The 110,198-nt window shown below is 28.4% G+C and carries 83 protein-coding genes, 2 pseudogenes and 1 riboswitch (1 of these 86 only partly in view); of the genes and pseudogenes, 10 read left to right on the top strand and 75 right to left on the bottom strand.

The genetic code is table 11. The annotated features are described in order from the left end of the window. Positions 1-240: the 5' end (the start) of a ChbG/HpnK family deacetylase gene (locus IR152_RS06830; RefSeq protein ID WP_227451038.1), read on the bottom strand. The gene continues 531 nt to the left of window position 1, outside the view; only the first 240 of its 771 coding nucleotides appear in the window; it begins with the start codon at positions 238-240; its stop codon lies off the left edge, out of view. A 1-nt stretch (position 241) separates the two neighbouring features. Next, a complete protein-coding gene (locus IR152_RS06835) occupies positions 242-1,690 on the bottom strand; it encodes a PTS transporter subunit EIIC (RefSeq protein ID WP_227451039.1) in 1,449 nt (482 codons plus the stop codon). Positions 1,691-2,053: 363 nt separating this feature from the next. Here IR152_RS06835 and IR152_RS06840 point away from each other — a divergent pair, with 363 nt between their 5' ends. Continuing rightward, positions 2,054-2,776 (top strand): GntR family transcriptional regulator, encoded by a 723-nt coding sequence (locus tag IR152_RS06840; protein WP_227451040.1) that lies wholly within the window; start codon positions 2,054-2,056, stop codon positions 2,774-2,776. 147 nt (positions 2,777-2,923) lie between these two features. Here IR152_RS06840 and IR152_RS06845 read toward each other — a convergent pair whose 3' ends face one another. The 8 genes and pseudogenes from IR152_RS06845 to tnpB form a co-directional block, all read right to left on the bottom strand. Beyond that, positions 2,924-4,105, bottom strand: coding sequence for a MalY/PatB family protein (locus IR152_RS06845; protein WP_227451041.1), 1,182 nt, complete (start codon positions 4,103-4,105; stop codon positions 2,924-2,926). Positions 4,106-4,323: 218 nt separating this feature from the next. Further along, positions 4,324-5,661: a PTS sugar transporter subunit IIC gene (locus IR152_RS06850; RefSeq protein ID WP_227451042.1), complete on the bottom strand. Its 1,338-nt coding sequence runs from the start codon at positions 5,659-5,661 to the stop codon at positions 4,324-4,326. Positions 5,662-5,699: 38 nt separating this feature from the next. After that, positions 5,700-6,026 carry a PTS sugar transporter subunit IIB gene (locus tag IR152_RS06855; protein WP_227451043.1) on the bottom strand — a complete coding sequence of 109 codons (327 nt, stop codon included), beginning with the start codon at positions 6,024-6,026 and terminating at the stop codon, positions 5,700-5,702. A gap of 2 nt (positions 6,027-6,028) precedes the next feature. After that, on the bottom strand, positions 6,029-6,349 hold the full coding sequence (locus IR152_RS06860; protein ID WP_227451044.1) for a PTS lactose/cellobiose transporter subunit IIA: 321 nt from the start codon (positions 6,347-6,349) through the stop codon (positions 6,029-6,031). Positions 6,350-6,366: 17 nt separating this feature from the next. Beyond that, positions 6,367-7,395, bottom strand: a complete 1,029-nt coding sequence (ypdE, locus tag IR152_RS06865) for an aminopeptidase (protein WP_227451045.1) — start codon at positions 7,393-7,395, stop codon at positions 6,367-6,369. 11 nt (positions 7,396-7,406) lie between these two features. Further along, on the bottom strand, positions 7,407-8,177 hold the full coding sequence (locus tag IR152_RS20260; protein WP_311315433.1) for a PTS sugar transporter subunit IIA: 771 nt from the start codon (positions 8,175-8,177) through the stop codon (positions 7,407-7,409). 12 nt (positions 8,178-8,189) lie between these two features. Beyond that, positions 8,190-8,417 (bottom strand): annotated as a pseudogene (locus IR152_RS06875) (PRD domain-containing protein); the annotation flags it as partial. 113 nt (positions 8,418-8,530) lie between these two features. Then, on the bottom strand, positions 8,531-9,649 hold the full coding sequence (gene tnpB, locus IR152_RS06880) for an IS200/IS605 family element RNA-guided endonuclease TnpB (protein ID WP_227451046.1): 1,119 nt from the start codon (positions 9,647-9,649) through the stop codon (positions 8,531-8,533). Positions 9,650-9,916: 267 nt separating this feature from the next. Between tnpB and IR152_RS06885 the strand changes: the two genes are divergently transcribed. Further along, a complete protein-coding gene (locus IR152_RS06885) occupies positions 9,917-10,066 on the top strand; it encodes a hypothetical protein (protein WP_021358895.1) in 150 nt (49 codons plus the stop codon). Between the two features lie 230 nt (positions 10,067-10,296). Here IR152_RS06885 and IR152_RS06890 read toward each other — a convergent pair whose 3' ends face one another. After that, positions 10,297-11,127 (bottom strand): HTH domain-containing protein, encoded by an 831-nt coding sequence (locus IR152_RS06890; RefSeq protein ID WP_227451047.1) that lies wholly within the window; start codon positions 11,125-11,127, stop codon positions 10,297-10,299. Between the two features lie 354 nt (positions 11,128-11,481). Here IR152_RS06890 and IR152_RS06895 point away from each other — a divergent pair, with 354 nt between their 5' ends. Continuing rightward, positions 11,482-13,149, top strand: a complete 1,668-nt coding sequence (locus tag IR152_RS06895; protein ID WP_227451048.1) for an alpha,alpha-phosphotrehalase — start codon at positions 11,482-11,484, stop codon at positions 13,147-13,149. Positions 13,150-13,305: 156 nt separating this feature from the next. On the opposite strand, the gene IR152_RS06900 is transcribed toward IR152_RS06895, so the two are convergent. The 17 genes from IR152_RS06900 to IR152_RS06980 form a co-directional block, all read right to left on the bottom strand. Further along, a complete protein-coding gene (locus tag IR152_RS06900) occupies positions 13,306-14,625 on the bottom strand; it encodes an APC family permease (protein ID WP_227451049.1) in 1,320 nt (439 codons plus the stop codon). 43 nt (positions 14,626-14,668) lie between these two features. Continuing rightward, positions 14,669-15,415 (bottom strand): gamma-glutamyl-gamma-aminobutyrate hydrolase family protein, encoded by a 747-nt coding sequence (locus IR152_RS06905; RefSeq protein WP_285894775.1) that lies wholly within the window; start codon positions 15,413-15,415, stop codon positions 14,669-14,671. A 240-nt stretch (positions 15,416-15,655) separates the two neighbouring features. Next, positions 15,656-17,665, bottom strand: a complete 2,010-nt coding sequence (locus tag IR152_RS06910; RefSeq protein ID WP_227451051.1) for a sigma-54 interaction domain-containing protein — start codon at positions 17,663-17,665, stop codon at positions 15,656-15,658. Between the two features lie 439 nt (positions 17,666-18,104). Further along, the gene (locus IR152_RS06915) at positions 18,105-19,538 is read right to left on the bottom strand and encodes a glycoside hydrolase family 1 protein (protein ID WP_227451052.1); all 1,434 of its coding nucleotides are present in this window, start codon (positions 19,536-19,538) and stop codon (positions 18,105-18,107) included. Positions 19,539-19,551: 13 nt separating this feature from the next. Continuing rightward, the gene (locus IR152_RS06920; protein WP_227451053.1) at positions 19,552-20,979 is read right to left on the bottom strand and encodes a 6-phospho-beta-glucosidase; all 1,428 of its coding nucleotides are present in this window, start codon (positions 20,977-20,979) and stop codon (positions 19,552-19,554) included. Positions 20,980-21,065: 86 nt separating this feature from the next. Next, complete coding sequence (locus IR152_RS06925) at positions 21,066-22,982, bottom strand: beta-glucoside-specific PTS transporter subunit IIABC (protein ID WP_227451054.1); 1,917 nt, start codon at positions 22,980-22,982, stop codon at positions 21,066-21,068. A 73-nt stretch (positions 22,983-23,055) separates the two neighbouring features. Beyond that, positions 23,056-23,916, bottom strand: a complete 861-nt coding sequence (gene licT / locus IR152_RS06930; protein ID WP_227451055.1) for a BglG family transcription antiterminator LicT — start codon at positions 23,914-23,916, stop codon at positions 23,056-23,058. A gap of 357 nt (positions 23,917-24,273) precedes the next feature. Beyond that, on the bottom strand, positions 24,274-25,461 hold the full coding sequence (locus IR152_RS06935; protein WP_227451056.1) for a M20 family metallopeptidase: 1,188 nt from the start codon (positions 25,459-25,461) through the stop codon (positions 24,274-24,276). 13 nt (positions 25,462-25,474) lie between these two features. Continuing rightward, positions 25,475-26,866 carry a YfcC family protein gene (locus IR152_RS06940; protein ID WP_227451057.1) on the bottom strand — a complete coding sequence of 464 codons (1,392 nt, stop codon included), beginning with the start codon at positions 26,864-26,866 and terminating at the stop codon, positions 25,475-25,477. 146 nt (positions 26,867-27,012) lie between these two features. Further along, positions 27,013-27,192, bottom strand: a riboswitch (Lysine riboswitch). 145 nt (positions 27,193-27,337) lie between these two features. Further along, positions 27,338-29,914 (bottom strand): FtsX-like permease family protein, encoded by a 2,577-nt coding sequence (locus IR152_RS06945; RefSeq protein WP_227451058.1) that lies wholly within the window; start codon positions 29,912-29,914, stop codon positions 27,338-27,340. A gap of 177 nt (positions 29,915-30,091) precedes the next feature. Beyond that, complete coding sequence (locus IR152_RS20265) at positions 30,092-30,886, bottom strand: ATP-binding protein (protein ID WP_227451059.1); 795 nt, start codon at positions 30,884-30,886, stop codon at positions 30,092-30,094. Between the two features lie 536 nt (positions 30,887-31,422). Continuing rightward, positions 31,423-32,133, bottom strand: coding sequence for a LytR/AlgR family response regulator transcription factor (locus tag IR152_RS06955; protein WP_227451060.1), 711 nt, complete (start codon positions 32,131-32,133; stop codon positions 31,423-31,425). A 453-nt stretch (positions 32,134-32,586) separates the two neighbouring features. Beyond that, on the bottom strand, positions 32,587-34,227 hold the full coding sequence (locus IR152_RS06960) for a PTS transporter subunit EIIC (protein WP_227451061.1): 1,641 nt from the start codon (positions 34,225-34,227) through the stop codon (positions 32,587-32,589). A gap of 19 nt (positions 34,228-34,246) precedes the next feature. Continuing rightward, positions 34,247-35,650, bottom strand: a complete 1,404-nt coding sequence (locus tag IR152_RS06965) for a Sapep family Mn(2+)-dependent dipeptidase (protein ID WP_227451062.1) — start codon at positions 35,648-35,650, stop codon at positions 34,247-34,249. Positions 35,651-35,914: 264 nt separating this feature from the next. Further along, positions 35,915-36,406, bottom strand: coding sequence for a PTS glucose transporter subunit IIA (locus IR152_RS06970; RefSeq protein ID WP_227451063.1), 492 nt, complete (start codon positions 36,404-36,406; stop codon positions 35,915-35,917). A gap of 25 nt (positions 36,407-36,431) precedes the next feature. Continuing rightward, positions 36,432-37,244 carry a Cof-type HAD-IIB family hydrolase gene (locus tag IR152_RS06975; RefSeq protein ID WP_227451064.1) on the bottom strand — a complete coding sequence of 271 codons (813 nt, stop codon included), beginning with the start codon at positions 37,242-37,244 and terminating at the stop codon, positions 36,432-36,434. A gap of 12 nt (positions 37,245-37,256) precedes the next feature. Further along, entirely contained in the window at positions 37,257-38,408 is a 1,152-nt protein-coding gene (locus IR152_RS06980) for an iron-containing alcohol dehydrogenase (RefSeq protein WP_227451065.1), read from the bottom strand. 306 nt (positions 38,409-38,714) lie between these two features. Between IR152_RS06980 and IR152_RS06985 the strand changes: the two genes are divergently transcribed. Continuing rightward, on the top strand, positions 38,715-39,356 hold the full coding sequence (locus IR152_RS06985) for a transaldolase family protein (RefSeq protein WP_227451066.1): 642 nt from the start codon (positions 38,715-38,717) through the stop codon (positions 39,354-39,356). A gap of 25 nt (positions 39,357-39,381) precedes the next feature. Next, positions 39,382-40,926, top strand: a complete 1,545-nt coding sequence (locus IR152_RS06990; protein ID WP_227451067.1) for a BglG family transcription antiterminator — start codon at positions 39,382-39,384, stop codon at positions 40,924-40,926. Positions 40,927-41,110: 184 nt separating this feature from the next. On the opposite strand, the gene IR152_RS06995 is transcribed toward IR152_RS06990, so the two are convergent. After that, on the bottom strand, positions 41,111-41,737 hold the full coding sequence (locus IR152_RS06995) for a YitT family protein (RefSeq protein WP_227451068.1): 627 nt from the start codon (positions 41,735-41,737) through the stop codon (positions 41,111-41,113). A 141-nt stretch (positions 41,738-41,878) separates the two neighbouring features. Further along, a complete protein-coding gene (locus tag IR152_RS07000; protein WP_227451069.1) occupies positions 41,879-42,595 on the bottom strand; it encodes a ribulose-phosphate 3-epimerase in 717 nt (238 codons plus the stop codon). 398 nt (positions 42,596-42,993) lie between these two features. Between IR152_RS07000 and IR152_RS07005 the strand changes: the two genes are divergently transcribed. Both IR152_RS07005 and IR152_RS07010 read left to right on the top strand, forming a co-directional pair. After that, positions 42,994-44,208, top strand: a complete 1,215-nt coding sequence (locus tag IR152_RS07005; protein WP_227451070.1) for a 6-phosphofructokinase — start codon at positions 42,994-42,996, stop codon at positions 44,206-44,208. Positions 44,209-44,757: 549 nt separating this feature from the next. Next, positions 44,758-46,086 (top strand): hypothetical protein, encoded by a 1,329-nt coding sequence (locus IR152_RS07010; RefSeq protein WP_227451071.1) that lies wholly within the window; start codon positions 44,758-44,760, stop codon positions 46,084-46,086. Between the two features lie 206 nt (positions 46,087-46,292). Here the strand turns inward: IR152_RS07010 and IR152_RS07015 are convergent, their stop codons facing one another. From IR152_RS07015 to IR152_RS07060, 10 genes are all read right to left on the bottom strand, one after another. After that, entirely contained in the window at positions 46,293-47,672 is a 1,380-nt protein-coding gene (locus tag IR152_RS07015; protein WP_227451072.1) for a M20 family metallopeptidase, read from the bottom strand. Positions 47,673-47,702: 30 nt separating this feature from the next. After that, complete coding sequence (locus IR152_RS07020) at positions 47,703-48,911, bottom strand: hypothetical protein (RefSeq protein WP_227451073.1); 1,209 nt, start codon at positions 48,909-48,911, stop codon at positions 47,703-47,705. A gap of 1,013 nt (positions 48,912-49,924) precedes the next feature. Next, positions 49,925-51,415, bottom strand: coding sequence for a glycoside hydrolase family 1 protein (locus IR152_RS07025; protein WP_227451074.1), 1,491 nt, complete (start codon positions 51,413-51,415; stop codon positions 49,925-49,927). A 1-nt stretch (position 51,416) separates the two neighbouring features. Next, positions 51,417-53,240 (bottom strand): beta-glucoside-specific PTS transporter subunit IIABC, encoded by a 1,824-nt coding sequence (locus IR152_RS07030; RefSeq protein ID WP_227451075.1) that lies wholly within the window; start codon positions 53,238-53,240, stop codon positions 51,417-51,419. 144 nt (positions 53,241-53,384) lie between these two features. After that, entirely contained in the window at positions 53,385-54,197 is an 813-nt protein-coding gene (locus tag IR152_RS07035) for a MurR/RpiR family transcriptional regulator (RefSeq protein WP_227451076.1), read from the bottom strand. A 310-nt stretch (positions 54,198-54,507) separates the two neighbouring features. After that, on the bottom strand, positions 54,508-55,950 hold the full coding sequence (locus tag IR152_RS07040; protein WP_227451077.1) for a glycoside hydrolase family 1 protein: 1,443 nt from the start codon (positions 55,948-55,950) through the stop codon (positions 54,508-54,510). Positions 55,951-55,969: 19 nt separating this feature from the next. Then, a complete protein-coding gene (locus tag IR152_RS07045) occupies positions 55,970-57,841 on the bottom strand; it encodes a beta-glucoside-specific PTS transporter subunit IIABC (protein ID WP_227451078.1) in 1,872 nt (623 codons plus the stop codon). Then, complete coding sequence (locus IR152_RS07050; RefSeq protein WP_227451079.1) at positions 57,831-58,691, bottom strand: PRD domain-containing protein; 861 nt, start codon at positions 58,689-58,691, stop codon at positions 57,831-57,833. The genes IR152_RS07045 and IR152_RS07050 overlap by 11 nt, the downstream gene beginning before the upstream one ends. 520 nt (positions 58,692-59,211) lie before the next feature. Further along, positions 59,212-61,167 (bottom strand): FAD-dependent oxidoreductase, encoded by a 1,956-nt coding sequence (locus IR152_RS07055; protein ID WP_227451080.1) that lies wholly within the window; start codon positions 61,165-61,167, stop codon positions 59,212-59,214. A 36-nt stretch (positions 61,168-61,203) separates the two neighbouring features. Next, on the bottom strand, positions 61,204-62,460 hold the full coding sequence (locus IR152_RS07060; RefSeq protein WP_227451081.1) for an OFA family MFS transporter: 1,257 nt from the start codon (positions 62,458-62,460) through the stop codon (positions 61,204-61,206). Between the two features lie 190 nt (positions 62,461-62,650). On the opposite strand from IR152_RS07060, the gene IR152_RS07065 reads away from it, so the two are divergent. Continuing rightward, a complete protein-coding gene (locus IR152_RS07065; protein ID WP_227451082.1) occupies positions 62,651-63,199 on the top strand; it encodes a PadR family transcriptional regulator in 549 nt (182 codons plus the stop codon). Between the two features lie 303 nt (positions 63,200-63,502). Here the strand turns inward: IR152_RS07065 and IR152_RS07070 are convergent, their stop codons facing one another. The 10 genes and pseudogenes from IR152_RS07070 to IR152_RS07115 form a co-directional block, all read right to left on the bottom strand. After that, positions 63,503-64,930, bottom strand: coding sequence for a 6-phospho-beta-glucosidase (locus IR152_RS07070; RefSeq protein ID WP_227451083.1), 1,428 nt, complete (start codon positions 64,928-64,930; stop codon positions 63,503-63,505). Between the two features lie 79 nt (positions 64,931-65,009). Next, positions 65,010-66,938, bottom strand: coding sequence for a beta-glucoside-specific PTS transporter subunit IIABC (locus tag IR152_RS07075; RefSeq protein WP_227451084.1), 1,929 nt, complete (start codon positions 66,936-66,938; stop codon positions 65,010-65,012). Between the two features lie 144 nt (positions 66,939-67,082). After that, entirely contained in the window at positions 67,083-67,925 is an 843-nt protein-coding gene (gene licT, locus IR152_RS07080; protein ID WP_227451085.1) for a BglG family transcription antiterminator LicT, read from the bottom strand. Between the two features lie 445 nt (positions 67,926-68,370). Beyond that, complete coding sequence (locus IR152_RS07085) at positions 68,371-70,872, bottom strand: ABC transporter permease (protein ID WP_227451086.1); 2,502 nt, start codon at positions 70,870-70,872, stop codon at positions 68,371-68,373. 11 nt (positions 70,873-70,883) lie between these two features. Further along, positions 70,884-71,570 (bottom strand): annotated as a pseudogene (locus IR152_RS07090) (ABC transporter ATP-binding protein). A gap of 412 nt (positions 71,571-71,982) precedes the next feature. Continuing rightward, entirely contained in the window at positions 71,983-73,359 is a 1,377-nt protein-coding gene (locus IR152_RS07095; protein WP_227451087.1) for a PTS transporter subunit EIIC, read from the bottom strand. Between the two features lie 38 nt (positions 73,360-73,397). After that, positions 73,398-74,069 carry a beta-phosphoglucomutase gene (gene pgmB, locus IR152_RS07100; protein WP_227451088.1) on the bottom strand — a complete coding sequence of 224 codons (672 nt, stop codon included), beginning with the start codon at positions 74,067-74,069 and terminating at the stop codon, positions 73,398-73,400. A 1-nt stretch (position 74,070) separates the two neighbouring features. Then, positions 74,071-76,461, bottom strand: a complete 2,391-nt coding sequence (locus IR152_RS07105) for a glycoside hydrolase family 65 protein (protein ID WP_227451089.1) — start codon at positions 76,459-76,461, stop codon at positions 74,071-74,073. Between the two features lie 24 nt (positions 76,462-76,485). Beyond that, on the bottom strand, positions 76,486-77,934 hold the full coding sequence (locus tag IR152_RS07110) for a family 1 glycosylhydrolase (protein WP_227451090.1): 1,449 nt from the start codon (positions 77,932-77,934) through the stop codon (positions 76,486-76,488). A 288-nt stretch (positions 77,935-78,222) separates the two neighbouring features. Then, positions 78,223-79,095, bottom strand: coding sequence for a helix-turn-helix domain-containing protein (locus IR152_RS07115; RefSeq protein WP_227451091.1), 873 nt, complete (start codon positions 79,093-79,095; stop codon positions 78,223-78,225). A gap of 564 nt (positions 79,096-79,659) precedes the next feature. Between IR152_RS07115 and IR152_RS07120 the strand changes: the two genes are divergently transcribed. Beyond that, positions 79,660-80,235, top strand: coding sequence for an EFR1 family ferrodoxin (locus tag IR152_RS07120; protein WP_227451092.1), 576 nt, complete (start codon positions 79,660-79,662; stop codon positions 80,233-80,235). On the opposite strand, the gene IR152_RS20400 is transcribed toward IR152_RS07120, so the two are convergent. The 19 genes from IR152_RS20400 to IR152_RS07215 all read right to left on the bottom strand — a co-directional run bounded on the left by IR152_RS20400 (position 80,143) and on the right by IR152_RS07215 (position 105,418). Beyond that, positions 80,143-80,412: a nitroreductase family protein gene (locus tag IR152_RS20400; protein WP_227451093.1), complete on the bottom strand. Its 270-nt coding sequence runs from the start codon at positions 80,410-80,412 to the stop codon at positions 80,143-80,145. The two genes, IR152_RS07120 and IR152_RS20400, sit on opposite strands and share 93 nt — an antisense overlap. Next, positions 80,412-80,756 (bottom strand): nitroreductase family protein, encoded by a 345-nt coding sequence (locus IR152_RS20405; RefSeq protein ID WP_227451094.1) that lies wholly within the window; start codon positions 80,754-80,756, stop codon positions 80,412-80,414. Before IR152_RS20405 ends, IR152_RS20400 begins: the two co-directional genes overlap by 1 nt. A 19-nt stretch (positions 80,757-80,775) precedes the next feature. Then, positions 80,776-80,934 (bottom strand): hypothetical protein, encoded by a 159-nt coding sequence (locus IR152_RS07135; RefSeq protein WP_227451095.1) that lies wholly within the window; start codon positions 80,932-80,934, stop codon positions 80,776-80,778. 196 nt (positions 80,935-81,130) lie between these two features. Next, positions 81,131-81,580: a PTS sugar transporter subunit IIA gene (locus IR152_RS07140; protein ID WP_227451096.1), complete on the bottom strand. Its 450-nt coding sequence runs from the start codon at positions 81,578-81,580 to the stop codon at positions 81,131-81,133. Continuing rightward, positions 81,570-83,477: a BglG family transcription antiterminator gene (locus IR152_RS07145; RefSeq protein ID WP_227451097.1), complete on the bottom strand. Its 1,908-nt coding sequence runs from the start codon at positions 83,475-83,477 to the stop codon at positions 81,570-81,572. The genes IR152_RS07140 and IR152_RS07145 overlap by 11 nt, the downstream gene beginning before the upstream one ends. A 221-nt stretch (positions 83,478-83,698) precedes the next feature. Continuing rightward, complete coding sequence (locus IR152_RS07150) at positions 83,699-85,594, bottom strand: fructose-specific PTS transporter subunit EIIC (protein WP_227451098.1); 1,896 nt, start codon at positions 85,592-85,594, stop codon at positions 83,699-83,701. Positions 85,595-85,618: 24 nt separating this feature from the next. Continuing rightward, positions 85,619-86,509: a ketose-bisphosphate aldolase gene (locus tag IR152_RS07155; RefSeq protein WP_227451099.1), complete on the bottom strand. Its 891-nt coding sequence runs from the start codon at positions 86,507-86,509 to the stop codon at positions 85,619-85,621. Between the two features lie 736 nt (positions 86,510-87,245). Continuing rightward, positions 87,246-88,940, bottom strand: coding sequence for an ABC transporter permease (locus tag IR152_RS07160; RefSeq protein WP_227451100.1), 1,695 nt, complete (start codon positions 88,938-88,940; stop codon positions 87,246-87,248). Position 88,941: 1 nt separating this feature from the next. Continuing rightward, on the bottom strand, positions 88,942-89,934 hold the full coding sequence (locus IR152_RS07165; RefSeq protein WP_227451101.1) for an ABC transporter ATP-binding protein: 993 nt from the start codon (positions 89,932-89,934) through the stop codon (positions 88,942-88,944). A 467-nt stretch (positions 89,935-90,401) separates the two neighbouring features. Next, on the bottom strand, positions 90,402-91,445 hold the full coding sequence (locus IR152_RS07170) for an extracellular solute-binding protein (RefSeq protein ID WP_227451102.1): 1,044 nt from the start codon (positions 91,443-91,445) through the stop codon (positions 90,402-90,404). Positions 91,446-92,016: 571 nt separating this feature from the next. Beyond that, a complete protein-coding gene (locus IR152_RS07175) occupies positions 92,017-93,450 on the bottom strand; it encodes a 6-phospho-beta-glucosidase (protein ID WP_227451103.1) in 1,434 nt (477 codons plus the stop codon). A 22-nt stretch (positions 93,451-93,472) separates the two neighbouring features. Then, positions 93,473-95,314 (bottom strand): beta-glucoside-specific PTS transporter subunit IIABC, encoded by a 1,842-nt coding sequence (locus IR152_RS07180; protein WP_227451104.1) that lies wholly within the window; start codon positions 95,312-95,314, stop codon positions 93,473-93,475. Between the two features lie 125 nt (positions 95,315-95,439). Further along, on the bottom strand, positions 95,440-96,273 hold the full coding sequence (locus IR152_RS07185) for a PRD domain-containing protein (RefSeq protein ID WP_227451105.1): 834 nt from the start codon (positions 96,271-96,273) through the stop codon (positions 95,440-95,442). A 694-nt stretch (positions 96,274-96,967) separates the two neighbouring features. After that, complete coding sequence (locus IR152_RS07190) at positions 96,968-97,180, bottom strand: helix-turn-helix transcriptional regulator (RefSeq protein WP_227451106.1); 213 nt, start codon at positions 97,178-97,180, stop codon at positions 96,968-96,970. Beyond that, positions 97,181-97,597, bottom strand: a complete 417-nt coding sequence (locus IR152_RS07195; RefSeq protein WP_227451107.1) for a hypothetical protein — start codon at positions 97,595-97,597, stop codon at positions 97,181-97,183. Positions 97,598-98,429: 832 nt separating this feature from the next. Then, the gene (locus tag IR152_RS07200; protein ID WP_227451108.1) at positions 98,430-99,059 is read right to left on the bottom strand and encodes a type 1 glutamine amidotransferase family protein; all 630 of its coding nucleotides are present in this window, start codon (positions 99,057-99,059) and stop codon (positions 98,430-98,432) included. A 78-nt stretch (positions 99,060-99,137) separates the two neighbouring features. Then, positions 99,138-100,040: a helix-turn-helix transcriptional regulator gene (locus IR152_RS07205; RefSeq protein WP_413927479.1), complete on the bottom strand. Its 903-nt coding sequence runs from the start codon at positions 100,038-100,040 to the stop codon at positions 99,138-99,140. 1,040 nt (positions 100,041-101,080) lie between these two features. Next, on the bottom strand, positions 101,081-101,224 hold the full coding sequence (locus IR152_RS07210; RefSeq protein ID WP_227451109.1) for a hypothetical protein: 144 nt from the start codon (positions 101,222-101,224) through the stop codon (positions 101,081-101,083). Positions 101,225-101,788: 564 nt separating this feature from the next. Then, positions 101,789-105,418 (bottom strand): sortase B protein-sorting domain-containing protein, encoded by a 3,630-nt coding sequence (locus IR152_RS07215; RefSeq protein WP_227451110.1) that lies wholly within the window; start codon positions 105,416-105,418, stop codon positions 101,789-101,791. A gap of 202 nt (positions 105,419-105,620) precedes the next feature. On the opposite strand from IR152_RS07215, the gene srtB reads away from it, so the two are divergent. After that, the gene (gene srtB / locus IR152_RS07220) at positions 105,621-106,325 is read left to right on the top strand and encodes a class B sortase (protein WP_227451111.1); all 705 of its coding nucleotides are present in this window, start codon (positions 105,621-105,623) and stop codon (positions 106,323-106,325) included. Between the two features lie 276 nt (positions 106,326-106,601). On the opposite strand, the gene IR152_RS07225 is transcribed toward srtB, so the two are convergent. The 6 genes from IR152_RS07225 to IR152_RS07250 all read right to left on the bottom strand — a co-directional run bounded on the left by IR152_RS07225 (position 106,602) and on the right by IR152_RS07250 (position 110,175). Next, positions 106,602-106,832: a hypothetical protein gene (locus tag IR152_RS07225; protein WP_227451112.1), complete on the bottom strand. Its 231-nt coding sequence runs from the start codon at positions 106,830-106,832 to the stop codon at positions 106,602-106,604. A gap of 39 nt (positions 106,833-106,871) precedes the next feature. Beyond that, positions 106,872-107,129, bottom strand: a complete 258-nt coding sequence (locus IR152_RS07230; RefSeq protein ID WP_227451113.1) for a DUF3990 domain-containing protein — start codon at positions 107,127-107,129, stop codon at positions 106,872-106,874. Then, on the bottom strand, positions 107,129-107,344 hold the full coding sequence (locus tag IR152_RS07235) for a DUF3791 domain-containing protein (RefSeq protein WP_227451114.1): 216 nt from the start codon (positions 107,342-107,344) through the stop codon (positions 107,129-107,131). The genes IR152_RS07230 and IR152_RS07235 overlap by 1 nt, the downstream gene beginning before the upstream one ends. A gap of 333 nt (positions 107,345-107,677) precedes the next feature. Continuing rightward, entirely contained in the window at positions 107,678-108,037 is a 360-nt protein-coding gene (locus IR152_RS07240; protein ID WP_227451115.1) for a hypothetical protein, read from the bottom strand. Positions 108,038-108,110: 73 nt separating this feature from the next. Then, the gene (locus IR152_RS07245; protein WP_227451116.1) at positions 108,111-108,440 is read right to left on the bottom strand and encodes a hypothetical protein; all 330 of its coding nucleotides are present in this window, start codon (positions 108,438-108,440) and stop codon (positions 108,111-108,113) included. A 106-nt stretch (positions 108,441-108,546) separates the two neighbouring features. After that, positions 108,547-110,175 carry an HNH endonuclease family protein gene (locus IR152_RS07250; protein WP_227451117.1) on the bottom strand — a complete coding sequence of 543 codons (1,629 nt, stop codon included), beginning with the start codon at positions 110,173-110,175 and terminating at the stop codon, positions 108,547-108,549. Between the last annotated feature and the right edge of the window lie 23 nt (positions 110,176-110,198).

Consider the following 110,198-nt stretch of genomic DNA (forward strand, 5'->3'; position numbering starts at 1 on the left):
ATCTAACAAATTCTTTATCTTAATATGTTCTTTGCAACAAGGTTCTCCTATTACTAAGTTAACATGTAAACCAAAACATATATCATCATTTTTTACCATTTCTATAGCTTGTCTTGAAAAAGGCATATTCACCATGATTCCAGCACTTGTAACAATACCATTCTTATAAGAAGATATTATTCCTAGTGTAACACCTTCTGAATATCCTATATCATCTGCCCTAACTACTAATTTTTTCATTTTATGCTTCTGCCTGCTTTCTTAACTCATCAAGTTGCATTTCCATTTCATCCTTTACTTTAACAACATCCGTTCCTACAATAATTTGAACTGATGTATTACTCAATTTAATTACCCCTTTTGCCCCTGTTTTTTTTATATTATCATCATTCAAAAGTGTTGCATCCTTAACTTCTAAACGTAATCTTGTCATACAATTATTTAGTGTCACTATGTTCTCATAACCACCACAATTTTTAATTATCTGCTTAGCCATATATGAAAAATTACTATGAGAAAGTTGTAAGTTTTTTTCTTCTTCACTAACATTATTACCTATCTCTATCTCAACTTCACGTCCTGGTGTTTGTACATTGTCTTTTATTATTATGTATTTAAATGTTAAATAGTATAATACAAAGAATACAATTCCTATAGGTATAACCAACCATGCTTTATCCCCATAACTAAAACTTAAGATATAGTCAATTATACTTGCTCCATTAAATGAACCCAAACGAGCTCCCAATAAATATAGTGCAACTCCTCCTAGACCAGAATAAAAAGAATGAATTATGTACAGCTTTGGAGATGCAAACAAAAACGAAAATTCTATAGGTTCAGTTACTGTTGCCATAAAAGAAGTCAATGCTCCAGCCGTCATTGCTCCTTTTACTTCTTGTTTATTTTTATCTTGTGCTGTTTTATATATAGCATATGAAATAGCAGGTATTGAAAACATCATAATTATGTAAAATCCTGTCCAGAAAAATCCTGCATTTGGGTCTCCTGCCATAAACCTAGGAATCTCCCCTCTTATAACTTCTCCTGTTGATGTTGTATACTCCCCCATTTCAAATAGTATGTAAGCATTTAAAACTTGATGTAATCCAGTTGGTATTAGTGCACGGTTACAGAATAAAAATAAGAATATTCCTATTGCACCAGCTCCTCCCAACCAAAAACCAAATTGATTCATTGCAGCTTGTGGATATATCCATAATAAACTAAATATATATGATAAAATTAAAGCTACTATTGGTGCTAGTGTAATTACACATTTTTCTCCTGCAAAGAAGCTTAAAAACGCAGGAACTTTAACTTTATATGTTCTATTGTAAGTCCATGCTATACAAGCTCCAACAATTATCCCACCAAATACACCTGCATTTAATGTATCATTCAATAACTCTAAATTTGACTTAAATATCATATATGCAACTACTGCTGCAACCATTACACTTGTTTTATCTTTAGACTTTGAGTAGGCACTAGCTGCTCCTAATAAAAATAAGTAGTCCACATTTGAAAATACTATATTAGATATATTAGATATAGCTGGGACATTAAGCATATTTGACCCAAATAATAATCCTAGTATACCTGCTGCTGGCATTACAGCTATCGGCACCAGCATAGTCTTACCTAAAAGTGATAGTTGTTGCATCATTTTGTTTAAGAATCTCTTCATATCCAATCCCCTTTCTCTTTCGATTTATTTTTTTGTGAAAACGATTTATTTACATTTTATATTTTAAATATTATATTTGTTTAAACAAATTGTCAATATTTTTTATTTATTTTATTTTTTTCATTTAAGTTCATATCTAAATTCTTTTGAGTATATTGCTATATCTAGCCTATTTTTTTAGATTAAATTTTTCATTTTTAAAATATGTTTAATCATATATTTAAAACAACTCACAAAATAGTTTAATTTTATCCTTTTTATGGTTTATATAATTTCATTTTCACTATACATGTCTAAACACATTTGATATAATTTGTTCATATCAGTTTACTAATATTACTAAAAACCTTTAAGGAGGGGTATATGGCTAAAAATAAATTTTCAGAGATATATGAAGTCTTAAAAGAAGAAATACTTAATGGTAAATATAAAAGTAATATGATGTTGCCTACTGAACTTCAACTTATTGAAAAATTTTCATGTAGTAGAAACACTGTACGTAGGGCAATTTCCCAGCTAAACACAGAAGGATATGTCCAAAGTATAAAAGGTAAGGGTGTTGTAGTATTAGAAAATAGTTTTTCTAATGATTTTTTTCTAAATATGCACAATTTCAAGGGTGTAGAGTCGATTGTAGAAGATAAAAAGGTTAATACTGCTACTAGTGTTCTTCATTTCAGCAAAATTTTGGTTGATGAGAAATTGTCCAAAAAGACAGGTTTTAAGGTTGGTAGTGAAGTATATCACCTTCACAGACTAAGATATATTGATAACATACCTAAAATACTCGACATTAACTATTTTCTATGTAGTGTAGTTAAAGACCTTGATGTTTCTATAGCACAAGGCTCTATTTACAAATATATAGAAGAGCATCTAGGCACAAAAATTGTTTCATCCAGAAAGATATTTAAAATTGAAAAAGCTACTGAGCTTGAGTTAAAAACATTACCTCTAAATGATTATAATTGTGTGGGTGTTATTAGAAATAGTGTATATACTGATGATGGAAAGCTTTTTGAATATACAGAATCAAAGCATACACCTGAAACATTTATATTCATGGATGTTACTCAAAGATATTAAAAGAGGATGTCTCAAAATAAAAATTTGAATCATCTTCTTTTATTTTATCAAATTAAAATTATTCATTTTAGTAATCAATTTTTTGTCACTTGCAAAATAGATAGGAACAAATTGTCCCTATCTATTTTTAATAGTTTATTTTTTAAACTACTTGTTATTAAGGTATAAATAGTCTATACTCAGTTTAAATCTTTCAAGACCTTCTTTTAATTTTTCTCTTGGACAACCACAATTTAATCTTAAATATTTCTCACTTCCATATACTTCTCCACTCATTATTCCTACTCTTCCAATATTAATTAAAGACTCTTGTATTTCTTCACAAGTAAATGGAACATCTCTACAATCTATCCATGCCAAATAAGTACCCTCTGGCTTTGTAAATTTAATATCCTCAAAATTCTCTTTTATAAACTGCGACACATAACTTAAGTTATTATCTATGTATTCGACAAGTTGTTCTATATAATAATCACATTCATTGTAAGAAACCATTGTTGCATACATACCTGGTAAACTTACAGAGTTTAGAAAATCTCTTCTTCTTGTTATTGCTAAAAATTCATCATATATATTTTTATTTGGTATAACAGCATATGAACCTATTAACCCTGGATAATTAAATGTTTTACTTCCAGAAGACACTAAATATAGTTCTTTATATTCACTTAAATATTTAACTATTGGTAAATGTTTATTTCCTGGCATGATTATATCAGCATGTATTTCATCACTTATAATTTTTATATTGTATTTTTTACAAGTATTTATTATAAATTTTAATTCAATTTCTTTCCAAACCTTACCTGTTGGATTATGAGGTGAGCATAGCAATAATACATCACAATTTTTTACACTATCTTCAAATTCATTAAAATCTATATTAAATTTGCCATTTTTTTCATATAATTGTATTTTTTCTAACTCAAATTCATTTTCTTCTATTACACTGAAAAATGCATCATACATAGGATTAAATGTAGCTACTTTCTTTTTATTGTTACAAAGTAATCTAAGTAGTAATGATACTGAATACATAACTGACGGGCTATATAATACCCAATCATTCTCTATTTTTGCTTGAAATCGTCTATTATAATATCCTGCAATGCTTCCTTTAAAATCATTATGATTCCATCTAGAATATCCATATATCTGATGCTCTAACATCTCTTTTAACTTTTCATATACTGGCTTAGGTATTGTAAAATCTGTGTCTGAAATAGAAAATGGAATCAAATCTTTTTTACCAAATCTATCTTGTATATAATCCCACTGTGTACAATAAGTACCTTTGCGGTTATAAACTTCATCAAAATTGTGCTTCATATTAATCCTCCAATATAATTCTCATATACAACATTAAAGTGTGATTTATTAGATTTTGATGGAGTATTTTTTGTTTAATTTGTATATCTTCCATCTAAAATCAAATATTGATTATCTTTTATTATTAAAATATCTTGCTACTCTATAAAATAAAAGCTATGAATATAGATTTGTAGCTCTATTTTCACAGCTTTTATTTATATGCTTAAATTATATTTCTAGAAATCTAAATCACCTAATAAACCTAAATCTTCTGGAGATATTACAGATTCTTCTTGAACTTCTTGAGCCTGCTTAGTATCTCTCTCATCACATTGCTTTTCATACATTTTATAGAATGGATACCATATTAATATAGAGCCCACCATTTGAACTGCTTGAACTACTGGAGTTAACCAATGCCCATTTACTAAGAATCCTTCTATAAATACTCCTAAATATGGAGGGTTGAAAAAAGGTTTGGCCAATATTCCTGCATGCATCAAGAATGATGGAAATGTTCCTAGTATAGTTCCTCCAATTACAAAAGGTAAAAAGAATGTCGGATTTAAAACTATTGGTCCACCAAATAATATAGGTTCATTTATGCCAAATAATGCTGGTACTAAAGAAACTTGACCTATACGCTTGAAATCTACTCTCTTAGACATTAAATACCAAAATACCAAACCAAATGTTACTCCTGTTCCTGTAAAATTTGCAAATGCACTTACCATTCCTCCTGTATAGAAGTGTGGTAGTGATTGACCTACTGCCATAGCTTCCAAGTTTTCAGCTAAAAATTGTGCTGTTATTGGTGCTGTTATTGGCGATAATACGGATGGATGTATTCCAAAGAAGAATAATGTTATTCCTAAGAATGTTATAAATGCAAATGTAAATGGATTATCTAAAGAACCAACTAATGGAGCTAAAAATTGAGTAAGTATTTCTGGAGGCAGTACTCCAAACACTTGTAAAGTCACTATTCTTATACCCATAAATACTCCAACTATTATTACTGTTGTAGGTATTAATTCAAATGAACTTGATACAAAATCAGGCACACTTTCTGGCATACGTATAGTAAAGTTTTTCTTTTTACACCATCTATACAACTCAACAGCTAATACACCTGCCACCATTGCTATAAACAAACCTTTAGTTCCCATATATTTAATATCCATTCCACCATCTTCAGTAAAATTAAAACTCATTAAAAGAAAACCAACGGCAGCTAAAGACATTGCTCCTGGCACATAAAGCTTATAGTGTTCTGAAAGGAAATACGTTATACACATACATACTAAAAATCCCATCATTCCTATAGTTAAGTGAAATGGAAGTTGTAACGAGTCCATATTATTTGTTATAAATGAAGTTATAGCATTTGCTCCCATAGCCTTTTCTGCTAAGTTTCCTATAGCCTCTGGCATAAGACTTAAGCTTCCTATTATAAGTATTGGAGTCATTGCCACCATTGACTTTTTAATTGCACTTAAGTGATGTTGCTTGTCCATCTTTTGTGCAATTGGTGTAAGATGCTTATTCATAAATTGTTCGAACTTTTTAAACATTATTTTCCCCCCGTCATCATAGTATACTTTAATGAATATTACATATTAGCTTTTTTGTGAGCTATTAATGCCATCTTAAGTGCAGTTGCACCATCCATTTTTCCATATGTATTTTGATCTATTATTACATATGGTACATTTTTAGGCTCTAGTATAGGTTTTATGTAATCAAGTCTATGAGCTATTTGTGGTCCTATAACTAGTACATCACAATTATCAACCTCATTTTTTAATAAATCTACTGGTATTGCTTTAAATTCAAAATCATCAGAATTTAATTTTTTACTATTTTTTACAGTGTTCTCCATGTTTTTCATTAGCATTGTAGTCGAAAATCCACCTGCACAACATAATATTATTCTCATTTTTACGCCTCCTTAGATTCAAATATATCTATTAATTTTTCTATTAAATCTCTAGATAACTGTGAAGTCATGTAATGATCCTGAGCATGCACCATTAATAAACTCACCATTGACTTACTCTCACAATCTCCAGATAATTCACTTTGTATTAATGCAGTTTGTGCATTATGAGCTTCTACATCTATTTTTCTAGCTTCTTCCATACAAGCTCTAGCTCCTTCATAATCACCTTCTTTCACTTTATTTAAAGCTTCAAATGACTTTGTTTTACTATCCCCTGAAGAAACTATTATCTCCATTATTTTCACTTCTAAATTTTCCATGCTTACCTCCTATGTTGTTAAATAAACTTTAATATATCACTGTACTTCTCCATACTCATATCATTAATAACAGCAGTACATAAATTGATAACCTCTTCAACATCCCTCATATCTACCATTGAATAATTTCCATGACAGTATCTTAAAGGAACACCTAAAACTATAGCTAATTTTCCTTCATTTACTAGATGTGCATTTCCAGCATCTGTTCCTCCTCCACTAAACATATCGCACTGGAATTTTATATCATACTTAGTTGCCAAGTCTTTCATATAATTTAAGAACTTTTTATTAGGAATCATTGTCTTATCATAATGCACTATCATACAGCCTTTAGATAATTGGCGTTGATTTGTGTAATTTCTAATTAAATCTGGTGCACAAGCAACATCTATAGCAAACACTACATCAGGATTCACTACTTTTGATGCTGTTTTACCTCCTCTTATCCCAACTTCCTCGGAACTTGTGTACACAAGGTATACATCATTGTCATTCTTTTTTATTTGATTAATTCTTCTATCTATCTCTTTAAGTACATAACATCCTACTCTATCGTCTAAAGCCTTTGCCATAAGTACATTTTCACTTAACATTTCACTATCACTAGCAAAGCATATTATATCTCCTATGTTTATGCCTAAAGCATCAACCTCTTTAGCTGTACTTACTCCTACATCTACATATACATCTTTTACTTTGCGATTTTCATCATATGAACAATTCATAAGCCCTTTTACCTTAGTCCCATCAACTTTGCTTATATTTACTTTTTGGAAAGACTTTGCACTATCTTTAACTCCACCAACAGTAATTAAATGTAGCATTCCAATATCACTTATATGTCTTACCATAAATCCAACTTCATCCATATGAGCACAAAACATTATTTTTAATCCTTCACCTCTATGGTGAACTATCATACCTCCTAAGTTATCAAAACTAATTTCTCCATTTATATTCTCAGCTAATATCTCCCTTATTTCTTGTTCATTTGAAGCTATTCCATCTGCCTCACATAGTTTTTTTAAATAATCTATACTCATACGATTACCCTCTATATTCTTTGATTTATTAAAGCTACAAATTCTTTGAATGTTTTAGCATTTACAAGTAGTCGAACAGTTTCTATATCATTCATTATTTCATATAAACTGCTACTAATTTTTTTATAAAGTCCAATATTTTCTTTTTTTAAACAAATCATAAATATTAAAGAAACTTTTTTACCTTCAAATACTATTGGATTTTGTAAAATCTTTACTGAAATTAAATTCTCATTTCCATCAATATCTATAGGATGAGGTGTTGCAACTCCATTTATATATATATTTGTTGCAAAGGACTCTCTTTTCAAAACCTTCTCAGAGTATCCATAATTTCCTGCACCTTTTAATTCTATATTTTTAGACATATCTTCTAAACATTCAATATAATCTATTGAATCATTGTCTATATTAAAATAGTCACTTCTTAAAAATTTACTGATAAATGCTTGACCTTTATTTTCTAAAGAGTACTCCTTAAATTTTTCAAACATAATCAACTCTTTAATTCTTAAAATATCATAATCATCTAAAAGTTCTTTTATATATACAATAGGTACTTCTAGTTTTATATCTAGTTCACAAATCGAGAAGATAATATCTGGATTAAATTTTTCTAATTCTTTCATCTGTATAAGAGAGAAAGTTTTTATATTAGTTTTTTCAAACAAACTACTTATCTTAAATTTTATTAACTGAGCACTTCCACCACCTGATGAGCATACTATTGCTATTGAATTATACTTTCTAAATTCATAGATAGCTTGCTTTTCCATATTCATAGCAAAGTATGTAGCTATAAACCCAATTTCATCTCGTTGGATTTCAACGTTATACTTTTTATACATTATTTTTCCTAGTAATATAGCTATATTAAAAGCAACTGGATATTTAATTTGTATTTCATCTATAAGTGGATTTTGATAAGATATACTAAAGGTTGACCTTTCTAATAATTCTGTCAAATGATTTAGTAATGACTTTTTAAATTCTTCATCTTCATTAAAATATGTATTATTTTCTTTCTGAACCTCCCATGACTAAAGTCACAGGGTTCCTGCTTCATAGAATTTTGCATACTAAAATATGTATTCTCCACAGGCTATCCCCGCAGTTCCTACGGTTCTTACATAAGTTATTTATTTTGAACTGTTATTAGTCTTAATCCTTCTTTTAATATATTTATACTTGCATTTATATCCCTATCGTGAGTTTCATTACAACAAGGACAAATCCATTCTCTTATATTTAAGTTCTTCACTTCCTCGTTTTTGTACCCACATTTATTGCATATTTGTGAACTTGCAAAGAACTTACCTACCTTTACAATTTGTCTAACATGCCAATTAGCCTTATATTCTAATTGACGAACAAATTCTGACCACGACACATCAGAAATAGAGAGAGATAGTTTACGATTTTTAATCATGTTCTTTACTTGTAAATCTTCTATGCAAATAATATCATTCTCTTTTATTAATTTAGTAGATAATTTTTGTAGAAAATCCTTCCTTTGATTAGCTATATGTTCTTGAAGTCTTGCAACTTTTAACCTTGCTTTATTTCTATTTAAACTACCGATTGTTTTTCTCGATAATTCTCTTTGTAATTTAGCAAGTTTTCTTAATGACTTCTTAAGATACTTAGGATTTTCTATAAAGTCTCCACAACTTGAGATACAAAATTCTTTAATTCCTAAATCTAAACCTATCTGATTATTAGTATTTTCAAATGTTTCAATATCTACATCAGTACAGCATAATGATACATAATATCTACCACTTGGTTCTTTAGATATAGTGGCATTAAGTATTCTCCCTTGAGGTACTTGTTTATCCCTTATTTTAACCATACCAAGTTTAGGTAATTTTATATATTGACTAAAGTACATAATGTTTCCATTTGTAAAGTTAGTTTTATATGAAAATCTATTAGTTTTCTTTGATTTAAATTTAGGAAATCCTGCCTTTTCTTTAAAGAATTTTTCATATGCGTTTTCTAAATCTTTTAAGGCGTTTTGTAGTGAAAATTTGTCAGGTTCTTTAAGCCACTTTAATTCTTTTTTTAAATTGGTCAAATCAGAACTGCACTGTTTATAAGTAAAAGTTTCTTTATCGTTTTTATAAACTTCTATTCTTTTAGCAAGATATTTATTATATACAAATCTACAACATCCAAAAGTTTTGTTAATTAACTCTTGCTGTTTTTTATTTGGATACATTCTAAACTTATAAGCTTTTTCCACTACTATCACCTCACTTTAATTGTTTTTTCTGATACACTTTTTAATGATTTTATCATATTTGGTATATAATGCTGTGGTGAACAATTTATTCATCACCTATCATAATATAATATTAACAAACGTAATTATTTAAAACAATTATTTTGGAGGTTTTATATTTATTTTTAAATAACATATTTAAGAACCATAAGTCTTAACTTTTATCATTTTTGAGGTTGTCGTTCACATAAGTTCGCTACTACTTATGCAGTTCTCTTATGAACTTCTTACACTTTCATGCAAGCACAGACTATATCTTATCCTTCGGCATTATCCGTTAAGGTCTACCCACTTCCACTACCAATAGCTTGTAGTGTACTTCCCTCAAGAGGAATAGTCGTTGAAGTTTCTCCTATTCGGAGCTTACCTGCTGATTGCCCATTTTAAAGTACTTAGGGTTTAACCTTATACCATCTAACCAATTTTTTCTACTTTCGTAACTTTCACACTTAGGTTTATTTCATCCTTATGTTTTAGTTTGGTTAGCTTTAGGGGTTTTTAGCAATTCAAGTAGTATTGGATAGGTTCTATCCTATCTCTACATATAAGTTTCCCTATATGCTGACTACCTTAGCTACTAGTTCACGACTAAAGTCACGAGTATGCGTAGCTATTTTTTAATCAAATTTCTCTAAAAAATCTTCTAAGTCATCTCTTAAGCTATCTGCACCTCCTTGTGTGCTAAATTTTTGTCTAGCTTTTTTCTTTATCAAAGATTGCAATATCTTGTAATCTTCATTAGATAAATTTAATTCATATTCATTGGTACTATCATCTAGTTCTAATAATTTAGCTTGCTTATCTATATACATAGTTACTTTTAACCAAGATAGTATTTCTTTTAGCTCCATATAATTTATGGTCAAATTATTTTCCTTTAAGTTATTAATAAATTTTTCCTGAATTTCTTTAAAATCGTTTTCCAGACTACTATCAATATACTCTTTTATAATTTCATTTTCTTTTATATAAAGGTCTACTATTAATTCTCTCCTTTCTTTCATGCTATTTATAATTTTTAATCCATAGTGAGACTTTCTTTCTAGATTAAGATTATATTTTTCTAAATAAGAATCAATATCTTCTTTATATCCTTTTACTACTGACCTACTTGTCTTTAATTTTCTTAATATCTTGTCAATAGTTATATAATCTTCATTTAAGATAATACATGAAATTATATTTTCAGCGTTTAACTTAGGTTGGTCTAAATACTCAGACAACTCAACTTTAAATTTTTCAAATAAAGCATTATCTTTAATCTCTAATAAATAGCCTAATCCTCTTTTTTGTATTATTTTAAAACCTTTATTACTAGATACTTTAGATAAATACGAAAAGTCATTTTGTAGTGTTCTTTTAGATACAGAATACTTATCTATAAAATACGTTATAGATAGATACTTATTTGTGTCATTTAAATCATTTATAATATTTAATATTCGCATTCTTACACCTCCCTATTATCCATAATAGTTTTTATTCTTACATTCTAAAAAATACTGTAGAATTATTTCATTTTTTATCATTGTATAATTTAATATCGATTTGTGTAAGATGCTTATATTGTTATTATATTTTCTACACAATACTTTTAAAAGGTTTTTAATTTCACTATAAAATGAAATTAAAAACCTAATACATTACCTATTTATACCACAGCAACTTCACTATTCTCTATGCAATTATATGTTTATACAAATATTAGTTTTTTCCATGTTATAACTTTAGTACTAGTTTTATACTTGACAATTTGTTTAAACATATTATAATTAAGTTATAAATTACAGGAGGTATCAAGTATGAAAAATTGGTGGAAAAAAGCAACTGTCTATCAAATATATCCAAAAAGTTTTAAAGATAGCAACAATGATGGTATAGGTGATATAAATGGTATTATAGAAAAGTTAGATTATCTTTCTTTTTTAGGTGTTGATTTATTATGGTTGACTCCTATGTATGTTTCACCTCAAAGAGATAATGGGTATGATATAGAAAATTATTATAATATAGACCCAAGATATGGCACAATAAGCGACTTTGAAAAACTCTTAAAAGAAGCTCATAAAAGAGACATAAAAATAATGATGGATATGGTTTTAAACCATACATCTACTGAACATAAGTGGTTCAAAGAATCTAAAAAAAGCAAAGACAATCCATATCGTGATTATTATTTCTGGAAGGACGCTAAACCTGATGGTTCTGTCCCTAATAACTGGATATCTAGATTTAGTGGAACTGCTTGGAAATACGATGAGACTACGAATCAATACTACTTACATTTATTTGAAGAAACTCAAGCTGATTTAAACTGGGAAAATGAAAAAGTCCGTGAAGAATGTTACAAAATACTAGAATTTTGGGCTGATAAAGGTATTGATGGTTTTCGTTTAGATGTAGTCAACTTATTATCTAAAACACCTGGATTACCTGATGACCCTATAACAGGTCCAAAAGGAGATGGAAGAACTCACTACGCTGATGGTCCTCGTATACATGAATATTTGCATAACATGAATCAAAAAGTTTTCAAACCTAAAAACATAGTTACTGTAGGTGAAATGTCATCTACTACACCCGAAGAGTGTATTAATTATACTAGAGAAAATCGAGAAGAATTATCTATGGTTTTCAGCTTCCATCATATGAAAACAGACTATAAAGGAGGCGTAAAATGGACTAATAAAATGTTTTCTTTAGATAAATTAAGAAAAGCACAATCTGACTTCCAATATAAAATGTATGAAGGAAAAGGATGGAATGCTCTATTTTACTCTAATCATGACCAACCTAGAGCTTTATCTAGATTTGGAGATGATAGATTTTTTCGTCAAGAGAGTGCTAAGATGTTAGCTATAACACTCTTTGGTTTACAGGGTACTACCTACATATATCAAGGTGAAGAAATAGGTATGACAAATGCCTACTTTACTAAAATAGATGAATATGATGATGCTGAAAGTAAGAATGCATACTATGATATGATTAAATCTGGTATTGATGAAAGGGAAGCATTGATTATACTTCAACAAAAATCTAGAGATAACGCTCGTACTCCTATGCAATGGGATAATACTATTTATAAGGGATTTTCTAATCATAAGCCTTGGTTAAAAGTTAATAATGACAATATTAGTGTAGAAAATGAACTTAAGGATTCTCGTTCAGTATTTTACACTTATCAAAGATTAATAAAATATCGTAAGCAATATGATATTTTTACAGAAGGTACTTACAGATTGTTAGATGAAAATCATAAAAATCTATTTATTTATGAAAGAGAATATAAAAACCAAAATCTCCTTGTTATAAGTAACTTTACTCATGATAATGTAGTGTATAAATTACCTGAAACTTATTTGAATAAATTAAACTACACAATACTTGAAACCAATTATACTAGAGGTACAATTGAGAGTGAAATGGAAATAAAACCTTACGAAAGTATAATGATATATTATAAATAAGGTTATATTAAGTCTATTTTTAATATTTACATTCTATGCAACTAGAGTAGTCAAAAAATAAAGTTATTTATGTAAAAAGCGGTATAACACAAAAGTGTTATACCGAGTATCCTAAACTCAAAATAATCTTTATAAAATCACTGTAAATTACAAGAATTATTTGACTTCAACATCATTATATTTCTTTGAGTATACTTTAGTCATATAGAAATATATAGGAACTACAATTATCATTCCACCTAATCCCCAAATTATCTTCATAGGTTCATCGATACCTGCTTTTATTAGTAATAATATACTTATAATAACTGCAAATATTGGTATAATCGCTCCTCCAGGTATCCTAAAATTTACATCTTTACCAGCATACTTCTTTCTTAATATTAATACAGCTAAGCAGGTAGGAATATATTGAATAAATCTAGATACAACACTTATTTGAGATAATGTTGTAAATGAACCCGACCACGCTATTAGTAGAGTTCCTATAACAGATACTATAATTGCTATATACGGAGCTCCATTTTTATTAGTTTTTCTTATAGACTTAGGCATTAATCCTTGTTCAACCAAAGCAGCAGCAGACCTTGGTGTAAATATAGATGATGCAATATTTATACCTCCAACAGATACTATAGTTCCTATTGTAATTATATACCCACCTACAGGACCCAACATCTTAATAGCAGCATCTGCAACAGGAGTAGCTGACCCTGCTAATCCATTGCCTAATACGCCTATACTTATTCCCAGTATAAGCATATATATTACTGATACCACAAACATTACCATTACCAATGCTTTAGGTACATTTTTCTTAGGATTCTCCATATCTTTTGCTGCAACAGCTAAAGATTCAAATCCTGTAAAAGCATAAAATAAAGTTATGGATACTGCTACAAAAGCTGATGATGCACTTTGACCTTTTTGTATTATTACAAATGGTGTAAAATTAGAACCTTTTATAAAAAATAATCCTACAGCTATAAATAAAACTATTGGTAATAATTTTCCTATAGTCATTATATTGTTTAAATGCTTAGATTGTTTCATTCCCATAAAGTTTATAATCCCAAGCCCTACAACTAATATACCAATTATTATATTCTTAGTAAGTGGTTCTGCTGCTTGAGGCCATACAGATGATAGTGTTACAGCAAAGAAATTTGCCATAGTAGCCCAAGCAATCATACTAACTATCCACTTCATAAATCCAACTTCAAATCCAATAAAATCTCCAAACGCCTCTTTTGCATAAAGATATGGTCCACCATCAGTATCAAACCAACTACCTGCTTCAGCAAAACATAAAGCAATAGAAACAGCTAAAAACATACAAAAAACTAATACTAATATACTTGCTGGACCTATATCTGTATAAGCATCGCCAGGTAACCCAAATATACCTGACCCTATTATTGCATTGATTCCTAATAATACAATACTCCAAAAACCTAACTTAATGCCTTTTTCCATTGTTATTCCCTCCAAACCCAACTTAATATAGTCATAATTATTTTTATTTAGATGCTTCTTTAACTATTGCCATAAATATTTTTTTCATATTATCATAATCTCTAGTCATCATTTCTGGATGCCATTGTATCCCTATTACAAACTCACTTCCCTCCTTTTCTATAGCTTCAATTAAACCATCTTTAGCTGTAGCTGAAACAATATATCCTGGAGCTACTTCGTTGACAACTAAGTGATGAAAACTATTAACTAAAATTTCTTTTTCGCCTAATATTTCATATAACTTTGTACCCTCCTTTATCTGTGCTGTGTGTGTAGGTACATTAGATAAATGTTGCTGATTGTGTTTAATATATGCTCCTTCAATTAGAGATAAATCTTGATATAAACTACCTCCTTCAGCTACATTTATAATTTGTTCTCCTCTACATATACCTAAAACGGGTTTTTTCATATCTAAAGCATGTTTTAATAGTTTCATATCAAAAACATCTCTTTTTGGTGATATTGCACCTAGCTTATTATGAGGTTCCTCTTTCCATATAAGTGGATTTATATCTTGTCCTCCAGATAGTATAAGCGCATCTATATTAGATACTTGCTCCTTTATAATCTCATCATCATATACAATCGGTACAATATATGGTATAGCTTTACACATAACGACTGATTGTATATAGTCATTATTTACATAGGCCCTTTCATAGCCAGGAAACATTCCCCCCTCATCAATTAATAAATTACCTGATATTCCTATCACTGGATATTTCTTTTTAACCACTTTCTTCACCCCTTAACTTATTTATGAACAATAAAAAATGCTACTTCTATTAAAGAGCAAGTAGCATACCAATATTTTATTTATTTGAAGATTATAATTCATTTTAGAAATACTTTTTCTAAATACTAGTAATATAAATAACTTTATTAATTTATATTTTTTTCTTATGTTTAATTTGACTTTCTTAAATACTCCTAAACTTAATTAATAGGTAAAATAGGTATTTATACTTTCCTTTTTATTTACCTATTAAATAATATTTAATATATTTTTCCCTCTTCTATTTAATTCACTTCCCTTTCGACCTGATTCACATATTATTAAATCTAACTCTTTAAGGATATTAAGTATCCCCCTTACCTCACCTTCAGTTATACCATAACCTAATTCATTTATTAAATTGACAATACTATTTCTTCCAATGTTTTTATTAAGATTATTAGCATTTCTTAAGCATTTCATTACTAATTTTACTTTTTCTATAGATGTTCTATCTTTTAATATACTTATTTCTTTACTATAATCCTCAGTTATATTTAGTAAATTATGAGGTAAATCATTAATTAAAATAGTATACTCAGAGCTCATAATATTAATATACATAGCTGTATTTTTTAACTCTCTTATGTTGCCTGGCCATTGATATGAATTAATAATATCTTCAACATCTTGACTAATTTTCTTCTTTCTTTTCATAAAATACTTTAACATAAATTCTATGTCTTCTTTTCTCTCTCTTAAAGGTGGTATGTTTATAGGCAATACATTTATCCTATAATATAAATCTGCTCTAAATCTATCTTCTTTTATCATTTCTAACAAATTTTTATTTGTAGCTGCAATTACTCTAACATCAATATCTATTACATTTTCTCCTCCAACTCTCATGACTTGATTTTCTTGTAATACTCTAAGTAATTTGCTTTGTAAGTATATAGGCATGTCCCCTATCTCATCTAAAAATATAGTTCCGTTATTAGCCTGTTCAAATAAGCCTTTTTTACCTCCCCTTAAAGCTCCTGTAAAAGCACCTTCTTCATATCCAAAAAGTTCACTTTCAAGTAGATTTTCTGGCATAGCTGCACAGTTTATTGCTATAAATGGTTGACTATGCCTTGGTGATGCATTATGAATAGACTGAGCCATTAGTTCTTTTCCTGTTCCACTTTCTCCAGTTATAAGAACTGTATAATCAGATTCAGCTATTTTCATACCTAAGTCCTTAGTTCTTTCCATCTTCAGTGATACTGTTTTTATATCATCAAAAGTATATCTAGCCACTTGACCCTTTTCTCTAAGCTTCCTTGATAAGTTTTGTTCTAATTTTCTTATGTAAGTTATTTCTTGAATACAAAAATAATATCCAGTAACCTTTCCAAAACTTTCTATATTATATTTATTTACATTTAAATATTTATTATTAAGCTTTATAACTTCATCATGTGCCTTACTTAACCTAAAAATCTTTTTAATATTCTCATTCTCTAATTCATCTATATTTTTTCCTATAATATCACCTTGAATATCTAGTATATCACTTAAACTATTATTACAGATAATTACGTTTCCCTTATCTGATACCATTGCCATACCTAAGTTTGACAAGTTTATTATGGAATTTAATTCATCTGTTTTTATAGTAAGTTCCTTATATTTAGTATTTATTCCCGAATATAAACTAATCACTTCATCTGTATACTTAATTAACCTATCAGTAATTTCCTTATCATCCAATTTGAGTTTTGCTATTATTTGAATAAAGGTTGAACTATCAATATATCTATGCCCTAAATCAATAACTTCTTCTATATATTTAGGAACTAAATCTGCCTCTCCTGGCGTTATAGCTATCTTAATGTTTCTATATTCTTCATTAGGATTATATGGTATAAAATTTAAGTGATTTATTCCTATATTACATAGATTAGATATTGTTTCCAATATAGTATGGCTATTGTCATTTACTACTAATACATCTATTCCTTCTGGTAATGAAAATAACTTGTATATCTCCTTTTGCTTTATACTCCTATTTATAGTTATTATTTTTGAGACATCTTTTACATATTTTTTTATTTTTAATACTCTATCATCTATCATTACTAATATTATGTCACCTTTTATCGATTCCTTTTCTGTTATTTTATTTAAATAATAGTTTTTTATTATTATTTTATCTTTAAATATCAGTTCTAGATTTTTATTTAAAAAACATTCTAATTTAGATAGACCATCAGTTACTACTGCTATTGTTTTCATTTTATTACTCCTTTTAAAATATACTCTACTCTTTTATAATATACATTTGATTTTCACTTTAATAGCACAAAAAATTGTACATTTAGTATACTAACATATTCCTTTATTAGTTTTATGTCCCTAAATATCATAGTTGCAATATCTATCATATTTCTTAAACTTCTATAAAGCAAAAATTGTGCCAAATTAATAATTTTCTTAATTTTATTCTAAAGTTCCTCAATAGTATTTACAGACTTAGCACTTATAACTTATAAGTCTTTATATTATTAATCTATTTTTATAGGTTAATTGTACAAATCATATATCACTTTTACCTTTTAAATTCATTATAAAAAAGATGGAATAACGAATCGTTACTCCATCTTTCTTTATGATAAAAAATTGTATTATATTAACACTATTTACTACTCTTATAAACATAAACAGTATCTACATACTATAACTTTTCACCATTAGATTCTATTACTTGTTTATACCAGTTAAAACTCTTCTTCTTAATCCTAGATAAGTCTCCACTTCCATCATCATACTTATCTACGTATATAAATCCATATCTCTTAGCCATCTCACCAGTAGATGCACTTACTAAGTCTATGCATCCCCATGGAGTATATCCAAATAAATCAACACCATCTTCTACAGCTTCCTTCATTTGCTCTATATGCTCTTTTAAATATTCTATACGATAGTCATCATTTATTACTCCATTAGGTTCTTTTTTATCGTAAGCTCCTAAACCATTTTCAACTACCATCATAGGTATTCTATATCTATCGTAAATTTCATTTAGTGCATATCTAAGTCCTTTAGGGTCTATTTGCCAGCCCCATTCACTAGACTTAAGATGTGGATTTTTTACTCCACCTAATATATTGCCACTTGTATTAGCTTCTTTAGAATTACTACTTACACATGTAGACATATAGTAACTAAATGTATAGAAATCTACACAACCTTCTTTTAAAATTTCTAAATCTCCTTTTTCCATTTTTATTTCAATATTATTTTCTCCAAAATACCTATTCATATAAGTTGGATATTCGCCACGCACTTGTACATCTCCACAGAAATAATTCATTACTCTACTGTCTCTTTGAGTTTTAACTACATCATCTGGATTACAAGTATAAGGATACATTGTTGCAAATATTTGCATACATCCAACTTGGTAATTTGAATCTATTTCATGAGCTAATTTAACAGCCTTAGCACTTGCTACAAATTGATGATGTAACCCTTGAAAACGAAGTTGAGGTATATCTACTTGGTTTATAAAATCTGTAGTCCCTTCATTTAATATACCCTGCGATAAGTATCCTCCCATAGGCATAGTAGCTGAATTTATTTCATTAAATGTTAACCAATATTTTACTTTTCCTTTGTATCTTTTAAATATTGTTTCACAGTAATTCATATATAAGTCTATTACCTCTCTTGAAACCCATCCATTGTATTTCTCTGTTATTGCGAAGGGTACTTCATAGTGAGATATTGTTATTAATGGTTCTATATTATATTTTAAACATTCATCTATTACGTTCTCATAAAACTTAAGCCCTGCTTCATTTGGTTCTTTCTCCATTCCAGTTGGAAATATTCTAGTCCATGCTATTGAAAATCTAAATACCTTAAATCCCATTTCTGCAAATAAAGCTATATCTTCCTTATATCTGTGATAAAAATCTATTGCTTCATGACTTGGATAGAACGTCCCTTCTTCTATAATTCTTGTTATTCTTTTACTTACTGTATGAGAACCTCCTGTACACATATCTGAGCAAGATGGACCTTTCCCATCTACATTCCAAGCTCCTTCACATTGATTTGCAGCTGTTGCTCCACCCCATAAAAAATCTTTTTTAAATGCCATATCTATATACCCCCTATTCTAATTCTTTACCATTTGATGCTATCACTTTTTTATACCAGTCAAAACTCTTCTTTTTACTGCGTTTTAAAGTTCCATTTCCATCATTATCTTTATCTACATATATAAATCCATAACGCTTTTTCATTTCTCCAGTACTAGCACTTACTAAGTCAATACATCCCCACGGAGTATATCCTAATAATTCTACACCATCTAATTCAACGGCATCTATCATAGCTTTTATATGAGCACGTAAATAATCAATTCTATAATCATCATTTATATTGCCGTTTTCATCTGGAGTATCTACTGCTCCTAGTCCATTTTCAACTATAAATAATGGTTTTTGATAGCGGTCATATAAAGAGTTCATAGTTATTCTAAGCCCTAGTGGGTCTATTTGCCATCCCCACTCACTCGCATCTAAGTATGGATTTTTAAGACTTGCAAAAACATTTCCTTCTGTTAAAATATTTACTTCAGGGTCTGCACTTGTAAGTCTTGATGAATAATATGAGAACGATATAAAATCTACTGTGTTCTCTTTAAGTATCTTTTTATCATCTTCTTCCATCACTATATCTATTCCTTTTCGCTCCAATTCTTTTAGTGCATATCTTGGATATTCTCCACGAGATTGTACATCTATAAAAAAGTAGTTTTCCCTATCTTTTTCTATAGATTTCCATACATCTAATGGGTTACAAGTGTTGGCATAAGTGTTTCCTGCTGCTAACATACACCCTATTTTAAATTCTGGATTTATGTCATGAGCTAGTTTAGTAGCTAATGCACTTGCAACTAATTGATGATGAGCAGCTTGGTATTTTATTTGTTCTTCATTTTCACCTTCTGCGATATATAGCCCTGCACCTATAAATGGTAAATGAAGTATCATATTTATTTCATTAAATGTTAGCCAATACTTCACCTTGTCTTTGAATCTTGTAAATATAGTTTCGCAATATTTTACATATAAATCTACTAATTTGCGATTTCTCCATGCTCCATATTTTTCTACTAAATACATAGGAACATCAAAGTGACAAATTGTTACAAGTGGTTCTATCCCATACTTTAAACACTCATCAAATAAATCTTCATAGAATTTTAGTCCCTCTTCATTTGGAACCTCCTCAATTCCTGTTGGGAATATTCTAGTCCATGCTATTGACATACGATAACATTTAAAGCCCATCTCTGCAAACAATTTTATATCATCTTTGTAATTGTGATACATATCTATTGCTTCATGTGCTGGGTAATAATGCTCATTATCACATTCAAACATTTTCATTTTCCCAGCCAAAACTGGAAATCTATCTTTTCCCTGTGGTGTAACATCAACATTAGCAAGACCTCTGCCACCTTCTTTATATCCACCTTCACATTGATTTGCGGCTGTTGCTCCACCCCATAAAAAATCTTTTCTAAGTGCCATAACTCTACCTCCAATAATTTATTTATAGTAAATCTATTTTTAAATAAAAATACGTATATCCAATTCTTAATTAATAAACCTATCTTTTACGCTAGAACAGTTATCAATTCTTGGCTACTATTTACATACTTTTGTGTATTTTCTATAATATCCACATAATCAGAGTAATTTGTAACAACTACTGGTGTTTCTAAGCAATATCCTTCTTTTAATATATTTTCCATATCAAAAGTTATTAAGGTCTGACCTTTTTGAATCTTATCTCCTTGATTAACAAAAGATTTGAAATATTTACCTTCTAACTGAATAGTATTTAACCCTATATGTATAAGTAGTTCACAACCATTATCAGATATAATTCCTATTGCATGTTTTGTAGGAAATAAAGTCATTACAGTCCCATCAAATGGTGCTACTACTTTTCCTTCTTTGGGTGTTATTGCTACACCTTTTCCCAATATACCTGTTGAAAATGCTGCATCTTGCATTTGATCCAAAGCCTTTACTTCTCCTCTTATTGGGCTATATACTACTTCTCTTTTGTTTTTTTCTACAACGCCTTGCCCATTATCATCTTCAGAAATTTCTACTATAGTATCATCTTTCCAAAGAAAGAATGTTAACACAAATCCTACTACAATAGCTACTACTATTGCTATTATCGTTGCATAAACACCTGCCATATCTCCAGTTGCTGGATTTATATAATTAGGTATACCAAATATTCCAAGTCCACCCATTACATAACTTTTTACATTCATTATTCCCATTACAGCTCCTGCTACAGCACCACCTATACAACTATATATGAATGGTGTTTTTCTTGGTAAAGTTATTCCATATATTGCAGGCTCTGTTACACCACATATCCCTGAAATAATTGCAGGTATACACAACTCTTTTATTTTCTTATCTTTTAATTTAAAGTACATTGCTGCTACTACTGCTGTTTGTGCAAAAGATGGTACAAATGCTCCCACTAATATTGTATCAAACCCCATAGTCATAACGTTTGAAATAGCTATTGGTACTAGCCCCCAATGTAGTCCAAATATTACAAGTACTTGCCATAATAAACCAATTAATACACCATATAAAATTGATGAGAAATTAAATAAAGCTAAAAATCCATTCCCAACTATATTGGAAGCATAGGTAGCTATAGGTCCTATAACCATAAATCCCAAGGGTAAAGAAACTAGTAGAACTGCCATTGGTACAAAGAAATTCTTTACTACATCTGGTATTATTTTAGCAAACACTTTTTCTAACTTAGATGCTAATAATACTATTAAAATTACTGGAACTACTGTTGAAGTGTAGTTCATTGCTATTACTGGTAGTCCTAAGAAAGTTATATATACTGGTGATTCAAATATTGTTCCAGTAAATAAACTGTATAAAGGTTGACCTGTAGATGCTAGAGTATCTAATTGAATACCTGAATAGCATAAAACTGCACCTATAAGCATACCGATAAATGGTTTTAGTTTGAATTTTTTGGCAGCTGTATATCCAAGAATTATCGGCATATACTGGAACATCGCATCTCCAATTGCATTTAACATAATATATGCACCATCAGTTTCTCCATACAAACCCAGTGCTGTAAATACTGAATTGAATCCTTTTATCATACCAGCAGCACACAATACTCCTAGTATTGGCTGGAAAACTCCTGATATTATGTCTATAAACTTATTAAATAATCCTTTTGGTGCGTCTGAATCTGAATTATCTATTGCATCCCCTCCTAATCCAGCCAAATCGCACACAACTGCATAAACATCTGGAACATGGTTACCAATAACTACTTGATATTGACCTGCACTTTTCATTACAGTAATTATACCATCCATTTTTTTTAGCACATCATCATTTGCTATTGACTCATCTTTTAACTTAAAACGTAGTCTCGTTATACAATGAGATAAACTGCTAATATTCTCCTTTCCTCCTACATTCTTAATGATTTCTTTTGATAGCTGTTCATACTTTCTCATTTTTTCTCCTCCATTTTCTTTTTGAAATATGAAGGTTTGGCCAACTTAATGTCACCACCCAATATATATAAACCTAATTATCAGGGTTTATATCTGACTTAATACTTTTGCTTACCACTCTTTCAACATGAATAGTTAAGTATAATTTTTCCTCATCTGTCAAATCGTAATTGTATTTTTTATGTATAAACTCATCTAACTTTTCTATGCATTTATAAGCATTCTTATATTTGACTTTTATTACATTTAATAAATCATCCTCATTATTTTCATGTAAATTATTACTAACAATTCTTTCTGCAAAATACTTTAAGTGAGTAATAAATCTATGATAATAAACTGAATCCTCATCAAATACTATTTTATAATGGTACTTAACTACATTTGCAATTTCTTGTATTATTTGTGTAATCTCATATATAATTTTTATATTTTGATCCATTTGTGCATTAACTATATGTAGTGCTATAAATCCAGCTTCATCTTCTGGAAGTCTAATTTCAAATTTTTTTTCTATATAATCTAAAGCCTCTAGACCTATTTTAAATTCATTTTTATAAAATCTTTTTATATCCCAAAGTAATACATTTTTTACATTTACTCCTTCATGAGCTCTTTCTATTGCGGTATACATATGATCTGTTAAAGAAATATAAATACTATCATTTAATCTTTTCCCTAATTTTTCTTTAGCATATAAAATTATTTCATCTGATAATTCCATATATCTCATAGGAATATCCGCTATTAATTCTTTAAATTTATCAGATATATTTGGATCTGAAAGTTTGAATATCTTATCAATCTTATCTTTTGATATATGGTCTCCTGTACGTTTTTTATAAGCTAAACCTCTTCCCATAACTACTATTTCCTTATGATTTTCATCAGTTGTAATAATTACATTATTATTGAGTATTTTTTCAATAATCATTGTGATGCCCCCTTTACTAGCATTAAGTTAAAATAAATCTTTTTTAATTATTTAGAATATTTAAAATGTAATTTATTACATAAAAAAAAACCTATTTATTACACATTAAATAGACTCCCATGAATCCTGAGTAATAAATAGGTTTAGCTTGTATTTAAACAATCACTATCCGTTTGTATTTTATTTTAATTATTATTTATTATATGTTAGCAAATTTATTTTTTAGTGTCAACTTTTTCTCAATATTTTAATTTTAAACAAACTATATAAATTGAATCCACAAAAATATTATTTTTATCAATAAACAAAATAAAAAAGGTATTACCATTTTTTAAGTAATACCCATTTATTTTATTTTTAGTTTAAGTGATTTTTCTTAATCTCATCAAGTAGTCCATCTTCTAGATAAATTTCTAATGCACATCCTACCATTGCTTTTACTGCTTTGTGAAGTTTATCATAAGCTTCCTCAGAATTTGCATAGTTTAGAAACTCTTTTTCATGAACATACACCATTGGATTTATATCTAAAGCTATTTCTGTATACATAGTAGGGCAAACTTGACTTACATTACCTATATCTGTAGAACCTACTGGTCCATCTTTACCTTCTAATATATCTGTTATACCCACCTCAATCAAATTATTTTTTGTTATCTTTTGAAGCACTTTGTTATTTATTATGTTGTCAAAAGAATTTTCAAAATATCTATAGGAAAGCTTAGCTCCTGTCATTAACTCTGCTCCTTTTGCACAGTTTATAACCTTTTTAGTTACTTCATCTAAATAACTTCTTTCAGCAGCTCTTACGAAAAATTTACAGGCTGCTTTTTCTGGAACTATGTTTGGAGCCTCTCCTCCATTTGAAACTATCCCATGTATTCTAACATCTGATTTTACATGTTGTCTTAGTGCATTTATCCCAGCAAAAGTAAGTTGTACTGCATCTAACGCATTAACTCCCATATGAGGATGACTAGCTGCATGTGCTGATACCCCTTCAAAACTAAACTCTAATGAATCTATTGCCAAAGCCTTGCAGTTTATATTATTAAAAGCTTCTATATGCATCTGATAACTTACATCAACATCATCAAAGGCTCCTGCTTTAACTAAATCACATTTTCCTCCTGTTGTTTCTTCAGCTGGTGTTCCTATTAGTACTATTTTTCCTTTAAAATTTTCTTTTAATTTACTTAATACTATACAAGCTCCTAGTGTAGATGCTGCAATCCAGTTGTGCCCACAAGCATGAGCTGGTTCTTTATCTTCTCCATATCCAGGAAGTGCATCATACTCAGCTAAAAATGCTATAGTAGGACCATCACTATCTCCTAATTCTGCTCTAAAAGCAGTATCCATATTACAGTACGGATAAGTTGTATCAAATCCATATTCCTTCATTTTCTCTACTAAGTACTTTGATGATATATATTCTTCTTCACCTAGCTCCGGGTTATTGAATATAAAATCACATACTTCTTCAATTTCTTTTCCAAGTTCATCCTCTATCTCATAAGCTCTTTTCTTTACACTCTCTATCATAACTTACCTCCTATTAGAATCCTAGATATAATCCTATTGTCAAGAATACCATTACAAGAATTGTTAATACTACCATTAGAGGAACTATGAATCTAACCCACTTTGACCAAGGAATATTAGCCACTGCTAATGCTCCCATTAAAACACCTGATGTAGGTGTTATTAGGTTAGTTACACCTATACCAAATTGATAAGCTGTAACTATCATTTGTCTAGATACATCAACTAAGTCTCCAAGTGGTGCAAGTACAGGTATTGTAAGTGATGCAAGCCCTGAAGCAGATGGTATTAAAAATGCTATCAAACCTTCTATTAAGAAAGTTAAATTTATAAATATAGTTTTTGGTAGTCCATTTAATAAATTTGCTGCAGAATTTAAAATTGTATCTATTATAAATCCATTTTCTGCTATTATTACGATTCCACGAGAAAATGCTATACATAGCCCTGCTGTCATTAAATCTCCTGCTCCATTTATAAATGAATTAACTATTTCATCTTGTTTAAGCCCTGATGCTATTCCTGATATTATACCTATTGCTGTAAATATCATTGCAATCTCAGTTATATACCATTCTAACTTTAAAACTCCAAATATCATAATCGCCATACCTACCACGAAAATTGATATTACCATAGCTTCTCTTTTTGTAAATTCTTTTATGTTAGTATCACTATTAGTCATTGATTCTTGATTTAGTGATATATCGTGTACTAAAGACTTTTTATGGTCTTTTTTAACTCTATTGGCATATATCATAACAAATCCTATAGATATAGCCATATATATTATAAACATAACAACTCTAAACTCTATTCCAGAACCTGGTGTTATTTGTGACAATGCTTGTGCTATTCCTACAGAGAAAGGATTAGTCGTAGCTGCCCCAAATCCAGCTGTTGCTCCTACAAATATCGTTGCCACTGCTGTTAATGAATCATATCCCATACTGGTCATGAGTGGAATAAATATCATATAAAAAGGTAGTGTTTCTTCACTCATTCCAAATGTCGTTCCACCTAGCCCAAATAGAATCATTGAGATAGGTATTATTAAAAATTGAAACCTCTTCATTTTTTTGACAGTATGAGCTATAATAGCTTCTATAGCTCCTGTTTTATTAACTATTCCAAAAGCGCCTCCAACTATCAAAACAAATCCAACTACTTGAGCTGCATCTATAAATCCATTTATAGGAGCTGAAAATACATCAGTAACACCTTGTGGATTTGATGGTGCTTTTTCATAAGTTCCAGCTACAACAACTGACCTTCCGTCTATATCCACCCTTTCAAAATTTCCACTTGGTACTATCCAAGTAAGAACTGCCATCACTACTATTAATAAGAATATTATAGTAAGTGTTTGAGGCATAGTAAACTTTTTCTTTTTTAAACTACTCATTTTTAATCTCCCCACTTTTTAAATTAAAATATTTTATTATTGCATCCCTTTTTATCCTATTTTGTATAGATGTAAAAAAGCTCAACATGGATACATGTTGAGCTAAATGTGCTAAATACAACATACCTGCATCTTCCCTTTATCTTATTTAAGATAGCTCTCCATCAAAATTCGGGATAATTTTGATGACAGTACTGTACTTATTAAATACAGTCCCAGCACTAGCTTTGGACACTAGCACTTCGGCACTTACTCCTTTTATATTGCCTCATTGGTTTCCGACCTCTTCAATATTAATCTTAGTAAATGCAACCTCTACCTCAATCTTTTTATTAGATGAGGTAATTCTTATTAAATTTTATTTATTGTAAATAATTGTAACATAATACATTAAGATTGTAAATATTGTCAGAATAATAATTGCAATATTTACAATTAAGTTTCTCCTTTTTATTTTTTATTTGAACATACTTAATCATTTTGTGAAATTCCCTCTGTTATTGATGTACCTTCTAATTTATCTCTAGATAAATATACTGCAATAAATCCTATGATGCTAAAAATAGAAAAGAGCATAAATATTTGACTCACAGGAATATCAGGCTTTATTGTTTTTTCAAAGCCTCCTGCTAAAAGAGTTTTATTTGTTTTTGAAATTCCCCAGTTATAATAGACTGTTGCAATTACAGCTCCTATTATAGAGGCAACTAGTCCATAAAATTCACTTTCAATTATTAGGATTTTTTTAATATCCTTAACACTCATTCCAATTGCTCTTAGTATTGATAATTCTTTTTTTCTAGCAATGATATTACTTCTCATAATAAAAATACTATTTACAGAAAGTATAAGTATAATTAAACACTGATATATTACTGCAAGCCGTTCCTCTGAATTTTGTTGTCCTCCATTAAATTTCAAATCTTCACCTTTACCACCAATTGATGTAAAAGCATAATCCTTTGTCAACTTCTCTAATCTTTTTTCAACTGGATATAACTTACCTTTTTTAACCATTACATAAATCTTGTTATAATATTTTTGACCTGTTAATTCTCTATAGTCATCTTCTCTAAATATCACCTGTGCTCCATTGGCATCAATATTCCCATCTTGAGATGCCGCATAAACTTCTTTCATAATAGCACTAACCTCAACCTTAAATGTTTCATACTTTTTAATACTATCTTTATATACAGGTAATTTTATATCTATGATGTCTCCAACCTTTGCGCCATCAATTACCTTTGCTTCAAATGAGTGTGTAACTTGTGAATTTGTATTGTTTACAAGTATAACTTTTTTATATTGTCCTTCTTTAACATTTGTCAAGTTTTTTCCTTCTTCAATAAACGACTCTCTACTGTTTAATAGCTCATCGCTATAACCTCTTATAAGAAGAGGATATTCATTACTATGTTCCTCTTTAAATAGTATATTTTTTCTATTTAATTCATCTTGATAGGACTTAGATATTTTTTCTTTAGGAAGCAAAACATATCCATTAGGATTGTAAAAATTTGGATCTACACTTTTTACGCCTTCTATATTTTTTATTTTCTCTATCAGATTTTTATCGACTTTATAAAATAAACTATCTGTCCCATTGTAACTACCACTTACTGTTTTATCCACACTTCCATAGGACATCCCAAAACTACCACCTGTTATTCCTTCCTCTATATTGGCTCTCAATGTACTTTTTACTGCAAAGCTAAATATAAACATAGTTCCAACCATAGTAATTGCAAGTATTGTTATAATCGTTCTAGATTTATTTCTCCATATATTTCTACTCGCGATTCTTCTAATTATGTTCCCATGTGTTCGATTTGTTTTTATAATATTATATTTTGATTTTCTTTCATACCTCTCACTACTTTTTATTGAATCAATTATGGACACCTTCACAGCTTTCCTAACTACTATAAAACTACTTGTTGATACTGATAATACTGAAACTGCAAAAGAATAAATTATACTTGGAATTCCTATAGTTAGAATAGAACTATATCCATATACTACTCTCACTCCTATATATGATAAGATTACTCCAAATAATATACCAATTATTGTACCTAAAACTATATAAATAAAACTTGATACTTTAAACATACACTTGATTTTCTTATTTGACATACCAATTGACCTCATAATCCCTATTTGAATTATCATATCTTGCAGGATAATATTAAAAATATTGTATATTACAAGGCTAGACACAATGATTAAAAGAACTGTCTTTTGAATATTTTCTTTATTCTTATAGGAGGAGTCTTTTAATAACTTAACTACACTAAATTCAGTATTTTCATGTAAATAATCCCAACCAAGGTCTAACTTTTTTTCAAGCTTACTTATAAACTTAGATGTGTTTTTTTCAAATTTAAGAAATATTGTCCCTTTATATGTATTTTTAGTCTTTAGTGGAAATTTTGATTCTTTATATACAAATGCTTGAGTCTTGATTCCACCTATAGAATTAGATAGAGAGTTATAATATCTATCCGGTTTTTCAAGTAAGCCAACGATTTTAAATGTTTTATTTGCACTATCTATTTTGTTAGTTCCCTTGCTATCGATATACTTATTCGTTAGCATTAAATCAATATTCTTATTTAATGGATTACTTATCCCCATCTGATTTGCTACTTCTTTTTCTATGACTATTTCTCCATCATTTGTTGGGCTTCTTCCTATCATCTTATAGTTAAGAGAATCTATAAAATCTTTATTAAATGAATTCAAATCAAATTTAACACCATTCGATTTATTGACTGCTTCACAAAAGTATTTAACTTTACTTGATTTTTTAACTTCATTATCGTTTTCTAGTTCTCTTGATTTCTCTATATCAATCCCCTCAAACCATACTTGATAATCTCCATGTAAGTCTTTTGCTTCTCGTATTTGAGAATTGTATCCTGAGTCCCTAATTACAATCATTGAGAAAATAAGCATCACTGAAAGTGCAATACTTGATAATAGTGCTATTGTTTTTCCTTTTTGTCTTTTCATATACGATATTGATAGTTTAAATATAGTCAAAACTTTACCTCCTCTTCTTGTATTAAATTCTCGTATAAAAAAATGCTACCTTTTTAAAAAGGTAACATTTCTAAAACTTTGCTTCAATACAAGACCGACAAGTAGTATTTTTTCACCGACAACTAGCATACTAAACCGAACTTGCCACTTTATTAAATAAATAATCATATCAAATTTTTATTCAAAAGGTATGTGAACAGTGACTATAAACTTATGCTCACTATCCCTAATTTTTAATTCTCCATTGTATTTTTTTATTGAAGATTTTATACTTTCGAGACCTATTCCATGAAAGAATTTATCTTTTTTAGAAGTAAAAATCTTATTACTTTTAATTATTACTTTGTTGATTTTACTATTTTCAAACCTGACTACATAATACCCTTTTATAAAAGTACTTTTTATAAGTATGTATTTTTCTATATTGTTATCATCAATCTTGTTACATGCTTCTATTGCATTCTCTATTAAATTTGAAAATATGCTACTTATATCAATCATCTCTATAAAATCACATTGACTAAAATCTATACCTACATTAAAATCTATATTATTTTCAATACATATTTTACTTTTTTCATATAAGATAATATCTAATAGTACATTTCCTGTATTATAAATATTTTTTGTGCTTTTTACTTCATTTTCTATGTTATTAATATATTTATTTACCTCTTCACTACTATTTTTTAATAATTTTATATTTTCCATATGGTTATTCATATCATGATATATTCGTTTCATTTTTTCTTGTGATTCTTTAACCATTAGATAATATTTATACTGCATATCTAATTTTTCGTTTACAAGTTCCATTTTTACTTTTTCTTTTTCTGATTTTACAGATTTTACAAAAATAAATATCAGTATTATATTTATTACAGATAAGATATATGGAAATACATATTTTATAAAACTAGATACCTTAACTGTATATATAATATTGTTATATTCAATGTTATTTTTTATCACTATGCTATATAAATCATTTATTTTTGAAGTTGAGATGTTTAAAAGTACAATTATAAGTATATTAACCATTAGAGTTAAAATTATATACAGGTAATACTTATTATTATTATAAAATTCTTGTAGCTTATCAAGAAAATGAATACCTAAAAAAATAATTAAAAAATTTATTCCAAGATCCAATAAATATATATAATCACTGATATAATTAAACATTATGAGTAAAAACCAATAAATACTACTTTCTATCAATATATATATTAAACTATACATTACAGAATTAATGATAGATTTTTTTATATCAATTTTATAAATACATTTGCAAATTAAAACTAACATTAAAACTATAATGATTAAAGGTTGTAGTGCTACAAATCCAAAAGGTATACCTCTTATGACTAACTCTATAGCTAGTACTAAAATTAATATTGATTCAATATTAATTTTACATTTACAAGCATAATCTCTTTTTTTCATTAGCATAAAAAAACAAGACATGAATATAAGCATATTTATAATACATAAAATCTTATAATAATTTAACATAATTTTGCCTCTATTAAATCAAAAAACTTCTCTTTTGTATCCTTAAATCTATATCTACTTACAGGTACTTCTTCGCTATTTTCAAGCGTTAAAACATACTGTTTTATACTTTTAACATATTCTAAATTAACTAAAAAACTCTTATGACACCTAAAAAATCTACTACAATTTATCTCCTTTTCAATATTACTCATTGTTCCAGTTATTTTGTAAACTTTATTTAAAGTATGTATAGTTATAGTTTCTTTTTGCACTTCTACATAAATTATTTCACTTATATCTATTTTGTTTAGATTACCTTGCTCTTTTACTATAATGTGTTTATTTTTTATATCCACTTCTTTTATACAGCTTATTAGATTTTCTTTTAAATTATCGTACTTTACTGGTTTTATTAAATATCTATAAGCTCTTACCTCATAACCCTCTAGGGCATATTCTATTATGGATGTAATAAATATTATTTCTACTTTATCATCTAATGTCCTGATTTTTCTTGCAGTATCCATTCCATTAATTTGTCCCATTTGTATATCTAGCAAAAGTATGTCTGTATCTTTTGAATAGTTTTTAAGTAATTCTTCTCCTAAATTAAATATTTCCAACTTATACTTAACAGACAGCTCCTCAAATATTTTATCTATATGTGCTTTTAACAACTTTTGTTGTTCTTTTTCATCTTCACATATTGTTATTTTTATCATTTAATTTCACCTCATGACCATCTATATTATTTTAAGTTATTAATTTTATCTAATATGCTCTTCTTTATTTATTATTTTATTTCATATTGATTCTATTAATTTGTAGTAATCACTTTTCATTACTTACAATTATAGACTAATTTTTTATTTTTTCGAATATTTTTATATAGGCTTATAATATAAAATTTGCTTTATCCTAACAATTAACTTCATAATTTTAAATTTATTAATTATGTTATTTTATAAGGTGATTTAATTGAAAAAACAATAAAAGTTGTTACTACAATTATAAAAAATTAAAATAATTAAATTCTATGTACTCTTAGATATCCAAATATATATATACCCAATCTATGGTAATATCCAGGTAGAAAAGTTGAAGAAGTAGAATCTTTATTTGGTGCAAAAAATAAAACCATACAAAATAATCTAATTTGCATGGCTCTATATCTATTAATCTACACCTAATACAGCTTTAACTTTTGATGCTATTGTAATAACTCTTGGTCCAAATATAACTTGAACTGAATTTTGCTTTCTAACAACTCCACTTGCACCCAATTCATTTACCCAGAAACTATCTTCATAGAATTCATCAATTGAATTTAACTCTACTCTAAGTCTAGTTGCACAGTTTGTAATATTTTTTATATTACCACATCCTCCTAAACCTTCTATTATAGAATATACAAGTTCTGTATCTTTATCTTCTACTGTTCCTTTGTCTGTAGCTTTAACAGCATCCCCAGATTGTTTTTCTCTGTATTCTTTCTTACTATAAAGCTTAACTTCTTCTGAACTTCTTCCTGGTGTCTTTATATCAAACTTCTTGATTGCCCATGTAAATATTATATACGTAACTATAAAGAATATTGGTATCAAAAATAATAAAGGTAACGCATCCACTTTTTGAGGTTGTAATAAATTGGGAAACATATTTCTAAATGATTCTCCCATTATAGAAACATTAAACATTTCTGTAAATACATATGTCAATCCTGCTAGTGGTACATATGCTGCAAAGTACAATAATGGTGCAACAAATAAGAATGTATACTCTATTGGTTCCGTTACCCCTACCAACATAGCTGTTACTATTGCTGGTATCAATATACTTATTGCTTTTTTCTTATTAACATTGTCAGCTAATTTATACATAGCCAAAGCTGCTGCTGGTAATATTGCAAAATGTATTAATAAGCGTCCTGTTGTAAAGTTACGAGTTATATAAGATAGTGTATCTGGGTCTCCCATTTGAGCCAATCTTATATTATTAACACCCTCGTAAATCGCTCCACCTACTTCCATTGTTCCACCAACTCTTGTGTATTCTATAGGGAATGCAATTAAATGGTGTATGCCAAATGGCAATAAAGCTTTATCCATTGCTCCAAAAGTAAATGTTCCTAATAATCCACTAGAACCTATCCAATTACCAAGCTTAGATAATGCTAAACCTACTGGTGGCCATATAAAGTACATTGCTGTACCCAATACTATTGATGCTATAAACATCATAATCATTGAAAATCTTGAACCTGAGAAAAAAGATAATGCACTAGGAAGTTCTATGTCAACAAATTTATTATGTACTGTACTAGCTACAAATCCAGCTATTATAGCTCCAAATATACTACAATCATATGAAAATATTCCTAAGAAAGAACCATATAAGGAACTTCGGCTATATGCTTCTGCCTCGCTTAATCCAGATGACATAAATGCTTCTGCTGTAACTGTATCTGAATTTATACCATTTGCTGCTAGTAATGTACTTATAACTGTGTGCATTCCTATAAATAAAACAATTCCTCCTAATGCACCCCATCCTTTTTCCTTTTTAGATAATCCAAAAGCTATACCAGTAACAAAGAATATTGGTAAGTATCCCATTACCATAAACCCCAGGTCATTTATTACTTTAAAGAATACATTTATAAATGACCCTTCTTTTATTAGTCCGCTAAGCCCCAACGCAGAAACGTTTTCCATATTTGCAAAAGCTGACCCTAATCCTATAAATACTCCTGCTACAACAAGTAATATAACAGGAATCATCATTGCTCCAGAAAGTACTTGTAATTTATCCTTCATAGTATTATTTCCTCCATTTTTATTGAAATGCCAGGCTATATAATGCATATATATATACTTCTATCGCTTTATATAATGTGTCTATACTTATATTTTCATTTGCCTGATGTGAATTTGGATTATCTCCCTCTATTGTGGGTCCAAATGCAACTCCATTTTCTAATACTCTTGCATAAGATGCAGCTCCTTTCGTAAAAAGTTCTGCTTCTTTTCCAAAACCTTGTTTATATGCACTTGATAATTTATTTATTAATTCACTGCCTGGTTCTACATACAATAATTTTAAATCTTTATATATATCAACTATTAAATTTTCTTTTTTTCCAATTTCATTAATTCTATTAGTTATAAATTCCCAACTTATACCCTTAGGATATCTAAAATCTATTTTCATATTCAACTCATTTTTTTCTAAGAATATACTCATTATACATATTGTAGAAACTCCCATATCTACATCTTCTGTATATAGTCCTAATTTTTTTCCATGATTATCATCTGTAAAGTATGAATTTAAAATATCTTTTATTATGATTCCTTTATCATTTAACTTTTTAATTTTCTCTAAATCTTTTGCTAAATTAAATGCACAGTTATATGACCTGTGTGGGTTTCTCGATAAAGCTCTTTCTCCTATATATCTTACTAATACTTTCTCTTCTTCTAGTTCTTCTATCTCTGTATAATAATCTAATAATTCTACTAACTCTTTCTTGTCATTAGTTTTAAAAACAGCTTCGATTTTATCACATACAAATCCATCTTCTTTGTTTGACCTTATATCAACTAAATTGTGATTCCTAAGTTTATCTTTATCCATTTTCTTTCTTAGATTAAAGTATAAAATACCTTTTTCTCCATTTACTATTGGGAAGTTTCCATCTGGAGAAAATGCAAATTTTGGCTGTTCATTGACACTAAAGTAATGCTCCATACATTCCCAAGTCGTCTCTTCAGCTCCACCTACTATCAATCTAATCTTTCTCTTTGGCTTTTCATTAAGTTCTCTTAAGAAAAGTAATGCATATAAAACCCCTATTAAAGGTCCTTTGTTATCATTAACTCCTCTTCCGTAAAGATAGTTATCTCTTTGGTAGACTTTAAAAGGTTTACTCTTCCACAACTCTTTTGTATATATTGGCACCACATCTATATGATTAAGCACCCCCACTACTTCTTCACCTTCTCCATATTCTATATGAATTGCATATCCATCAAAGTCTCTTACAACAAAATCTTTATCTTTTGCTATTTGAATAAGCTTATCAAAGGCATTTCTTGTTTCTATCCCAAATGGTTGATTTACATCTACTGTACTCTCATCTCTAATTGAAGGTATCTCAACTAGACTCGCAATATCTTTTACTATGTTCTCTTGATTGGATTTTAAATAATCAATAATTAGCTCTTTATTTACTATCATCTTAATTATTTATCACCCCTTTATATTAGTTTTACAAAGCATTTCAGTTCATATCTACATTATAAATTTTGAATATTATTTTTTCAATATTTCAAATACTTCTCTAAATTACCATAATGATACGGTAAACAATCAACAGATTATGACAAAATCATACTATACCTATTACTAATATTTTAACTTATCTATTACGTCTTTTTTAATATAATTTTATTCCAAAAAATAGATATAAAAAGATGTAGCCTTAGCTACATCTTTTTATATCTATTCAACTTCCATTATTACGCTATTAATATCTACATTTCCAGGTTCTAGTCTATCTTTTACTGTTCTCTTAACAGAATCAGCATCATCCATTATAACTACAGGAGTTATTATGTTTAAATCATTTGACCTTATAAAATCTAAATCTACTTCCATTATTAAATCTTTAGCTCTTACCTTATCTCCTGCCTTTACCTTAACATCAAACGGCTTTCCTTCTAGTGACATTGTCTCTAAACCTACATGTATCAACATATTTGTATTATCGTTACTCTTAATCATTATTGCATGCTTTGTATCAAATACATTGACTATTTCACCATCAACAGGACAATATAACTTACCTTCACTTGGTATTATTGCTACTCCATCTCCCATCATCTTTTGGGCAAAAACTGCATCTGGAACATCTTCTAAGTTAACTAAATTTCCCTTAAAAGGGCTGTATATTTTCTCAATTTTATTTTCTTTTTTCTTAAATATATTAAACATAACACACTCTCCACATTATAAAATTTTATGATAATACTTTTCTTAAAGCTTTTGCTACACCATTATTTGCATTAGTATCAGTTACAAAATCTGCCATAGATTTTACTTCATCTGTAGCATTTCCCATAGCGATACCAAGACCTGCAAATTCAATCATGGATATATCATTTTCATTATCACCTATACATATAACTTCTTTGCTATCTATACCTAATATATCACAAAATTTTTTAACTGCAATACCTTTTGAAGTACCTTTACTCATAACTTCAAAATTTAACTTTCCAGAACTTACCACTTCTAAATCTTCTTGCTTTTTAAACTCTTCCTTTGCTTCTCTTAAAGACTCTACGTTTTCTGAGAAAAGTATACACTTTAAAATCTCATCTTCAGCTCTTTCTAATAAAGTTTCACAGCTTGCATTTTCTATTATTTCAATTCTATCTTCTTCTTTATTTTTACTATTTATTAGTCTATATGGATGTTCTTGACCTATTTCATTGTTGGATATGACTATTTTACATCCTTTAAAATGTTTATTTAAATTATATTTTTCACTTATTGTATATATTTTTTTCAGAGACTCTTTACTTAAAACCTTCTTATACTCGTATCCTAGTAATTTAAAATACGTCCCATTAGTTGATATAATATATATATCATCACCTAAGACCCTTGTAAAATATTTCATAACATTATAAGGTCTTCCTGTAACTAAGGCTACTTTAATCCCCTTTTCCATAGCTTCTTTTAATGCTTTAATATTTTCTTCTGATATTTCAAATCCCTTTCCCAATAAAGTACCATCCATATCAGTACAAATTAATTTATAATTCATTTGTATCACATCCTAGTAAGATTTTTCTAATATTTCAATAAGGTCTTCTTTTTTTCCAAATGGTAAAAAACCTAAAACTGGACAGCCTACTATTTCTTCTAACTGTTCTTTTGTTACATTAAACTCAGACATTTTTGTCTTAAGCCCTACACTCTTTAAAAAGCTTTCTATTTCATTTTTTAAAGCTTTAGCTGCTTCATTATCTTCTACTTTTTCTAATTCTCCGTTGAACATTCTTGCTACTTTAGCAAATTTAGCTACATTATTTTCACAGAACTTTTCCACAAACTTTGGAAACACTATAGCTAAAGCTTCACCATGAGGAATATGCGTAACTCCACCTATTATTTCACTTAGAGGATGTGGTGCTGCTGCTCCAGCATTTGCTAATGAACTTCCACCTAGTGTATCTGCCATTGCCAATTTTGTTCTGTATACTATATTATTTCTTTCTTTCATCACTTTAGGTAAATAGTTGATAACTAATTCCATAGATTTTTCAGACATTATCTCTGTAAAATCATTAGCATTTGGGTTTATGTAACTTTCAAATGCATGAGTAAAGGCATCAAATGCTGTTGATGCAGTAATTCTCTCTGGTAAAGTTAGCATAAGTTCTGGGTCTACTATACATTCTCTTGAGAAACAATTTTGATGGAATATTGTATTTTTCTCACTTCCTCTTGATATTACTGCTGCTTGTGTAACTTGGCTTCCCGTCCCAGAAGTAGTTGATACAGCAATTAATGGTAATTCTTTTTCACTTACTTTATCATATATTTTAAATGGATTTGTATATGTACTAAACATATAATCCCAATCTATTTTTTCTAGTCCAAAAGTTAAGGCTAATACTTTGGCAGTATCTATACTTGAACCTCCACCAACAGCTAAGACAACATCTACAGATTCTTTTTTAGCTAATTCAAATCCTTCATTTATTAGTTCTACAGTTGGATTTGGCTCTACCTTATCAAAGTGTACAACTTCTATACCTTTTCCCATTAAACCTAATCTAACTCTTTCATATAGCTTGTCTAATGGCTCTACATTTGGAGTAGTAACTAACAAACATTTCTTTCCATATTTTCCTATTATTCTAGGTAACTCGCTTAAAGTTCCTTGTCCAAAATTTATTCTTGATGGTTGATAAAAGTTAATCATATTTTTCCTCCCTTAAATTATTGCCTTCATATTCAAATTATACCTATCACAGGATTTTTAAGGCAATACTTTAACTGTTAACTCTTATTTACTAAAGTTTATGGAAATTAATAAACAATCAACGTTTTATTATTACCATATCATTATGTAAATTTTATTAAGTAGTCATGGGATAATTTTATAAACAATCTTATTGTATAATTAACTTAATATCTTAATAAATAAAAATTATTGCCTTCAGAAGAGGATTATGGCTAATAAAAGAGTGCTTTTATTATAATAAATAACTTAAAGGAGAATTAAATTATGAAATATTTAATAGATAGTGCGAATCTTGATGAGATTCAAAAGTGTTTAAGGTATGGGTTTAAAGGAATAACAGCTAATCCATCTATGTATCTTAAAGAAAATGTAAATTTTTATGAATTCATTGAAACATGTACTAATTTAAATCCAGAAATATTAACTGCTGAAGTTATAGGAAATAATTTATATGAATTACTTGAGTCTTGTGATAATATATCAAATATAAACAAGAACATTATAATAAAAATAAATTTTTCTGAAATTGGCTTAGAACTTATAAACATATTGAATCGTAAAGGTGTAAAAACTGCATGTACCTTGATTTTCAATACAAATCAAGCATCATTGGCTGTAAACGCAGGTGCTGACTACCTATTCCCTTTTATAGGTAGAAATGATGAAAATGGGTACGATGGTATAAAAAACCTTACAGAAATATGTGACCTTATATCAATAAATGGATATAATACTAAGGTTGTTGCAGCTTCTATTAAAAATGTATTCCACTTAACTCAAGCATCTATTTGTGGATGTGATTATGCAGCTGTAACATATGATTTATTTAAAAAAGCTTCTTTTAACCAGCTTACAGTAGATGGTACTAAAACTTTTGAAAAAGATTGGTCTAAAGTTAATAAATAGCAACTAAGATTTAGGAGGGTTTGCATTGAACAAAAGATTATTAGATATTGCAGAATTATTGCTAAGTAGTTCAGACTATATTACTGTAGATACTATTGCCCAAGAATTAAATGTTAGTAATAAAACTATTCGTAATGACCTTGTTATTTTAGACGAATGGCTTTTAGAGTTTAGTTTATCTCTAGATAAAAAAACAGGTTCAGGAGTTATTATTCTAGGTAATGAAGATATAAAACTTAAAGTTATTAGAGATATCAATGATAAATCAAATTGTATATATGCATATTCTCCTGAAGATAGAAAAAGATATATTCTGAGTAAATTATTCATTAAAAATTCAAAATTTAGAATTCGTGACATTTGCAATGAACTACATGTTAGCAGAGCCACTGTGCATAAGGACTTGGTAGTTATTCAAAATTTTTTGCAAAACTTTAAAGTAACGCTAGTTAGAAAAACCAACAATGGTGTATATCTAGAAGGTAAAGAAAAAGATATTAGAAAAGCAGTTTTTGAACTTACTACTGCTAATAAAAGTTATACTGAACTTAAAGAAATCTTATTCTCAACATCTGATAAATGTAATAACACTCCTTCAACAAAAATATTTAAGGAGTTATTCAACTATAATTTTGAGAAATTATCTCAAATTACTCTACACACTTTACAAGTAGAAAAAAGTAATTTTAGTGATGAGTATTATATAAATTTCTTAATACATATAGCTATATGTATTAAGAGAATTTCAATTAATAGATATATTAACTTATCTGAAAGTTTCTTTAGAGAATTATTAGAACATGAATGCTTTGAAAAATCAAAAACTTTATGCTCCAATCTAAGTGAAGCTTTTGATGTAGAATTTATTGATGAGGAAGTCTGTTATATCCTTCTTCATATAGAAGGATTACTTAAATCCATAAAGAAAACTACTACTCTTGAACCTCTTAGAAATGAAGAGATTACAGAGTATAATCTATCTGAAGCAATAGCTACTCATTGGGGAGATCTACTAAATTTAAACTTAAAAGACGATTTAATATTAATAAAATCTCTTGCTAATCACCTTAAGTCAGTTCTACACCGAATAAACTATGGATTTACTATTACAAATCCCATATTAAATGATATAAAGAGAACATTCCCTTATACGTACAAGGCTGCTAAAGAGTCTAATACTGTTATTAAACAGTTGATGAATTATGAAGTTAATGAGGATGAAATAGGGCATCTTGCTTTATATTTAATATCAGCAATAGATAGAAGCAAGTCTCCCCTAAATACTATTTTAATATGTCATTGCAGTGATGGTGTATCTAACTTACTAGTACAAAAATTAAGTTTTGAGTTTAATCAAATTAATATAGTTAAATCTATACCTCTATCTTCTATTTCATTTACAAACTTTGATGATGTGGATTTAATACTAACTACTGCTCCTGTAGACTTTGAACATCATGCTGAGCTGATAAATATAAATGCTCTTTTAAGTAAAAATGATATTTCTAGGCTTAGTACAATTATAAAAAAACTATATTCTGAAAAAAATAAAATATTATCTTATAAATAAGCAAAAAATGGGTTTGTCTCAACATAGAGATAAGCCTCTTTTTCATTGTTGAAATGATAAAAACATATTTGATTTCATATAAAAAAGTGCCTCATGAACTAAAAAATTCATTTTGAGACACCTCCTTTTTTTATATTTAAACTTTATATTTAAACTTTTATATTTAAAGTAAGTTTTATTATTTTTATTGAGTACAAGTACTATTTATATTATTAGTTTCTTCAGTATTTTTATCAAACTTTGTAGTTACAAATCCTATTGTCTTTATTATGAGTAATAAAGTTATTAATGAATATATAGATATCATAAAATTCTTACTTATTATTCCAGACGCGACTATTATAAATCCATCTAGCATAAATAATATAACTGGCAACTTCAGAAATTTAATTACCTTATTAATAAGCATTGCAACTAAATCAGTTCCACCAGTACTACAACCTCTTATTATGGCTATACCTATAGCAGTTCCCACCAATAATCCACCTATCACTCCTGCTACTAATAAGTTGTTAGTTATATGAATTTGTGGTATTACTTTTAAGAACAATGGACCTATAAGAGTTATATATAATGTTTTTATTCCAAATCCCTTACCTAAAAATAATACTCCCATTACTAAAAGTGGCATAGATATTCCTAAAGATATATTCTCAACAGGTATTGATAAAAATGTACTAAGTACAACTGATAATCCTGTTATTCCTCCTGGAGCTAGTGTATGTTCTGCGAAGAAAAAATTAACTGCTAATGCCATTAAAAATGCTGATATTGTTATCAATAAATAGTCTTTTATCATTTCTTTTTTCATTTAATAACCTCCCTACTATATCTCGTGTATTATTTCAGTATAAAAAATCAATTAAATTAGTCTAACTTCCTATAATTTTTCATAAAATTAATGCTTCCTTAAAACATTAAGAAAGCATCTCTTTTATTATAGTTTATTATCTTATTCTAAACCAAACTTTGTAGCTGCTTCATCTATAGCTTTTCTACACTTCTTAACACCTGCTGTTATGCCATCTTTATCCTTGAATATTGCTGAAGATAATATTACAACATCTGGATTACATTCTATTAATGGCTCCATATTGTCTGCTCTTAGTCCGCCATCTATTGCCAATTCACACTTAGGATTTTTTTCGTCTATCATTTTTCTGGCTCTTTTAACTAAATCAACTGCACTCCTTCTCCATCCCCAGTTATCTTTTCCATCAGTTTCATCAACACCATGAACGACTATTTGCAATCTATCTATATCATATATAGCTTCATCAACAAAGCATAGTGGCGTGTAACATCCAACTGTTAATCCTATTTTCATACCAAATTCTCTACAGTAATTTATTATGTATGCAAGAGGAGCTCCTAAGAAATGTTCAGCTGGTATTATCAACATGTTGCATCCTGCTGCTGCTATTTTTTCTATAAATAATCTATCGCAATCTCTTGTGTATATATGACATTCTATTGGTTTATCTGTTACTGGTCTTATTGCTTCTATTATTTGATGACCACCCATAAGTTGCATATTTTTCAAATCATGCATATCTGCTGCATCTGAATGCACGTAGTCTACACCTGCATCCATCGCTTCCTTAACTACGGCTGATATGTGACCGTAATTTACATGTGCCAATCCTGCTGCTATTTTTATGTGTTTCATATTTATGTACCTCCATATTTTTCTTTAATTAGCATTAAATATTAGTTTTTGATATTTCTTAATCTAGTACTACTTTTATTGTTGTACGTATTTCTTATATGAACTTATTCTGCTTTTATGAACTGTGAACTTATTTTGCTTTGTAAATTAATATTACACTGATATATTTTTTTTCACAACACTTTTACTACTCCTTAAAAGTACCTTTATATTGTGGTAAATTATAGACATTAATTATGTATAAAAAGTTAGTTTTTTACCACATTCTTATGGTATTTATTATCTATACTAGCTCAATTGATATAGCTAGTTCACTTAATATATAATCAGACTATAAATATAAATTTACTCAATAAAAAGTACCATTCATAACAATATTAATGAAAGGGAGATGTAAAATGAGAAACTGTATTATTGCCCAATCTGGAGGTCCTACAGCTGTTATCAATGCTTCTGCAATTGGTATTTATGAAAAAAATTTAGAAACTAAATACTTTGACAAAGTGTATTTTGGTATCAATGGGATTGAAGGTATATTAAATAAAAATATAGTAGATTCAGAATGCTTAAATAAGGAAGACGTACTAAATTTAAAACAAACCCCTTCTTCCGGTCTTGGTTCATGTAGATATAAGCTTGCTGATTATAAGATAAATTCTTATGATTATGATAGAGTTATAAATATACTATATGAATATGAAATAGATACATTATTTTACATAGGTGGAAATGACTCTATGGACACAGTCATGAAATTTTCTCAATACTGCAAAAACACTACTTGTAAAATAAAATTTATAGGAATTCCTAAAACAATAGATAATGATTTATTGGGAACTGACAACTGCCCTGGATTTGGTTCTGCTGCAAAGCTTATTTCTACACTAATAATGGAAACGTACTTAGATTTTTCTATATATAAAAATAACGGAATATTTATAGTAGAAACTATGGGTAGAGATACTGGATGGTTAGCAGCTTCTTCTTCACTAGCTAGACTCAACGATACTCCACTAGTTGATTTAATATACCTTCCAGAAATTGATTTCTATGAAGATAAGTTTATAGAAGATGTTAGAAAAATATTTAAAGAAAAAAATAAGGCTTATATAGTTGCATCAGAAGGTATAAGAGATAAAGACGGCAACTTTATATGTGAGCAAAAAACATCTGCTCATGATAAGTTTGGTCATTCTCAATTAGGAGGAGTAAGTAACTATTTAAAGAACCTTATAGTATCCTCATCAATCACAACAAGAGTAAAGACTTTAGAGCTCGGTGTAATACAAAGATGTGCTATACATCTAGCTTCAGAGACTGATTTAAAACAAGCAGCTGAAGTTGGTGCATATGGACTAGAACTTTCTAAAAAAGGATATACAGGAGCTATGGCTACCATCAACAGAATAGGCAATACTCCTTATAAGTATGAAGTTAGTCATACTGATATTTCTAAAATAGCTAATAAGACAAAGTATTTTCCTAGAAAGTGGATAAATAAAGAATGTAATTATGTGACTGACGAAGCTCTAGATTACCTATATCCACTTATTCAAGGTAACCCAGATATCAAGTATAAAAATGGACTACCTTATTTTTCAACGCTTTACTAGGAAATTATTATAATTTGATATATACTCAATTCCATTACTCTTAAGTACTTAAGTGGCTGTTAAATAAAATTATAAATTGTTATATGACAGTCACTTAATAGACTTTAATACTAATACGATTTGCCGTAATAATGTCTCATACCCATTTTCATTTTGGATAGATTATAATTAGTTAGACAATAAATATTTTGTCATGATATTATTATATATAGTGATACAAATGAAAATACTTTTATCATGACTAGAAAAATAAAGATTAAGCAAAGGATTTAAAAACCAAATAACTTCAATTAAAATAAATAGTTAAAATAAATTCTAAATCAACGACACAAACAATAAAAGAACATAAAGTAGTTAAATCTACAATTATAAAATTAGTAAGATTATAATAACTTAAATCAAATTAAAGTTAATAAATACTACTCTATCTAAATAATTGTTTTTTTATAAAGAACTCTTTATTTTAATTGAATATGATTTTAACTAGCACAATAGATTAATGTAATATTTAATATAAAATAACTATAATAATTGAAAAGGAAGTAATCTATGATGAAAATAGCAGTCATAACAACCGAATTTTTAAAAGAGTTTGTAGATAATTCTATAAAAAAGTTAAATATTAATGCAGAAATTGAAATATATATCTATAAAGATTTTTCTCATGTTGGAGATTTATATTTAGAAATAGAAGATAGGTTTGATGGATTTGCAGTTAGTGGTCCTATCCCCAAAAAAGCTATTACAAAAAAGGTTGGGACTATTAAAAAACCTTTAGTTGATTTTGGTACTGATTTACAAAGTTACTACGATATGTTTCTAAAACTTATCTTTAAATACAGTACATTAGATTTTTCTAGAGCATACTTTGACCTAATGGACTGGTCAGATAATCCAAAAGATATATCATATTATTTATCAAATGGCACATTTGGAGACTTAATGGATAGTATTGATGAAAATGCATCTAAAATGAGTTTATCTGATATAGCAGAACTCGAAAAAAATATTGCAAAAAAACATATTAATTTATGGAATGAAGGTAAAATTGATTTTTCTACTACTCGTTTCAGTAGTATTGTTCCTATATTACAAGATGCAGGAGTAAATTTTCATTTCATATACCCTGACATAGGTTTATTAAAAAGTACTTTTAACAACTTAATAAAAGATATTCATTTACATAGAATGAAGGGAAATCAACCAAGTGTAATATATATAACAGTTAAAGATACAAATTACAACGATTATACTTTAGACCAAGTTTATAAAATATTAAATAGCATAAAAAAAGATAAATTAACCGATTTTATAATTGAAAAAAATAGTAGCTCTTTTAAAATCTTCACTAAATGTGAAACTATTAAATCATTAACTAAAAATTTTACTACGTGTTATATAAAAGAATCTATTGAAAATAGTATAAATATTAAGGTATGTGTTGGATATGGAATTGGTAATGATATAAAACAAGCTATGTCTAGTGCCATAAGTGCTAATAAGGAATCTAAAATAAACCCTTTAAATTACAGTTTCTTAGTTAATGAAAATTATGAGACAATAGGCCCTTTATTATGTGATAAGTTACTTACTGTTTCAAATAAAGTAACTCCACACATAAATACAATCGCTAAAAATTCTAAATTGTCTACTCTTACTATTCAAAAGATTATATCCGTTACTGAAATTCTACAAAGAGATGAAGTTACTCCTAAGGAATTATCTTCATGTTTAAATGTAACAGTAAGAACTGCCAATAGATTTCTAAGTAGTCTCTTAAAGTCTGGAAATGCTACTATATTATATGAAAAACAAAACTCAACAAAAGGTAGACCTGAAAGGGTATACAAATTATTTATATCAAAAAATGAGTATTAAAATATAGAATGCATAAAAATATTTTATCTTTGAATGATAAATAAAATTATATATAATTTTTTAAAAGGTATATCTTAAAACACAAATATAAGATATACCTTTTGTAGTATTTATAATCAAACAACCAACAAAATTTCACGTTCTTTTTATAAAGAGATAAACTGGTATAAAAATTATAATTCTATATTTTGAACTTTAAATCTCTTTTAAGGAGTCGGAATATCCTCTGGAATAGGGCATTTGTATGTTTTCCCATTCATAGATTTCTCAAATTCTTCTTTTGCTTTTTTAGCTATCTCTGGATTGTTTAATATTTTAGCTCCAAACATAGCCATAATTTTCGCTGCATATATCATACCTTTTTCTCCTATGGAACTTCCTGCACAAGATGTAAACTGCCAACTATGACCTGGTGCACCTAGATTTGTGCATCCTGTAAAAAAGTATGCTGTAGGGACTATATGCATTACATCTCCAATATCAGTAGAGCCATAACTATTAAAGTTTGTAACATTTCCTCCACCATAATATAGATGAGTTCCTTCTGGTAAATTATATTTACTTATCATAGCCTTATATTGTTGTGGGCTTTGTCTATCTAACTTAGCTGCAAAATCCAATTCCTCTTGAGTCCAAGGCTCTTGTTTAATCTCATCCATACATTCTGATACAAGATTTGCTAAAACATGATTGTTTAAAGTATTATAGCATCCTCCTAAAAACTCTACTTCAACATCAGTTTCAGTCATCATTGCAGCTCCTTTTGCTACCTTTATAAGTCTTTCATATGTATTTTCTACAGCTTCTCTACTTAAAGCTCTTGTGTAATACCATACTGATGCTTTATCAGGAACTATGTTGGGTGCTACTCCTCCATCTGTAATTGTGTAATGAATTCTTACATCAGAAGTAACATGCTCTCTCAAATAATTAGCTCCTACATTAGTAAGTTCTACGGCATCTAGTGCACTTCTTCCATTTTGAGGGTCTGAGCCTGCATGTGCAGTTTTTCCCTTAAAATGAAATTTTACAGAGTTAACAGCTGTTGAAATACCAATTGTAGCCTCACTAATTTTATTTGGATGAAAATTTATAGCCAAGTCTAAACCCTCAAACGCTCCACCTCTAGCCATAAATCCTTTACCTGTTAATTGCTCTTCTCCTGGACATGCATAAAATACTATAGTCCCACTTAAATTGTTTTCTATCATTTCTCTTTTAAGTCCTACTACCGCTCCTACATGTGCTGTACATAATAAATTATGTCCACATCCATGACCATAAGCTCCTAATTCAAATGCTTCTTGCTTTGTTGAAACTTTTTGATTTAAACCAGGTAATGCGTCAAATTCTCCCATAAAACCTATAACTGGTTTGCCTGAGCCAAAACTAGCCTTAATAGCTGTGGCTAAACCTCCTACACCTACTTCCACATCAAATCCTTCACTTCTTAGAAAATTTGCTGTATTTTCACACGCTTTAAATTCTTTAAATGATTTTTCAGGATTTTTCCATATTTTCTTACTCAAATCATCAAGTTTAAATCTTTTTTTATCTATCTCATTTATAGATATATTTCCTATCATTACCTCTACCTCCTATAAGTCTATTTCCTATCAACCAAATATAATTGGACCTATTATACTAGCAAATGCCACTGATGCAATAGTTACAGTAACAAATCCTCCTATAATCATCTTTGGTAACAAATAATCTGTTGCTCTTTGTTTTTCTTCTTCCGTTCCTTCCATAGCATCAATACCTTCATTAGAAATTATCTGTGTTGCTGGATAAGCAAGCATACAAGTTACACCAATTGCAGCTGACATTCTTGGAGAGTATCCCAATAGTTTTCCTACAATCGCAGTAAATAATATTATAAATACAGAACCTACAACAAGTATTCCTATAGTTGGAACAATCATTCCAAACAATGCTGTTGGAGTTACCTTAGCAAGTCCTCCAGGTAACATTAACATACAACCAAACATTATAATCCCATTAGATTGAGATTTATCTAAAATTCCTTTTTCTAAAAAACCTATTCGTGTAAAAATCAACCCTACTAACAAACATGCTATATTGGGATTTAAATAATAGTTTGCAGGGGTAAATCCTGGTATTAAAGTAGCTAATCCTACAAAATTACCAATCATAGCAACAAATGAAAGTTTTGCAAGATATACTAGAGTAGATGATTTTTTACCTGAATCTTCTTTAAAAATTCTCATACTTGGAAGCTTAAAATTACTTTTTGATTCATCTTTCAAAAAATCTCCACTATCTCTTTTAAATTTTAATTCTTTATTTATACAATATGTAGTTATTGGAATTCCAAAAAATTTTTGAAATGATAATACTAGAATTACAAATGCTGCAAGTTCAGGTCTATTTGCTGATTCTGCAACAGTTGTTACAATAATACCAGCAACAGTAGAACCTGCTATTGGGGGAGCTGCTATTAAAGCATACTCTCTACCAAACAACATACTACCCACTGTTAAACAACCAACCCCTATTCCTACAATACCTACTAATGCAATTACAACCGTTTTCCATTCATGACATAAGTCTTCAAGATTTATAAGTGTTCCTAAATTAGTTATTAATAAAGCTATACCAAAGTTACTCATTGCAGCTAATATACCTGATGCTCCTGTAATGTCTTTTGGTAGAATATTTGTCCAAAATCCTAGTAAAAATATAATACATACAAATAGCAATGTTGAAATTGCACCTTTTGTTTTCTTAGATAAAAACTCACTAAAAGCATAAATCATTACACATATAGTAAAGCAAGTAAGTGGATTCCAAAAATTTTCCATTGTTGTTTCCTCCTAAATATAATAATTTTTTATCAATAAAACAATAATTATAAAATGTATATTCTGTAGTTATTCTTAACTACATGTGGTATAACTTGATTTTTTTGATGACATTTTATAGTCTCAAATTATTCCTAAAATAGCTAAATAAATATAACTAGAGTTAACGCTTTAAATACTAACCATAATTATTAATTTACTAGATTTCTTTTTAATTTTTACTTTCTACATTATTTTATAAATACAGGATTATATTACAACTATATTAAATTTTAATATACATGTTGGAAGACTTATATTTATTTAAATATTAAATATAGAATGTATATTTTATAAACGTCTTAAATTATTCTCAAAATACTTAAAATAAAATAATAATGCACCCATTAAATTAATATTATCAGAATACACTTAATTTTAAGTCTTCTCTATGTACAAACTTTATCTACTAGTGCCTCCCCTCCTTTGTAAATTAGATTATTTCTAAGTGAATTTAGATATCTTATTCCCAGAAACTATTCCCAGAAACAAAAATCATTTATTATATTAAATCAATGATAAACTATACTTTAAAACTCTTTCTAGATAAGTATAATTTATCATATAATAACGTCTATATCTTTATAGTAGTCCTAAATTATTCTTAAATTAACAATAAAAATAATTTTGCTACTTATAAAATCACTAGTTTTTATATTGTCAAACTATTCTTAATATAGATTATAATTTCAAACCTTTTCTTTGTCAATATATTCTGACATTTTTCCAGAAATTTTATAAATTTATATAGTGAGTAAATCATACTATTTTTATGTAATGAATAAATCATACTATGAATGTGTCTAAACATTTACTTAAGTATAGACATAAAAAATGTGTATTCTCCTTTGCATAATAATTTTAATTGTCATTACTTTATAGGAAGAATACACACTTTATTTTAAAAACCCTACACTTTATTTTAAATACTTTGCTAAATACTAATTAGCATTAGTACCTAACTTTTATTTATCTTATTTCTGCCCTACTACCATATCCGTGGAGAAATCTAAAACTTCTCCATTCGTAGCTATTACATTTTTATACCAATAGAATGATTTTTTCTTAACTCTGTTCTTAGTACCATTTCCCATATCATCCTGATCTACATATATGAATCCATAACGTTTACTCATTTGAGATGTCGATGCACTAATAATATCTATACACCCCCAAGACGTATAACCCATACATTCAACACCTTCATCTATTGCTATAGCTATTTGTTCAAAATGATTTTTAAAATATTCTATTCTATAATCATCATTTATCGACCCATCATCTTCTACAGTATCATATGACCCTACACCATTTTCAACTATCCATAGTGGTTTTTTATAACGATCATATAAATCAATAAGTGCTATTCTTAACCCCTTAGAATCTATCTGCCATCCCCATTCACTGGTTGGTAAATATGGATTCTTAACCCCTGTTACTAAATTACCTCCAACTTTCTCTCTTTCTTCAGCATTTATGCTTTGAACCATTGACATATAATAACTAAAGGCTACAAAATCTGCTGTATATTGTTTTAATATATCTTCATCCCCTTCAAGCATTTTCACCTTTATATTATTTTTCTCCCAATATCTTTTAATATGAATAGGATACTCTCCAAATACTTGTACATCACTATACATAGAATTATTTCTATTGTCTCTTTGAGCTAATATTACATCATCTGGATTACATGTTTCTGCATAAGTTAAAGTTTTAGTAACCATACATCCAACTTTGGAATCTTCTATTATCTCATGACAATATTTTGTAGCTAATGAAGCTGCTATAAATTGGTGATGCAGTGCTTGGTATATTGCTTCTTCTGTTTCTCTTTTACTTTTATATTTTTCTTCTAACACCCCTACTGTAGTAAATGCATGACGAAATACACTATCTATTTCATTGAAAGTTAACCAGTATTTTACTAAGCCTTTGTATCTTTTAAAACATACTTTTGAATATTTTACAAACATATCTACAACTTCTCTGGATACCCACCCATTATAATTATTTACTAAATATATTGGCATTTCATAGTGTGATAGTGTAACTAATGGCTCTATATCATTTGCTCTTAACTCTTTAAATAAATCTTCGTAAAATTGTAGCCCTTTTTCATTTGGTTTTTCTTCTATACCCTTTGGGAATATCCTAGTCCAAGCTATTGAAACTCTTAATGTTTTAAATCCCATTTCTTTAAATAGTGCTATATCTTCTCTATATCTATTATAAAAATCTATACCTCTTCTTTTAGGATAATAAGTATCTTCTTCTGTATTCATAGCTTCTTCCAAATCCTTGATTCCCACATGCCATTGACTTTTATAGTCTTTTATATCTATGTTAGGCTTGTACTTAGCTACATCAGCTACTGACATTCCTTTTCCATCAACATTCCAAGCTCCTTCTGCTTGATTTGCAGATATTGCTCCTCCCCATAAAAAATTCTTTTGAAAACCCATTTTATACCTCCTCTAAGACCTCTTTTGATATATTACTTACAACTTCATACTGACCACTTGTTACTATTATCATGGTAGTTGTGTCATAGCCTTTTCTTTTTATCTTTTCTATATCAAATTTAATTAACTCTTGACCTTTTTTCACTCTATCGCCCTGTCTTACCAAAAGTTCAAATCCTTCACCATTCATTTCAACAGTATTTATACCTACATGAACTAATATTTCAGTATCATCATCAAATCTCATTCCTATTGCATGACCAGTTGGAAAAGCAACTTCTATAGTTCCATCTTCTGGAGCTTTTATTATCCCTTTTGAAGGTATTACTGCTATACCATCTCCCATAGATTTACTTGCAAATACAGAATCATTTACTTCTTCAAGGTTTACTAATGTACCTTCAATACAAACTGGTAATTCTATATCATTACTTAATTGTACTTTATTTTCTTTTTCTACTACTTCTTCCTCAAAACCCAATATATAAGTTAAAATTGCAGATAAAAAGAATGACATTGCTATACCTATTATGTATATAACAAATGTATCTCCAAAGAAGGCAGGTAGAGTAGTAAGTGCTGGGAATACATATACTATTGCCTTTGTTTTAAATAATCCCATAAATGCTCCTGCTACACCTCCAGCTATTACTTGTGCTATTAATGGTTTTTTGTATTTTACACTTAGCCCATATACTATAGGCTCTGTTATACCACCTAATAATGCTGGTATCATAGTTGATACTGCAAATGTTTTTGTTTCTTTATTTCTAGAACGAAAAAATATTCCTAGTGCTATACCTGCACTAGCAAAAGTTGCTGCTGCTATCATAGGTCTTATAACATCATATCCTAAATTTGCTATATTATTTATCATTATAGGAACTACTCCCCAATGAATTCCCATCATTACTAAAAATGTCCACCCTGCTCCTACAATAGCACCTGCTAAAAGACCACTCTTATCACTTAAGAAATTTATTATATCTCCCATTCTATTTCCTAATATAACCCCAACTGGACCTATCACCATAGATGATAATGGTACCATTATTAATAAAGCAACCATAGATAAAGTGAATATCTCTATACTATTTGGTATAAATCTCTTTAATAATTTTTCTATATAACTATAAATGTAAATGGTAAGGATTGCTGGTATAACTGTTCCTGAGTATCCCATAAGTACAACTGGTATCCCAAAGAAACTAACTACATCTCCTGTGTTTTGCATAAGCCCTGTAAAATTTGGCTCCAGTAAAGCTCCAACTATAGCAACAGATATAAATGCATTACAATTAAATGTTTTTGCTGAACTATATGCTAAAAATAATGGTAAATAGTAAAATACACTATTTCCTGCAGCGCTTAAAATACTATAAGTACTTGACTCTGTACTCATGAAGTTATATGTCGTCAATATTACAAGCAGTGCTTTAATCATACCTGCACCTGCAAGTGCTATAATTATTGGATTAAATATTAATGACATTACATTAAACATACGTGTAAGTACATTTCCTGTATTTTCTTCACCTTTATCATTGTTGTTTTCTTTTTCACTCTTTATTTCAGGATATATATTCAATATAGTATTAAATATATCTGATACATTATTCCCTACAACAACTTGAAATTGTCCATTTCCCTCTACAACTGTTAATACATCACTTATTTTTTTAATAACCTCTTTATTTGCCAGAGATTCATCTTTAAGTTTGAATCTTAACCTTGTAACACAATGAAATAATGAGTTTACATTTTCAACTCCCCCAACTTCTTTAACAATTTTTTTTGCTAAATCTCGGTAGTCTTTTTTAGCCATATGATTCTCCCCTTTCACAACCCTTTCTAGACATCGTTTTCATTCTTGTAATTGAATTATATCATCATACTTTTTTTACCTTATAATTTTCGATTTTTGGAAACTTTATGATTATAAATAAAAAAACGTGGTATAATATTTAGGTCACCACGTTTTTTTGCTATTTATTAGTTCTTTGTATCTAGATACAATAATATCTGTAATTACCTGATATATTATAGGATGTGTTTGAACACTTGACTTATGCCCAAAACAGATACATAAATCAACATATGGGCTTTTTTCTAGTTCTTTATTTGATGTAATTGCAACAATTTTAGCTTTTGTTTGTTTAAAAACTCCCTTATTTATATTCCCTCCTATCAACTGATATTTCTTTATATAATCACCAGAATTTGTGAATATAATTATTAGAGTATCCTCTTTTGCATTTCTGATAAATTCATGTTGTTTTATATCATCCAATCTAGAAAAAATATATTTATTGTTATAAGCTAATTTAGTTTGAAAATCTATAGCTGCAGACTGAGAATAAAGCACACCAAATGCTGCAATGCTTTCATACTTGATTAAATCTTTAGCTAGTTCATCTATTTTATTATATTGAATATTTAACTTTAAATCTTCTAAATCTTTCATTATTGTATTTATATAATCTTCAACACTATGACCATCAAGATACCCTAGTATATTATCATTATAATTTAATACATTTTGATTTTTATTACTTTTATATCCAGCTGCCGATTTTAAATCGGAAAAATCTTCAAATCCAACATATCTTGTAAATTTTGATATTGTTGACTTTGAAACAAAACATAATTCTGCTACTTCTGATATTGTCATATCTTTAATTTTGTCATAATTACATATTAAAATATTTGCTATATGATAGTATGTAGATTCAGTTTTTCCATTATTTAAAATATTTAGCAACCTATTTAGTAGTACTCCCATTTATAAACCACCACCTTTAAATAAATCTTAAAATGATAGTTTATATTATACTTTGTTTATATTTGTAGATAAAATCATTTTTAAACATCTACTTCAATATATTTTTTAATACTTCTTTTTCTAAATATAAAAAATGTTCCTTATCATTTGTATAGCAATATTTAAAATTCTAATTATCACCATTTATTATAGTTTAAATAATTATAGAATTAGACACTTTTACTATACATAAAAAATGTGTACCTCCAATAGTAGTAATTAGACTTAACTTCTTTATTACCACCATTTTTAGGAGAGTACACATTTTATTTTATATATCTAATGAATTTAAATTATCTCCATTAGACTTTATCACTTCTTTGTACCAATTAAATGACTTTTTCTTATATCTCTTAAAACTACCTTTACCTTCATCATCTAAGTCAACATATACAAATCCATATCTTTTACTCATCTGACCTGTAGTTGCACTAACTAAGTCAATTGGTCCCCACATTAAATATCCAAAACATTCAACATTATCATCTTCAATTGCAGACTTCATTTGAGACAGATGCTTACTTAAATACTCAATTCTATAATCATCATTTATAGTTCCATCTTCTTCAACTTTATCATACGCCCCTAACCCATTTTCTGTAATTAAGATAGGCAACTGATACTTTCTATAAATATAGTTTAAAGTAAATCTTAAACCTATAGGGTCTATTGCCCATCCCCACTTACTTTGTTCCAAATATGGATTTTGAATTCCCCCAAATAAAGATTTATCACCTGATAAATTTTCTTTTGGAGTAGACACACTTGAAAAATAATAATTAAGCCCTATAAAATCTAATCTACCTTCTTCAAATGCTTTTTTATCTTCATCAGTCACTTCAATATTTATATTATTTTTTTCATATTCTCTTAATTTATATTGAGGAAACTTTCCATTACACATTGCATCAATTTGATAATAGTCACGGTCATTATCTAAAAATGCATTTAACACATTACTAGGATTACAATTATATGGATAAATTGGATTTAGTCCAAACACACATCCAACTTTATTATTTGCATTGATTTCTCTAGCCAACTTTGCAACCTTTACACCTGCCAAAGTCATATTGTACCCTATATTTGCCAATGTTTGAGCCTTATTTTCTATCTCACTATACTTAATACCTGCTATCATATAAGTAAAAATATCCGAGTGCTCTGTTTGAGGGTCAATATGGTTCATCTCATTAAATGTAACCCAGTACTTTACCTTGCCATCAAACCTTCTCATTACAGTCTCACTGTACTTTAAATACAAATCTATAAGCTTTCTATTATTCCATGAGCCATATTTATGTACTAGCTTCATAGGTAATTCAAAATGATATAGTGTTACAATAGGTTCTATATTATTTTCTATTAAAGTGTCTATTAAGCCTTCATAGTATTTAATCCCTAATTCATTAGGATTTTCATCATCCCCATTTGGAAAAATTCTTGACCAATCTATAGATATTCTTAATGCACTAAATCCCATTTCTTTAAATAGGGCTATATCTTCTTTATATCTATTATAAAAATCTATTCCATTATGAGATGGATAATCTAATTTTTCGTCTATTTTATCAGTAATTACTCTCGGTGTTTCATAAGAGCCTTTAGTTACAAAATCCATAATTGCAGGTCCTTTGTTATCAACATCCCATGAACCTTCACATTGATGAGCTGCAATACTTCCTCCCCAGAAAAATGTATCTTTAAAATTCATGAATTTCTCCTCCTAAAATTTATACTATTACAGTTAATAGTTCGTCTGATTCATCATTTGATGAAATTACATCTAAATAATCACTAGTATTTGTAACTACAGTTATTATAGTCGAATCAAATCCTTCCTCTATAATTTTATCAGATTCAAATACTGCTAAAGTATCTCCTTTTTTAACTCTTTGATTTTGTGTTACAAGACTTTCAAAGAACTTTCCATCTAAGTTTACAGTATCTATCCCAATATGAATTAATATTTCTAATCCTTCGTCAGTCACTATACCATAGGCATGTTTAGTTGGAAATACTATAGTTATAGTTCCATCCACAGGAGACATAACAGTTGATTTTGATTCACTAGGTATAATTCCAATCCCTTTACCTAATGCTCCAGAGGAAAATGCCTTATCATTAACTTCCTCAAGTGCAATTACCTGACCTTTTGCAACATTTCCAATACTAATAGTTCTTGAATTATTTTCGTTGATTACTAGTTCTAATTCTTTTTCATTATCATCCTTAACTTCTTCTTTTTCATTTGAAGGTATTCCTAATAAGTAAGAAGCTACTGTTGCTGCCACAAATGATACTACTACACCTATTATCATAAATGTAAAGTTAGATACCTCTCCTCCAACAAGATATGTTGGTAATGCTGCTAATCCCCAAACCATTCCATAGGTTTTAACTTGTGCTAAACCTGCTATTAAACCACCTAGACCTCCACCTATCATTACTGCTACAAATGGTCTTCTATATTTCATAAACACACCAAACACTGAAGGCTCTGTAATCCCCATAAGTGCACTAAAGCTTACTGTACCAAATAACTGCTTTTGCTCTTTATTTCTAGTTTTTAAGAAATATCCAAACATTGCACCACAAACTGCAATATCAGATATTGTTGCAGCCCCCATAAAAATTGGGTCATATCCTAATGTTGTCACGGAATTTAAAGCTATAGGCATAGTAAAATTTGCTGCACCAAAAACTATTAAGAGTGGTTGCAAAGCTGCATATAGTGCAACAACGCTCCAATTACCCAATGTATCAATTAAAAACATACATGCATAGTTTAATCCATCACCAATCCACATACCGATAGGTCCAAATATAGTTAATGTAACTGATAAAGTTATTATTAAAGATAATACTGGAACTAAAAAATAGTGTAGTGCTTTAGGTAAGATTTTTTTCAAACCTCCAATTATAATTCCCATTGCCCATACTCCTAAAAGTATTGGAATAAAGCTATTTGCATAAGTTGTTGCCTGTAAGTTTATACCAAATATACTTAATCCTTCTACACCATCTATTGATGAAGATAGTAATGTAACTGCTAACACTACTGCTATATATGGATTTACATTAAGTCTTTTTGCTGATGCTATTGCAATTAATACTGGTAAGAAATGAAATGTAGCACTTCTTAATGTGTCCAATATTTGATATGTAGGACTATCACTCTGAAGTACACCTGACATATTTAAAAGTGCTAATATACTTGCAAGTATACCGGCTGCAAGTAGTACCTCAATTACTGAAGTCATAGTCTCTGAAACTACCACAAATATAGAATTAAATATACCTTTGATACCTCCAACTCCTTTTTTTCTTTCACTCTTTGCACTTGATTCACTTGAACTTAAACCTATCATAGACATAAACTCGTTATATACATCTACAGCATGAGTTCCTATTATAATTTGGTAAGCGACATCATTAGAAACTACATCAATCACTCCATTTAATTTTTTAATTTCTTCTGTTTTAGCTATACTTCTATCATTTAGCGTAAGTCTTAAACGAGTAACACAATGTGCTACCGATTTTATATTTTCTTTTCCGCCTATAAGTTTTATTATATTCTCATTTAAATCTTTATACTTCATCTGATTTTACCTCCAGTCTTTGAGTCACCCTATTTATATGCAACATTAAATAAGTTTCTTCACTTATAGATATATCGACATTAAATTGTGATTTTATATATTTTCTTATCTTTTGAACACTTCCAAATGACTTTGGATAAAGTTGACTTACTTGTTTATATAAATCTATAGAATTATCTTCATCTATTGAAGCTTCATCTGACATAGTTCTTTGAATAAAGTACTGTAGATGAGTAGTAAATCTCATATAATTTGTTGAAGTTTCATCTAACTCTACATTAAAATGATATTTTATTATCGAAACTATATCTCCTAAAGTTCTTAATTCCATAACTGTGTAATCTTGAGACTCTTTATCTACTTCCATATTTACAAAATGAAGTGCTATTGATACTGCTTCATCATCAGGAAGATTAATTCCCTTATTATCACCAATTAATTTTAGTGCATGCATGCCAATTTCAAAGTGCTTTGGATAAAACCTTTTAACATTCCATACTAAGGGGCTTTTTATAAATTGATTCTTTTCACATCTTTTAAGCAAAAATTCTAAATGGTCTAGTAATGTTAAACTTAGATAATCACTTGACTTTATATTTAAAACTTTTTCACCATATTCAATTATTTCATTAATAAGAACTATGTTGTTAGAATCTGAGTTCTGTAGTAGATAGCTAAAGTGTTCTAGCATATCGTATGAATCTAGTATATAAGTTCTCTCTATTTCACTTTCACTTATTACTTGTCCCACTCTTTTTTTAAATCCAATTCCCTTAACAAATATAATAATTTCGTTTTTACCTTTTTTTACTAAAGCTACATTATTATTTAAAATCTGAATTATTTTCATATCTTCCTCCCTTCAATAAAAAGAACTCAAGCATATATGTATAGAGTATTCCTCTATTTTTTACATATATACTTGAGTTCTGCCTGCTAATCAGTAACATACTCAAAATTATGACTACGTCGCCATAATTAGAATTCTTTTTCGTTTAATTTTATATTCTATATATTATACTATCTACGTAAATCTGTCAACGATTTCCTAGATATTTTTTAAACTTGATAAGTATAAGCTTGTCAAACAATCTCCTTATAAGGTTTACATACTAAATTGATACTATTAAATGCTATATTATAGTCACTCTGTAAATCCTTCGCCTCTCTTGTTTTAAAATTATATCTAGAATTCCTAATCATAGAAAAAATTAGTATTATTTTCAATGCAAATTTTACTTTTTTCATAGAAAATCATATCTACAATTATTAATTTGTTAAAAAAAGAGAATAGATAGATTTGTTTTTGCAAAAATCTACCTATTACTCACTATTCAAACTTTATTCTTATTTTATAAACTTCACATATATTATATATCAAGTGCTGCATGATATCCTTGGTATACTGCAGTTGTTATAGTAGATGGACGTACACAATCACCTATTTGTGCCACATATGGAGCACAATCTGTTAACTCATCTACTGTATTTCGATTAGCCCTTTGACCAAGCGCACATATAGCATGTGTTCCTGGAACTAAAATTTCATTACCATTTTTATCAGCACAAAGAACACCCTCCTCTGACACTTTTAATCCTTTAAACTCTGTATGTACTTCAACACCTTGTTTTTCTATTTCACTTAAAAGTATTGGACGATGTCTTATATTTGCATCTGGAGCAAGTTCACCTCTCATTTCTACTAAATGAACTTTCTTACCTTCTTTAGCTAAATGTATTGCTGTTTCACATCCAGCAAGACCTCCACCAAGTACTACTATTTCTTTTGCATCTTCTACCTTATTTTTTTCTAGATAATAATTGTTTACAACTACTACATTATCACCATCAAGCCCTGAAATTGGTGGAACTAGTGGAGATGAACCTACTGCTATTATTAAGGCATCCACTTTTTCTTTTTCTACATACTCTTTAGTAACTTCTGTATTTAAGCGTATTTCTACACCTTCATCTTTTGCTAATTTACTAAGAGTATTTCCAAGTTCATACATTTCATATTTAAAAGGTATAGCTTTTTCCCCTTTTAATATTCCACCTAATGCATCTGATTTTTCGCAAAGTATTACTTTATGACCACGTTGTGCTGCTGTTATTGCTGCTTTTAATCCCCCTGGACCTCCACCTGCTACTAAAACTTTTTTAGGTTTTAATACTGGAGTTATTTCCATACCTTCTATTTCACGACCTATAAGTGGATTTACTGTGCATCTTCTAGTGGAAGTTGCAGCTCTTTCAGCCATACAAGTGAAACATCTTAAACACTTAACTATATCTTCATCTCTATTTGTCATTACCTTTCTTGGAAGTTCATGGTCTGCCAATAATGCTCTTGCCATTTCAACTACATCAGCTTTTCCACTTGCTATTATCTCTTCCATTTGAGCTGGGTCATTTAATCCACCAAGAGTTGCAACTGGTACATTTACATGTTTTTTGATTTCTGCTGCAAGATAAACATTACATCCATGAGGTACAAACATAGATGGATGTGTTATTCCAAATCCTCTTTGATATGTTCCTGCTGAAACATGAAGTAAGTCAATTCTTGACTCTAATAGCTTAGATATTTCAACACCCTCAGCTAAATCATATCCACCTTCAAATAATTCAGAACCACTTAATCTAAACTCTATTGGGAATCCTGGACCTACAGCTTTACGAACACTGTCTAATACTTCTTGTGCAAAACGTACTCTATTTTCTAAAGTCCCTCCATATTTATCAGTTCTTTTATTAAAGTATGGTGATAAGAATTGATTGATTAACCATCCATGCCCTCCATGAATCATTATCATTTCAAATCCAGCTCTTTTAGCAAGACCTGCAACTTCACCATAAGATTTTACTATATCATCTATTAATTCTTGGGTTAATTCCTTTATTTCTAAACCATCAGCCCTTATACTTGGACTTACTCCATATTGTGACAAACCTTGCTTCTTGTTTTTATCAACTAAGTAAGTCCCCGCATATTGACCAGAATGTGATAGTTCCACACTTGGTATTGCACCATGACGTCTTATAGCATCTGCTGTATATGTAAAACTAGCTAAAGAATCAACTATTTTTAAATCTAAATGATACGCATGTGAACCATCAGTTTCTGGATGAACCATACATTCACTTATAGTTACAGCCCCAGCTCCACCCTTTGCTCTTAATTCATAAAATGCTGTTGACTTTGGTCCTATTGTACAATCAGCTGTTATATCTGTTCCACCCATTGGTGCAGAAAACATTCTATTTCTGAATATTACATTTCCTATTTGAATTGGCTTACATAAATTTGGATATTTTCTTTTCATAATATTATTTCCCCCCATATTAACTTATTTTTCATATTAACTTATTTTTTTACTTTGGCATTTGGATATTTCTTTATTATTTACAAATCTATAAACAAATGTTAATCCTAAGCCTATTATTGCCATAACAATTCCTATTGTGAAGGCTCTTGTATAATTACCATCTACTGCATAAACATTTTTCATTACTGTAGGTCCAATATACCCTGCAAATGCAAATCCTATAAACATGATTCCATAATTAACACTATTATTTTTAGGACCAAACTGGTCTACTGTAAAACCTGGGAATACACCCATAAATGACCCAAAACATACTCCTATAATAGAAATTCCTATGTAAAACTTCACTATATCTCCTTGTACTGAAGTTGATAAACACAATAAACCTACAATTGAAATTATAAATGCCATTGATAAAGTATTTATTCTACCTATCTTATCTGATATATAACCTGCTACAATACGACCTGCTGTATTGAATAAAGCTAAAACAGAAACTGCAATTGCAGCTGTTGCTGATGTCATTCCTATCATATTTTGTGCTAAAGCAGATGCCATTGATGTACACATCAATCCGTAAAATGCTCCACATGTTAATAAAATAATCATCACATAGAATATAGATGAAGAAAGCATCTCTTTCCAATCTTTATTTTTTAATTGTTTGCCTTTCATAACTGGTGGTGTCCATCCTTCTGGTACAAAATCATCTGGACATTTTTCAATAAAAAATGATGCTCCACACACAATTATAAGAAATACAATTCCTATTGATTTAAATGCTGTTGTAATACCAAAGCTAGTAGTTATACTATTTGCTATTGGTGGTATAATTACAGAACTAAATCCATAAGCAGCAGTTGTTACTCCCCCTACTAACCCACGTTTATCTGGGAAAAATTTAACAGAGTTACTTATTGTACATCCATATACCATACCAACCCCAAGCCCTAGTATGATTCCATATGTTAATATTAACATTGGCAAGCTTTTTGAAAATCCAGATAAAATCATTCCAATACCAAATATAAGACCTCCTACAAAAATAACTTTCTTGGGACCAAACTTATCATTTATTCTTCCTCCAGTAATCATAGTTATAGGTCCAACAGAATTAGTAACTGTGAATACTATTGCTAAAGTTCCTGCAGTAAATACTGTTCCATTAATTCCACTTAAGTATTCTGCCATAGGTGTAGCAAATACACTCCATGCATAAATTGACCCAATGCACAAATTGATAAAACAACTTGCGATTAATATAATCCATCTTTTTTTAGTATAGTTCATTACTTTCTCCCCTCCAAATAATTCAATCTATTCATTTTATTTATGTTAATATTATCATAATAATATTTTCATGTAAATATAAACATGTAACTATTTACATGTTTGTATTTAGTTTTTTATTTAACCTATTTTTTTATAAATAATGATATAATAGACTTATTGATAGATAATAAAACTAAAGAGGTGAAATATGGGAACCCTTAAATATGCAATATTGGGACTATTAAATAGAAAGCCTATGACAGGATACGATTTAAGTAAAGAGTTTAATTTTCAATTAAATGAATTTTGGAGTGCAAAACATAGCCAAATTTATCCAGAGTTAAAAAAATTAACTAATGAAGATTTAATAGTTCATGAAGTTGAAATTAGTGGTGATGTGTTAGAAAAAAAAGTTTACTACATAACCGAAAAAGGAAAAGATGAGTTTTTAACTTGGTTATCTAAAGACATGCCAATGGAACCTACTCCTAAAAATAAATTTAGATTGAGAGTATATTTTTATAATAATTTAGATTTAGAAAGTAGGATTGCTTTACTTAAACATCAACGCATTCAGCACAGTAAACGACTTGAATTCTTAATAAGTCAAAAAGATGCTTATACTGAAATTCCCGCTTTTTATGATGATTATTTTGGTGATTATCTTGTATTAGATGGAGCTATTATAAGAGAAGAAGGTCAAATTAAATGGCTAAATAACTGTATAGATATTTGTTTAAAGCAAAGCAAAAAATAAATATTTTTTTAAAATCTATAAAATATTTAAAGCTATGCAACATTAAGTAGATGATTTCTGTTTTTAATAGAAATCATCTTTTTTATTCCCATAGATTCCCTTAATTATTGTAGTAATATATGTACTCATCTATATAAGTTTTATTATTATATCAATTGCTATATTCATAATTACACTTTCTATTAAGTATTAACCTCTCCATTATCTCCTTGATTATATACAAAAATACCCTATAGGGTGATTTTTAGGTATCTACTCTATAGGGTACATTTTAAATTTAAAGCTATCTTTATAGTTTTTTATTTAATATAAATCTTCACCATTTGAAGCAATTACTTTCTTATACCATTCAAAACTTTTCTTTTTCGTTCTTCTCAAACTTCCATTACCAATATTATCTCTATCTACATATATAAATCCATAACGCTTTTCCATTTCACCTGTGCTAGCACTTACTAAGTCAATAGGACCCCACATAGTATATCCTAATAAATCTACACCATCTATAGAAACTGCATCATGCATAGCTTTTATATGCTCCCTTAAATAATTAATTCTATAATCATCTTCTACATAACCATTTTCATCAGCTATATCTTTAGCACCCAATCCATTTTCTACAATAAATAGTGGTTTTTCATATCTATCATATACATGATTTAATGTAATTCTTAAACCTAATGGATCAATTGGCCATCCCCATTGACTATATGAAAGGTATGGATTTTTAGCAGATGTAAATATATTTCCTTCAGCTACATCATCTGCATTTTCATCAGTTCTAACACAGCGACTGTTATAATATGAGAATGCAATAAAATCTACAGTATGTTTATTCAATAATTCAATATCGCCAGGTTTCATTTTTGGTGTAATACCTTTTTTTTCCATATACTTTAATGCATAATTAGGATATTTTCCTCTAGATTGTACATCTATAAAAAAATAATTTTCTCTATCTAACTTCGTAGCTTCCCATACATCATTAGGATTGCAACTATAAGGGTATACACTTCCAGCTGCAAACATACATCCAACTAAGTTATTTGCATCAACTTCATGTGCTATTTTAGTTGCAATTGCACTAGCTACAAGTTCATGATGAGCAGCCTGATATTTTATCTTTTCAACATCTTCACCTTCTTCAAAACAAATACCAGCACCCATAAATGGAGCATGTAGAATCATATTTATTTCGTTAAAAGTTAACCAATATTTAACTAACCCCTTATATCTTCTAAAAATAACATTACACAGTCTCTCATAGAAACCTATCATCTTACGATTACGCCATGCACCATACTTTTTAATTAAATGCATTGGACAATCAAAATGTGTAATAGTAACTAATGGCTCTATTTTATATTTTTTACATTCTTTAAATATATTTTCATAAAATTGAAGACCCCTTTCATTTGGCACATCTTCGTCACCTTTTGGGAATATTCTACTCCATGCAATACTCATTCTATATACTTTAAATCCCATTTCAGCAAATAGCTTTATATCTTCTTTATAATTATGGTACATATCAATGCCAGTTTGAGCTGGATAATAATGCTTATCATCAAAATCAAACATTTTTAATTTTCCTGTAATAACTGCTGTTCTGTCTTTTCCTGTTGGACATACGTCTACATTTGCTAACCCTCTTCCGCCTTCATTATATCCACCTTCACATTGATTAGCTGCAGTAGCTCCTCCCCATAAAAAATCTTTTTTAAAACTCATAGTTAAGCCTCCTAAAATTACAACTAAAGCATTAACTTACGCTAATGCTTTAGTCTTTTATTAATACTTTAATCTCTTACTAAAATATAACTGTAATCAGATTATCTTCTAATTCGACATTTTTACTTTCTGTTTCTACCACATCTAAAAATTGTGATGAATTTGTAATAACAATTGGAGTTACAACACTATATCCCGATTTCTTTATTATATCAATATCAAAGTTTAATATAGTTTGACCTTTTGTAATTCTATCACCTTGCTTTATACATGCCTCAAAACCTCTTCCTTCTAACTGAATAGTATTTAATCCAATATGAATAAGCACTTCAACACCTTCATCTGAAAGAATTCCTATAGCATGTAGACTGGGGAATAAAGTTGTAACCAATCCATCTACTGGTGCAACTACTTTTCCATCACTAGGTACTATAGCTATACCTTGACCTAGTACACCAGATGCAAATGCCGCATCTTCTATATCGCTTAAATTTAATACCTCACCTTTTATAGGGCTTGCTACTACTTCTCTTTCTAATTTAGTAGACTTAACTTCTTTTGTTTCTTCTTTTACTTTATTTTTTACTTCTTTGGCTTCTCCTACTTGCTCATCTTTATATAAAACCATAGTTAATACAAAGGCTACAATCATTGATATAGCTATACCAGAAAGAGCTACTATTAAGTTACCCATTCCTCCATCTGGTTCAATCATTGCTGGAAGTTCGAATATGCCCATTCCTCCAGTTATAAACTTTCTAAGATTAAAGAATCCATAGAAAGCCCCCCCAATACCACTAGCAATACAACTTATTATAAATGGTTTCTTCAAAGGCAATAATATTCCATAAATTGCTGGCTCGGTAACTCCAAATATACCAGATATAAAGTTTGGTATTGCCATCTCTCTTAACTTCTTATCTTTAGTCTTAAAAAATATAGCTAATACAACTGCCGAACTTGCAAATGTACAAGCAAAGAATGGCATCATAACATTATCGTATCCTAAAGTCATAACATTATTTATATATACAGGAATAAATCCCCAGTGCATACCAAAAATAACAAGAATTTGCCAAGTAAATCCTACTATAGCACCTGCTAATAATGGACTAAAATCTCTTATCGAAATTACAACTTGTGAAATAAGTGTAGAACCAAATGTTGCTATAGGACCTATAACTATAAGTGCAACAGGTAATGTTACTAATAATGTAAGCATTGGTACAAAGAAAAACTTAACTAAATCTGGAATAAACTTGTTAAATAATTTTTCACACTTAGATGCAAAGTACACTATAAATATAATTGGTACGACCGTTCCAGTGTAATCCATTGATATCATTGGTAGTCCAAAGAAGTCAATGTATACTGGAGATGCAAACATTGTTCCTTTAAATAAAGTGTACATAACATCTGTACCTGCTGATATACTGCTACCTTGTATAGCAGGATAACACATTGCAGCCCCTAGTGCTAATCCCAACATTGGTTTTAATCCAAATTTCTTAGCTGAAGTATATCCTAAAAATAAAGGAAGGAATGTAAACAATGCATCTCCCGCTGCATTTATTACCATATATCCACCAGATACATCACTATATAGCCCCATTGCTACAAATAAAGCATTAAAACCTTTTAACATACCACAGGCTGCCATTATTCCTAGTACTGGCTGGAAAATTCCTGATATTATATCGATACATTTATCTAACATGCTACCTGATTTTTTAGTTTCTGAATTTGCACTTGAGTCATCTAAATCAATTATTTCAATTACGTCTTTATAGACAGCTTCAACATGATTTCCTATGACTACTTGATACTGTCCTCCACTTTTCATTATTGTAACAATACCTTCCATGTTTTTTAATATATTATCATTTGCTATACTTTCATCTTTTAATGTAAAACGTAATCTCGTAATACAGTGTACTAATCCACTAATATTTTCTTTTCCACCAACATTTTTTACTATTTCTTGTGCTAATTGTTTGTATTTTCCCATTTTTTCCTCCATATTTCTTTAAATTAATTTTTTGAAATTTGAAGGTTTGGCCAACTCAATGTTACCATCCAACCATAGGTATAGTTTTTTTAGTATCACTCCTTTCAATAGCTATTACTATATTACTACTAAAAATTATTCAGCTTACACATTTGAATCTTTAACTACTTTAGCTAAATGTATAGTTAAATATATAAGCTCGTCATCTGTTAATATGTAGTTATATTGTTTTTTAATAAAATTTTTAATCTTAGCTACACATTCAAACTCTTTATTATATTTAGATTTAATAATGTTTAATAATTCTTTGTCTGTCTCACCTTCATGTTCACTATCTAAAAGTAATCTCTGTGCAAAAAATTTAAGATGCATTATAAATCTATAATAAAATACTGATTCCTCATGAAACTCTATCCTAAAATGATATCTAACTATACTAAGTACTTCTTGTATTAACTTTGTGATATCAGATGCTAAGGTATGGCCTTCACTTAACTGAGCATTTACTATATGAAAGGCTATAAATCCAGCTTCATCTTCTGGTAATTTTACATGTGTTTTGCTTTCAATAATACCTAGTGCTTTCATTCCAATTTCAAACTCTTCTTTATAAAATCTTTTAATTTCCCAAAGTATTGCATTCTTTACGTTTATTCCTTCTTTCATTCTTTGAATCGCAGAATATGTATGGTCACTTAATGATATATAAATACTTTCATTTAACTTCTTATTTAGTTTTTTTTGGGCATACTCTATAATTTTACTAGATAATTTCATGTGTTCTATAGGAATATTATTAAGTAATTCTTGTAACTTATTCGATATTTCTTTATTTGATATTCTAAATACTTTATTTACTTTAGTTTTATCTATCAAATCTCCTTTTGATTTTTGATAACCAATGCCTTTACCCATGACAATAATTTCTTCATCATTGTCATCTAATGTGATTACAACATTATTATTTAATATCTTATTAATTATCATGATTATCCTCCTTTTAAGCATAAAAAAAGCTTATCCATAATAATGGGCGTACTCCTTCCTAGGATACTGCTATTATTAATGAATAAGCTTAGCTTGTACTTAAACAATTACTACCTAATTCCAATTATTATGATAAAACATTAGACATATTTTGTCAACGTTTTCTTTAAATTTATTTTATATTTATATATAGAGACTATAATTTTTTTTGTTACTCTCATAATAATTTATTCCTGTTAAAAAAGTTGTTATATTGACTTATTTATTCTTAATCATTTTTTAACATTCTGTAATCGCATTAAACATATTTATTATACTTGAATTTATAAATGTAAATACAACTCTCTATGGTAATTTTATTTATCATACAGGGTCATTTTCTGATTTACAAACTCAATTACAACTTCTTCATCTAACTTAGAATCTATCTAAATAATAAAAAAATTTATGAGTCTAATTTAATATGTTTTTGAGTCACTATAAAAATAAAGCAATTTATACTTAGCACTACCAAGAACTCTATTAAAATTAATAAATAGTTAATATTATACTCTCTCTGCAACAATGAAATTAATAAAAATCTGAAAGATTCATAAAAAACTGATATAAGAATACTTTGGATAACTGATATAATTATCCTTTCTAATAAACCTATTTTTATTAATTTTTGTTTGCTCATACCTACTCTATACATAACTTGGTAATCTAGTATTCTCTTTATAAAAATAATTATTTGAGATGTTAATATTAGAAGTATGCTTGATAATGACACAGCAAATATAATATTCAAAAGTAATGACTTTTGATCATCAACATATGTTTTCATAGAGTAAGCAAAATCGTTATAGTCCTCTAAATTAGCATCTTTATCAACATATAATAATTTACTAAGTAAATTGTTATCTAACTTTTCTCTAAAAAAATATATAACTGGCTGATTTTTAGGTAAATCAAGGGTCTTAGGTGAAATAGTTTCATTTATATTTATATATCCTAAATCTACACCTTTGTTCAATGATTTTGGACTCAAAAAACCTATTACTTTAAAGTCTATATCTTTTCCATTAATTTTTAATCTTACAGTATCCCCTAGTTTATAATCTATTAAGTATCTATGCAGATAATTATTTATAATTATACTATTTTCGTTACCATTTTCTTTAAACCAGTTTCCATACTCTAAATCACTCTTTAATGTTGTTTCTTTAGTGTCAAATAAATCAACACTTAAGTCATTTAAATCATTCATCACATCTTTTCTATTCTCATATGGAATTTTGTCAATATAATCATTAATAGAAGTATTATTTACCGATTCTATACTATCTATTTTAATTGGATAATATTGAAAATAATCTATATCATTTTCGATAAGTTTTTTATCAGTAATTAATTTTCCCTCTAAAGTTGTTTGATATACAATTGAATTTTTTATACTATTGTCAACTTCATAATTGCTAAACATAGCAAAGGTTATTTCAGATATCATAAATAGCAACAAAACAAATATTATTGTTATTGTTAATAGACTAGAGCTAAAAGCATTAGTTTTACAATCATTATCAAGATATATAAAAGTAATTGAGTATTTACCTTTAATAAATTTTTTAATTATACATACTATTTTTAATGATGCATATATCAAACTGTATACCAATAAGTCTAGTAATACTAACACTAAAATAAAGAAAATACCTAGAAAAGATTTCACATATATTGTAAAAAAAATACTTGTTAAAAATATTACAAGAATTATGTCTGGAATAAAGCTGAATTTATATGTAAATAACATACTATCATCCCTATTTATTCCTTCATAAGGTATATTTTTGACAAAACTTATAGGAATTAATGAGAATATTGATGTTTCAATTATTATAATAACTATTGAAATGAGAATATTTTTGGCAATACTCAAAATAGAAATATCCAATAAATTAATATGCTGTAAGTTAATGTAGAATATAGTCATAGGAAGCCCAAAAATAATACCAATTATAATCCCCTTTATAGTAAGTGACATAAGTTCAGTAAATACTAGAAGAGATAAACTTCTTTTTTTAATTCCCAAAGCCTTAAAAGTTGAAAAATCATTTATTCGATTTAAAATAAATACAATAAATGTAGAACATAGACAAATTCCAGTAATTAATAATGAAATAGCTCCAATTAAATTTATTGAGTCTAATTGCATAGATATTCTATTCATTATTGACTGTTCTAATTCATCAATTGTTCTAACTTCAAAATGGCTTTTAAATACATCTTTTATTTCATTTTTAATATTTTTCGTATTTTCTTTGTCTATTATATTTATATAAGCCACATTATATTTAGTTTCATTAGGCAAATATACATAACTTTCTCCGACTACCTCTTGACCAACCTCTGCTTCTTTTTGGGCTGTACTTAATGAAAATCTTTTTGGTATTATATCCGTAACCTTGAAGTATGTATCATCATAAACTGAAGAATGTAGTTTTAAAAACACTTTATCCCCTATGTTTACATTTAATTTATTAGCTGTTTTTTGTGACAAAACTATATCATTTTCATTTCTTAATTTTAAATATGTATTTTGCATTTTTATATTGTTTACTACAGTCAATTCAGTACTTTCAATCATACCATTTGATAATATATTTGTGTTCATACTACTTCCTAACTGAAAGTCAATGTGTTTTTTATCTTTTAATTCTTCTAATTTATCTATTTGTTCACTCGTAAAATAGTATTTATTATATTCTATATTTTGTATTTTTATATCTCCACCATTTGTTATAGCCATATTTCTTTTAACTTCACTTGAATATGTATCAGTTAACACTCTTGTAAAGAGTAATATTGCTGTGGCAAATACAATAGATATTATACAAGAAAGTTTTAATAATTTATTATTTTTCAAACTATTTTTACTATATATTTTATAAATTTCATGAAATATCAATGTATCACCACCTATTTTATAATAGTTCCATCTTTGATGCTTATAATTCTATCACTATATTTTGCCATTTGAATATCATGAGTAACCATTACTATTGTAGTACCATATTCATTGTTTATACTCTTAAACAACTGCATTATAGCATGACTATTAGCACTATCTAATGACCCAGTGGGTTCATCAGCAAATAGTATATCTGGGATACAAACTAGAGCTCTTGCAATAGCGACTCTTTGCTTCTCACCACCTGATAATTGTTTAATATTGTTTTTTGTTTTTGATATTAGACCAACCTTTTGAATTATCTTATCTACTACCTTAAACTCTTTATCATCAGAAAAAATCAATGGTAATTTTATATTTTCTTCAACAGACATTGATGGAATTAAATTAAATGATTGAAATACAATCCCTATCTTTCTATTTCTATATTCAGCAAGTTAATTGTCAGTTAATCCCGATAATTTTTCACCACAAATATTCACATCCCCAGTATATTTTTTGTCAAGACCACTTAAAATACTTATTAGGGAACTTTTTCCGCTACCACTAGCTCCCATTATAGAAATAAACTCTCCCTCTTCTATGTGTAAATCTATATTCTTTAGTATGTTAATTTCTGTATTTAATAAGTTTATAACTTTAGATAAACTTGAGACCTCAATTATTGTTTTTTTCATACTATAATTTCCTTTCATATAAAACTTTTAAGATTGATTATTACTTAAAAGAGAGCATATAATACTCAAAGATACTAAAAAATTTTCTGCTAATAAGCTTTTTTAAGAATGATATATCTAAAAAAATATGATATTATCAGTAATTTTGAAACAAGATTTGATTTAACACCAAGTTTTGACTTAGACATACAAAATCACGCCTTAAAAGTTACATATTTATAATACTTCATATTATAAATATGTAACTTTTTTGAATAATTGTCAACAGAACATTGCGAATATTCAATAATATTTTATAAATATAACTTATAAAATATTTCATAATAAACGTCTAATAATTACAAATACTATTATAAAACTATTATTTACTAAATTTTTATAAGTTAAGCAGTTTTATTATTTATACTGTTTAACCAAGTTCATTATTTATCTATACCTGCTTTGATATTTTTTCTCCCCCAAATATATATGTCATAATAAATGGAGCAACCAATGCTATAAATATAACTATAAGTCCATTTACTATATTTGAAGTCCCCTTTTCCCCTGATAATCCAAGTACTGCCATTATACTATTTTGTGGAACATATAAGGTTACATGATTAATTCCTGCAAATAATCCTGCAATTCCTGCTCCTATAGATGCTAACATAGCAGGTTTTTTGAGTTTTAATGTAACTCCATAAAGAGCTGGTTCAGTTATACCCATAACAGCTGATATCCATGCAGCTGATGCTAACTGTTTTATCTTACTATCTTTACTTTTTAGTGCTACAGCTAGTGTCGCTCCACCTTGCGCTAAATTAGCACAAACTTGTGCTATTAATATAAGTGATTCTTGCCCTGTAGTTGCAAATGCTGATATAAATATAGGAGTCAATGCATGATGCATTCCTGTCATAACGATAAATGGCATTAAAGCTGCTAATAAACAAACCATTACAAATCCTAACCTTCCTTGTAGTAAACTTATTATGCTAGCTAATCCTTCTCCTAAAAAATTTCCTATTGGTCCAATTACGATTAATGCTATTGGCGCACTTATTAATAATACTAAAGTTGGATTTAAAATCGTTTTTAACATACTAGGTATTAATTTATCAATAAATTTTTCTATATATGACATCATCCATACTGTTAAAAGTGCTGGAATAACAGATGCTGCATATATAACACCCTGAATTGGTACTCCTATAAATGATATAGGGTCCCCACTTGATACCCATGCTGAGAAATTTGGATGTAAAAATACACCTACTACTATAACTGCTATTGACGTATTAACATTAAATTTTTTAGCTGCGTTTATTGCAAGTATTATAGGCATAAAGTAAAATGCTACATCTCCTATTATATCTAATATTCTGTATGTACTTGAATTTGATGATAACCAATTAAAAGTAGTACAAAGAGATAATATAACCTTTATCATACCTGACGCTGTAAGAGCTGGTATCATAGGTGTCATACAACCAGTTATTGTATCTAATATATTATTTAAAATACTATTTTTATTATTTTCATTTTTTATATCAGTTTTAATATCTCTATTAGGATTTATCCCCTCATTTACTAGTGCATTAAATACAATCCCTACCTCATTGCCTATTATGACCTGGTATTGAGTTGAGGTTGAGTTTACTCCAACTACTTTATCTATAGATTTTAATTCATCTGCATTCACTTTCTTTTTATCTTTTAATATAAACCTTAATCGTGTCATACAATGAGTCAAGTCAATTATATTATCTTTTCCTCCAAGTCCATCGATTATCAATAAAGCTACATTTGCATATTTATTTTTCATGCTTTATCCCCTCTTTTAAAATAATTTTTAATATAATCTTAAGCTAAACCGACCTTTTTACTCCAAACTTGTAATAGTGTATTGTAACTCAATAAACCAGTATCTTCTACAATATAGTCACATTTTCCTAGTACTTCTTTTTTTCCTACACCAATTGATGTCATATTGGCATCATTTATAGCTTTAATACCTGAATAAGAATCTTCTATTCCTATACAATCATGTTGTTCTAAATTTAGCATCTTACTCCCTTCAATAAAAATATCAGGATATGGTTTTCCTCTTTCTAATAGAGATGGGTTTACTATACAGTCAAACTCATCTTTTCTCCCCAAAGATTCCAATATTTTAGGTGCATTCTTACTGGCAGATGCTATTCCTAATTTTATATTATTTTCTCTAAGTTCTTTTATAAGTTTACTTATTCCTGGTAATATATCCTTAGATGTTAATGAACCTATTAACTTTATATACGTTTTATTTTTTTCTTCACACATCCTTAACTTTTCTTCTTTAGTATAACTATCTACTTTATTAGCACATATTAATATTCTATCTAATGATTCTTCTCTGCTTATGCCTTTTAATTTTTCATTAAAAGTTTCATCTATTTCTATATCTAACGATTTTGCTATATCACGCCAAGCTTCAAAATGATACTTAGCAGTATCTGTTATAACTCCATCAAGATCAAATAAAACTGCTTTCATATTAATTGCTCCTTTTAAAACTACTAGTAACTTCTATTACATTCTTTGATAATTTTATTTCTTTATTATCATGTAATATGGTTATATTTCTACCCTTTATTACCTTATAACAAGATTTATTCTCTTCTATATTTACAGAAACTAGACTATCTCTAAATAATATATTAAATTTAATGCTTTTCCAATGTTTAGGAATCCTTGGTTCAAAACTTAATTTATTATTTTTTATTTTCATTCCTGCAAATCCATATACTAAACTCATCCATGTTCCACCCATATTAGCAGCATGTATTCCATCACTTGTATTTTTTTGTATGTTATTAATATCCATTAATGCCGTATCCATAAAGTAGTTATAAGCTTTTTCATGATTTCCAATTTCACTTGCCATCATTCCAAATATTGACCTTGACAAAGATGAATCATGAGTAGTTATTTTTTCATAGTATTCAAAATCTATCTTTTTTTGTTCTAAACTAAACTCCTCAGGGAAAAGTAATGCTGCAAGTACAGTATCCGCTTGTTTATTTACTTGATATCTATATATTGTTAATGGATGATAATGAAGAAGTAATGGATATTTTTCTTTTGGTGTATTTTTTAAATCCCACACTGATTTTTCTAAAAATGAATCATCCTGTTTGCTTATTTTCTTCTTTTCATCATATGGTAGATACATATTTTCAGCTGCCTTTATCCAGCTTTTTACTTCATATTCTTGCAATTTAATTTTTCTAAACACTTCGTTTGAATATAAATTATGCTTAAATTTATCTACCATCTGTGCCGCATATGTTAAATTATATTTAGCCATTAAATTAGTATAGTAATTATTATTTACTATTGCTGTATATTCATCTGGACCTGTTACTCCATTTATACAGAATTTATTATTTTTTGTTTCTATATAATCTCCAAATTCGAACCAAAATCTTGCTGTTTCTATAAGAATTTCTAAGCCATTTTGCATCATGAATTCTTCATCATTAGTTACTTCAAAATACGTTCTAATCCCATAAGCTATGTCTGCATTTATATGAAATTGTGCTGTTCCTGCTGGATAATATGCACTACATTCATTCCCACTTATAGTTCTCCATGAATATAAGCAACCTTTATTTATTCCAAGCTCTCTAGCTCTTTTTCTTGATGCATCTAAAATTGAATATCTATAATCTAATAAAGCTCTAGCAATAGATGGTTGAGTATATATAAAAAATGGTAATATGTACATCTCTGTATCCCAGAAATAGTGACCCTCATAGCCATCACCTGTAAGACCTTTAGCTGATATATTAGTCTTTCCATCTCTTCCTGCTGATTGATAAATATGAAATAAATTAGTTTTTATTCCTAATTGAAGTCTTTTATCGCCTTCAATCTCTACATTAGAAGTTGTCCAAAATTCATTCATTTTCTCTCTCTGAATATTTTTAACTTTATCAAATCCAATATTACGTGCCTCTCTTAAAACCAATTCTAATGATTTTAAACGCTCTCCTGATTGTAAATATTCTAATGATTCTAGATATTCTTCTGATTTTAAACGTTCTTCATTTAGATTCAAATCAGAATATACTCTACCATATCCTACAACAATCTCTAAATTTAACTTTTCACCTTCTTTAGCATAAACTTCTATTTCTCGCTCTATACATTCATCTGAAACATTATAGGTCTCATTTATAATATTTCCACAAGTAATATATGAATCAAATCCACACCATAACCCTAATTTACTTGTTTTTGTAATTAAATTCATAAAATACTTATCATTATATTTTTTTATATCAATTTTAAATTGATTCTTATTTATAGACGCCACCCTTGGGTCATCTACTTTTTCACAATTAAATTTCTCCACATTATTTTCCATTTTATTTTTAAAGTTTATTTTTCCATTAAAATTTAATGGTGTTATTGTGTATGAAATCATCATTAATTCTTCTATGTCTTGAGACACTAATCTTTCTATAGATACTTTAACTTTTTTCCCATGAGAATTTTCCCATATAAATGAACGTGTAAGAGTCCCTTCATTTAAATCTAGTATCCTAGTATGTTCACTTGTAATACCTTTTGATAAATCAAAGTAATCTCCTTCAATAGAGAAGTTTACTATATGAGCATTAGGTAATTTACAGATAGTCTCATTTTGTTTTGCATAACCATAAGCAGTTTCTCCATATGTAATTGGAGATGATTCATAAAATCCATTTACATATGTACCTATATTATCTATATACTCATTATTAAAATCAGACTCTTCAATATTCCCTCTAATTCCTAAATGCCCATTAGCTAGTGTAAACAATGTTTCATTGGATTTTATTATATCTTTACTAAGCCCTTGCTCTATAAGTTGATTCTTAGTATTAAGTATTAAACTCATAATAGCACTCCTTTCTTAAATGAATTATACATGAGTTTCCATATCATTAAATAAAATTTCTCCATTTGTTTCTATTACTTTTTTATACCAAAAAGCACTTTGTTTTTTAGTTCTTTTAAATGAACCTCTTCCATAGTCATCAGAATCAACATGAATTATACCATATCGTTTTGTCATCTTTCCTTCACTTACACTAGTTACATCTATGCATCCCCACATAAGATATCCTATAAGCTCTATTCCATCTTCAATTACTCCAAGAATCATATTTTTTATATGTTCTTTCATATAATCTATACGATAATCATCAATTATTTTTCCATCTTCATTTACAATATCTTGAGTACCCAGCCCATTTTCTACTATGAATAAAGGAAGCTGATACCTTTCATATAATTGATTCATAGTTATTCTTAATCCTACAGGGTCATTTTGCCATACACTATTTGACTTTGGAAGATATGGATTTTTTATGGTTTCTGGTCCATTTGACTTTGACTTTTCTAAGCCTTCAGCTCTAGCTGAACTACAAGCACTAGAATAATAGCTAAAAGATACAAAATCTACAGTATTATCCTTAAGCGTTTGTAAATCTTCCTCTTTTATTATTAATTTTATTTTATTTGATTTTAAATAATGATTCATAAAGCTCGGATATACGCCTCTAACTTGAACATCAGAAAAAAATAAATTATGCTTTTCATGCTCTAACGCTGCAAATACATCCTCTGGTTTACATGTATATGGATACGTTTTTCCAGCAGCTAACATACATCCAAACTTAAACTTTCTGTTGATACGTTTTCCTATTTCTATAGTTTTTGCATTAGCTAATAATTGATGATGTACTGCTTGATACTTCTTTTGAAGTTGATTTTCATTATTTATAAAAGTTAATCCAGCTCCTATATATGGAATATGCATTATCATATTCATTTCATTAAAAGGAATCCAGTATCTGACATCATCTTTATATCTTTTCATTAAAATTTCAGCATATTTAACATATAAGTTAACTACCTTTCTATCTGCCCACCCTGAATATTTTTCAACAAGAGAATAAGGTATATCAAAGTGACTTATAGTTATCAATGGTTCTATATTATATTTTTTCAATTCTTTTATTATATTATCATAAAGTTGTAATCCCCTTTCATTTGGCTCACTTTCCTCTCCTGTTGGAAATATTCTTGACCAAGAGATAGAAAATCTAAAACATCTAAAACCTAATTCTGCTAACATTGCTATATCTTCTTTATAATTTTCACAAAATTTAATCCCTATATGACTTGGATAATATTGATTATTTTCATTTAAAATATTATCCTCATCTAAAAATACATCTTTTAATCTCTTATCATTTAACGGAAGTTTATCAAATTGCGACAAACCTTTTCCCCAGCCTAAATAAAATCCTTCACTTTGATTGGCTGAAATTGCTCCTCCCCATAAAAAATCTTTATCTAATTTCATACATCTACCTCTTTCACAATATAAAGTTTTATAATATCTATCTCATATTTAGTTATAAGATTTTTTTCTATAACTATATCTTTCAAATAATTCAATTATATTTTTTAACTCATTATAATTGATATTACCTATTTTCAATATTTTCATAGTACATATTAATATTAGATATCTATTTATATATAATTATATACATAGCAAATATATTTTTATATCCTCATTATTGTTATCTTATTCTCATATATTGCTGTATATTTATATATAAAAAAATAAGATTCCTATATAAGAATCTTATTTTTTCTTCAAGCTATTATATCTTTTTTTAAATTCCAATGGAGAGACTCCGATTTTTTCTTTAAATATTCTATAAAAAGTTTTTGTACTTCCAAAACCAACTTCTTCAACTAAATCTATAATAGATATATTATTATTAAGCAATATCCACTTTGCCTTTTCTAATCTATATTCATTTAAAAAGGTTATAAATGTTTTTCCCGTGTTTTTCTTGAAAAATTTAGTAAAATAATATACACTAAACCCTGCTTCATAAGATACATCCTCTAATTTTATAGGTTGTTTATAATTTTTTTCTACATACTTGAATATATCGCTTAATCGCTCTAGTATCTCTTTAGAGTTCACTTCATATTCTGCTGTATTTTCTTCAATTTCTCTAGGAATCTCTCTGTATAATATAGAAATTAAGTTATACATTTTACCTTTTATTGCATAGCTATATCCTTCTATTTTATACATGTCTTCATTATAGATGTCTATCAATATATCGAAAACTGACTTTCTTATTTTTGATGTCCAATCTCTACTACATTTTTTTATACTACTGAATAAATTAATTAAGCTTTCTTTTTCCTCATTTAATAAAATTAAATCATTAAAAAAAGATATGTCAAATTGAAATACTAATCTTTCACTTACTGGTGATGGTAATATATAATGAATATCACCTCCGTTTATTATCACTATCTCGCCTTTTTTTAGTTGCATAGGCTTATCATTTATAAATAAATTTACTATACCTTCTGTTATAAGTAATATCTCTATTTCCTTATGCCAGTGTGGTGTTGTTAATACTTCTCCTTCATTTGATAGACTACGAAAAGGAAACTCGTGTATTAATTTAGGCATTTCTAAATATATTGCCATAGATATCCTCTCCTTTCTTATGTCTAAAAATTAATGTATATTATGTCATGAAATATTTTTTTATAGTTTAGATTAAACCATTATATATTAGAATTATCAAGTGATTTTATATTATATATACTAACTATCTACTTTCTCACGTATAAATACAGTCGTTTTTTAATAATAACTCTTTCAGCTTTCTTCGATTAAGTTTAAAAATTTTATGTAAACCTCACTTCAATTAATAGTTAATGCTATTTTTTGAGTTTCTTGTACTAATATATAGGTATAAATTTGAAAAATATCCCATTATATAATCTATTTTACACCTTAGTTAATACAAAGTATCTATTAAATTAATGAAGCCTATATTTTAAGTACATAATTTAAATCATTATAAATTTAAACTTAATATTTAATGGTAATCAAATTCTTTACCAATAAATATAAAAAAGATTAATGTGCTATAATTTCTTTAACTAGTAAATTTTATATTTATTATAATGCAATATATCCATAAACTACTTTATTAAAACAAAAGTATTAAGGATTAAAATAAAAAATAGTTAGGGAGATATAATCATGATTTTATATTTTAGCGGTACTGGTAATAGCCGATATGTAGCTCGCAAAATTGCACAAGAATTAAATGATGAACTAATATCATTAAATCAACTTATAAAAGAAGAAAAAACAGATGACTTAATATCAACAGATAAGCCATTCATATTTGTATGCCCTACTTATGCATGGAGATTGCCTATAGTAGTTACAGATTTTATAAAAAAAATAAAATTTTTAGGAAACAACAAAGTTTACTTCATAATGACTTGTGGAGGTGATACAGCAAAAGCCATAAACTATATCCAAAGGCTATGTAAATATAAAGAGTGGCAATTAAAAGGTATGGCAGAAATTAAAATGCCAGAAAATTATATAGCTTTATTTTCCACAACAGATAAAGAAACATCAAAGCAAATGATTAAAGAAGCAGATAAACAAATATCTAAAATTATTTCTGATATACGTAATGAGAATGAGTTTGAAACTATTACCCCTAGTGGCTTAGGAGGTAAAATTAAAAGTGAAGTATCTAACACTTGCTGTCTCTTTTTGTGCAGTACGTCTATATTTAACATCTGGATATCCAATCACTAGTGTCATCAGTACATGCTCTTTGTGTTTTAAACCTAGAAGTTTTTTTAACTTTGGTGAATTATTTGCTACATCTGAAAAATATCCACTAAATAAGACTCCTAGACCATAAGATTCTGCCATTAGTGCCATATTTGATGCTGCAAGTGAACCACTAATCTTATCTTTTGTAACTATCATTATTGAATTAGGAGCATTCTTGAAAAAAAGTTATCATCAATCTCAACTTCCTTTGAATACTTAACAACAATGTTTGCAATAGGTTTTATTTTTCTAAAAAATCTCACTGCTTCCTTTTCATATATTGCTTTTTTATTATCTAAAACAATATATGATACATCTTGTGAGTTTTTAGCACTAGGTGTATATCTACCTGCCTCTATAATTTGCTTTATTATTTCTGGAGAAACTTCTTTACCTTTGAACTTACGGATACTTCTTCTAGATTTAATTGCCATTAATAATTCATCTGGGTCTAATTTTTGCTTATTTGTAAGTTCTATTGGTGGTTCATATTCATCCACATACCTTTCGTTTATTAGTTTAAACTATTATAACACGAAGATGTTTTTTATATTCATTGGTAAAGAATTTGATTACCATTAAATCTTTAATATCTCTATTACATAAACTTTTCATAGATTTTAAAACAGTATAGTTTTCATATAATAAAAAATCAACCCATTTTAAAATATTTGCCATCTTTATAGTCTAAGTTCAAAAATCTTCATATTATTATTTTTGTTTATTGTTATAAAAAAAAGCACACCCCTAATTAGATGTACATTTTAAATAATTTTATCTTTTATAAAAGTTATAATTCCTGTAGATTTTATCAGATTCTTTTAGATTAATTCAATATTCCAAAATAAATTCGAATTTATAGTTTATACAGTATCTATATTTCACAAAACGCACCTACTATTTCTTTTTTGGTAGATGCACTTAAAAGCCTTTCACTTATATCTTTACCACCTAAAATATAAGATATTTTAGACATTAATATTATATCTTCATTATCTTCAGATTGTGGCATAGCAAACATAATTATTACTTTTACTGGCAAACCATCTATACTTGGCCAATCTACACCTTCTCTAGATTTACCTATTACTACAGATGCTTTCCTTACATACTTTGTCTTTCCATGTGGCATGGCCATCTGATAACCTATACTTGTAGAACCTATCTTCTCTCTATGCTTTAATGCCTTTATGAACTTATTTTTTGAAGTTATACTTCCTTTATCGTATAATTTATCTACTAATTCTTGTATTATACCTTCTTTTGTAGTTGATTTTAAGTCTAAAATAACACTTTCTTCGTTCAATATTTCTCTAATTTCCATTTATTTTCTCCAGTACATTATTATCAAATAATATTTTAATATCCTCTTCTCTTTCGCAATCTATTATATAATTTATATAGTTCTTTTGCCTATATAGATTTGATACTTCAATCAGAATATGCTTTAAAAAACTATGATTACTAGTTTCTAAATAAAGATTAATCACTCTATTAATATTATCGACATTCATTATTACCTTATTTACTTTACTTTGATTGCATATATATATATTTAAATCTTTTCCTAATGAAATAGAGTCATATTTACTGCTTAAGTTCATACCTATTAAACTTCCCATCTGGCTTACATCAAGATTAAAATATATATTATCTTTTAAATACACTCCTAATAAATTTGTATCTAAGTGCATACTCTTCCTAGGTTTATTAAGTAAAGTATTTTTTATATTATTGATATCACTTTCCATTAATAGTACTGATACAACTATATGTAATTTGTCTCTCAAGTCTAAATTTACAGTAGATATTACAAAATCTACATCATCTAAATTTCGCTTATTCAACTGATGCATAGGAATTATATCAACTATAGTCCACTCAGGAAATTCTCTTTTTAATCTAGCTGCAAGAAGCTGAGATGTTCCATATCCTGTATTGCAAACTACTATTACTCTCTTACTACTCATATTTCTTTCTATAGCCGCTTGAAAATATGTAGCAATATACGAAACTTCATCTATGCTAATATTCTTCAGATTATAATGCTCTGCCATAATGTTTATAGTCATCATGCATAATCCCAATACCTCTGAAAATCTCTCTTGTATCTCTTCTAATAATGGGTTTTTTATTTGGATATCATATCTTAATCTGTTCAACATGTGCCTTACATGAGATACTAGACTTTTTTGTAGTAGTTCATCATCTCTAAGACTTATATTTAAAAACTGTGACATATTCTCTATCATTATAGATGATACTTTTTCACTGTCACTTAATATATCTGATTCATCATTGCAACTCCTATTACTTTCGCTACTAAATCCAGATGATACTAAATAAATATATATATATTTAATTTCATCTTTAGTTATTTTTACTCCATATCTATTTTCTATTTTATCTATAAGTGTAGTAACTTTTTGATATACTAACTCATCCAAATTACATATGGAAACTTCCTTTTCTTCCTGAAACTCTATTTGATTACCTTCTTCAACTCTCTTTAAGCATATAAGTATATGCGTAATTAAATTTATATAGTAGGGCTGACTTATAACATATCCTAAATTGTTTTCCAATTCTGTAATTATAGTTTCTACAAATATGATGGAATCAATATCAAATAAATTTATCAATGCACTAAATGTAGCAGAATCCAATCTTGTTAACTCAGATATATCATGTTGTTCATAATTTTCATCTAATAAATCATCCACCATCTTAGCAATCGATTTCCTTATATCTACTTCTTTACCTATAATTTTAGTTCCCTCTAATGTTTTATTAAGTTTTAAATTATATTCTTTTATCCATTCCTCTATATATTTAAAATCATTTACTATAGAAGTTTTACTTACATAATACTTATCCGATAACTGATTTATTGAAGTTACATTACTTGAATTTAATAGTAGATATTTTAAAATTTCCATCCTTCTTTGCTCTACTGATAAAGATTTATTTCCCTTTGGTTGTATATTTAAACTATTAATTAGGTCTATATTGTTCTTTGCTGAAGCTTCTATTAATATTCCACAACCTCTTTTTATATCAATTTTTATATTAAAAGTTTTTAAATATATCTCAATCATCTTCAAATCTTTTTGTAATGTTTTATCTGATACATTTAATTTATCTTTAAAGTATTTTATAGGTTTATATTCATTTTCATTTAATATCAATTTAAGAAATTCAATTTGTCTTGATACAAGCATACTTATGCCCCCTACCTATTTTTTGATACTTCTATTAAGTACTATTTTAGCATATTTCATACCTATGTAAGAATACTAAGATACTTCTGTATCATAAAAGAATTTATGATACACTTTACAGAATTAATATAATATAGCATATAATTTCAAAGCAAAAAATAAGGATATTGAGGGGTAGCTAACTACTTCTCAATATCCTTATTTTTACTCTTATTTATAATTTAAGCACTAAGTACTTCAAATTCACTACTTTCACCCTTTATAGTAGGCTTTGTTATCCCTATAATTAATGTTGTTATTACTGTTCCAACTAATATGCAAGCTATATACGCAATTGGTGAACTACATGCAAATGGTATTACAAATATTCCTCCATGTGGTGCCATCAAGGTTATATCTAAACTCATACATATTGCTCCACCTATACAAGAACCAATTATATTTGCTGGAATCATTCTTAACGGGTCTGCAGCTGCAAATGGTATTGCTCCTTCTGTTATGAAAGATGCACCCATTATAGCAGTTGGCAGTGCTGACTTTCTTTCTTCTTTAGTAAACTTATTTTTGAATATTAACATAGCTAATGCTATTGCTAATGGAGGTACCATTCCACCTACCATTAATGCTGCTGATGGTTCAAATACATTACTAGAGAACATGGCTAATCCAAATGCTGAAGCTGTTTTATTAATAGGACCTCCCATATCTGATGCCATCATTCCTGCTAATATTGCACCTAATAATATTTTATTAGTTCCAGACATACTTTGTAACCAAGACTGTAAAGCTTCATTTAACCATGATGCTGGCGTATTAACTATGAAGAACATTATAGCTCCACTTGTGAATGCAATCAACAGTGGACATATCAGCACGGCATTTACTCCCTTTAATACACCCGGTAAGTTTTCTGTTATCTTCATTACTCCTAAAGCTATATATCCTGTTGCAAATCCTGCTACCATACCCCCTAGAAATCCTGAACCTCCAATAACTGCCATGAAACCAGCTATCATAGCAGGAGCAAAACCTTGTCTTCCAGCAATTGATTTAGCTATAAAACCAGCAAGTATTGGTATGAATAACTTAAATGCTGAGTCGCCTCCAAGTTGTCCAAAGAATCCAGCTATAGGGTTGTATGTTTCATGAGCTGGGTCTGATGCAAATATACCAAACATAAATGCTATGGCTATACCAATCCCACCTATTACTACAAATGGAATCATTTCAGATACACCATTCATTAAGTGCTTATAAATACCTTTTTTCTCTGCTCCTTGAAGTATTTCTTTTGAATCTTCTAAAGTTTTTCCACCTAGCTTAATTTCTTTAGCCATCCCATTTTCAGCATTTACAATTAAATTTTTGGCTAATGAGACATTCTTAGCATCTGCTACTTTCTTTTGTAATACTTTCTTTCCTATAAATCTACTTGTTTGAATTTCCCTATCACAAGCTATTATTACGTACTCCGCTCTTTTTATATCCTCTTTAGTTAACTTATTTTCTACACCTATAGCTCCATGTGTTTCTATTTTAACTTCATATCCAAGTTCTTGTCCTGCTTCCTCTAACGCTTTTTTTGCCATAAAAGTATGAGCTATGCCTGTTGGACATCCTGTTATTCCAACTATAAGACCTTTATTTTGATTATTACTTGAATCTCCTGATTCTACAACTTTACAATTAAATATATCTAATATTTCATATGGAGTTTCTGCACTTAGTAAGTTCTTAATAAGATTTTCATCCATTAAATATGTAGCTAGTTTAGATATAATCTTAAGGTGCTCGTCTAAACCTGACTCTGGAATTGCTATCATAAAAAATGACCTAAGTTTTTGACCATCATTATCCGTAATATCCTTATCTGTTCTTAAATACATCATCACAGGTTGCTTTACTGCACTTGACTTAGCATGAGGGATAGCTATTAAATTCCCCATGTTAGTTGGTGATTCTTTTTCACGTTTATTAATATCAATTATAAACTTTTCTTTATCATTTATATAATTTCCACGATACAAATGATTTACCATGTAATCAATTACATCTTTCTTAGTTTGCATTTGTTTATCTAATACAATACAATCACTACGTAATATTTGGTCTACCATAAATTCTCACCTCCTCGTAATTTATTATCCAATCACTAATTCTTCTTTTTCTAAAAAGCATTTTAATTTATCTATGTCATTGAATAAATTCATTTTAAACTCTATAACTTCCCTTGCAGCTTCTATACATTGTGGATATATAGCATCTGGTTCATATAAACTTGGATTTTGTTCTAATACTTCTCTGCACTTCTTATAATATGCTGATTTAACATCACTTGAAATATTTACTTTACAAACTCCTAGTTTAACTGCTTGTGCTATTTCTTCATCTGGATTTGATGAGCCTCCATGAAGGACTAAAGGTATATCTACTACTTCTTTTATTTCTTTTAATAAATTTAATCTAAGTTCTGGTTTAAACCCTTTTGGATAGATACCATGTGCTGTACCAATTGCAATAGCTAGTGTGTCTACTCCTGTTTTTTCAACAAAATCCCTAGCTAATTGTGGATTTGTATATATTATTTCATCAGAACCACCTTCTCCTGATGTTCCAGTTGTCCCTATTGTGCCAAGTTCTCCTTCTACAGATACATTTAATCCTTTTGCTATTTCTACTACTTCTCTAGATATAGCTACATTTTCTTCATATGGTAAATGTGACCCATCAATCATTACTGATGTAAATCCACATCTTATAGCTCTTAATACTTGCTCTTTATTTGCTCCATGATCTAGGTGTATTACCATAGGTACCTTACTCTTATTTGCTTCTTCTATACAACTAGCTACAAAACTATCTCCTAGGAAACTTAACTCATTTGGATGTATCGCAAGTATTACTGGTGCTTTTTTTTCATTGGCACTCTGTACTACTGCCTTAAGTATTTGCCCACTCCCTATATTAAATGCTGGTACTGCAAATTGATTTTCTTGTGCAACTTTTAACATTTCCTTCATATTTATTAACATATTGTGCCTCCTGATATTTTTAATTTTAGTTTTGATTTGTTTGTTATTTACCTCATTGTTGTTATATTTAAATAATATCAAGATAATAAATGTTCGAAAATGACAATAGTTTTCCTTTTAAAAAAGGAACTTTTATTATACACTCTAAGTTCCTTTTCAATAAATAATTTTTAGAAGTCTGCATCATAGTTAACTATACTTCTTAGGGACAGCTTCTCTTCTTAACTGTTTTAACATACCTTATCTTTCATAATTCTTTATAATAAACAATTATATAAATACAACTGTAATACTTCTAGACCTTTAAATTATTGCATCCTAACAAATTATAATCCACAATAATAATTCATAAAGCAAAGGTATAGCAAATTATAAAATTTTTTAAAATCATTTAACATCTTAAGCTTATTTATTATCTGTATAAAAACCCAAGAAGGTGCTAAATAAAACAATACTTAGACTTTGAAGACGAAGAACTGACTCTGGAGTTATCGGTCAAAACTAAATAATTTATCAAAAGATATAAACATATCAAATATCCTACTTTCATTTACTAGAAAATTAATGGTTAATGATAGTATATTTAATATACCTATAGCTATAAATTTAAAGATATTTGTACCATAGTTAGTACTATATTTGTGTCAAAAAATTAAAAAGATATTAGCCATTTAGCCAATATCTTTTCGTAGATTTCAATGGTAGATATGATTTATAAGAATTATCCTTTATTATTTTATACAAATCTTTTTCTATCTAATTTAAAAATTATTCCTAATGCCATATAACATATACCAATTACTAATACACCATAAGCCATAGATACTCCTATCTTAAATTCTTGCATATTAGTTACAATAGAAATTGAAATAGGTCTATTGTAAACACCATAAAGCAAGGCCGACATTGTATATTCTCCAATTGTACGAATGAATACTAATATAGCTCCTGAAATTATTCCTGGCATCATATTTGGGATTATTACATTATAAAAGGTTTGTATCCTTCCAGCCCCTAAACTCCTTGATGACTCTTCTAGCCCTAAATTTATTGACTTCATAGCAACCTCATTGGATGAAAATAATAATGGCAAGGCATAAATTGTATATGCTATAGGTAAAATATAAAAACCACCTATTAATGACTCATTAAAAGCAAATATACTTTTTTGATTAAATGTATTAATTAGGTTAACTGCAATGGCACTTGCAGGCATACTCCAAGGTAACATTATAATAAATTTTGCTAGTCGATTATATGTATTATCCTTTTTAATTACTAAATATGATACTGGTACAGTAATTATCAATCCTAATGCCACTGCCATCAAAGACATTTTCAAACTGTTTAACATAGGCTGTAATACACGTAATTTTTGGAAAATCATCTGGTAGTTTTCCAGTGTAAAGTCTCTAGGAAATATAGATGTCATAACTGAATGTGTACTTACAAAAGATAAATATACAATAGTAATTATAGGAAGCATAATCATAATAATTTGTATTTCAATAATAATCTTGCATACAAATGTAAATAAATCTTTTTTTCTATTATCAACTTTATAACTTTGGGATTTTAAGGATGATACTACTCCATATTTTTTGCCATAATACTGCAATAAAATCATAAATGAAATCCCCATTAGTAATAAAGTAATTACTTGAACTGAGGCTATATCCATGTGGTTATTAGCCTTAGACCTAACAATCTGAGTGCTTAAAACTTTAAAACCACCACCTATAAGATTTGGGGCTGAAAAAGAACTAATCCCAGATGCAAAAGTTATAATAGTAGAGGTTATAACAGCAGGTGTAATAACAGGCCATATTACATCAAAAAATACTCTTAGCTTTGATGCTCCCATTCCTTTTGCAGCTTCAACTGTTGAGTAATCCACATATTTTAAGGCAACATATACATTTAAATAAAAATACACATACTGAGTATAGGCAACCACAAATAAAATTCCTTTTAATCCACTAAAATCATAAGGTTTGTCGATAAAGGAGAGTAAAATTTCTATAGATTTTGTAACTATACCAGTTTCTCCATAAAGCTGAATACATGCAATTACCATAATTACTCCAGGAATCATCATTGGACTTAGTAAAAGAATATGTATAATTTTTTTGTGTTTATCACAAACAAATGTCATATACAGGGCAAGCGATATACCCATAATTCCACATACTAGTACAGAACCCAATCCCAAAATTATAGTATTATTTACTACCCTTAAATTATTAGCATTTGAAAAATATTCTTTGAAAACTTCAAAAGAATATCCACCTTCACCTTGGAATGCTTGTGCAAAGGTGTTAGCTATTGGAACGATAATATACCCAATCAGAATCCAAAATAATATACTGTATAAAATAATAGAAACAACATTTTTAGATGTGAATTTACTATGGTTTCTTTTTTTAATCATATTATTCACCTTGTAGCACACCTAAATATGCCCTATCCCCTACGTTTAATTTATTGCTATTATTCAGCCTATTAAGTTCAGTCACTTGATATTTTTTCCCATTATTTGATACTGTATATTCTAAAATTGGTCCTAAGAAATTCTTAGATTCTATTTTTACTTTTACAAAACCACTTTGGTCGGTATTTTGCAATAATACCATTTCTTCAGGTCTTTTATAAATATAAGACCTTGTCTCTTTTTCAATATTAAAATTAACATAATCCTCTTTTTCAATACAGTTTGAAGTACCTACAAAGTTTGCTACGAAATCATTCAATGGGCTTTTGTAAACTTCCATTGGCATACCAATTTGAAGAACTTTGCCCTTATCCATTACAGCTATTCTATCAGAAATAGCTAAGGCTTCTTGTTGATCATGAGTAATAAATAAAGTAGTAATACCTATCTTTTGTTGTATCTCTCTTATTTCTTCTCTCATCTTGACTCTTAAGGCTACATCTAGATTAGACATTGGTTCATCTAATAAAAGCATAGTAGGTTCAGTAGCTAATGCTCTTGCTACTGCCACTCTTTGTTGCTGTCCACCAGATAGTTCATCAATCTTTTTTTTCCTAAAATCTTTCATTCCTGACAATTTTAAATAAGTATCACATTTTTCCATTATAATTTTTTTAGATAACTTTTTTATTTTCAATCCATAAGATACATTTTCTTCTACAGTCATATTTGGAAACAGTGCATAGTTTTGAAAAACAGTTCCCATATTTCTATTTTCTGCTTCTAGGTTGGTAATATTCTTATCACCAACATAAATACTTCCAGAAGAAGGTTTTATAAATCCACCAATTATTCTTAAAATAGTTGTTTTACCACATCCAGAAGGCCCTAATAAAGTGAAAAACTCTCCTTCTTTAATGGATATATTAACATCATGTAATACTTTTTCTTTTCCATAATAGTGATTAATTTCTTTTAATTCTATATTCTTCATATCGTCCTCACAAATTATCTAATATTTTTAAATATACACATGATGAATCATCATAGATTTTAAATCTAGTTTTAAATCTAAGAAACTCTATTGCCATTTCATCATCTTTTTTATTTCTCTAATTTTGCTATATATAATCTATACTTTAATATAAGCTCTTTTCATCATTTAATCTTTATCAAAACTCTTATACCTGCCACATCCACATGAATTGTATTTTTACTATAATTAAAAGTTCTGCATAATAAAAATTTCATTTCGCTTAAGCAACTATATTTATGAATCACTTCATATCATTGGTTACTTCATTAATCACTCAAAATATACTTTATTTAATATTGGTGTATTAGTATCATTTGGTTACACGAGTTATACAAAAATCATGATATGCCATAGTTCCCTTATACGTAAAATAGCGAGGAAAATCCTCACTATTTTTGTATATAATATTAAATTATCTAACTAGACTATTTTATAGTTTTATTGTTATCTATTATATCGGTTTCCCACTTTTCAATCCAGTTAGATTGATTTTTTCCAATTACAGACCAATCTACATTCATAGCTTTATATTCTTTTGACATCCACTTTGGTGAATCTTTAAGTGCAGAATCTAATGTCGGAATACGGTTAAAATCATTTGCAACCATAGCTTGAACCTTAGCACTTCCAACAAAATCTACGAATTTAGCTGCTGTTTTTGGATGTGGTGCATTTTTTAGAGCTGCTACACAGTCTGTGATTACTACAGAACCACTCTCTGCATCTACAACTTCTAATGGCATATTATTTTTTTCTTTGTTTTCTATTATATCACTTAACACTGCAACAGATATAGCAGCTTCACCTTTACCTATTGCTGAATACATAACACTTCCACTATTGTAGTAGTTCTTTATATTTTTATTTAAATCTTCAAGATACTTCCAAGCTTCAGCTTCACTCTTAGTAGTTGAATAGTAATTAATTAAGTTACTAACAGTAGAACGCATAGACGATGATAATGAGTCTCTAGTAACTATTGAATCTTTATATTCTTCTTTTGTTAAATCGCTCCAATCTTTTGGTGCTTTATCAGCTGATAGTAGTTTGGTGTTATAAAACATCATTACCGGTGTTTTTATAGTTCCATACCAATATCCTTCTGAATCTTTATAAGACTTGTCTAATTCATTATTCCAGCTTGGTTCAGTCTTTTCATACAATCCTTCTTCTTTTAATTGCATATATGTAGACGTATCTCCACCAAACATTATATCTGCTTGTGGATTATCTTTTTCACTTCTAACACGATCTGCTAGTTCACCCTTTAAATTTATGAATTCAACATTAACTCCTGTTTCCTTTGTAAATTCTTCAGAAATTGCTCCTAACATATCCTCACTATGTGTAGTATATACTACTAATGTATCCTCTAATTTGTCACTTTTTGATGTGTTATCGTTGCTACAAGCTACCAGTGATAATGACATCACTACAGTTAATAAAATAGTTGCTATTTTTCTCTTCATATCAATACCTCCCCCATCTTCTCCATGTTCATTTTAAATGTTATTATTCTTATAGTCAAGGATTCGACAATAATCTATATAATTGTATTTTTCTATAATTACTTATTTTATTATTGTATTTTTCTATAATTATACTTATTTTTATACATATAATTTTTATATTGACATTAATCTATTTTCAATATTAGTATTTTATTTCTTCAAAACATATTTTAAATATTAGTAGTATCATTCTTCACCATTAATAGTTACTAAAAACTATCTCCGCAATCAGCTTGAAAAATTATAATTTTAAGCTGGTTTATATATCAATTCTCCCTAAAAAATCAAATAAATTTGTATAATATGCTATACATTAAATTATACTATATAAATCATATATATCCTAAATTTTAACTTTACCTCTTTATATTTATATTCATTTTTTAATAAAAAAGATATTGACTATTTAGCCAATATCTTTTAATGGATTTAAATGTTGGAAACTCTCCTCGAAAATTATACCCACGATTCTAATTTAATTTTTAATGGTTTCTTTAACATAGTCTTATAAATATTAAAATTTATCTAACTATAAAATTTCTCCATTAAATTTTATTACATTTTTATACCAGTCAAAAGATTTCTTTTTATATCTTTTAAGAGTCCCACTTCCATCATTATTTTTATCTACATATATAAATCCATATCTTTTTTTCATTTCTCCTGTTGTAAATGACACTGGATCTATACATCCCCAAACAGTATATCCTATAACATCAACACCATCAATTTCAATGGCATTTTTCATTTCCTTTATATGATTAGCCAAATACTCTATTCTATAATCATCATCCACAGTATTATCTGATTTTAATACATCCTCTGCTCCAAATCCATTTTCAACAATAAATATAGGAAGCTCATACTTATCATATAGTTGGTTAAGGTAAAATCGTAGACCTACAGGGTCTATATTCCATCCCCAGTCAGAAGTTTTTAAGTATGGATTTTCAACTACATCAGCTTTTCCTGCTGAGTCATTACCTGTTGTTTTCATAGTTTTATCAGCTGTTACTACAGTAGTTAAATAATAACTACATCCAATAAAGTCAACTGTTCCTTCTTTTAGGATTTTTTTATCTTCCTCTGTAATATCTAGATTATAATTTTTTCTTTCCCATAATTTTAGTGTATGTCTTGGATAATGACCTCTTACATGTACATCAGTAAACATAAGTTGTTCTCTATTAGATTCTACAAATTTAATCATATCCTCTGGATTGCAAGAATAAGGGTAACTTGGCATAGCTGCCACCATACATCCAATTTTAAACTCAGGGTTTATTTCATGACCTATCTTCACAACCTTTGCACTTGCTACAAACTCATAATGAACTGCTTGATACATAACTTCTTCTTTGTCTTCCTGCTCTTCATAGATTATTCCGGAGTTAGTAAATGCATAAATAGGATTTGTAGTTATACTTTGATTATTTATTTCATTGAAAGTCATCCAGTACTTAACTTTATCCTTGTATCTATTCATTACCACTTCACAGAAGTTTACGAAGAAGTCTATTAACTTTCTATTTCTCCAGCCACCATAGTTTTTCACTAAATGATAAGGCATTTCAAAATGACTTAAAGTTATTACTGGCTCTATATTATATTTTAATAATTCATCAAATAAATCATCATAAAATTTCAGTCCATCTTCATTTGGAGTTGATTCATCTCCCTTTGGAAAAATTCTAGTCCAAGCAATACTTGTCCTAAAACACTTATATCCCATTTCGGCAAATAATCTAATATCTTCTTTATAATTTTCATAAAAATTAATAGCTTCATGATTAGGATAATTTAAGCCCTCAATTACTCCATCTGTTATCTTTCTTGGAACAGTATGGGTACCTGCAGTCATTACATCTGCAATACTTATTCCTTTTCCATCTTTATTATATCCACCTTCAACTTGATGGGCAGCAACTGCCCCTCCCCATAAAAATTCTTGATTAGATTTCATAGAAATATCTCCTCCAGCATAATTAATAAACAACTTTTATTACAGGTGTTCCAATTTTAATATGTTTATTTTCTTCAACTATTACATCTGCTAAATCACTTGTGTTAGTTAGTATTATTGGTGTAACAACACTATACCCTTCGCCTTCTATTTTATCCTTATCGAAAGAAACAATCTTATCTCCTTTTTTAACTTTATCTCCTACACTCATGTGAGTAGTATAATACTTCCCATCTAACATAGTAGTATTAAGACCTACATGTATTAATATTTCTGCACCTTTATCAGAGGTAATTCCTATTGCATGTTTTGTAGGAAAAATAGTTGTTATTGTTCCATTTACAGGAGATGCGACTTCTCCCTTTGAAGGTATTATTGCCATACCATTACCTATAGTTCCTGATGCAAATACTTCATCTTCTACTTCAGATAACTCTATTTGCAAGCCTTCTATTGGAGATAATATTTCCTCTATACCATCATCTTCATTAGAAACAATTTCTTCATTACCTTCTTCATATTCTTCTTTACTTAATCCAAAGAAATATGATAGTACTGCTCCTAGTACTAATGCTGTTCCTATTCCCAATACATATCCTAGGAATGGTGTATAAACTGGCATTGAGAATATATTATGAAATACATATGCATTACAAGTAACACCAAATGCACCACATATACCACCACCAATACCTCCTGCAATAGCTAATACTGGAATCATTCTTCTGTATCTTAATATAATTCCATAAATTATAGGTTCTGTTACTCCTGATAAAATTCCTGTAACTGCTGTTGAACCTGCTAATACTTTTAATTCTGAATTTTTTCTAGATTTTCTAACTTTCATAAATAAACCTATTGCAATACCTATTTGAGCAAATACTGCTGCAACAGCTGCACCTTCTATTGGGTCTCCACCCATTGTAGCCAAGTTTTGTAAAGTAATTGGTGTAAATCCCCAGTGTAATCCTAATACTACTAAGAATGGCATAGCTATACCTATTGCAACTCCTGCAATTACTCTGTTAAATTTAAATAATCCCATAAAAATATTTGATATTACATCACCAACAGTAGTTGCTATTGGTCCAAATAAAATCACAGTTAAAGGAACCATGACTAATAATGATATCATCGGTACTAAGAACAATTGTAAATCTTTTAATATAATCTTCTTTAAAAGCTTATCAACATAGTAATAAATAAATATAGCAACAAATATAGGAAACACACCAAAAGAATAATCAATTGGTGTTACTGGCATTCCAAAAAAGTTAGCTCCACCTTTTACTCCAATTAAAGCTGTAAAATTCGGATCTAACAAAGCTGCTCCTATTACTCCACCAACATATGGATTTGCACCAAGCTTTATAGCTAAAGTAATACCTAAGAATATTGGTAAGAAGTAAAATACAGCATTTCCAGCTGCTGATAATATAGCATAAGTGCTACTTGCATCAGACATCCATTTCATAGTAGTTAGTATTGTAAGTAATGCCTTAATCATGCCGGCTCCAGCTAGTGCAGGTATTAATGGAGAAAATGCACCTGAAATTGATTCAAATATTCTAGCAACTATTGAAACTTTTTCTCCCTTTTCTTCAGTATTTTGTCCTTGTAAAACTGCTTTTTTTGTAATAGTTTCAAAGTAATCAGTTACTTTATTTCCAATTACTACTTGGTATTGTCCTCCACTATTTACTACAGATAGTACATCCTTCATTTTTAACAACTCTTCTTTGTTAGTTTTTGAAATATCTTTCAACTTAAAACGTAGCCTAGTTGCACAATGAACTAAACTAATAATATTTTCTTTTCCTCCTACATATTTTATAATCTCTTCAGACTCTCTTTCAAATTTCATACAATCTATCCTCCATTTTCATAATTTTATGTATAAAAATAGACCTAAATCAATACAATTAGATATTAAAAACTAATTATACTAACTTAGGTCATGCCTGCCAAACAGTAACAATCCTACACTATTTATTTTATATTTGATAATCTATTTAAATGCAATGTTAAGTACAACAATTCATTTTCGCTAATTTTCCATTTATACGTCTTTTCAAGGAAGTTTTTTACTTTTTTTGCACAATTGTAATCACTTTTATATTTCATTTTTATTATATCTAATAATGATGTGTCTACATTTGTATTCTCACCACTTAATTGCTTTTTTATAAAACATCTTAAATGACTTATAAACCTTGTGTAGTCAAATGAATATTCATTTATTTCTATTCCATAGTGATACTTTATGATATCTAATACGTTATCAATTATCTTAGTTAATAATAAAGTTTCTTGCATATCTTTCGTCTCTAAATAAGCATTTGCAAAATGTATCGCAATAAATGCTATTTCAGAATCAGGAATATCTTTATCTAATTTTTTCCTTAAATATTCTACAGCCTTCTTACTAAAGTCATATTCATTAGGATATATTTGTCTTATTTCCCATTGAAGTGGGCTTTGAAATACTAATCCTTCATCCATTCTTTTTAACATATAACTTATATGTTCCGATAATGTAATTAATATGCTATCATTAAGATTATCGCCCAATTCTTCTCTTCCCATTTGAATAATTTCACTTACAAGCTCAACATCTTTTAGAGGTATCCTATCTAGCAGTGAATGTAATTCACTTAATGATTCCTCATTATTGAATATAAATTTCTTTTCAATTTTATCTATTTCAACTAAATCTTTAGTAAATTTGTTAAATCCAATTCCTTTTCCCATTAATATTACTTCTTGTCCTGAATTATCTCTAGCAAATACAACATTATTATTAAATACTTTCTTTATAATCATAAACTACCTCCATTGTAAACAAAAATAGACCTAAAAAAGACTAATAACACTTTAAGCATTTACTAGAATTTTTAGGTCACGCCTGATTACATCTATCTCAGTAACGATCCGTTTATTTATCTGTATGATACCTTTATCATCATTATAAATTAATAGTTGTACTTAGTCAATATATAATTTCATGTATATCTTTACTAGCTTATTCTTCTAAATATTCACTCATTCTACCCTTTTTTCATATAATTTATATAATCTAAACATGCTAAAATAAGTTTTGAAGTTATTTCATAACAAATTTAAGCTCATATATTTTTTATTATATATACTCGACTATTTATCCATATATAAGGAAATCCTTTATTTTTGTAACTACAATAACTGCCTAAGTTTTGATTTTATTTTATCTTTTACTGTTGTATCTAAAGCTCTAAACAGTTTAATCATCAAATCATTGTTTGGATTATTAACCTTACCTAACTTATTATATAGCTTTTTAACTGTGTATCTTTAATAGCCCTTTTGGTATACTAATCCATTTTATAACATTAATTCTCGAACCAAGCATATATTCTCCTTACAATGCATATCTTATCCCCTCTGTAAAGTTATGATAGTTGATGAACCTGAAGGAATTACCCTTACAATACATATCTGATACAACCTCACTTATAAGTTTATATGTATAAACTTTCCACTATTCTTCTTCAATAAATTCAAACAAATTTTCTACTGTAGTATTGAATACTTTAGCGATATCCATAGCTAACTTCAAAGAAGGATTATATTTTCCATTTTCTAAGTGTACAATAGTCTCACGTCTTACCCCAACTAATTTAGCAAGTTCATTTTGCGTCATAAGGAGTTTTTCTCTGTATTCTTTAATTTTTGTTTTCATCAATATTGCCACTTAGTTACATATCCCCCTTTTATCAAAGTATATATACAACACTAATTTAGATAAAGACTGTATAAATAAAACTGCAATGGGGATTATACCTGTATCCACGTTTGATATATTTATATTACTTGTATAAGGTGTTGCAAAGAAAATAGATATTATTACTATAGAATATATCATTATTTTTATTGCAATTTTATTAACCTTTGATAGTATAAATTCAGATGATTCGTCAACTAAATCATTGTATTTTTTATTATAAATTGAATAACATCCGAAAATTATTAGCCAACTCAGCCCTGGAAGAGAAGCAGTGCTTGAACCTTTAAAAATATACTTAGTGGCTAATACAGCTATAAAAAAATAAGTTATTACAAGCAACTCCAGGATAAGCTTTGCTCTTACACCAGTTTCTGATTTACACATATAAAATCACTCCTTAAAAGTTATATATTTATAACACCTTATGTTATAAATATATAACTTTTCCAAATAAATTGCGATAGAATATTGAAAATATTCAATAACATCTTTATAAATGTAGTTTATAAAAGATTTTATAATAAACATTACAATACAGTACTAAATTAGTTTATTGCATCTATTATCTCAATTATATCATTTACTAACTATTATTCTAATGAGCATATAACATTGAAATTTATAATTATACAACTTAAATACATCCCAATATACCCTCAAAACCTCATTTTCTGTAATTGAAGTATAGTTGATAGATTTTATCACTGAAATAAAAAAGACTAGTCAATAAAGACTAGTCTTTTCAAGTATTTTATCATTCTTTTTTTAAAATTATTGAAGACGAATCGTCAGAATAATACCCACAATTTATCTATATGCAAATTCTAAATTTAAAATAAAATTTTAAATGAATTTATTATTCTATGCTATGATACAACAGAAAAACTGCAATCTATGAGTGGTAACTTCATACAATCCTAGTTCCTATAGTAATCAGAAAGGAGGTTTATTCTATATGTAACTAATGATAAATTTTATTATAGGAGTTATTAGCTCTATTTGTGTTGCTGTAAGTACTAATTATATATACGATAATTTTTTAATACTTATCTATTGGCTATAGAGAAAGTAGTTTAGAATTTAAATTCAAATAAAATTTAAGTTCACTAAAAAGAAATCTATATTAGAAACCACTACTCTATTCCACCAGATTGTAGTTTTTTGTCCTTTATATCACAATGCTATACTACATTAAATTGAAAAATAAATTTTAAATTTATTTGTTACAATTCATTAGTTCAAAAAAATATTTTGAGTCGTGAGTTTTGTAAAGATTTAACCATGAATTTAATGCTTCTGATTCAAAACCCTCTAAAATTTTCAATACTTGAAATGTAAATTCCAACGGAGCAATTCCTGAAGCTGTAACTAAATTTCCATCACTAACTACAGATTCCGTTTTATAATATTTTTCTCCAGAGTAATTTGGTATTACCATTTTAAGAAACTCTAAGTCATTACTTGTATGATTTCTAAAATCTAATAGCCCTTTTTTAGCTAGACCTAACGTAGCTCCACATATGGCTGCAACTATAGAATCTTGTATTAAAGCTTCTTTAGCTTTTTCTAATATTATCTCATGATTCATAGATAACCAAGTATTTCCCCCTGGTAAAATTAATAAATCTTTACTTTCCATATTAAGCTCATCAACTGTAATTTCAGATAAAACTTTTAACCCACCCATTGTTATAATAGGATTTTTATCAATTCCTACAGTAATTACTTTTAGTGGTTTTAATCCTTTTTTAAAATATCTTCCTGTATTTAATTCAGCAGTTAAATATGCCACTTCCCAATCTGACATGGTATCAAATACATACATATATACTTTTCTATTTTTCATCTTTTTTACTCCTCATGTAATTAATTTATATATCTAATTGTAAAATAACTTAACTGACATATTCAGTCAGTTAAGTTATTAAATTTGATAATAATCAATTAATTCTAGTAAATCTTCAATTATTTTCTTCTTAAGGCTTAGTGGTTCAATTACTTGTATTGTCTTTCTATAAGGTAAAAGTATATTTGGTATGTACTTGCATATTACTTCCTCTTCAAGCATAAATATTATTTTATTAGGTGTTCTTTCTTTCAAGTAGTGTCCTAAAAACCAATGTTGGCTTAAACTATCTAAAGAATCTATACTTCCTTCTACAACTAATTGAATTATACTTTGTTCATCTTTTATTTCAGGCATAATCCCTTTTATAAAAAATTCACTTGATGAAAATTCTGTTGGTCTGTTAAATGTATTTGATGTTTCTATGATTTCACTAATCCTATCCACTCTGAAACTACGAATCTCATTTCTCATATTACAAAAGGCAACTACGTACCAATTATTATTCCAATGAACAATTCCATATGGATTTATAATTCTATATTTTGATTTTGTTTTACGAGCTGTATGATAGTTGATTTCTACAGATAGCTCCTTTAATATACTATTCTCCAATTTTTTAAGTACTGATTCTATAGATACTTTCCCAATTGGTTTTATTACTTCAAGAGCTATTAAATGGTTTGTTAAAATATCTTCTTGTTTTTGATTTGAATACATTTTTAACTTTAATGTCGCTTTATCTAATACTTCATCTAAGAAGTATCCTTCTTTTTTAGCAAGTAGAACTGCATGAAGTAGAGCTTTTTGTTCTTCTATATCAAAAAAAAGAGGTGCTTTAGTAAAATTATTTAAAAGGCTATACCCACCATTATGACCTGTATCTGAAATTATAGGTACTCCACTCGCAGAAAGTACATCAATATATCGATATACTGTTCTTATATTTATTTCTAATTTTTCAGCTATCTGTTCATCCACAGTATAGACATCATATTGTCAATTTTAGCCATGTAGTTTCACCTCTTTCTATTTGTTATATAAAGTTATTATATAACTTTTTGATTAATTTTTTACAAAAAAATATTAGTAAACTGATAATAATTTCTACTAAGGTCTATTTCAAGTATTTATAGATAGTCTTTTTTTATAGTTAAGTTATCTATTAGATTCCATAGTAGTATATCTAGCTGATATATTTTCAGCTACACTTCTTGTCATATATCAATTTTCTTTTTCAAAGATTTTACAAATAATATTTAGTTTAAGATATATATTAGTTTTTAAAAACCTTTCGGTCTCAAATTAAAACTTCTTTGTTTTAATTTGTTTAGAACATAGAAAAAGTCTTAGCCTAATTTATTTAAGCTAAAATGCTTATATTTTAAATTTTTCTTTAAAACTAAAATATTTATTATCATCCTCAACAACAATATAATATACTAATTAAATACCTAGTATTTATTTACATTTTTGTGGCTTGTTAGTTATAACTCCATCTTCTTGCTAAAATTAATGTTACCCGACAGATAGTCGTGGAAGTATATTACTTTAGAAACATTAGTTAATACATCTCTTGGATATATTAGCACTGAGTTTATATTCCCTATACTTCCAACTTCTATACTAACTGGTTAACTCTTTGTCCCTAAACATACTACTACAAACTTTTCTCTATCACTATCTACTAAAAAGCTCCTTACTAATCTATAAGTATCATAAGAATTACTTTTTTTCTAGTTTCATATAAAGTACTACTTTTTTTGTTAATTTTAAAAAACTATATCTCCTCTTTTAAAAGATGTTTTCTTATTATTAATTCACCTTTTTCCTACATCTTTCTGAATTGAAAATAATCATATACATTGATATATTGTATATGATTATTTAAGTAAATGTTCAGTTTCTTTATTTCTAGATATTCAGTTATACTACATTCACTAGATAACAAGTATAGTGTTGAACTGTAGATATTTACTTCACCTTTATACATTCCCTACTAAATTCTTCTAATAATCTTTTTAATCTATCTGATTTAAAATACTCTTTAAAAAACTGTACTTCTTCCTTACCTTCAACTCAACTATACACACATATCCACTATAATCTGTTAATTTTCTGTTATATCTATAGTTTTCATCAAGAACACTGACAATATTATTCACTTTTTCAGCTACCTCCTTTGGATATTATTACAATAAGTTTAAATCTTCTTTCTTCCATAAATATATTATGAGGAAGATTATCATCTTTAATGGTTTAATAGTATAAAGGATATGAATTTAAAAAAATCTATTTTTTATATCAGATGGGTATTGTTTTTTATAAAACTGAAAAAATTACCTAATAAAGGCTATGATTTTTTAACACAACCTCCATAAATTAGTACCAATTATCATTTTAAATTCAAATTTTTATCTGAAGAATACAAAATCATATTTCCAGACTCAACATAATATTGAGTATTGCACTTGTATTTACAAATTATCATTCTAATAAAAACAACTATACATATCTTAAAATCATCTTCTAAATATAGTTACTAGAATTGAATTAATGATATCAATTCCATTAATCTCTTTTTACAAAAAACTCTCTTTTCTATATGAAAATTATTTCAAAACTTTAAAGTTGAATACAAAAATGACTATAAATAGATTTTTATTTACACAAATCTATCTATAGCCACTATAGTTTATCCAATAAAATAAATATATACACAATAAATGTTATTTACGTCTTAAGTATTTATTTATTGGATCTTTAATCAAATAAAATAAGCTAATGAACATTAATGCTAAATATAGCATCATATTGCTTTGATCTCCTGTTTGTACATTTTGACCTACATTACTATCTAAACTTTCATATGTATCTATATTTACATCCGGTTTTCCATCTCCATCTATATCTATATCCGGTTTTCCATCTCCATCTGTATCTATATCTATATCCGGTTTTCCATCTCCATCTATATCTATATCCGGTTTTCCATCTCCATCTATATCTATATCCGGTTTTCCATCTCCATCTATATCTATATTTATATCTGGTTTTCCATCTCCATCTGTATCTATATTTATATCCGGCTTTCCATCTCCATCTATATCTATATTTATATCTGGTTTTCCATCTCCATCTGTATCTATATTTATATCCGGTTTTCCATCCCCATCTGTATCTATATCTATGTCTGGTTTTCCATCTCCATCTGTATCTATATCTATGTCTGGTTTGCTATTTCCACCATTATCTGGATCCGGTTTGCCATTTCCGCCATTACCTGAATCCGGTTTGCTATTTCCACCATTATCTGGATCCGGTTTGCTATTTCCACCATTACCTGAATCTGGTTTGCTATTTCCACCATTATCTGGATCCGGTTTGCTATTTCCACCATTACCTGAATCCGGTTTGCTATTTCCACCATTATCTGGATCCGGTTTGCTATTTCCACCATTATCTGGATTCGGGTTATCTGGATCTGGATTACCTGTATCATAACCTCCTGAACCAGTATCTACATTTTTATCAGGCTTCCAATAATCATCTACTCCATCATTATCTGCATCTATTGCTGGACGATTATAATCTGTATCAGGTTTTCCATCTCCATCAGTATCTATATTTGTATCAGGTTTCCAAATACCATCTCCATTTCCACCTTCTGTACTAGGTTTCCATTCACCTGTATTATCAGTATCTATGTTAATATCTGGCTTCCAATCACCATTTGTATCTATATTGATATCTGGCTTTCCATTCCCATCAGTATCTATGTTGATATCCGGAATACCATCTCCATCTATATCTACATTTGTAATATCTAACTTTAACTTCTTTTCATCTTTACTATCTTTAGTGTAATTTATATCATCTCCAATATATTTTACAGTAATAGTTTGTTCAGTATTAAGAATATGATGATTACTATCTAAAGGTCTCCATTCAATAGATGCAGTACTATAATTATGACTCTCACTAACCTTATCATGAGTTTTTAATTCTACTGGATCTTTATATTCCTTTCCATTAATATAGAATTGCACATAACCTTTTGGAGAGGCACAATCTGGCCCTTCTTTCTTATCAGGTGAAACAGTAGCATTTAATGTAAACGTATCTACTGGTTTAAAAATATCAGTTTTGACTTTAGGCGTTTCTACAACTAATGAAGTTTCTGTATCAGCAGGAGTAATTTCTGCATAATTATAATGTGATCTATGCCCCCAATAAGCCTCATTAAAAGGAGCTATACTAGCATACTGTGTCGATGTAATGATTAATTGATATTTTCCAACATCAGCTTGTTCTGTAAGGTCAGCACTTCCTAAATTTGTATCTGGTTCCATCGTTTCCTCATTTAAACGTTGAGAACTAATAATCATATATGTTCCATCTGTGAGTTTTCCACCTTTAGGATTAGTTACTGGAATACCATCTTTTAATATCCAATCTAAAAATGCTTTTTCTTGGTCTTTTTCAAATGGTAATCCATCGTATCTTTTATTAATCGAACCTGGTGGAATATTTATCTCATCAATAATAAATTTTTCATACTGCTTTAAAAATGGAGTACTTGGACCTATATTTTTAATATAAAAAGTATCTGATTTTATAGTATCTCCAGTATCTTTATCTATAATAACTAACTTAACAGATACTTCAGATCCAGTAAATTTATCAGAGAACCATAAGTAAAGAATCCCTTGATCATCTGTATAACTAGGCGCTCCATAAGGATAATCTTTTCCATTAATTTGCATTGTAAAATCATCGACTAGTTTAGTATTAACTTTATCTAGCCCTAAATACTTTAAAGATACTTTGCTCATAAAAACTTTTGTTTTCTTTTCTAAGTCACCGTATGCAACTGTTTTACCATTACTTTTGAATGTTGTTGCTTTTAATGAACCACCTGTTACTATAACATCTCCTGTTGTAGCACTTAGGTCAAAAATCCAATATCCTACTCCTGTCGTATAAGGTAAAACCGTTCCTCCAGTTACAATTACACGATATCCTCTATTTGTTCCTGGATTAACGCATCCATCTCCGAATGCACTACCATGTGCCCCTCCATATGAATAGGAAAGTCCACCATTAATTGTAATATTTCCACTATAACCACCACCTTTGTCACGATCTACTACTGATGGACTTAATATATTACCTCCTGACATATAGTACGAGCCACCAATTCCAGCTCCATGGTATGCGCCTCTAGCAGTTATAGTACCACCATTGATTGTGATATCTCCACCATCACCGATACCACCTCCCCCTATTCCAGCTCCATATCCAGAATTACTTCCTTCCATAGCTGTAGCATTTATAATACCACCATTAATGATAATATTTCCTCCATTTTCAGTATCTCCACCACCAATAGCTGCAGCATAATAATTTCCGACAGCTGTTAAACGCCCACTATTTTTACTATCTAGTAGTGTAAGGCGATCTCCTTTTTTTAGCTTATCCCCATTTTCTAGAGTTACATCTCTAGGAATTCTCCCATTTTCAGGAACTATAAACTCTCCTTCAATATCTCTATTTACAATAGAATCATCAATAATTAGAGTGGTACTTTTTCCTGCTCTTATACCTGGATAAAGTTGATCACCTGACTTTAGTATGTTTTTGCTACCATCTTGTAATATAATATGTGCATATGCACCACCACCTTTTTCTGGTGTTAAAGTAAATGGACTATTAGATTTTGTTATAATATTTACTCCATTAAATATTAGTTCTGCTTTTACATCTTTAGGTATAACAATCCTATGGTCTGTTGAAATATTTGGATTATTATTTTGAATTACCATTTGTTCTCCACTAAGAATAGTTAAAACACCGCTTTCAAATTTAAAATCAACATTTATTTCTCCACCACTAATTTTAAAGTCTCCTGTAGAATTATCCTCTTGTGCGTTAACATCTTCCTCTGCGTTAACATCTTCTTCTGCATTAGCATCTTCTTCTGCATTTCCTGCATTAGCATCTTCTCCTGCACTTCCTGCATTAGCATCTTCTTCTGCATTTCCTGCATTAGCATCTTCTCCTGCACTTCCTGCATTAGCATCTTCTTCTTTACTTCCTGCATTAGCATCTTCTTCTGCACTTCCTGCATTAGCATCTTCTTCTGCACTTCCTGCATTAGCATCTTCTCCTGTACTTCCTGCATTAGCATCTTCTTCTGCACTTCCTGCATTAGCATCTTCTCCTGCACTTCCTGCATTAGTACTTTCTTCTATAGTCTCTGCGAAAGCATTTGATACATTAAATGGTGCAACTGAGCCAAGTCCTATCGAGATACTTAAAATCATTGATAGTGCTTTCTTTTTACCTTTTCGTTGCATAAATTCCCCCCCTCTAATAAATTTTAATATACACTCTAATAAGTTTTAATATACACTTACAACTTATATTTGTCAATGAAGATTCTGTCTTTTTCACATTTATCTATTATAAGTATTTATTATTTGCTAAATAGCTACAATAAAAATTTTAACTCTACAAAATTTATTTAATCTTTTATATAATAATACAGGGGGTGATTAATTGAAAAAACTAATAAAAATATTAATAAACATTATTTGCATTATTACACTAATTTTCTCCATCCTTTCGATTTACATAAAATTATCTGAGTATAAAAAGGCTGATGAAATATATACTGAACTCAGAGAAAACACTAGCAATAATAATAGTAAACATCAAGAACTTTATGATAAAAATAGTGATTATAGATTCTGGCTTAAAATAAACAATACAAATATAGACTATCCTGTAGTACAAGGATATAATAATGATTTCTACCTAACTCATGATTTTTATAAAAATTCTCTTCCTTCAGGTAGTATTTTCATGGATTATAGAAATAATTTTGAAAATGATAAGAGTTTAATAGTCTATGGTCATTATATGAAAAATAAAACTATGTTTGGTCAGCTAGAAAACTATACTGATGAAGCATTTTTCAAAGAAAATAACTTAGTAGAAATAGAATATAAAGGACAAACTTATACTTATGAAATTTTTTCAGTATATACTGCTGACTTAATTAACAGAGATTATTTAAATATACATTTTAATAGTAATGATGAGTTTAAAGATTATTTGAATTATATAACCGAAAGATCAGTACACAAATCTGATATAAAGGTAGATATTTCAGATAAAATTATAACTTTATATACTTGTAACTATGAATTTAAAGATGCTCGTACTATAGTTCATGCTAAATTAATTTCAAAAAAACTGTGAATAGGTTTGTGTAAATAAAAACTTACCTACAGTTTTTTTGAATATAAAATTGGTAAGCTTGGAATAATATCCATATTAAACTTTCGGAGGTAAAAATTAGATAGCTACTTATATCTCCAGATTTTGTAAATTCTCCGTCTGATATAATTTCTTTGACTAATTATTTTCTTAAAGTATTCATAAAAAATCTCCTTTATGACATTTGATTATATTTAAATCATTGCCATAAAGAAGATTTTTATTAACCTTGAATCACAAATTATTTTACATTACCGTTTATCTTGGATAGCCTTTATGATACATTAATCTATTTTCTAGCATTAACTCTTGAGCTAAGTATATATGACCCTTACAATGCATATCTGATATGCCCTCACTTATAAGTTTATATGTTTCAGAAGTATATAAATAATCCATACTTTCTTCCAAGCTTTTTCCTGTATGTTTAGAAAATTCTAATATGATTTTTTTATATAGTATTTGTAATAATGTTTTATTTGCTTCCATAAGCACTATACCTCCTCTTCACATCTAAACTTTAAATATTTATCTATTACATTTTGATTGGTTATAATTATAACTATCAAATATTTTTACATTACAGCTTTTTTTTAATTCATCAAGATCTAAAGAATAGCTATTTAAATATGCTTTTTTACCCCTTTTCTTAAAACGTTCTGTCCAGTTAATTGCCTGTGTTTTTATAATAGTTAAATAGAATCCTTTTCCAAAATCTAAAGAATCTCTTGAGAAGATAATATTAGGCGTTTTCACCACACAGTATGAACCATGATATACAATCATTACATCACGCCCTTTTCTTTAAGCACTTGTATTAAATCTTCCACTATATAACTTTTACTTTGAGAATGTAGTGCTTCATAGCAAGGTATTATATAGTTATCTAAAATATCAGTATCATGTTTAAGAAGTTTATAAACTCCTTCTGAATCTATATTCAACTTTTCTGCTAAAGCTTCAATGCAAAAAATAGAAAATTCTAGTTTTCTTTCATCCATTACAAACCTCAACTCCTATCAAACTTATATAATATATATTTTTATTAATTAACAACTTAAACCGTTTTACATTTATAAAAATATTATATCATAAAGTAGATATTAAAATTCTATGTTACCTAATATCATAATAAATAAAGGCTTTTTATACACCCTAAATGCACCCCAATATACCCTCAAAAAAACCTCTTTTTCTGTGGTTGGAGTACAGTTAGTAGATTTCATCACCAAAATAAAAAATACTAGTCAATAAAGACTAGTATTTCCAAGTATTTCATCATTTTTTCAAAATTGATGGAGACGATTCGTAGAAATCATACCTACTATTAGTTATTAGATGTTTATATCATCAAATTTAGTTTTTAGAAGTGTCACCAATTGATTAATCTCATAATCATCAATACGATTAATAGAAGATATTTTTTTACCAACTCCGTTAGCAGATGTTCCTATTTTAAAACCTTTATGAGAACTCGATATCCAAAATCTATCATGATAATCACTTGAATAATATATTTTTACTTTATCATGAAATCCATCTATTAATTCGTCGCATAAATCGCTATTAAATGCTGACCTGTCAACAATAAGACTTGGGCTCGAAAATTTTGAAATACTTAATATATACTTAAATAATTCTTTGAATTCATCATTATAATTTCTAGGAATTAGATATGGATCTATTATTACCATATCTTTATCTTCTGTATCTCTTCTTTATATGTAATCATTCAACTTCATTTTCTTCTCTTCAATAGTCATATTTTTAAATAAGTAACTCTTCTTGCAAAACAACGTAATTTTCAGGTATACCTTTTTCAAATAAATCAATATCATCTAAATACAAAGCAATATATATATTGAATTTACTTGTTAATAGTCTATTATAAAATTCATACATTATATAAACTAGATTATCATAATCGGTAAAGTCTTTATCACTCAATTCATATAGAATACCATTTTCATTTGAAGATACTAAACTTAAATCTAAATTTCTACAATGTAGATATTTAATACAATATTCTTTCACTATATTATTTATTTCTTCAACAGTTTTATCCTTATAAGTATCTTTCGGTATTATGTAAAACATAATTTGTATACCCCCATGCCATCTAAATTTACACTCAAGCTATCATTTTACATATTTAGATTTACATATCTAAAGTCTTGTAATTATAATTAAACTTAATAATCTTCTAATTTTTATATGTTGAGTTACAGTATGGATGAGCCAATTGAGCATTATCCATTGTACCTAATCCTCCATCACTTTTTCGTACTTTATGATCTATAGTGATAGAATCTTTATGTAGCATTCCACCACATATTGCACACCTATTCACATTTTTAAGGCTTTCTACTATAAATGCAGAAGATTTTCTTTCTTTTGAGAACTTTTTACTTTTTATTTCTTCTTCATCTTTCATTGCACTCTTTAAATAAGAAAATTCTTTACTTTTAGTAATATTTTCCACTGTATCTTCTACCGTTTTATCATCTAGTAAACTCTCCATAATAGCTATATAATAGTCTTTTATATGTGTATATCCATTCTTAGATTGCCTGTGTTTTCTGACTATTTGCTGAACTAAAAACTCATAATTTATTAAAATATCTTCCATCTTAGATCTAATTTTAATAAAGTCATTAAATCTATTATTTTCATTAAGATACATGATAAAATTCAAGACTGCATAATAAGATGCGATCTTATGTCTACCTCTTAGTGAATAAAAATATACAACAGGATGAAGACCTAGTGATCCAGAGTGTATACTATTAATTTTTTGCAATACTTTTCTTGTATTTTTTAAATACTTAATAGTCTGATCACCATTTAAATCTTCATTAATTTTATCTATATTTTTATCAGTTATACCATTTATAATATTTATAGTTTGATATACTAATGTCAATCCATCATTAGAAAATATTTTACCACCTATTGGCAAATCTAATGTTTTTATTGGTGTATCATATGTAGGTTTAAATAATAATCTATTTATTTCTTCTGATAAACTCTGTATCTTTTCTTGCTTGTCCTCTCCAAAATTAGACCAATACTTATGCCCAGTCCCACTTCTTATAACAGCCCTCGCTGCTACTCCATTTGCTTTTCTTCTAGATTTTATAAGCATTAGTTCAGTTGGATGTATTGGTGTAGCTTTCTGATTTATTTTGAAGAATGATTCTTCTGCTTTTTTAGAATTTCCCTCTACCCATTGAACTTGAAGTGCTAATGCGCCTAAATCTTTTGCTTTCTCTGATACATACTTAGATACTTTTTCAGGATTTCTATTTGCAATTTTATAATCTTTAAACTTACCTATTTTAGAATTAACTATTTCTCTCGTATTTTGAGCTATTTCTTTCTGTTCCTCTGGAATTTCTCCTCCATAATAACTTAATGAAATTTCTCCATCTCCATAATCATCATTTATCCAACTTGATAGTGCACTTAAACGATGCGATCCATCAATTACGAAAATATAATTCCCCGAACTTTTCCATAGTATTATTGCTGGTATAAGTTCTCCTTCTATAAAACTTTTTACAAGTTCTGCTATTTTATCTCCATCCCATTCATTTGTCTCTCGTTGAAAATCAGGTTTTCTTATGTTTGAAAAGAAAAAAGAATCATACTCCAAATCAGGAATTGATAGTGTTGTTTTATTTCTTCCTAGAGCTATTTGTTTCTGATCTTCAGAATCAAAATCTTCTATGTCGATAGGTAAATCTTTGATGCTATCTCCAACTTTTCCCCCGACCCAAACGGTACGTGCGACTTTCACCGCATACCGCTTTCCATCGAAATAGTTTTCCATCTAATGATTTTTTCTTTTAAATT

It is taken from the genome of Clostridioides sp. ES-S-0108-01, from assembly GCF_020662285.1.
GTDB lineage: Bacteria > Bacillota > Clostridia > Peptostreptococcales > Peptostreptococcaceae > Clostridioides.

Excerpts from the sequence above, each read along its gene's own strand:
- IR152_RS06835 (WP_227451039.1), bottom strand. The coding sequence starts at position 1,690 with ATGAAGAGATTCTTAAACAAAATGATGCAACAACTATCACTTTTAGGT.
- IR152_RS06840 (WP_227451040.1), top strand. The coding sequence starts at position 2,054 with ATGGCTAAAAATAAATTTTCAGAGATATATGAAGTCTTAAAAGAAGAA.
- IR152_RS06845 (WP_227451041.1), bottom strand. The coding sequence starts at position 4,105 with ATGAAGCACAATTTTGATGAAGTTTATAACCGCAAAGGTACTTATTGT.
- IR152_RS06850 (WP_227451042.1), bottom strand. The coding sequence starts at position 5,661 with ATGTTTAAAAAGTTCGAACAATTTATGAATAAGCATCTTACACCAATT.
- IR152_RS06855 (WP_227451043.1), bottom strand. The coding sequence starts at position 6,026 with ATGAGAATAATATTATGTTGTGCAGGTGGATTTTCGACTACAATGCTA.
- IR152_RS06860 (WP_227451044.1), bottom strand. The coding sequence starts at position 6,349 with ATGGAAAATTTAGAAGTGAAAATAATGGAGATAATAGTTTCTTCAGGG.
- ypdE (WP_227451045.1), bottom strand. The coding sequence starts at position 7,395 with ATGAGTATAGATTATTTAAAAAAACTATGTGAGGCAGATGGAATAGCT.
- IR152_RS20260 (WP_311315433.1), bottom strand. The coding sequence starts at position 8,177 with ATGAATATGGAAAAGCAAGCTATCTATGAATTTAGAAAGTATAATTCA.
- IR152_RS06885 (WP_021358895.1), top strand. The coding sequence starts at position 9,917 with ATGCAAGCACAGACTATATCTTATCCTTCGGCATTATCCGTTAAGGTC.
- IR152_RS06890 (WP_227451047.1), bottom strand. The coding sequence starts at position 11,127 with ATGCGAATATTAAATATTATAAATGATTTAAATGACACAAATAAGTAT.
- IR152_RS06895 (WP_227451048.1), top strand. The coding sequence starts at position 11,482 with ATGAAAAATTGGTGGAAAAAAGCAACTGTCTATCAAATATATCCAAAA.
- IR152_RS06900 (WP_227451049.1), bottom strand. The coding sequence starts at position 14,625 with ATGGAAAAAGGCATTAAGTTAGGTTTTTGGAGTATTGTATTATTAGGA.
- IR152_RS06910 (WP_227451051.1), bottom strand. The coding sequence starts at position 17,665 with ATGAAAACAATAGCAGTAGTAACTGATGGTCTATCTAAATTAGAATGT.
- IR152_RS06915 (WP_227451052.1), bottom strand. The coding sequence starts at position 19,538 with ATGGCATTTAAAAAAGATTTTTTATGGGGTGGAGCAACAGCTGCAAAT.
- IR152_RS06920 (WP_227451053.1), bottom strand. The coding sequence starts at position 20,979 with ATGGCACTTAGAAAAGATTTTTTATGGGGTGGAGCAACAGCCGCAAAT.
- IR152_RS06925 (WP_227451054.1), bottom strand. The coding sequence starts at position 22,982 with ATGAGAAAGTATGAACAGCTATCAAAAGAAATCATTAAGAATGTAGGA.
- licT (WP_227451055.1), bottom strand. The coding sequence starts at position 23,916 with ATGATTATTGAAAAAATACTCAATAATAATGTAATTATTACAACTGAT.
- IR152_RS06935 (WP_227451056.1), bottom strand. The coding sequence starts at position 25,461 with ATGATAGAGAGTGTAAAGAAAAGAGCTTATGAGATAGAGGATGAACTT.
- IR152_RS06940 (WP_227451057.1), bottom strand. The coding sequence starts at position 26,866 with ATGAGTAGTTTAAAAAAGAAAAAGTTTACTATGCCTCAAACACTTACT.
- IR152_RS06955 (WP_227451060.1), bottom strand. The coding sequence starts at position 32,133 with ATGATAAAAATAACAATATGTGAAGATGAAAAAGAACAACAAAAGTTG.
- IR152_RS06960 (WP_227451061.1), bottom strand. The coding sequence starts at position 34,227 with ATGAAGGATAAATTACAAGTACTTTCTGGAGCAATGATGATTCCTGTT.
- IR152_RS06965 (WP_227451062.1), bottom strand. The coding sequence starts at position 35,650 with ATGATAGTAAATAAAGAGCTAATTATTGATTATTTAAAATCCAATCAA.
- IR152_RS06970 (WP_227451063.1), bottom strand. The coding sequence starts at position 36,406 with ATGTTTAATATATTTAAGAAAAAAGAAAATAAAATTGAGAAAATATAC.
- IR152_RS06975 (WP_227451064.1), bottom strand. The coding sequence starts at position 37,244 with ATGAATTATAAATTAATTTGTACTGATATGGATGGTACTTTATTGGGA.
- IR152_RS06980 (WP_227451065.1), bottom strand. The coding sequence starts at position 38,408 with ATGATTAACTTTTATCAACCATCAAGAATAAATTTTGGACAAGGAACT.
- IR152_RS06985 (WP_227451066.1), top strand. The coding sequence starts at position 38,715 with ATGAAATATTTAATAGATAGTGCGAATCTTGATGAGATTCAAAAGTGT.
- IR152_RS06995 (WP_227451068.1), bottom strand. The coding sequence starts at position 41,737 with ATGAAAAAAGAAATGATAAAAGACTATTTATTGATAACAATATCAGCA.
- IR152_RS07000 (WP_227451069.1), bottom strand. The coding sequence starts at position 42,595 with ATGAAACACATAAAAATAGCAGCAGGATTGGCACATGTAAATTACGGT.
- IR152_RS07005 (WP_227451070.1), top strand. The coding sequence starts at position 42,994 with ATGAGAAACTGTATTATTGCCCAATCTGGAGGTCCTACAGCTGTTATC.
- IR152_RS07010 (WP_227451071.1), top strand. The coding sequence starts at position 44,758 with ATGATGAAAATAGCAGTCATAACAACCGAATTTTTAAAAGAGTTTGTA.
- IR152_RS07015 (WP_227451072.1), bottom strand. The coding sequence starts at position 47,672 with ATGATAGGAAATATATCTATAAATGAGATAGATAAAAAAAGATTTAAA.
- IR152_RS07020 (WP_227451073.1), bottom strand. The coding sequence starts at position 48,911 with ATGGAAAATTTTTGGAATCCACTTACTTGCTTTACTATATGTGTAATG.
- IR152_RS07025 (WP_227451074.1), bottom strand. The coding sequence starts at position 51,415 with ATGGGTTTTCAAAAGAATTTTTTATGGGGAGGAGCAATATCTGCAAAT.
- IR152_RS07030 (WP_227451075.1), bottom strand. The coding sequence starts at position 53,240 with ATGGCTAAAAAAGACTACCGAGATTTAGCAAAAAAAATTGTTAAAGAA.
- IR152_RS07035 (WP_227451076.1), bottom strand. The coding sequence starts at position 54,197 with ATGGGAGTACTACTAAATAGGTTGCTAAATATTTTAAATAATGGAAAA.
- IR152_RS07040 (WP_227451077.1), bottom strand. The coding sequence starts at position 55,950 with ATGAATTTTAAAGATACATTTTTCTGGGGAGGAAGTATTGCAGCTCAT.
- IR152_RS07045 (WP_227451078.1), bottom strand. The coding sequence starts at position 57,841 with ATGAAGTATAAAGATTTAAATGAGAATATAATAAAACTTATAGGCGGA.
- IR152_RS07050 (WP_227451079.1), bottom strand. The coding sequence starts at position 58,691 with ATGAAAATAATTCAGATTTTAAATAATAATGTAGCTTTAGTAAAAAAA.
- IR152_RS07055 (WP_227451080.1), bottom strand. The coding sequence starts at position 61,167 with ATGAAAAGAAAATATCCAAATTTATGTAAGCCAATTCAAATAGGAAAT.
- IR152_RS07060 (WP_227451081.1), bottom strand. The coding sequence starts at position 62,460 with ATGAACTATACTAAAAAAAGATGGATTATATTAATCGCAAGTTGTTTT.
- IR152_RS07065 (WP_227451082.1), top strand. The coding sequence starts at position 62,651 with ATGGGAACCCTTAAATATGCAATATTGGGACTATTAAATAGAAAGCCT.
- IR152_RS07070 (WP_227451083.1), bottom strand. The coding sequence starts at position 64,930 with ATGAGTTTTAAAAAAGATTTTTTATGGGGAGGAGCTACTGCAGCTAAT.
- IR152_RS07075 (WP_227451084.1), bottom strand. The coding sequence starts at position 66,938 with ATGGGAAAATACAAACAATTAGCACAAGAAATAGTAAAAAATGTTGGT.
- licT (WP_227451085.1), bottom strand. The coding sequence starts at position 67,925 with ATGATAATTAATAAGATATTAAATAATAATGTTGTAATCACATTAGAT.
- IR152_RS07095 (WP_227451087.1), bottom strand. The coding sequence starts at position 73,359 with ATGAAAAATAAATATGCAAATGTAGCTTTATTGATAATCGATGGACTT.
- pgmB (WP_227451088.1), bottom strand. The coding sequence starts at position 74,069 with ATGAAAGCAGTTTTATTTGATCTTGATGGAGTTATAACAGATACTGCT.
- IR152_RS07105 (WP_227451089.1), bottom strand. The coding sequence starts at position 76,461 with ATGAGTTTAATACTTAATACTAAGAATCAACTTATAGAGCAAGGGCTT.
- IR152_RS07110 (WP_227451090.1), bottom strand. The coding sequence starts at position 77,934 with ATGAAATTAGATAAAGATTTTTTATGGGGAGGAGCAATTTCAGCCAAT.
- IR152_RS07115 (WP_227451091.1), bottom strand. The coding sequence starts at position 79,095 with ATGGCAATATATTTAGAAATGCCTAAATTAATACACGAGTTTCCTTTT.
- IR152_RS07120 (WP_227451092.1), top strand. The coding sequence starts at position 79,660 with ATGATTTTATATTTTAGCGGTACTGGTAATAGCCGATATGTAGCTCGC.
- IR152_RS20400 (WP_227451093.1), bottom strand. The coding sequence starts at position 80,412 with ATGATAGTTACAAAAGATAAGATTAGTGGTTCACTTGCAGCATCAAAT.
- IR152_RS07135 (WP_227451095.1), bottom strand. The coding sequence starts at position 80,934 with ATGGCAAATATTTTAAAATGGGTTGATTTTTTATTATATGAAAACTAT.
- IR152_RS07140 (WP_227451096.1), bottom strand. The coding sequence starts at position 81,580 with ATGGAAATTAGAGAAATATTGAACGAAGAAAGTGTTATTTTAGACTTA.
- IR152_RS07145 (WP_227451097.1), bottom strand. The coding sequence starts at position 83,477 with ATGCTTGTATCAAGACAAATTGAATTTCTTAAATTGATATTAAATGAA.
- IR152_RS07150 (WP_227451098.1), bottom strand. The coding sequence starts at position 85,594 with ATGGTAGACCAAATATTACGTAGTGATTGTATTGTATTAGATAAACAA.
- IR152_RS07155 (WP_227451099.1), bottom strand. The coding sequence starts at position 86,509 with ATGTTAATAAATATGAAGGAAATGTTAAAAGTTGCACAAGAAAATCAA.
- IR152_RS07160 (WP_227451100.1), bottom strand. The coding sequence starts at position 88,940 with ATGATTAAAAAAAGAAACCATAGTAAATTCACATCTAAAAATGTTGTT.
- IR152_RS07165 (WP_227451101.1), bottom strand. The coding sequence starts at position 89,934 with ATGAAGAATATAGAATTAAAAGAAATTAATCACTATTATGGAAAAGAA.
- IR152_RS07170 (WP_227451102.1), bottom strand. The coding sequence starts at position 91,445 with ATGAAGAGAAAAATAGCAACTATTTTATTAACTGTAGTGATGTCATTA.
- IR152_RS07175 (WP_227451103.1), bottom strand. The coding sequence starts at position 93,450 with ATGAAATCTAATCAAGAATTTTTATGGGGAGGGGCAGTTGCTGCCCAT.
- IR152_RS07180 (WP_227451104.1), bottom strand. The coding sequence starts at position 95,314 with ATGAAATTTGAAAGAGAGTCTGAAGAGATTATAAAATATGTAGGAGGA.
- IR152_RS07185 (WP_227451105.1), bottom strand. The coding sequence starts at position 96,273 with ATGATTATAAAGAAAGTATTTAATAATAATGTTGTATTTGCTAGAGAT.
- IR152_RS07195 (WP_227451107.1), bottom strand. The coding sequence starts at position 97,597 with ATGTGTAAATCAGAAACTGGTGTAAGAGCAAAGCTTATCCTGGAGTTG.
- IR152_RS07200 (WP_227451108.1), bottom strand. The coding sequence starts at position 99,059 with ATGAAAAATAGAAAAGTATATATGTATGTATTTGATACCATGTCAGAT.
- IR152_RS07215 (WP_227451110.1), bottom strand. The coding sequence starts at position 105,418 with ATGCAACGAAAAGGTAAAAAGAAAGCACTATCAATGATTTTAAGTATC.
- IR152_RS07225 (WP_227451112.1), bottom strand. The coding sequence starts at position 106,832 with ATGGAAGCAAATAAAACATTATTACAAATACTATATAAAAAAATCATA.
- IR152_RS07230 (WP_227451113.1), bottom strand. The coding sequence starts at position 107,129 with ATGATTGTATATCATGGTTCATACTGTGTGGTGAAAACGCCTAATATT.
- IR152_RS07235 (WP_227451114.1), bottom strand. The coding sequence starts at position 107,344 with ATGGATGAAAGAAAACTAGAATTTTCTATTTTTTGCATTGAAGCTTTA.
- IR152_RS07240 (WP_227451115.1), bottom strand. The coding sequence starts at position 108,037 with ATGGTAATAATAGATCCATATCTAATTCCTAGAAATTATAATGATGAA.
- IR152_RS07245 (WP_227451116.1), bottom strand. The coding sequence starts at position 108,440 with ATGTTTTACATAATACCGAAAGATACTTATAAGGATAAAACTGTTGAA.
- IR152_RS07250 (WP_227451117.1), bottom strand. The coding sequence starts at position 110,175 with ATGGAAAACTATTTCGATGGAAAGCGGTATGCGGTGAAAGTCGCACGT.